General features: G+C 72.7%; 102 protein-coding genes, 5 tRNA genes and 1 other RNA gene (2 of these 108 cut by a window edge). 52 read left to right on the top strand and 56 right to left on the bottom strand.

Going from position 1 to position 112335, the window contains the following annotated elements; genetic code table 11:
- A protein-coding gene (locus FXF60_RS08950) for a helicase HerA-like domain-containing protein (protein ID WP_192796671.1) crosses the window boundary here: on the top strand, window positions 1-719 show its 3' end. It extends 829 nt beyond the left edge of the window; 719 of the gene's 1548 nt are visible here — the last part of the coding sequence; its start codon lies off the left edge, out of view; the stop codon is at window positions 717-719.
- 95 nt (window positions 720-814) lie between these two features.
- On the opposite strand, the gene FXF60_RS08945 is transcribed toward FXF60_RS08950, so the two are convergent.
- Window positions 815-899 (bottom strand) — tRNA-Ser (locus tag FXF60_RS08945).
- 84 nt (window positions 900-983) lie between these two features.
- Here FXF60_RS08945 and ffs point away from each other — a divergent pair.
- From ffs to FXF60_RS08925, 3 genes are all read left to right on the top strand, one after another.
- An RNA gene (gene ffs / locus FXF60_RS08940) (signal recognition particle sRNA small type) lies at window positions 984-1080 on the top strand.
- A gap of 74 nt (window positions 1081-1154) precedes the next feature.
- Window positions 1155-2402 (top strand): arginine deiminase, encoded by a 1248-nt coding sequence (locus tag FXF60_RS08935; protein ID WP_151525617.1) that lies wholly within the window; start codon window positions 1155-1157, stop codon window positions 2400-2402.
- Window positions 2402-2767 (top strand): sterol carrier family protein, encoded by a 366-nt coding sequence (locus FXF60_RS08925; protein WP_192796668.1) that lies wholly within the window; start codon window positions 2402-2404, stop codon window positions 2765-2767. Before FXF60_RS08935 ends, FXF60_RS08925 begins: the two co-directional genes overlap by 1 nt.
- Window positions 2768-2780: 13 nt before the next feature.
- Here the strand turns inward: FXF60_RS08925 and FXF60_RS08920 are convergent, their stop codons facing one another.
- On the bottom strand, window positions 2781-3389 hold the full coding sequence (locus FXF60_RS08920) for a winged helix-turn-helix domain-containing protein (protein WP_151525616.1): 609 nt from the start codon (window positions 3387-3389) through the stop codon (window positions 2781-2783).
- Between the two features lie 70 nt (window positions 3390-3459).
- Between FXF60_RS08920 and FXF60_RS08915 the strand changes: the two genes are divergently transcribed.
- The 6 genes from FXF60_RS08915 (at window position 3460) to purF (ending at window position 9429) form a co-directional block, all read left to right on the top strand.
- Window positions 3460-4722 (top strand): MFS transporter, encoded by a 1263-nt coding sequence (locus tag FXF60_RS08915; protein WP_151525615.1) that lies wholly within the window; start codon window positions 3460-3462, stop codon window positions 4720-4722.
- A 64-nt stretch (window positions 4723-4786) separates the two neighbouring features.
- Window positions 4787-5647, top strand: coding sequence for an LLM class flavin-dependent oxidoreductase (locus FXF60_RS08910; protein WP_151525614.1), 861 nt, complete (start codon window positions 4787-4789; stop codon window positions 5645-5647).
- A gap of 143 nt (window positions 5648-5790) precedes the next feature.
- On the top strand, window positions 5791-7221 hold the full coding sequence (locus FXF60_RS08905) for a cell wall-binding repeat-containing protein (RefSeq protein WP_151525613.1): 1431 nt from the start codon (window positions 5791-5793) through the stop codon (window positions 7219-7221).
- 88 nt (window positions 7222-7309) lie between these two features.
- Window positions 7310-7573: a hypothetical protein gene (locus FXF60_RS08900; RefSeq protein ID WP_151525612.1), complete on the top strand. Its 264-nt coding sequence runs from the start codon at window positions 7310-7312 to the stop codon at window positions 7571-7573.
- Window positions 7570-7785 carry a hypothetical protein gene (locus tag FXF60_RS08895; RefSeq protein WP_151525611.1) on the top strand — a complete coding sequence of 72 codons (216 nt, stop codon included), beginning with the start codon at window positions 7570-7572 and terminating at the stop codon, window positions 7783-7785. Before FXF60_RS08900 ends, FXF60_RS08895 begins: the two co-directional genes overlap by 4 nt.
- 63 nt (window positions 7786-7848) lie before the next feature.
- Complete coding sequence (purF, locus tag FXF60_RS08890) at window positions 7849-9429, top strand: amidophosphoribosyltransferase (protein ID WP_151525610.1); 1581 nt, start codon at window positions 7849-7851, stop codon at window positions 9427-9429.
- Window positions 9430-9442: 13 nt separating this feature from the next.
- Here purF and FXF60_RS08885 read toward each other — a convergent pair whose 3' ends face one another.
- Together FXF60_RS08885 and FXF60_RS08880 are read right to left on the bottom strand one after the other, a co-directional pair.
- The gene (locus tag FXF60_RS08885) at window positions 9443-10630 is read right to left on the bottom strand and encodes a hypothetical protein (protein ID WP_151525609.1); all 1188 of its coding nucleotides are present in this window, start codon (window positions 10628-10630) and stop codon (window positions 9443-9445) included.
- Entirely contained in the window at window positions 10623-11123 is a 501-nt protein-coding gene (locus FXF60_RS08880) for a SigE family RNA polymerase sigma factor (RefSeq protein WP_151525608.1), read from the bottom strand. The genes FXF60_RS08885 and FXF60_RS08880 overlap by 8 nt, the downstream gene beginning before the upstream one ends.
- A gap of 150 nt (window positions 11124-11273) precedes the next feature.
- Here FXF60_RS08880 and FXF60_RS08875 point away from each other — a divergent pair, with 150 nt between their 5' ends.
- On the top strand, window positions 11274-11939 hold the full coding sequence (locus tag FXF60_RS08875) for a sunset domain-containing protein (protein WP_151525607.1): 666 nt from the start codon (window positions 11274-11276) through the stop codon (window positions 11937-11939).
- Between the two features lie 66 nt (window positions 11940-12005).
- Here the strand turns inward: FXF60_RS08875 and FXF60_RS08870 are convergent, their stop codons facing one another.
- Window positions 12006-14159, bottom strand: coding sequence for an alpha/beta hydrolase (locus tag FXF60_RS08870; protein WP_151525605.1), 2154 nt, complete (start codon window positions 14157-14159; stop codon window positions 12006-12008).
- Window positions 14160-14236: 77 nt separating this feature from the next.
- Window positions 14237-15337, bottom strand: a complete 1101-nt coding sequence (locus tag FXF60_RS08865; RefSeq protein ID WP_151525603.1) for a class I SAM-dependent methyltransferase — start codon at window positions 15335-15337, stop codon at window positions 14237-14239.
- A 116-nt stretch (window positions 15338-15453) separates the two neighbouring features.
- Between FXF60_RS08865 and FXF60_RS08860 the strand changes: the two genes are divergently transcribed.
- Window positions 15454-18156 carry a helix-turn-helix transcriptional regulator gene (locus FXF60_RS08860; protein WP_151525601.1) on the top strand — a complete coding sequence of 901 codons (2703 nt, stop codon included), beginning with the start codon at window positions 15454-15456 and terminating at the stop codon, window positions 18154-18156.
- A 98-nt stretch (window positions 18157-18254) separates the two neighbouring features.
- Window positions 18255-19361 (top strand): phosphoribosylformylglycinamidine cyclo-ligase, encoded by a 1107-nt coding sequence (gene purM, locus FXF60_RS08855; protein ID WP_151525599.1) that lies wholly within the window; start codon window positions 18255-18257, stop codon window positions 19359-19361.
- Between the two features lie 37 nt (window positions 19362-19398).
- On the opposite strand, the gene FXF60_RS08850 is transcribed toward purM, so the two are convergent.
- The 3 genes from FXF60_RS08850 to FXF60_RS08840 form a co-directional block, all read right to left on the bottom strand.
- The gene (locus FXF60_RS08850) at window positions 19399-19929 is read right to left on the bottom strand and encodes a hypothetical protein (protein ID WP_151525597.1); all 531 of its coding nucleotides are present in this window, start codon (window positions 19927-19929) and stop codon (window positions 19399-19401) included.
- 63 nt (window positions 19930-19992) lie between these two features.
- Complete coding sequence (locus FXF60_RS08845) at window positions 19993-20217, bottom strand: DUF3073 domain-containing protein (RefSeq protein WP_151525595.1); 225 nt, start codon at window positions 20215-20217, stop codon at window positions 19993-19995.
- Window positions 20218-20358: 141 nt separating this feature from the next.
- Window positions 20359-21021, bottom strand: a complete 663-nt coding sequence (locus FXF60_RS08840; protein WP_151525593.1) for a copper resistance CopC family protein — start codon at window positions 21019-21021, stop codon at window positions 20359-20361.
- A 41-nt stretch (window positions 21022-21062) separates the two neighbouring features.
- Between FXF60_RS08840 and FXF60_RS08835 the strand changes: the two genes are divergently transcribed.
- From FXF60_RS08835 to FXF60_RS08820, 4 genes are all read left to right on the top strand, one after another.
- Window positions 21063-21719: an IMPACT family protein gene (locus tag FXF60_RS08835; RefSeq protein ID WP_238335781.1), complete on the top strand. Its 657-nt coding sequence runs from the start codon at window positions 21063-21065 to the stop codon at window positions 21717-21719.
- A gap of 70 nt (window positions 21720-21789) precedes the next feature.
- Entirely contained in the window at window positions 21790-23229 is a 1440-nt protein-coding gene (locus FXF60_RS08830) for a GntP family permease (protein WP_151525637.1), read from the top strand.
- Window positions 23230-23234: 5 nt separating this feature from the next.
- Window positions 23235-23753 carry a gluconokinase gene (locus tag FXF60_RS08825; protein WP_238335783.1) on the top strand — a complete coding sequence of 173 codons (519 nt, stop codon included), beginning with the start codon at window positions 23235-23237 and terminating at the stop codon, window positions 23751-23753.
- A 55-nt stretch (window positions 23754-23808) separates the two neighbouring features.
- Complete coding sequence (locus tag FXF60_RS08820; RefSeq protein ID WP_151525588.1) at window positions 23809-25515, top strand: glycoside hydrolase family 13 protein; 1707 nt, start codon at window positions 23809-23811, stop codon at window positions 25513-25515.
- 10 nt (window positions 25516-25525) lie between these two features.
- Here FXF60_RS08820 and FXF60_RS08815 read toward each other — a convergent pair whose 3' ends face one another.
- The 3 genes from FXF60_RS08815 to FXF60_RS08805 all read right to left on the bottom strand — a co-directional run bounded on the left by FXF60_RS08815 (window position 25526) and on the right by FXF60_RS08805 (window position 28751).
- Window positions 25526-26761 carry an amidohydrolase family protein gene (locus tag FXF60_RS08815; RefSeq protein ID WP_151525586.1) on the bottom strand — a complete coding sequence of 412 codons (1236 nt, stop codon included), beginning with the start codon at window positions 26759-26761 and terminating at the stop codon, window positions 25526-25528.
- A 140-nt stretch (window positions 26762-26901) separates the two neighbouring features.
- On the bottom strand, window positions 26902-28206 hold the full coding sequence (locus FXF60_RS08810) for an SPFH domain-containing protein (protein WP_151525584.1): 1305 nt from the start codon (window positions 28204-28206) through the stop codon (window positions 26902-26904).
- A 50-nt stretch (window positions 28207-28256) separates the two neighbouring features.
- A complete protein-coding gene (locus tag FXF60_RS08805) occupies window positions 28257-28751 on the bottom strand; it encodes an NfeD family protein (RefSeq protein WP_151525582.1) in 495 nt (164 codons plus the stop codon).
- Window positions 28752-28899: 148 nt separating this feature from the next.
- Between FXF60_RS08805 and FXF60_RS08800 the strand changes: the two genes are divergently transcribed.
- Window positions 28900-30045, top strand: a complete 1146-nt coding sequence (locus tag FXF60_RS08800; RefSeq protein WP_151525580.1) for a hypothetical protein — start codon at window positions 28900-28902, stop codon at window positions 30043-30045.
- Window positions 30046-30224: 179 nt separating this feature from the next.
- Here FXF60_RS08800 and metX read toward each other — a convergent pair whose 3' ends face one another.
- From metX to FXF60_RS08770, 6 genes are all read right to left on the bottom strand, one after another.
- The gene (gene metX, locus FXF60_RS08795; RefSeq protein ID WP_238335780.1) at window positions 30225-31529 is read right to left on the bottom strand and encodes a homoserine O-acetyltransferase MetX; all 1305 of its coding nucleotides are present in this window, start codon (window positions 31527-31529) and stop codon (window positions 30225-30227) included.
- A gap of 1 nt (window position 31530) precedes the next feature.
- Window positions 31531-32868: a bifunctional o-acetylhomoserine/o-acetylserine sulfhydrylase gene (locus FXF60_RS08790; RefSeq protein ID WP_151525577.1), complete on the bottom strand. Its 1338-nt coding sequence runs from the start codon at window positions 32866-32868 to the stop codon at window positions 31531-31533.
- A 405-nt stretch (window positions 32869-33273) separates the two neighbouring features.
- The gene (locus FXF60_RS08785) at window positions 33274-33894 is read right to left on the bottom strand and encodes a hypothetical protein (RefSeq protein WP_151525575.1); all 621 of its coding nucleotides are present in this window, start codon (window positions 33892-33894) and stop codon (window positions 33274-33276) included.
- 528 nt (window positions 33895-34422) lie between these two features.
- The gene (locus tag FXF60_RS08780) at window positions 34423-36402 is read right to left on the bottom strand and encodes a beta-propeller domain-containing protein (RefSeq protein ID WP_151525573.1); all 1980 of its coding nucleotides are present in this window, start codon (window positions 36400-36402) and stop codon (window positions 34423-34425) included.
- A 176-nt stretch (window positions 36403-36578) separates the two neighbouring features.
- Window positions 36579-38321, bottom strand: coding sequence for a sodium:solute symporter family protein (locus FXF60_RS08775; RefSeq protein WP_151525571.1), 1743 nt, complete (start codon window positions 38319-38321; stop codon window positions 36579-36581).
- The gene (locus FXF60_RS08770) at window positions 38318-38605 is read right to left on the bottom strand and encodes a DUF4212 domain-containing protein (protein WP_151525569.1); all 288 of its coding nucleotides are present in this window, start codon (window positions 38603-38605) and stop codon (window positions 38318-38320) included. Before FXF60_RS08770 ends, FXF60_RS08775 begins: the two co-directional genes overlap by 4 nt.
- A 220-nt stretch (window positions 38606-38825) precedes the next feature.
- On the opposite strand from FXF60_RS08770, the gene FXF60_RS08765 reads away from it, so the two are divergent.
- Entirely contained in the window at window positions 38826-39224 is a 399-nt protein-coding gene (locus tag FXF60_RS08765) for a hypothetical protein (protein ID WP_202879596.1), read from the top strand.
- Window positions 39221-40153: a hypothetical protein gene (locus FXF60_RS08760; protein ID WP_151525567.1), complete on the top strand. Its 933-nt coding sequence runs from the start codon at window positions 39221-39223 to the stop codon at window positions 40151-40153. The genes FXF60_RS08765 and FXF60_RS08760 overlap by 4 nt, the downstream gene beginning before the upstream one ends.
- 68 nt (window positions 40154-40221) lie before the next feature.
- On the opposite strand, the gene FXF60_RS08755 is transcribed toward FXF60_RS08760, so the two are convergent.
- The 4 genes from FXF60_RS08755 to FXF60_RS08735 all read right to left on the bottom strand — a co-directional run bounded on the left by FXF60_RS08755 (window position 40222) and on the right by FXF60_RS08735 (window position 45922).
- Window positions 40222-40734 (bottom strand): PspC domain-containing protein, encoded by a 513-nt coding sequence (locus tag FXF60_RS08755; RefSeq protein WP_151525565.1) that lies wholly within the window; start codon window positions 40732-40734, stop codon window positions 40222-40224.
- Window positions 40735-42058: 1324 nt separating this feature from the next.
- Window positions 42059-43597, bottom strand: a complete 1539-nt coding sequence (gene murJ / locus FXF60_RS08745) for a murein biosynthesis integral membrane protein MurJ (protein WP_151525563.1) — start codon at window positions 43595-43597, stop codon at window positions 42059-42061.
- 22 nt (window positions 43598-43619) lie between these two features.
- On the bottom strand, window positions 43620-45020 hold the full coding sequence (gene lpdA / locus FXF60_RS08740; RefSeq protein WP_151525561.1) for a dihydrolipoyl dehydrogenase: 1401 nt from the start codon (window positions 45018-45020) through the stop codon (window positions 43620-43622).
- Between the two features lie 107 nt (window positions 45021-45127).
- Window positions 45128-45922, bottom strand: coding sequence for a PadR family transcriptional regulator (locus FXF60_RS08735; RefSeq protein WP_151525559.1), 795 nt, complete (start codon window positions 45920-45922; stop codon window positions 45128-45130).
- A gap of 370 nt (window positions 45923-46292) precedes the next feature.
- Here FXF60_RS08735 and FXF60_RS08730 point away from each other — a divergent pair, with 370 nt between their 5' ends.
- From FXF60_RS08730 to ilvD, 4 genes are read left to right on the top strand one after another with little or no spacing between them, the layout of a single operon-like run.
- Window positions 46293-48098, top strand: coding sequence for an acetolactate synthase large subunit (locus FXF60_RS08730; RefSeq protein WP_151525557.1), 1806 nt, complete (start codon window positions 46293-46295; stop codon window positions 48096-48098).
- Window positions 48095-48535, top strand: a complete 441-nt coding sequence (gene ilvN / locus FXF60_RS08725) for an acetolactate synthase small subunit (protein ID WP_238335779.1) — start codon at window positions 48095-48097, stop codon at window positions 48533-48535. Before FXF60_RS08730 ends, ilvN begins: the two co-directional genes overlap by 4 nt.
- Window positions 48536-48586: 51 nt before the next feature.
- Complete coding sequence (gene ilvC, locus FXF60_RS08720; RefSeq protein ID WP_151525555.1) at window positions 48587-49624, top strand: ketol-acid reductoisomerase; 1038 nt, start codon at window positions 48587-48589, stop codon at window positions 49622-49624.
- Entirely contained in the window at window positions 49617-51317 is a 1701-nt protein-coding gene (gene ilvD, locus FXF60_RS08715) for a dihydroxy-acid dehydratase (protein ID WP_151525553.1), read from the top strand. The genes ilvC and ilvD overlap by 8 nt, the downstream gene beginning before the upstream one ends.
- Window positions 51318-51427: 110 nt before the next feature.
- On the opposite strand, the gene FXF60_RS08710 is transcribed toward ilvD, so the two are convergent.
- The 3 genes from FXF60_RS08710 to FXF60_RS08700 all read right to left on the bottom strand — a co-directional run bounded on the left by FXF60_RS08710 (window position 51428) and on the right by FXF60_RS08700 (window position 53243).
- The gene (locus FXF60_RS08710; protein ID WP_151525551.1) at window positions 51428-52135 is read right to left on the bottom strand and encodes an arsenate-mycothiol transferase ArsC; all 708 of its coding nucleotides are present in this window, start codon (window positions 52133-52135) and stop codon (window positions 51428-51430) included.
- Window positions 52128-52355: a three-helix bundle dimerization domain-containing protein gene (locus tag FXF60_RS08705; protein WP_151525549.1), complete on the bottom strand. Its 228-nt coding sequence runs from the start codon at window positions 52353-52355 to the stop codon at window positions 52128-52130. Before FXF60_RS08705 ends, FXF60_RS08710 begins: the two co-directional genes overlap by 8 nt.
- An 81-nt stretch (window positions 52356-52436) precedes the next feature.
- A complete protein-coding gene (locus FXF60_RS08700) occupies window positions 52437-53243 on the bottom strand; it encodes a siderophore-interacting protein (protein ID WP_151525547.1) in 807 nt (268 codons plus the stop codon).
- A gap of 116 nt (window positions 53244-53359) precedes the next feature.
- Here FXF60_RS08700 and FXF60_RS08695 point away from each other — a divergent pair, with 116 nt between their 5' ends.
- Entirely contained in the window at window positions 53360-55255 is a 1896-nt protein-coding gene (locus FXF60_RS08695; RefSeq protein ID WP_151525545.1) for an anthranilate synthase family protein, read from the top strand.
- Window positions 55256-55316: 61 nt separating this feature from the next.
- Here the strand turns inward: FXF60_RS08695 and FXF60_RS08690 are convergent, their stop codons facing one another.
- From FXF60_RS08690 to FXF60_RS08665, 6 genes are all read right to left on the bottom strand, one after another.
- Window positions 55317-55700 (bottom strand): DUF4442 domain-containing protein, encoded by a 384-nt coding sequence (locus FXF60_RS08690; RefSeq protein ID WP_238335778.1) that lies wholly within the window; start codon window positions 55698-55700, stop codon window positions 55317-55319.
- 33 nt (window positions 55701-55733) lie between these two features.
- Window positions 55734-57071 carry a CotH kinase family protein gene (locus FXF60_RS08685; RefSeq protein ID WP_151525543.1) on the bottom strand — a complete coding sequence of 446 codons (1338 nt, stop codon included), beginning with the start codon at window positions 57069-57071 and terminating at the stop codon, window positions 55734-55736.
- Between the two features lie 130 nt (window positions 57072-57201).
- Window positions 57202-57275, bottom strand: a tRNA-Phe gene (locus FXF60_RS08680).
- A 63-nt stretch (window positions 57276-57338) separates the two neighbouring features.
- Window positions 57339-57412 (bottom strand) — tRNA-Asp (locus FXF60_RS08675).
- A 22-nt stretch (window positions 57413-57434) separates the two neighbouring features.
- Window positions 57435-57507 (bottom strand) — tRNA-Glu (locus FXF60_RS08670).
- Between the two features lie 79 nt (window positions 57508-57586).
- The gene (locus FXF60_RS08665) at window positions 57587-58645 is read right to left on the bottom strand and encodes a PHP domain-containing protein (RefSeq protein WP_151525634.1); all 1059 of its coding nucleotides are present in this window, start codon (window positions 58643-58645) and stop codon (window positions 57587-57589) included.
- Window positions 58646-58697: 52 nt separating this feature from the next.
- Here FXF60_RS08665 and FXF60_RS08660 point away from each other — a divergent pair, with 52 nt between their 5' ends.
- On the top strand, window positions 58698-59129 hold the full coding sequence (locus FXF60_RS08660) for a GNAT family N-acetyltransferase (protein WP_151525541.1): 432 nt from the start codon (window positions 58698-58700) through the stop codon (window positions 59127-59129).
- Between the two features lies 1 nt (window position 59130).
- On the opposite strand, the gene FXF60_RS08655 is transcribed toward FXF60_RS08660, so the two are convergent.
- Complete coding sequence (locus FXF60_RS08655) at window positions 59131-60504, bottom strand: NAD(P)/FAD-dependent oxidoreductase (RefSeq protein ID WP_151525539.1); 1374 nt, start codon at window positions 60502-60504, stop codon at window positions 59131-59133.
- 99 nt (window positions 60505-60603) lie between these two features.
- Between FXF60_RS08655 and FXF60_RS08650 the strand changes: the two genes are divergently transcribed.
- Both FXF60_RS08650 and pabB read left to right on the top strand, forming a co-directional pair.
- Window positions 60604-61602 carry a pirin family protein gene (locus FXF60_RS08650; protein ID WP_151525537.1) on the top strand — a complete coding sequence of 333 codons (999 nt, stop codon included), beginning with the start codon at window positions 60604-60606 and terminating at the stop codon, window positions 61600-61602.
- Between the two features lie 4 nt (window positions 61603-61606).
- Complete coding sequence (gene pabB / locus FXF60_RS08645) at window positions 61607-63754, top strand: aminodeoxychorismate synthase component I (protein WP_151525535.1); 2148 nt, start codon at window positions 61607-61609, stop codon at window positions 63752-63754.
- On the opposite strand, the gene FXF60_RS08640 is transcribed toward pabB, so the two are convergent.
- Window positions 63684-64067 carry a hypothetical protein gene (locus FXF60_RS08640; RefSeq protein ID WP_151525533.1) on the bottom strand — a complete coding sequence of 128 codons (384 nt, stop codon included), beginning with the start codon at window positions 64065-64067 and terminating at the stop codon, window positions 63684-63686. The two genes, pabB and FXF60_RS08640, sit on opposite strands and share 71 nt — an antisense overlap.
- Window positions 64068-64099: 32 nt before the next feature.
- On the opposite strand from FXF60_RS08640, the gene FXF60_RS08635 reads away from it, so the two are divergent.
- On the top strand, window positions 64100-64942 hold the full coding sequence (locus FXF60_RS08635; RefSeq protein WP_151525531.1) for an aldo/keto reductase: 843 nt from the start codon (window positions 64100-64102) through the stop codon (window positions 64940-64942).
- 89 nt (window positions 64943-65031) lie between these two features.
- Here the strand turns inward: FXF60_RS08635 and FXF60_RS08630 are convergent, their stop codons facing one another.
- Window positions 65032-65595: a YceI family protein gene (locus FXF60_RS08630; RefSeq protein ID WP_151525529.1), complete on the bottom strand. Its 564-nt coding sequence runs from the start codon at window positions 65593-65595 to the stop codon at window positions 65032-65034.
- Window positions 65596-65682: 87 nt separating this feature from the next.
- Here FXF60_RS08630 and FXF60_RS08625 point away from each other — a divergent pair, with 87 nt between their 5' ends.
- Both FXF60_RS08625 and FXF60_RS08620 read left to right on the top strand, forming a co-directional pair.
- Window positions 65683-66153, top strand: a complete 471-nt coding sequence (locus FXF60_RS08625) for a MarR family winged helix-turn-helix transcriptional regulator (protein ID WP_238335777.1) — start codon at window positions 65683-65685, stop codon at window positions 66151-66153.
- A 31-nt stretch (window positions 66154-66184) separates the two neighbouring features.
- Window positions 66185-67255, top strand: coding sequence for an aromatic acid exporter family protein (locus tag FXF60_RS08620; protein ID WP_151525527.1), 1071 nt, complete (start codon window positions 66185-66187; stop codon window positions 67253-67255).
- A gap of 9 nt (window positions 67256-67264) precedes the next feature.
- Here FXF60_RS08620 and FXF60_RS08615 read toward each other — a convergent pair whose 3' ends face one another.
- On the bottom strand, window positions 67265-68563 hold the full coding sequence (locus FXF60_RS08615) for a condensation domain-containing protein (protein WP_192796667.1): 1299 nt from the start codon (window positions 68561-68563) through the stop codon (window positions 67265-67267).
- A 19-nt stretch (window positions 68564-68582) separates the two neighbouring features.
- On the opposite strand from FXF60_RS08615, the gene FXF60_RS08610 reads away from it, so the two are divergent.
- On the top strand, window positions 68583-69380 hold the full coding sequence (locus FXF60_RS08610; protein WP_151525522.1) for an alpha/beta fold hydrolase: 798 nt from the start codon (window positions 68583-68585) through the stop codon (window positions 69378-69380).
- A gap of 47 nt (window positions 69381-69427) precedes the next feature.
- Here FXF60_RS08610 and FXF60_RS08605 read toward each other — a convergent pair.
- The 3 genes from FXF60_RS08605 to FXF60_RS08595 all read right to left on the bottom strand — a co-directional run bounded on the left by FXF60_RS08605 (window position 69428) and on the right by FXF60_RS08595 (window position 72285).
- A tRNA-Lys gene (locus FXF60_RS08605) sits at window positions 69428-69500 on the bottom strand.
- Window positions 69501-69566: 66 nt separating this feature from the next.
- Entirely contained in the window at window positions 69567-71564 is a 1998-nt protein-coding gene (locus FXF60_RS08600) for an HNH endonuclease signature motif containing protein (RefSeq protein WP_151525520.1), read from the bottom strand.
- Window positions 71565-71721: 157 nt separating this feature from the next.
- Complete coding sequence (locus tag FXF60_RS08595) at window positions 71722-72285, bottom strand: hypothetical protein (protein ID WP_151525518.1); 564 nt, start codon at window positions 72283-72285, stop codon at window positions 71722-71724.
- Between the two features lie 38 nt (window positions 72286-72323).
- Between FXF60_RS08595 and FXF60_RS08590 the strand changes: the two genes are divergently transcribed.
- Both FXF60_RS08590 and FXF60_RS08585 read left to right on the top strand, forming a co-directional pair.
- Window positions 72324-73808 carry a purine-cytosine permease family protein gene (locus FXF60_RS08590; RefSeq protein ID WP_151525516.1) on the top strand — a complete coding sequence of 495 codons (1485 nt, stop codon included), beginning with the start codon at window positions 72324-72326 and terminating at the stop codon, window positions 73806-73808.
- Window positions 73805-74329 (top strand): cysteine hydrolase family protein, encoded by a 525-nt coding sequence (locus FXF60_RS08585; RefSeq protein ID WP_151525514.1) that lies wholly within the window; start codon window positions 73805-73807, stop codon window positions 74327-74329. Before FXF60_RS08590 ends, FXF60_RS08585 begins: the two co-directional genes overlap by 4 nt.
- 10 nt (window positions 74330-74339) lie before the next feature.
- On the opposite strand, the gene FXF60_RS08580 is transcribed toward FXF60_RS08585, so the two are convergent.
- Both FXF60_RS08580 and FXF60_RS08575 read right to left on the bottom strand, forming a co-directional pair.
- Window positions 74340-74951 carry a hypothetical protein gene (locus FXF60_RS08580; protein WP_151525513.1) on the bottom strand — a complete coding sequence of 204 codons (612 nt, stop codon included), beginning with the start codon at window positions 74949-74951 and terminating at the stop codon, window positions 74340-74342.
- 32 nt (window positions 74952-74983) lie between these two features.
- A complete protein-coding gene (locus tag FXF60_RS08575; RefSeq protein ID WP_151525512.1) occupies window positions 74984-75400 on the bottom strand; it encodes a pilus assembly protein CpaE in 417 nt (138 codons plus the stop codon).
- Window positions 75401-75482: 82 nt separating this feature from the next.
- Here FXF60_RS08575 and FXF60_RS08570 point away from each other — a divergent pair, with 82 nt between their 5' ends.
- Window positions 75483-75977, top strand: a complete 495-nt coding sequence (locus FXF60_RS08570; protein WP_151525510.1) for a LysM peptidoglycan-binding domain-containing protein — start codon at window positions 75483-75485, stop codon at window positions 75975-75977.
- 24 nt (window positions 75978-76001) lie between these two features.
- Complete coding sequence (locus FXF60_RS08565) at window positions 76002-78620, top strand: DEAD/DEAH box helicase (RefSeq protein ID WP_151525508.1); 2619 nt, start codon at window positions 76002-76004, stop codon at window positions 78618-78620.
- Window position 78621: 1 nt separating this feature from the next.
- Here the strand turns inward: FXF60_RS08565 and FXF60_RS08560 are convergent, their stop codons facing one another.
- From FXF60_RS08560 to metH, 6 genes are all read right to left on the bottom strand, one after another.
- Window positions 78622-80115 (bottom strand): hypothetical protein, encoded by a 1494-nt coding sequence (locus FXF60_RS08560; RefSeq protein WP_151525506.1) that lies wholly within the window; start codon window positions 80113-80115, stop codon window positions 78622-78624.
- Window positions 80116-80166: 51 nt separating this feature from the next.
- Window positions 80167-80937: a methylenetetrahydrofolate reductase gene (locus tag FXF60_RS08555; protein WP_151525504.1), complete on the bottom strand. Its 771-nt coding sequence runs from the start codon at window positions 80935-80937 to the stop codon at window positions 80167-80169.
- 184 nt (window positions 80938-81121) lie between these two features.
- Window positions 81122-82057 carry a glycine betaine ABC transporter substrate-binding protein gene (locus FXF60_RS08550; RefSeq protein ID WP_151525502.1) on the bottom strand — a complete coding sequence of 312 codons (936 nt, stop codon included), beginning with the start codon at window positions 82055-82057 and terminating at the stop codon, window positions 81122-81124.
- Between the two features lie 59 nt (window positions 82058-82116).
- Window positions 82117-83103, bottom strand: coding sequence for an ABC transporter permease (locus FXF60_RS08545; protein WP_151525500.1), 987 nt, complete (start codon window positions 83101-83103; stop codon window positions 82117-82119).
- Window positions 83100-84182, bottom strand: a complete 1083-nt coding sequence (locus tag FXF60_RS08540) for a quaternary amine ABC transporter ATP-binding protein (RefSeq protein ID WP_151525498.1) — start codon at window positions 84180-84182, stop codon at window positions 83100-83102. The genes FXF60_RS08545 and FXF60_RS08540 overlap by 4 nt, the downstream gene beginning before the upstream one ends.
- Before the next feature lie 190 nt (window positions 84183-84372).
- Complete coding sequence (metH, locus tag FXF60_RS08535; RefSeq protein WP_151525496.1) at window positions 84373-88068, bottom strand: methionine synthase; 3696 nt, start codon at window positions 88066-88068, stop codon at window positions 84373-84375.
- Window positions 88069-88139: 71 nt separating this feature from the next.
- Between metH and FXF60_RS08530 the strand changes: the two genes are divergently transcribed.
- The 6 genes from FXF60_RS08530 to FXF60_RS08505 are packed head-to-tail and all read left to right on the top strand — an operon-like array spanning window position 88140 to window position 94852.
- A complete protein-coding gene (locus tag FXF60_RS08530; RefSeq protein WP_151525494.1) occupies window positions 88140-88676 on the top strand; it encodes a SigE family RNA polymerase sigma factor in 537 nt (178 codons plus the stop codon).
- Window positions 88673-89692 (top strand): hypothetical protein, encoded by a 1020-nt coding sequence (locus FXF60_RS08525; RefSeq protein WP_151525492.1) that lies wholly within the window; start codon window positions 88673-88675, stop codon window positions 89690-89692. The genes FXF60_RS08530 and FXF60_RS08525 overlap by 4 nt, the downstream gene beginning before the upstream one ends.
- Window positions 89692-89907, top strand: a complete 216-nt coding sequence (locus FXF60_RS08520; protein WP_151525490.1) for a hypothetical protein — start codon at window positions 89692-89694, stop codon at window positions 89905-89907. Before FXF60_RS08525 ends, FXF60_RS08520 begins: the two co-directional genes overlap by 1 nt.
- Before the next feature lie 51 nt (window positions 89908-89958).
- A complete protein-coding gene (gene treY, locus FXF60_RS08515) occupies window positions 89959-92448 on the top strand; it encodes a malto-oligosyltrehalose synthase (RefSeq protein WP_151525488.1) in 2490 nt (829 codons plus the stop codon).
- Window positions 92445-94226, top strand: coding sequence for a malto-oligosyltrehalose trehalohydrolase (treZ, locus tag FXF60_RS08510; RefSeq protein ID WP_151525486.1), 1782 nt, complete (start codon window positions 92445-92447; stop codon window positions 94224-94226). Before treY ends, treZ begins: the two co-directional genes overlap by 4 nt.
- Window positions 94223-94852, top strand: a complete 630-nt coding sequence (locus FXF60_RS08505; RefSeq protein WP_238335776.1) for a hypothetical protein — start codon at window positions 94223-94225, stop codon at window positions 94850-94852. The genes treZ and FXF60_RS08505 overlap by 4 nt, the downstream gene beginning before the upstream one ends.
- 228 nt (window positions 94853-95080) lie before the next feature.
- Here the strand turns inward: FXF60_RS08505 and FXF60_RS08500 are convergent, their stop codons facing one another.
- The 3 genes from FXF60_RS08500 to FXF60_RS08490 are packed head-to-tail and all read right to left on the bottom strand — an operon-like array spanning window position 95081 to window position 97732.
- The gene (locus FXF60_RS08500) at window positions 95081-96031 is read right to left on the bottom strand and encodes an NUDIX hydrolase (protein WP_151525484.1); all 951 of its coding nucleotides are present in this window, start codon (window positions 96029-96031) and stop codon (window positions 95081-95083) included.
- The gene (gene mshD / locus FXF60_RS08495) at window positions 96028-96993 is read right to left on the bottom strand and encodes a mycothiol synthase (protein WP_151525482.1); all 966 of its coding nucleotides are present in this window, start codon (window positions 96991-96993) and stop codon (window positions 96028-96030) included. Before mshD ends, FXF60_RS08500 begins: the two co-directional genes overlap by 4 nt.
- A 22-nt stretch (window positions 96994-97015) precedes the next feature.
- Complete coding sequence (locus tag FXF60_RS08490) at window positions 97016-97732, bottom strand: winged helix-turn-helix transcriptional regulator (protein WP_151525480.1); 717 nt, start codon at window positions 97730-97732, stop codon at window positions 97016-97018.
- A 69-nt stretch (window positions 97733-97801) separates the two neighbouring features.
- On the opposite strand from FXF60_RS08490, the gene FXF60_RS08485 reads away from it, so the two are divergent.
- Window positions 97802-98605, top strand: a complete 804-nt coding sequence (locus FXF60_RS08485; protein WP_151525478.1) for a hypothetical protein — start codon at window positions 97802-97804, stop codon at window positions 98603-98605.
- 40 nt (window positions 98606-98645) lie between these two features.
- On the opposite strand, the gene FXF60_RS08480 is transcribed toward FXF60_RS08485, so the two are convergent.
- Together FXF60_RS08480 and FXF60_RS16515 are read right to left on the bottom strand one after the other, a co-directional pair.
- Window positions 98646-99140, bottom strand: coding sequence for a heme-binding beta-barrel domain-containing protein (locus FXF60_RS08480; RefSeq protein WP_151525476.1), 495 nt, complete (start codon window positions 99138-99140; stop codon window positions 98646-98648).
- Between the two features lie 24 nt (window positions 99141-99164).
- Window positions 99165-100346 carry an LCP family protein gene (locus tag FXF60_RS16515; protein ID WP_192796666.1) on the bottom strand — a complete coding sequence of 394 codons (1182 nt, stop codon included), beginning with the start codon at window positions 100344-100346 and terminating at the stop codon, window positions 99165-99167.
- Window positions 100347-100449: 103 nt separating this feature from the next.
- Between FXF60_RS16515 and ygfZ the strand changes: the two genes are divergently transcribed.
- From ygfZ to FXF60_RS08455, 4 genes are read left to right on the top strand one after another with little or no spacing between them, the layout of a single operon-like run.
- Entirely contained in the window at window positions 100450-101466 is a 1017-nt protein-coding gene (gene ygfZ / locus FXF60_RS08470; RefSeq protein ID WP_151525474.1) for a CAF17-like 4Fe-4S cluster assembly/insertion protein YgfZ, read from the top strand.
- Between the two features lie 21 nt (window positions 101467-101487).
- Window positions 101488-102501, top strand: a complete 1014-nt coding sequence (locus FXF60_RS08465) for an asparaginase (protein WP_151525472.1) — start codon at window positions 101488-101490, stop codon at window positions 102499-102501.
- Window position 102502: 1 nt separating this feature from the next.
- Window positions 102503-102928, top strand: coding sequence for a D-aminoacyl-tRNA deacylase (gene dtd / locus FXF60_RS08460; RefSeq protein WP_151525470.1), 426 nt, complete (start codon window positions 102503-102505; stop codon window positions 102926-102928).
- 52 nt (window positions 102929-102980) lie between these two features.
- The gene (locus FXF60_RS08455) at window positions 102981-103310 is read left to right on the top strand and encodes a DUF2516 family protein (protein WP_151525468.1); all 330 of its coding nucleotides are present in this window, start codon (window positions 102981-102983) and stop codon (window positions 103308-103310) included.
- Here FXF60_RS08455 and FXF60_RS08450 read toward each other — a convergent pair.
- Complete coding sequence (locus tag FXF60_RS08450) at window positions 103295-104572, bottom strand: MFS transporter (RefSeq protein WP_151525466.1); 1278 nt, start codon at window positions 104570-104572, stop codon at window positions 103295-103297. The genes FXF60_RS08455 and FXF60_RS08450 overlap by 16 nt on opposite strands.
- Complete coding sequence (locus FXF60_RS08445) at window positions 104556-105404, bottom strand: class I SAM-dependent methyltransferase (RefSeq protein ID WP_151525464.1); 849 nt, start codon at window positions 105402-105404, stop codon at window positions 104556-104558. The genes FXF60_RS08450 and FXF60_RS08445 overlap by 17 nt, the downstream gene beginning before the upstream one ends.
- 52 nt (window positions 105405-105456) lie before the next feature.
- Here FXF60_RS08445 and mshA point away from each other — a divergent pair, with 52 nt between their 5' ends.
- From mshA to FXF60_RS08430, 3 genes are read left to right on the top strand one after another with little or no spacing between them, the layout of a single operon-like run.
- Window positions 105457-106749 carry a D-inositol-3-phosphate glycosyltransferase gene (mshA, locus tag FXF60_RS08440; RefSeq protein ID WP_367889960.1) on the top strand — a complete coding sequence of 431 codons (1293 nt, stop codon included), beginning with the start codon at window positions 105457-105459 and terminating at the stop codon, window positions 106747-106749.
- Window positions 106742-107257: a YbjN domain-containing protein gene (locus FXF60_RS08435; RefSeq protein ID WP_151525462.1), complete on the top strand. Its 516-nt coding sequence runs from the start codon at window positions 106742-106744 to the stop codon at window positions 107255-107257. Before mshA ends, FXF60_RS08435 begins: the two co-directional genes overlap by 8 nt.
- A gap of 17 nt (window positions 107258-107274) precedes the next feature.
- Window positions 107275-108030, top strand: a complete 756-nt coding sequence (locus FXF60_RS08430; protein WP_151525460.1) for a phosphoglyceromutase — start codon at window positions 107275-107277, stop codon at window positions 108028-108030.
- 221 nt (window positions 108031-108251) lie between these two features.
- Here FXF60_RS08430 and FXF60_RS08425 read toward each other — a convergent pair whose 3' ends face one another.
- Together FXF60_RS08425 and FXF60_RS08420 are read right to left on the bottom strand one after the other, a co-directional pair.
- A complete protein-coding gene (locus FXF60_RS08425; protein ID WP_151525458.1) occupies window positions 108252-108935 on the bottom strand; it encodes a response regulator in 684 nt (227 codons plus the stop codon).
- Window positions 108932-110194 (bottom strand): sensor histidine kinase, encoded by a 1263-nt coding sequence (locus FXF60_RS08420; RefSeq protein ID WP_151525456.1) that lies wholly within the window; start codon window positions 110192-110194, stop codon window positions 108932-108934. Before FXF60_RS08420 ends, FXF60_RS08425 begins: the two co-directional genes overlap by 4 nt.
- A gap of 194 nt (window positions 110195-110388) precedes the next feature.
- On the opposite strand from FXF60_RS08420, the gene phoU reads away from it, so the two are divergent.
- On the top strand, window positions 110389-111087 hold the full coding sequence (gene phoU / locus FXF60_RS08415; RefSeq protein WP_151525454.1) for a phosphate signaling complex protein PhoU: 699 nt from the start codon (window positions 110389-110391) through the stop codon (window positions 111085-111087).
- A 22-nt stretch (window positions 111088-111109) separates the two neighbouring features.
- On the opposite strand, the gene FXF60_RS08410 is transcribed toward phoU, so the two are convergent.
- Window positions 111110-111661 (bottom strand): hypothetical protein, encoded by a 552-nt coding sequence (locus FXF60_RS08410; protein WP_151525452.1) that lies wholly within the window; start codon window positions 111659-111661, stop codon window positions 111110-111112.
- A 255-nt stretch (window positions 111662-111916) separates the two neighbouring features.
- On the opposite strand from FXF60_RS08410, the gene FXF60_RS16815 reads away from it, so the two are divergent.
- Window positions 111917-112335: the 5' portion of a CarD family transcriptional regulator gene (locus tag FXF60_RS16815; RefSeq protein ID WP_010149048.1), read on the top strand. The gene runs 64 nt beyond the window's last position; only the first 419 of its 483 coding nucleotides appear in the window; the start codon lies at window positions 111917-111919; its stop codon lies off the right edge, out of view.

The following is a 112335-nucleotide window of genomic DNA, read 5'->3' as shown; positions in this document are numbered from 1 at the left end:
ACAAGCCGAAGCTGGTCTTCTTCTTCGACGAGGCGCACCTGCTCTTCGACGACGCCTCCGACGCCTTCCTCGACGCGGTGGAGCAGGCGGTGCGGCTGATCCGGTCCAAGGGGGTCGGCGTCTTCTTCGTCACCCAGACGCCCAAGGACGTCCCCGACTCGGTGCTCGCGCAGCTCGGCAACCGGGTGCAGCACGCGCTGCGGGCGCACACGCCGAACGATGCGAAGGCGCTCCGGGCCACGGTGTCCACCTTCCCGACCAGCGACTACGACCTCGAGGAGGTGCTGACCTCGCTGCGCACGGGTGAGGCGGTGGTGACCGTCCTCTCCGACAAGGGTGCCCCCACGCCGGTGGCGCGCACCATGCTCCGCGCGCCGCAGGCCCGGATCGGCCCGTCCGAGGAGTCCGTCGTGCGCACCGCCGTCGCCGGGTCGGCGCTGTCGAGCAAGTATGCCGAGGCGCTGGACCGCGAGTCCGCGCACGAGATGCTGGCCGCCCGGATGGAGGCGGCCACCGCGGAGGCGGCGCAGGCCGAGGCGGCGCAGGCCGCCGCCGAGGAGGCGAAGACGAAGGAGAGCAGCCGCGCCCGCACCCGGGAGGACCCGGGCATGGTCGAGCAGGTCGTCTCCTCCACGGCGTTCCGGTCCATGCTGCGCTCGGCCGGCACCGTCATCGGGCGGGAGATCAGCCGCTCGATCTTCGGGACCCGCCGCCGCTGAGCACCCTCGTGCCGGCTGGACCGGCCACCGAAACGACAAGAAGCCCCCGGACCGTGGGTCCGGGGGCTTCTGCTGTCCTTCGACGAGGACACGAGCGGAGGATGGGGGATTTGAACCCCCGAGGGTTTTATCCCAACACGATTTCCAATCGTGCGCACTAGGCCGCTATGCGAATCCTCCGCCGGAGAGGATAGCCGAGAGCGCCGGAGCGGCCCAAACCCGGCCGCGGCTTGGACCGCCCGTGGTGAGCACCTAGAATGGCGGGCGGACCCCTCGTGCGGTGGTACCTCGGTGAACTCCCCCAGGGCAGGAATGCAGCAAGGGCAACCGGGCTCTTCCAGGTGCGCGAGGGGTTCTTCCTGCCCGCCTCCGGAGCCGCGCGCCCGGCGCTCCACGCGTGGCAGGATGATCGGCACCCCTGCGAAAGGACACGCCATGCCCTTCCACGTCGGATCCGAGGTCGGTCGGCTGCGTCAGGTCATCGTGCACCGCCCCGGTCTGGAGATGCACCGCCTGACGCCGGAGAACAAGGACCGCTACCTCTTCGACGAGATCCTGTGGGTGGAGAAGGCGCAGGAGGAGCACGACTACTTCGTCCAGGTGATGCGCGAGCGCGGGGTCACCGTCCATCACTTCGACGCCCTGCTGCGGGAGACGCTGGCCGTGCCGGAGGCACGCGCCCACGTGCTGGGGCACAGCCTGGACGAGCGGCACGTGGGTCCGCAGGCCGCCGAGGAGCTGCGCGCCATGTTCGACGACATGGACGACGCCGAGCTGGCGACCCACCTCATCGGCGGCATCACCAAGAGCGAGGTGCTGGAGCGGATCGGCAGCCCCCGGTCGGTCGTCATCGACCAGTTCGGCACCCACGACTCGGTGCTCGCGCCGCTGCCGAACCACCTGTTCACCCGGGACACCTCGGCCTGGGCCTACTCGGGCGTCGCGGTCAACTCCATGCACAAGAAGGCGCGGCGGCGCGAGACCGTGCACTACGACGCCATCTACCGCTACCACCCGATGTTCGCCCAGGCCGGTATGCAGTGGTGGAGCCACGGCGTCGACGACGGTCCGGCCACCGCCGAGGGCGGGGACATCCTCGTGCCGGGCCACGGCATGGTGCTCGTCGGCCTGTCCGAGCGCACCACCGCGATGGGGCTGGAGCGGCTCTCGCGGCGGCTGCTGGCCACCGGGGAGGCGCAGCGGGTCGTCGCCCTCGACATGCCCAAGGCCCGTGCCGTGATGCACCTCGACACGGTGATGACGATGGTCGACACCGAGACCTTCACCCGCTATCTCGGGCTCCCCGACCTGACCTCGTGGACCATCACCGCCGCCGAGTCCGCGCCGGGGATCGACCCCGCCGACCTGCCGCTCTCGATCGAGCGGCACGAGCCGCACGAGATGGAGCAGGTCATCGCGCGCGGGCTCGGGCTGGACCGGCTGCGGGTGCTCGCTGCCGACCAGGACCCCCGCGCCGCGGCGCGGGAGCAGTGGGACGACGGGTGCAACGTGCTGGCGCTGGAGCCCGGCGTGGTCGTGGGCTACCGGCGCAACACCGTCACCAACGCCTACCTGCGCGAGCAGGGGGTCGAGGTCATCGAGATCGACGGCTCCGAGCTGGGCCGTGGCCGGGGCGGCCCCCGGTGCATGTCCTGCCCGATCGAGCGCGATCCGCTGCCCTGATGCCGGCGCGACGGCGGGTGGACCCGGCCGCGGGGGAGGAGGCGCTGGCGGCCTGGGCCGCGGCCGAGGAGGCGGAGGTGCCGCGGGCCGTGCTCGCGACGGCGGTGCGCTACACCGTGGAGGAGCTCGCCGCGCGGGCGCCGGGACGTGCGGTGGAGGTGCGTGTGCCCCCGTATGCCGCCGCCCAGGTCATCGAGGGCCCGAGGCATACCCGGGGCACACCGACCAACGTGGTCGAGACCGACCCGCAGACCTGGCTCGCCCTGGTGACCGGGCGGACCAGCTGGGCGGAGGCGGTTGCTTCCGGATCCGTGCGCGCCTCGGGTCGGCGGGCCGACCTCACGGCATACCTGCCGCTGCGCTGACCGGGCCGGCCGGTCAGCCCGGACCGGCCTCGCCCGGAGGCAGCGGGAAGGCGTACTGGTAGAGCTTCACGGTGCGTCGACCCTCGTCGCCGTCGCGGCCACGGCTCTCCCTGGCCCGGTCCAGGTGCTCGCGCATGACCTCGGCGATGGCCAGCGACATGGCCTCGAGCTCGTCCGCGGTCATCGGCAGGGTGACCTCGTTGCTGCTGGCCACCGCGACCCAGGCGGGGTCGTCGTCGGCGGATCTCTCGAGCCACTCCTGCAGCCGACGCATGCGCTCCTGGAGCTGGTGCTGCTGGACGACCTGCAGGGTGGTGCGCGTGCCGGCGTCGTCGCCCAGGGTGTCGGGGGTGAAGGAGAAGCCGGCGGCGATCCACCACCGCTCGCGGGTCGTGCCCCGGTCGGGGTCCTCCTCCACCAGCCCGTGCTTGGCCAGCTGCCGGAGGTGGTAGCTGGTCTGGCCGGTGCTCTCGCCCATCGCCCGGGCGAGCGTGGACGCGGTCGCGGCCCCGTGGTCCTTGAGGTGGTCGTACATGCGCATCCGCAGGGGGTGGGCGAAGGCCTTGAGGGTGGCGGCGTCGACCGCACGGGCGGCGATGGGGGACTGCTTGCGCTCGGTCATGGTGCAGAGGTACCTTTGCAGAGAAAGCTTTGCATAGTTCTTTCTGCACCTAGCCTAGAGGAGACCTCGCATGAGTTCGCGCACCATGACGGCGAGCCGGGCCATCGAGCCGCTCGGCCGACCGTTCGGCACCCACCTGACCGCGGTCGGCCTGGCGAACCTCGCCGACGGCGTGGTGCAGACCGGCGTGCCGTTGCTGGCCATCACCCTCACCCGGTCACCGGAGCTGATGGGGGTGCTCACGGCGGCGGTCTGGCTGCCCTGGCTGATCTGCGGCATGCCGGCCGGCGTCCTCGTCGACCGGTGGGACCGGCGGCGCACCATGATGGTCGGGCTGGGCGCACGCGCCCTGCTGCTCGCCGCCGTGGCGGCGCTGGCGCTCGCCGACGCGCTCACGATCTGGGTGCTCGTCGGGCTGGCGCTGGCCTACGGCGTCACCGAGGTCTTCACCGATCTGGCCGCCGGCGCGCAGGTCCCCAGCCTGGTGGGCCGAGCAGCGCCGAGACTGCGCCGGGCCAACTCGCGACTGCTCGCCGTGCAGCAGGTCGGCAACGGCTTCGCCGGCCCACCGCTGGCCGGGCTGCTGGTGACCCTCGGCGCCGCCTGGCTGACCGGCTCGGCCGCGCTCGTGGTCCTCGCGGCCGTGCTCGTGCTGGGTGTGGGGCTGCGCGGTCGGTATGCCGCCGCGCGCCCCACGGACGAGGACCTGACCGGTCAGCGCGGCGAGCTGATGACGGGCATGCGGATCCTCTGGCGGCACCCGGTGCTGCGGCCGATGCTGCTGGCCGGCGGCCTGTGGAACTTCGGGTCCACCGCCTTCAGCGCGGTCATCGTCCTGTGGCTGGTCGGGCCGAGCTCGGCCGGGGGGCTGACGCCCCAGCTCTTCTCGCTGGTCCTGGTGGCCATGCCGGTCGGTGCCCTGGTCGGCAGCGCCGTCGCGGACCGGGTCCTGACGCGGTGGTCGGAGATGCGGGTGCTGGGCGTGTGCTGGGGGCTCAACGCGGTCCTCAACCTCGTGCCGCTGCTCTGGCCGGGGGCGGTCGGCTTCGCGCTCTTCCTGCTCGCGGTCGGACCGCTCGGCGTCATCGGCAACGTCGTCTCCGGGTCGATCCGGCCCCGGATGGTGCCGGAGCACGTGCTGGGCAAGGTCGGTGGTGCGGCCCGGATGATCGGGTTCGGCGCCATGCCGCTCGGCGCGGTCGTCGGTGGTCAGGTGGCCGGGTGGTTCGGGATCCCGGCCGTCCTGCTCGGGGTCGTGGTCGTGATGGCGCTGGCGACCGCCTACGTGGTCCGACGGGTCCCGCAGAGCCTCGTCGACGAGCACGAGCTGTGAGTCAGGTATCTGCCTGCACCGCCGACCCTCTGTCGCGGCGAGACCCCCGCTAGCCTCGGCTGCCATGAGGATCGGCGTCTGCATCTTGCCCGAGCACCCCTGGCGCGAGGCAGAGCCGCTGTGGCGGCAGGTCGAGGAGTGGGGCTTCGAGCACGCGTGGACCTACGACCACCTCGTCTGGGCCGGGCTCCCGAAGGCCCCGTGGCACTCCACGGTCGCCACCCTCGCGGCGGCCGCCGTGGTCACGGACCGGGTCCGGCTCGGCACCTTCGTCGCCTCCCCGAACTTCCGGCACCCGGCGCTGCTGGCCAAGGACGTCACCACCCTGGACGACCTCAGCGCGGGCCGCGTCCTCCTCGGCCTCGGGGCGGGCGGGGACCTGGACAGCCGCCTGCTCGGCGACCGGCACACCCGCGGGGAGCGCACGGCCCGGTTCGAGGAGTTCGTGCCCCTGCTGGACCGGTTGCTGACCGAGGACGACGTCGAGGTCGAGGGCGAGTTCTTCACGGTGGCCGGGGCGGGTGCCCGCCCGCGCTGCGTCCAGCAGCCGCGGGCCCCCTTCGTGGTCGCCGCCAACGGTCCCCGCGCCATGCGGCTGGCGGTGGCGCACGGTGCCGGCTGGCCCACCACCGGGCCTCCCGGCGCCGCCGGCGACGGGCTGGACGCCTGGTGGCGCGGCGTGCGCGAGCTCGGCGCCCGGGTGGACGCGCTGGAGGCCGAGGCGGGTCGGGCCCGACCGCTGGACCGCTACCTGTCCCTGGACGCGGGAGCAGGGGCGCTGAGCAGTCTGGATGAGGCCCAGAACCGGATAGGCCGTGCCCAGGAGGCCGGGTTCACGGACGTGGTGGTGCACTGGCCCCGCCCGGAGCCTCCCTACCAGGCTGACGTGCGGGTGCTGGAGGCGCTCGCCGCTGCGCGGTCATGATCCGAACCCTCGTCGACGAGCACGAGCTGTGAGCGAGGTATCTGCCTGCACCGCCGACCCTCTGTAGCGGCGACGCCCGATCGGAGGTGAGGGACCTCCTGGCGTCCCCGGTCAGTCATGGCCGGCCCGTGAAGGAGATCCAGATGACCACCACGACCAGGACCGGCCGCAGGGCCGGTCTCGCAGCAGGCGCGGCGCTCGCGCTCGGGGCCTCCGGCCTCGCCGGCGCCGTCCCGGCCTTCGCCGCCACGCTCGGCGACTACGAGATCGCCGGTGTGCAGTTCGTCAACGACGACTGCAGCCGCAACGAGTACGCCATCGACGCCAGCATCACCGGCACCACGGACGACATCGGCGGGTTCGACCGCGTCGAGTTCCAGGTCTGGGACGACGGCACCATGAAGGACAGCCGGATCCTCGAGGTCGAGGTCGGGACGACGCGCGACCTGCACGCCTTCCTGTCCTTCGTCGGGCTCTACGGCACCGGCGCCCCGGGCGTCGGCATCATGATCAACGACGTGGACGGGGCCGGGAGCCTGGTCAGCACGCTCGACTACGTCGACCCGTTCTTCCCGGACGACGTCGACGGGCCGTGCACCTTCGACGTGGAGCGGATCGGCGGCCCGACCCGCATCGAGACCGCGGCGATGCTGTCCGAGCAGAAGTTCGTCATGGCGGACACGGCGGTTGTCGCCACGTCCAAGGCCTACCCGGACGCCCTGACCGCGGCCCCCTGGGCCGCGCAGCTGGGTGCCCCGCTCCTGCTGACCGACCCCGGTGGGCTGCCGCAGCCGACCGAGGACGAGCTGCTGCGGCTGATGCCGGACGACGTCTTCGTCGTCGGCGGCAGCAAGGCGGTGACCGACGCGGTCCTCGACGACATCCAGGCGGCGCTGCCCGGTGCCACGGTGGAGCGCGTCTCCGGTGCCGACCGCTACGCGACGGCCGGCGCGATCGCGCAGAGGGTCGTGCAGGACAGCAGCGCCGAGCTCTTCGTCGCCTCCGGTCAGGACTTCCCGGACGCGCTCGTGCTCAGTGCCCTCGCGGCCCGGCACCAGGCGCCGCTGGTGCTGGTCGAGCACGACGCCGTGCCGACCGCCACCGCCGCCGCCGTCGGGGGACTCTCCTTCGACGACGTCTACGCCGCAGGTGGCACGGCGGTGCTGACCGACGACGTGCTCGACGCAGTCTCGGCCGGTATGCCGTGGACCCGCTACAGCGGGACCGACAGGTACAAGACGGCCGAGGCGGTGCTGGAGCAGTTCCCCGCCGAGGGCAAGGTGCTGGTCGCCACCGGCGAGGACTTCCCGGACAGCCTCACCGCCGTGCCGGTCGCGGCGCGGACCGGAGCCGGCGTCGCGCTGACCCGGCCGGACGCCGTCCCGACCGGTGTGCTGGAGGAGATCGAGCGGTTGACCACCGGCTTCTCCTTCCCGCTCATCACCATCGTCGGCGGCGAGGCCGCGGTGCACGCCTCGGTCGAGACGCAGCTGCAGGGCCTGGTCGACGCGCTCGGTCAGCCCGCGGAGCGGTCCGCGGACCAGCAGACGGAGGCGAACCTCCCGCAGGAGTGAGCGCCACCACCACCGTCCCGTGACGGAGGACCGGCGCGGCAGCCACCCGGCTGCCGCGCCGGTCGGCGTGCAGGCGGATACTGGAGGTGTGCCACCCATCGATGACCAGACCGATCCGACGCGCCTGCCGGTGCGGCGACGGCCGCAGCTCAGCAGGTTCCTCGTCGCGGGTGCGCTGCTGGGCGTGGCGCTCGGGATGCTGATCTCGCTCACCCGCCCCGACGCCGCCGGCAGCACCGCCGGCCAGCAGGCGATCCTGCTGGCCGCGACCGGCGCCGTCCTCGGCGCCTTCCTCGCCTCGATGGTCTACCTGGTGCTCGACCGCCGCAGCGAGCGCTCGTCGGGGCGATGACCCACCGGCAGCCCGACCTGGTCCGGTTCCTGGCGACCGGCGCGGTCCTGGGAGCGGTGATCGCGGTGCTCGTCGCCGCCCTGGGGCGTGACGTGCCCTATGTGAAGGGACTCCAGGAATACCTCCTGTTCATCCTCATCGGCGGTGGCGCAGGGCTCGCCGTCGGGGCGGTGGGCTACCTCATCGCGGACCGTCCGCGGCTCGGGTCCTGACGACGGGGGCGCCGTCCCGGCGAGGCCGCCCGGACGGCCGCGGACCTGTGGGACGATGGGCACGTGGCTCGTAGCGACGGACGGCTCTCTCACGACCTGCTGCCCGAGGAGCGCCTGCCCCAGGACGCCTGCGGGGTGTTCGGGGTGTGGGCGCCGGGCGAGGAGGTCGCCAAGCTCACCTACTTCGGCCTGTATGCCCTGCAGCACCGGGGCCAGGAGGCCGCCGGGATCGCGACCAGCGACGGGCAACGGCTGGTCGTCTACAAGGACGTCGGCCTGGTCAGCCAGGTCTTCGACGAGTCGGCGCTCGCCTCGCTCCAGGGGCACCTCGCGGTCGGTCACTGCCGCTACTCCACGACCGGGCGCAACTCGTGGCAGAACGCCCAGCCGACGCTCGGCGGCACCACGGACGCCACCGTCGCCCTGGGGCACAACGGCAACCTGATCAACACCTCCGAGCTGCGCGACCTGCTCCAGGAGGCGCTCGGCGGCGACCTGTCCCGCTCCGCGGGCGAGGTGGGTCGCGGCAACACGACCGACACCGCGATCGTCACCGGGCTGCTCACCGCCGACCCGGACCTGTCGCTGGAGGAGGCCGCGATGCGGGTGCTGCCGCAGCTGCGCGGCGCCTTCTCGCTCGTCTTCTGCGACGAGGGCACCCTGTATGCCGCCCGCGACCCGCAGGGGGTGCGCCCCCTGGTCCTGGGCCGGTTGGAGCGTGGCTGGGTGGTCGCCTCCGAGACCGCGGCGCTGGACATCGTGGGCGCCTCGGTGGTGCGCGAGGTCGAGCCGGGCGAGCTCATCGCGATCGACGAGAACGGCCTGCGCTCGCGGCACTTCGCCGAGCCGGCCCCCAAGCGGTGCGTCTTCGAGTGGGTCTACCTCGCCCGCCCGGACACGACCATCGCGGGGCGAGAGGTCTACGGCTCGCGGGTCGAGATGGGGCGCCAGCTGGCCCGGGAGCACCCGGTCGAGGCGGACATGGTGATGCCGACGCCGGAGTCAGGCACGCCGGCGGCCATCGGGTATGCCGAGGAGTCCGGCATCCCCTACGGCGCGGGGCTGGTGAAGAACGCCTACGTCGGACGGACCTTCATCGCGCCGTCGCAGACCATCCGCCAGCTGGGCATCCGGCTCAAGCTCAACCCGTTGCGGGACGTGATCAAGGGCAAGCGGCTCGTGGTCGTGGACGACTCGATCGTGCGGGGCAACACGCAGCGGGCGCTGGTGCGGATGCTCCGCGAGGCGGGTGCGGCGGAGGTGCACGTCCGCATCTCCAGCCCGCCGGTGCGCTGGCCGTGCTTCTACGGCATCGACTTCGCCACCCGGGCCGAGCTCATCGCCACCGGGCTGGAGGCCGAGGACATCTGCGCCTCGATCGGTGCCGACTCCCTCGGCTACATCAGCGAGGACGGCATGGTCGCCGCCACCGAGCAGCCCCGCTCCGCCCTCTGCACGGCCTGCTTCTCGGGGAACTACCCGATCGAGCTGCCCCGGGAGGACCAGCTCGGCAAGGACGTCCTCGAGCTGCAGTTCCCGGTCGTGCAGGACGACGCCGACCCGACCGAGGTCGGGACGCTCGACATGGACCGGGTGGGCGTCACCGCCGGGGCCGGCGGGGGCGACGCCGTCCGTCGCCCCTGAGCGAGGGCGGGCGTCAGGGCAGCTCACCCTCCAGCACCACGCCGTCGTACCGGCCGTCGTCCAGCATGAGCGTGGTGGGCGAGCCCTCGAGGAACGCCTCCCAGGTGTGCAGGTCCTGCCAGGGGACCTCGGGGCAGGTCGTGCTGCCCGCGATGGTCTCGACCACCCAGTCCCCCTCGATGGTGATGACTCCGTCCACGAGGTCGCCCGACGCGCTGTGCCGGACACCGCAGCTCTCGACCGACCAGACCTCGCCGTCGAAGCTCAGCGCCGGACCGGTGACCGGCTCCGGCTCGATCCCACGGAGGTCGACGAGGTACCAGGTGCCCTCCAGCGACTCGGGCGTGCCGGCCATCGGTCGGACCGCACTGGTCGACGGCAGGTCGTCGAGGGAGTCCAGCTCTTCTGGCGGCACGCCCACCAGCTGGAGGACGCGTAGTCCGGACCCGGAGTCCGAGACGTGCACCTGCAGGATGTCGCCCTCCATCAGACGGCCTTCGGCCACCAGGGTGCCGGACTCCCAGCGGAGGCTGGGGCTCCTCGTCGTGGCGCGCAGGTCCGACCCGACCGCGCCCTCGTACATCATCACGGCCTCGGGGTTCGGGTAACCGGTCTGGCACTCCTCGTCCATCCCTCCCTCCGCGGTGGGGATGCCATCGGGCCGCAGGAGCCCGTCCTCGATGGAGACGCCGGACCACCGCACCGTCCGGCACCCGTTCGACGTCACCATCCCACCTCCCGGCTCGAAGGTGAACGGTCCTCCGAGGCCGATCGTCGAGAGGCCGTGGTCGGAGGTCGCCGTCCCGTCCTCGGTCTCGACCCTCATCTCCACCGGCTGCGCCGTCACGTCGTCGACGTCCGCCCACTCGTCGACCGGGCCGTCAGGACGGGCCTGACCCTCGACCACCTCGAAGACCACCCGATAGGGCACCAGCTCCTGCCCCGGCGGGGCGCTCGTGACCGCCGTGTCGTCCACGCCACCATTCTCGGCCGGCCCGGGGAAGGCGTCCGTGCTGCCACCTCCGAGCGACCAGGCGCCGACGATCGCGGCCACGCCGGCGACAGCACCGAGCGAACCCACGGTCCAGCTCTGCCGGCGGGCGCGGCGTCGGCCGATCTCCCAGGATGCAGCGGTCAGATCGTCGCGGGGAGCCCCGGCGGTTGCCCGCCCGAGCAGGTCCTTGAGCTCGTCGTCACGCATCGGTGCTCACCTCTGTCAGGAGTTCGCGCAGGCGGCGGATGCCGTCGCTCGTCTGGCTCTTCACGGTGCCGTCGCTGATGCCGAGGGTCTGGGCCGTCGTCGCGACGTCGAGATCCTCGAAGTAGCGGAGCACGATGACCGCGCGCGCCCGGGGTGGCAGCTGTTGCAACGCGTCCCGGACGGCGATCGACGTCACCCAGCGCTCGTGGTCAGTGGACGAGCGCTCGGGAAGGACATCGGTGAGGACCTCGGATCCGGTGCGTCGCCACCGGTCGACGTTCGCCGTGTAGAGGATGCGCCGCGCGTAGGCGAGTGGAAGACCGTCCCTCACCCTGGGCCAGCGCTTCGCCGTGCGGGTCAGCGCCTCCTGGGTGAGGTCACGAGCCAGGTCCCGGTCACCGCACAGCAGGTATGCGGCCCGCTGAAGGGTGTGCTGGTGCGCCCCGACGAAGACGGCGAAGTCCTCGTCGACCCGGCGGCTGGTTCGTTCCACGAGCACCTCCTCTCACCCTGTCACAACGGCAGCATGCCGTGATCGGTTGGGTCGGCACGGCAGACGGGTCGATTCATCCTGCGCCGTGGCAGGGCCGGGTCTAGCGTTCGTGGGCACGGACGGGTCGCTGACCCGAGAGCGGAGGACGCCATGAGCGAGCGCGACGAGGGGCAGCAGCCGGAAGAACTCCCGGACGACGACGAGACCACGGACGGCGACGATCCGCTCGCGGGTGATGACGCGACCGCCGACGAAGGTGCTTCATCGACCGATGGCTCGCCGGACGAAGGGGCCGAGGACGATCCTGACGACGACGCCGACGAGGAGCCGGACGACGACGACGCGGCGGACGGCGCCAGCGACGACGTGACCAACGAGGACCCGCGGACCAGCGAGTCCGAGGAGGAGACGCGGCGCAGGCAGGAGGAGTTCGCGGCGGAGCACGACCCGGCCGACCACGACGTCGCCGCCGGGGAGGAGTTCCGTCAGCCCGGCGACTGGGTCGCGGACGAGGATGGGGAGCCGCAGCACCTGGAGACCGACCACTCGATGCCAGCCGCCACCGGCGCAGAGGAGGGCGGCGGGACAGGAGAGGGCGCGAGCGACGCCGACGAGGTCCGCGACGGTGGGCACGGCTGGGGCTCGGCCGCCCCGCTGGCCGACGGTGGGACGCCGGAGGGGCACCCGGTCAAGGCCTGGCACGACACCATGACCTACGTGCTCCCCGACGAGGAGGGCTACGACGCGGACCCGCACGAGTGCTTCGTCGACGCCGAGACCGCGGAGCAGGCCGGCTTCCGGCACGCGCACGACTGAGGCCGACTCTCCCCGACGAGTCCGGCTCGCGTGGGTTTGCCGGCACGGTCACCCCGGCCTCAGGTGTCAGAGCAGCTCGGCCAGCAGGCCTGCGGCACGGGCGGCGCCGTCGGTCTCGACCGGGCGATAGTGCTGTCCTCCTGCCTGGACGCACGTGGCGATCGCCTCCGCGAGGACCTCCGGATCCTGGGCGTCCTCGTAGGCGAGGCGTCGGCCGGCGCCGTACCTCTCCAGGCGATGCGTCACGTGGAAGTTCTGCTCGAAGTGGTTTTGCAGCGGGACGTAGACGAACGGTCGCTGGTTGGCCGTCAGCTCCATGCACGTGGTGAGCCCGCCCTGGACCACCGCCAGGTCGCAGGCCGCGAGATGCCGGTAGAGCTCGGGGAGGTATCCGCGCACGGCTGCCCCGCGTCTGCGGGGCAGCGATCGAGGGTCGATGCGGGGTCCGCAGACGATGAGGAAACGCAGTTGCGGGACGAGGCGACGAGCGAGCGGCACCGAGTCCAGCACCCGGTGCAGCAGGGCCGCGCCGACGCCGGACCCCCCGACGGTGACGAGGCAGACCAGGTCGTCCTCGCCGTATCCCAGCTCGGCGCGCAACCGCGCGATCTCCTCCTCGTCCGGTGGTGTGAATCCGGAGACGTAGCCGCAGAAGTCGAAGTTGTCCGCTGTCCACTCCCGGATGCCGGGGAGTCCCTCGCCGAAGGTCTCGTCCACCACGTCGTCGGGACGTCCGACGAAGACCGAACGGTCGCGCAGGCGCCTGTACCGCGCCCGCTGCTCGATCATCTCGGCGTTGTAGTCGGCGCACAGCGAGGCCTCCTCGGGCCCGCCGGAAGGCATCGGCAGCCATCCGACGAAGTCGGTCAACCAGGCGTAGGAGAACCGTTTCAGCTCCGGGTTCTCGTGCAGGAAGTGGTCGATCTCCCACGCCTCGTCGGCGATCACGAGGTCGTACGAAGCCTCGCTGACGACGTCGTCGAAGACCATGAAGTTGTTCACCAGGATCTCGTCCATGCGACGGATGGCCTGGAAGGCGTGCAGGTCGTGCTCCGCGCACTCGTCCTCGATGTGCGAGGACTCGCTCGCCAACCACCGCGAGGCCGGGTGGACGAGCTCACCGGCTTCCTCCAGGACCCTCGTCACGGGGGGCTGCGCGAGCCACTCGACCTGCAGGTCGGGATCCCTCTCCCGCAGTTCCCGGACGATCGCGAGGTCACGTCGCGCATGACCGAGACCGATCGGCGACGACAGGTAGAGGGCACGCCGCCGGCGTGCTCGCGCACGGGTCCAGGTCAGGGCGGGACCACGCGGGTGGACCCGGTCGGCGAAATCTCTGATCAGGTGGTTCGTGCGCACGGGCTCGCGCATCGGCGGCCCGTGGCCGACCCCGTCGAGCAGGACGAGCGACCCCCCTGTCAGCTCGGTCAGCCGACGGCTGATCGACGCCGGGCGCACGCGGTCCTCGGTGCCGTGCACCGCCAGGACCGGGCAGGTGACTGCCGCGCAGAGGGGCTCGATGGCCTCCGCCTGTGCCCCGTGCAGCCCGAGCCGTCCGGCGGTCGTGTCCGCGAGGGTGCGTCCGGAGATGGGAGCCGCCCACGCGAGGAAGTCCTCGACCTGCTTGGTGGAGTGGGGCTCGTGGAACATCTGGTGCGCGAAGAAGTCGACGAACGACTCCACGCCGCCGTGCAGCCAGTAGTGCTCGTTGTACGTCGCCCAGCCGGTGGGACGGTCGACCGGCTCGTCGAACCGATGTCCGACCCGCGTCTCGTCCGGGACGGTCAACTTGCACGAGGCGCCGATGGCCACGATCCCCGACACCCTGTCGGGGTGATCGGCAGCCACGTGCAGCGTCCAGGCCACGGCGCTCGAGAGCCCGACCAGGATCGCCCGGTCGGTGCCGGTCCCGTCCAGCACGGCCAACGTGTCCGCGGCGTACTCGCTGTCGCTGTAGGAGGCGGCACCGGAGGGGGTGCCGGACCGCCCGGAGCCCCGGCCGTCGAAGGTCACCACCCTGAAGTGGCGGGCGAGGTACGGGAGCTGGAACTTCCAGAAGCGTGAGTCGATGATCGACCAGGTGGGCATCAGCACCAGGGTGGGCCGGTCCGCGTCGTAGACGTCCCACGCGATCCGCACGCCGTCTCGCCGGACCAGACCTGAGAGGTCCGGCTCACGGGGTCGTCGCCTGCTGACCCCCGGGTGGTCGTCGAAGGACATCGCCCCGACTCCTCTCACCGAACCGGACTGCGGCACCGTCCGGGTGGCCATAGTGTCCACCCGGACAGGCCGCCTCGTCACGGTCTGACCTCGAAGACCTGGTTGAAGGGCGTCTGCGCGACGCGGGCGAACCGAGTGAAGCCCGCTGCCGTCGTCACGGCCCGGATCCTGGCCGGCCCCGCCTGGGTGCCGAGCGCCATGCCCTCGTCCTGCGCGAGCGACGAGGGGGTGCACAGCAGTGTCGAGAACCCGTAGTACGCCCGTCCCACGGGGTTGAGGTTGTCCTCCACGTGGTCTCCCGACATCGGCTCCACGACCATCCACGTGCCGTCCTCGGCGATGGCCTGGCGCACCCGCTCGGCCGCGCCGACCGGGTCGCCCATGTCGTGCAGGCAGTCGAACATCGTCACCAGGCCGTAGCCGGTGCCCGGCACAGCGTGCGCGGGGGCGACCTCGAAGCGGACCCGGTCGGAGACGCCGGCCTCGGCCGCCCGGGCCCGAGCCGTCTCGATCGACTCCGCGTGGTAGTCGGAGCCCACGAACGTCGAGTTCGGGAAGGCCTGAGCCATGAGGATGGTCGACGCGCCGTGTCCACAGCCCACGTCGGCGACGCTGATGCCCTGCCGCAGGCGGTCCACCACGCCCTCCAGCGCGGGGAGCCAGGAGTCCACGAGGTGGGCCTGGTAGCTGGGACGGAAGAAGCGCTCGCAGCCGATGTGGACGTCCGGGTCGTGCTCGTGCCAGCCGAAGCCGGCCCCGCTGCGCGCGGCCTCCAGGATGTGCGGGCTGCCGTGCACGGTGCCCAGGGCGATCTGGAAGAAGCCCGGCAGGAAGGCTGGGCTGTCCTCCTGGGTGAGGGCCACGGCCTGCTCCGGTGGCAGGCGGTATGTCCCGCGCTGGGGCTCGTAGTCCACGTAGCCGCCCGCTGCCTGGGCATTCAGCCACTCGCGCGCGTAGGGCTCGCTGGTCCCCGTGCGCTCGGCGAGCCCTCGCGAGTCGGTGGCTCCGTGCGTGGCGAGGTCGCGGTAGTAGCCCAGCTTGTCGCCCATCACGACGAGGGCGGCGTTGAGGGTCGCTCCCACCTCGTCGACGGCGCGGAAGACGAACTGCATCAGCTTGTCGTGATCGACGGCCTGCCCTGCGGTGGCGTCGACGCCCTGCTCGGTTGTGGTGCTCATGTCGGTTCTCCTTGTTCGGGGCCCGTCGGGCCGCTGCCCACGCTAGGGACGCCGACCACGCGGTCGCGTCCGGTGACCCCCCTAGTCCGCAGCTGCCCCGGGACTACCATCGAGGGGTGCTGGTCGGTCGCGAGCACGAACGCCGAACCGTCGACCGACTCCTCGCTGCGGCGCGGATCGGCCGCAGCGGCGTGCTCGCGATCGTCGGGGATCCCGGCGTCGGGAAGTCAGCGCTGCTGGGCTGGGCCGAGGACGGTCTCGACGACGTCCGGATCCTCCGGGCCACGGGCACACCGCCAGATCGGGAGATCCCGTTCTCCGGGCTGCTGGAGCTGCTCCGTCCGACGCTGCCCCTGCTCGGGACCATCCCGCGGCCGCAGGCCGTCGCCCTCTCCTCGGCGCTGGCGCTGGACGAGGAGAAGTCGGGTGACCGGTTCGCCATCGGGGCCGCGACGCTCAGCCTGCTCTGCCGCTACGCGGAGGACGGCCCGGTCGCCGTCCTCCTCGACGACGTCCACCTGATCGACGAGTCCTCGGCCGGGGCCATCATGTTCGCGGCACGGCGACTGGGGTCCGACGCGATCGCCGTCCTGGCGACCGCGCGTGCGGGAGAGGCCGTCGGCCTGCTCGAGGGTGTCGATCGCGTCGAGCTGGCCGGACTGGACCCGGAGGCGGCTCGCGCCCTCGCAGCAGAGGTGTCGGCGACGCCGATCACCGACGAGGAGATGCGGCGGCTGCAGGCCCGGACGGACGGCAACCCGCTGGCCATCGTGGAGCTGGCCGCAGACCCCGAGGCGCTCCTGCCCTCGGGTGACATCCCCGTCCCCGTGTCCGCCGCGCTCGTCGCGGCCTTCGGGAGGCGCCTCGGCCAGCTTCCTGGCCCGACCCGCTCCGTGCTGCTGGTGGCTGCGGCATGCAACGGCGACCTCCGGCTGACGGGACTCGCGTGCACCCGGCTGGGGCTCGAGCTGGGTGAGCTGTCGGCCGCCGAGGAGTCCGGTCTGGTCCGACTGGGTGCGGCCCAGATCAGCTTCCGTCACCCGCTGGTGCGGGCGGCCATCCACTCGGGCGCGCCGCCTGATCGGCGTCGGCAGGTGCACCAGGCGGTGGCCGCCGTCCTGCCCCCCGTGGATGTCGACCGCAGGGCGTGGCACCTCTCGGAGGCGCAGTGGGCGCCGGACGACGCCGTGGCGAGCCTCCTCACCACGGCGGGAGGACGGGCCGAGTCACGGTCGGCATACGAGGTCGCCTCAGCGCTCCACGAACGAGCGGCCCGTCGCACGGCCGACACGACGATGGTGCCACCCCGCCTCCTCGCGGCTGCCAGGTGCGCATGGACAGCCGGGCACGGTGGACGGGCCTCGGCCCTCCTCGACGAGCTGGAGCAGGTCGGTGACGGGGAGGTGGCTCTCCAGACGGTCCGGCTGCGCGCCCAGATCGCGTCCCGCTCCGGCTCGGTGCGGCAGGCGTGCACGTTGCTGCTCAGCGCGGCGCAGTCCTGCGACGACGGTGATCAGGCGACGCTGCTGCTGGCGGAGGCCGTGCAGGCGGCATTGTTCCTGGCCGATGCGGTCATGGCCCAGGATCTCGTCGGTGCGCTCGAGCAGGGTGTGGACCGAGCCGCCACGCCCGGCGCCCGGGCGATGGGCACCCTCGCCATCGGCATGGCGCGCGCGTTCGCGGGTCACGGCGGGGTCGAGGAGCTGCGAGCGGCGGAGTCGCTCCTCAGGGACTCGCCGGAGCTCACCGCCGAGGTCGACGTGAGCTGGCTGATGCTCGCTCCGCTCTACATCCGTGATGCGGACGGTGGGCGGGAGCTGCGTGTCCGCGTGGAGAGCGCCCGGGACCGAGCGGGTGTGGGTGCCCTGCCGTGGCTGCTCTTCCTCCTGGCCAGGGACGAGGCGACGAGTGACTCGTGGGTCCGGGCCGCCGCCGACTACGCGGAGGCTGTCGCTCTGGCGCGGGTCACGGGCCAGACGACGGAGCTGGCGATGGCGTTGGCCGGGCTCGCCTGGCTCGAGGCGCGGACCGGGCGGGACGTCGATGCGCAGACGCATGCTGCGGAGGCCCTGGAGCTGTGCCGTGCGCGGGAGATCCACTGGGGAGAGGCGTGGGTCCAGCTCGCCCTGGGTGAGCTGGCACTGGTGAGGGGAGACGCGGCGACGTCGTTCACCGTGCTGGAGGCGCTCGACGACCTGCTCGCCGGTCTCGGCGTCGGGGACCCCGACCTGTCACCGCGCCCCGAGCTCGTCGCGGCTCTGGTCCGGCTCGGTCGCCGCGAGGAGGCACGGTCGATGGCGGAGGACTTCCGCGTGGCGGCCCAGGCCAAGGGACAACCCTGGTCGCGCGCCAGGGCCTACCGCTGCCTCGGGCTGGTCGGCGAGGACCCCGACACGAGCTTCGACGCGGCCCTGGCCCTGCACGCACAGACCCGTGACGTCTTCGAGACAGCGCGGACCGAGCTCGCCTACGGCGAGGTCCTGCGCCGCGCCGGTCGCCGGATCGAGGCGCGGGGACACCTGCGGAGCGCACTCGCCGGCTTCACCCGCCTGGGCGCTGAGCCGTGGGCCGACCAGGCTGCCTCCGAGCTGAACCTCACCGGCGAGCGGGTGCGGCACCGGGCCATGGGCGGGGTCCAGTCGCTCACTCCGCAGGAGCTGCAGGTGGCGCTGCTGCTGGCCGACGGTCGGACGACCAAGGAGGCTGCGGCGGCCCTCTTCGTCAGTCCGAAGACCGTCGAGTACCACCTGCGGAAGGTCTACACGAAGCTTGGCATCAGCTCGCGCGCGGAGCTGTCCGGCGAGATCGAGTCGCTCTAGGGCGCGGCTGCGCCCCCACCGACGAGTCCGGTCGCCGCGGCCGGTGAGCGGCGGCATACCCTGGGTGCGCACCCGCACCGATCCCGAGGGGACCGCCGATGAGCCACGAGCCGATCACGTATGCCGGGTCCGGCGTCGACGTCCACGCGGGCGACCGCGCGGTCGAGCTGATGAAGTCGTCCGTGCGGCGGGCGCAACGGCCCGAGGTGCTCGGGGGGCTCGGTGGGTTCGCCGGGATGTTCGAGGCGAGCGCGCTGCAGGGGATGCGCCGGCCGGTCCTGGCCACGTCGACCGACGGCGTCGGCACCAAGGTGGCCATCGCCCAGGCGATGGACGTCCACGACACGATCGGTCAGGACCTGGTGGGCATGGTGGTCGACGACATCGTGGTCAGTGGTGCCGAGCCGTTGTTCATGACCGACTACATCGCGTGCGGGCAGGTCGTGCCGGAGCGGATCGCCGCCATCGTCTCCGGCATCGCGCGGGGCTGCGAGCTCGCCGGTGTGGCGCTCGTCGGGGGAGAGACCGCCGAGCATCCCGGGCTCCTCGACCCGGACGAGTACGACGTGGCCGGCGCCGCCACCGGGGTCGTCGAGCACGACGAGGTGCTGGGGCCGCACCGGGTGGCCGACGGGGACGTCGTGCTGGCGCTGGCGAGCTCCGGCCTGCACAGCAACGGCTACTCGCTGGTGCGCCGGGTGCTCTCGGCCGCAGGGTGGGGCTGGGACCGGCAGGTGCCCGAGCTGGGCCGGACCCTGGGGGAGGAGTGCCTGGAGCCGACCCGGATCTACACGCTCCCGTTGCTGGACCTGGTGCGCGGGCTCGGACGCGAGCTGCATGCCCTGTCCCACGTCACCGGTGGGGGGCTCGCGGCCAACCTGGCCCGGGTGCTGCCCGAGGGCATGGTCGCCACGATCGAGCGCACCTGGAGCCCGCCACCCATCTTCACCCTGGTCCAGGAGCTGGGTCGGGTGCCGCCGGCGGACCTGGAGCAGACCCTCAACATGGGTGTCGGGTTCGTCGCCGTCGTGTCCCCCGAGCGGGCCGAGGACGCTGCCGCGATGCTCCGTGGGGCAGGCATCGACACCTGGCCGATCGGCACCGTGGGCACCCAGCTCCCCCCGGGCGCGGAGGGCGACCTCGTCCGAGGCGCCAAGGGCGTCCAGGGCGGCGCGGTGCGCGTCGTGGGTGCCTACCCGTCCTGACCCGCCTGCGGACCGGCGCCAGGCCCGGAAGACCGCGTCAGGGCGCCGGGGTGATGAGGACCCAGTAGGACGTGGGGCCGCGCCCCCCGATGAAGCCACCCCAGCGGGTGCCGCTGGTGTCGCTGGTCAGACTCACCCGCACCCGCTCGTTGTCCGGCTCGGCGATGACGATGGTCTCGGCCGGCTCGTCGACGACGAGCTGCACGCTGTGCTCGGGGGAGTTGACCGCCCAGGCGTCCCAGGTCAGCAGGGGCCCGGCCACCTCGTCGGGCTCCACCCGCTCCTCGCCGCGCATCAGCGCCATGGTCAACGAGTCGGCGGGCACCGCGTCGCAGGCGGCGGCCTGCACCTCGGCCCAGGACGCCCCCTCGGCGAGGGGCTGCTGGCACTCACGGACCTCGTAGGTCACGGTGTCGATGCCCATGTAGACCCGGTAGCCGCCGTAGAGCGCGACCAGAGCCAGGGCGACCAGCAACGGCAGCGTCCACCACTTGTTGCGGGGGAGGCGTCCGCTGGCGGTCGACCGCTCGTCGGTCCAGCGTGCCTCGTGCCGGCTGCGTGTGCTCATCGTCAGGCCCCTCTGCTCCTCGTCGTCCTCATCAGATGACGACGTGACGTGGGCCGAGCGTTGTCAGCGCTCGCCGGCCGCCCAGGAGCCGTAGTCGTCGTCTCCCTCGGCATAAGGGTCGTCCTCGGAGGCTGAGTCGTCCTCGTCATCCGTGGGCGGGGAGTAGTCGAACTCTCCACGGGTGGAGTGCAACTCCCGCTCGAGTGCGGAAAGGTCGGTGTCGGGGGCTGAGTACTTCAGCTTCCGTGCAACCTTGATCTGCTTTGCCTTGGCCCGGCCGCGCCCCATGGCGTGACCCCCTTGCATCGAGTCTGCCGGGGCGGCATCGCTGGCTGATCGCTCAGGTCGCGGAGCCGGCCCGGGAATGTGTGTAATCCGTGGTCTACACGGTACATGAGAGGTGCCCCACGTCCCGCATCCGACCCGGCCTCAGGAGCGCCCGCGCTGCCAGGTCCAGGCCAGCATCCCCAGGAGCCCTGCGGCCGCGACCGCGACGAAGGCCCACGCCCACCCGGGGACTCCGGAGGCGACGGACGAGGTGGCCTCCGAGGGCTGCTCCGACTCCTCGTCGGAGGCCGGATCGTCGGCGTTCTCGGTCTCGGCGGGTGCCGGCTCGTCGGAGGTCTGTTCCTCGGCGGTCTCGGCCGGGGCCTCCTCGGACGACTCGGCCGGCGAGGACTCGGCGTCCTCGGCCTCGGTGGGCTCGTCGTCGGTGGTCTCGTCCGACCCGGAACCCTCCGCGGTGAAGGAGAACTCGCCGGAGATGGGGTGACCGTCCTCGCTCGTGACCCGCCAGACGACGGCATACTGCCCGTCGGCGAGGTCGTCGACCAGGTCCTGCTCCACCTCGGACCCGTCGACCTCCGGCTCGCCCTCGGTCACCGAGCTGCCGTCGGGATCGGTCACGGTGACCGCTGCCCCGACCTCGGCGATCTGGCCGCTGAAGCTCAGGGTCAGGTCGTCCGGGGCCTCGCCGGCGCTGCCGTCGGTCGGCTCGGAGCCGGTGAGCTCGTCGTGGGCCATGGCGCTGCCCGGTATGGCGAGCAGCCCGCCGGCCAGAAGGAGGGCCGACACTCGTCGCACAGTCCGCATGGCCCGAGTCTATGAGCGGAACCTGGGCATACCCTGCCTGGGTGACGCCGACGACCTGCCGCACCCTCGCCGCGCCGGTGGTGGTGCGCACCGAGGAGAAGCGGTCGGTCTTCGAGTGCTGGCTGCGGCGGGTCGAGGACGAGAGTGAGGCGCGCGACGTCGTCGAGGAGGCGCGGCGCACGCACTGGGACGCCGGTCATCACTGCTCGGCCTTCGTGCTGGGCGTGGACGGTGCCCTGGTCCGCAGCAACGACGACGGCGAGCCCGCCGGGACGGCCGGCACGCCCATGCTCGAGGCGCTGACCCAGGCCGGCCTGACCGACGTGGTCGCCGTGGTGACGCGGTGGTTCGGCGGGACCAAGCTGGGGACCGGCGGGCTCGCGCGCGCCTACGGAGGGGCGGTGCGCGCGGCCGTGGAGGAGGCGCCGCTGCTCACCCGCGCGCTGGTGCACGAGGTCGACGTCCAGGTGGGGCACGACCTCGCCGGACGGCTGGAGCACGACCTGCGGGCACGTGGGGTGTCGATCAGCGACGTGCGGTATGCCCGGTCCGTCACCCTGCGCCTCCAGGTGCCCGTCGCCGAGGCAGCGGGGCTGCCCGACCTCCTCGCCGAGCTGACCGGTGGCGCGGCCGCTCCGGTCGCCGGCAGCGAGGGTGAGGGGTGGATCGACGCGCCGGAGCGTCCGGGCGGCGGTTGACCGGACCCGGGGGCTCGTCCGGCGCTACGGTGTGAGCCACAGCGTCGACGTCGACCCCAGGGAGAGCCTCATGGAACCGATGGATCCCGTCTACGGAGCAGGGACTCTCCTGACCATCGCGGCGGTGGCCGTGGCGGTGCTGCTCTTCCTCATCATCAAGCTGCGCATGCATGCCTTCGTGGCGCTGATCACGGTGAGCTTCGTCACCGGGCTGGCCGCCGGCATACCCTTCGGGGAGCTCGCGGGGGTGGCCACCGGCTTCTTCGGCACCACCCTCGGCTCGGTGGCGCTGCTCGTCGGCCTCGGCGCCATGATCGGCCGCATCCTGGAGATCACGGGCGGCGCCCAGGTCCTCGCCGACACCCTCATCAACCGGTTCGGCGAGCAGCGCGCACCGTTCGCGCTCGGTGTCGCCGCGCTGCTGTTCGGCATCCCGATCTTCTTCGACGCCGGGCTGGTCGTCTTCCTGCCGATCATCTTCTCCGTCGCCCGACGCTTCGGCGGGTCGGTGCTGCTGTATGCCATCCCCGCCGCCGGAGCGTTCGCGGCGATGCACGCGATCGTCCCCCCGCACCCGGGGCCGGTGACCGCCGCGACCGAGCTGGGAGGCTCGATCGGGCTCAGCATGCTCGTCGGCATCCCCGTCGCCTTCGTCGCGTGGTACGTCGGCGTCTACGTCTTCACCACCGCGTATGCCGGCAAGGTCATGGTCCCGATCAACGACAGCATGCTGCGCGGCACGGTGTCCGGCGAGCCCGGCGACCTGGACGACGGCGACGACGACGCCCGGGCCGAGCGGATCGCCCGGGGCGAGGAGGAGGTCGCGCCGCCGTCCTTCGGGCTCGTCCTGGCCCTGCTGCTGCTGCCGTTCGCCCTGATCGCCCTGAACACCGGCATCGGCACGCTGCGCTCGGCCGAGGTGCTCGGCGACAGCGGGGTCCTCGACGCCCTCGTCTTCATCGGCCAGACCCCGGTCGCGCTGCTCATCACGCTGCTCGTCGCGACCTACGTGCTGGGCACCAAGGGCCGGTCCCTGGCCACCGTGGAGAGCCTGCTCAACGACGCGCTGGGACCGATCTGCGCGATCATCCTCATCACCGGTGCCGGCGGCATGTTCGGCGGGGTGCTGCGCTACTCCGGCATCGGCGCGGCGCTGTCGGACAGCCTGGCCGACCTGGGTCTGCCGCTCATCGTCTCCGCCTTCCTCATCGCCACCCTGCTGCGGGTGGCCCAGGGCTCGGCCACCGTGGCGCTCACCACCACCGCCGGTCTGATCTCCGCCGGAGTCGCCGCCGAGGGACTGTCCGACCTCAAGATCGCCTGCCTGGTGCTCGCGATCGCGGCCGGGGCCACCGTGCTCTCGCACGTCAACGACTCCGGCTTCTGGCTGGTCAGCCGGTTCTTCGGGATGGACGTCAAGACCACCCTCCGCACCTGGACGGTGATGGAGACGACGCTGGGGCTGGCGATCTTCGTGCTGGCCCTCGGGCTGTGGGTGGTGGTGCCGTGACGCCGATGCCCGACCCGGCCGGCCAGCCGCTCCACCTCGTGGTGATGGGGGTGTCCGGCACCGGCAAGTCCACGATCGCGCAGGCCCTGCACGGGCGGCTCGGGTGGGAGTTCGCGGAGGGCGACGACTTCCACCCCGAGGCCAACGTCGCCAAGATGGCCTCCGGGCGGCCGCTGGTGGACGAGGACCGCTGGCCCTGGTTGCGCGCGCTCGCCGCCTGGACGGCGGAGCGGGACGCCGCCGGGACCCCGACCCTGCTGACCTGCTCGGCGCTGCGCCGCACCTACCGCGACCTGCTCCGGGACGGCGGCGAGGGCACGTGGTTCGTCCACCTCGTCGGCGACAAGGGCCTGCTGCTGGAGCGGATGAGCTCCCGGGACCACTTCATGCCGCCCTCGTTGCTCGAGTCGCAGCTGGACACCCTCGAGGCGCTGGCGGTCGACGAACGCGGGGCGGTCTACGACGTCGCCAACCCGCCGGAGCGCATCGCCAGGATGGTGCTGGCCCAGCTCGACCTGGACTGACCGACCCACCGGACCGCACGCGGGTCGACCCGCTCCCGCACCTAGGGTTGCCGGTATGCCGCACGCCCTCGATCAGGACCTTCCCCGCGACTGGTGGAAGGCCGCCGTCGTCTACCAGATCTATCCGCGCAGCTTCGCCGACGGGGACGGGGACGGCATCGGGGACCTGCGGGGAGTGCTGGACCACCTCGACCACCTGGAGCATCTCGGGGTGGACGTCGTGTGGCTCAGCCCGGTCTACCGCAGCCCGCAGGACGACAACGGCTACGACATCAGCGACTACCAGGACATCGACCCCGTCTTCGGCTCGCTCGAGGTGCTGGACGAGCTCATCGCCGCGCTGCACGACCGGGGGATCCGGCTGGTCATGGATCTCGTGGTCAACCACACCAGCGACGAGCACGCCTGGTTCGCCGACAGCCGGTCCTCCCGCACCTCCGCCCGCCGCGACTGGTACTGGTGGCGGCCGCCGCGCGACGGGCATACCGGAGGGGAGCCGGGAGCCGAGCCGAACGCCTGGCGGTCCTTCTTCTCCGGACCCGCGTGGGAGTGGGACGAGGCGACGGGCGAGTACTACCTTCACCTCTTCAGCCGCAAGCAGCCCGACCTCAACTGGGAGAATCCCGAGGTCAGGGAGGCTGTCTACGCGATGATGCGCTGGTGGCTGGCTCGTGGCGTCGACGGCTTCCGGATGGACGTCATCAACCTCGTCTCCAAGCCCGAGGACCTCACCGACGGCGACTCCTTCCACGCCGTGGCCGACGGGCCACGGATGCACGAGTTCCTCGCCGAGATGCACCGCGAGGTCTTCGCCGACCACCCGCGCGCGCATCTCACCGTGGGCGAGATGCCCGGTGTCGACGTCGACCAGGCCCGCCTCTACACCGACCCGCAGCGACGCGAGGTCGACATGGTCTTCCAGTTCGAGCACGTGGACCTGGGGATCGGCGCGGGCGGGAAGTTCGACCGGACCCCGGTGACGATGCCGCAGCTGCGCGCCAGTCTCATGCGCTGGCAGACCGGGCTGGCCGACCGTGGGTGGAACAGCCTCTACTGGGACAACCACGACCAGCCGCGCGCCGTGTCCCGTTTCGGCGACGACGACCCCGCGTGGCGGGAACGCTCGGCGAAGACGCTGGCCACCGTGCTGCACACCCTGCGCGGGACCCCCTACGTCTACCAGGGGGAGGAGCTGGGGATGACCAACCTGCCCTTCGCCGAGCTCGGGCAGCTGCGCGACATCGAGTCCCTCAACCACGTCGCCGAGCAGGCCGGTGCCGGGGTGGGCTTCGAGGAGCTGCTGCCCGGCCTGCGCGAGGTGGCCCGGGACAACGCCCGGACGCCCGTGCAGTGGAGCGCCCGGCCGGGCGCCGGCTTCAGCGACGCCGAGCCGTGGATCGGCGTCAACCCCAACCACCTCGAGATCAACGCCGAGGCGCAGGTCGGCGTGGCCGGCTCCGTGCTGGAGCACTACCGCACGCTGATCGCGCTGCGGCACGACCTGCCGGTCGTGGCGCACGGCAGCGTGACCCCGCTGGCCATGGACCACCCGGACCTGTGGGCCTTCGGGCGGGAGCTGGAGGGCGAGCAGCTGCTGACCCTGGCCTGCTTCAGCCGGGAGCCGCTCGCCCTGCCGGGAGAGCTGCTCGAGGGCTGGGCCGAGGCGGAGGTCGTGGTGTCGACCTCGGCGGAGGCGGCGGCCGGGGTCCAGGAGGGCGGCGTGCTGCTCGGCTGGGAGTCCGTGGTGCTGCGCCGGCGTTGAGCCGGCGAGGTCACCTCAGCGTCAGGGCGTCGGCCACGACGCGGCCGCGGTGCAGCACGGTCCGGTCCTCCGGGCGGTCCATCACCGCTGACGTGGGGGTCTCGCCCGCCACGAGCACCAGGTCGGCCCGGTCGCCGACCGCCAGACCCGGTCGGTCGGCGGTGCCGGCGAGACGCGGCAGCTCGCGGTCCACGATGCTCGCTCCGCCGCGTGTGCCGACGGCCAGCGCGTGCTCGACCAGGGCGTCGGCGCGGAAGCCGTGGGTGAAGGCCAGCTGCCAGGTGCGGTCCAGCATGTCGGCGTTGCCGTAGGGCGACCAGTAGTCGCGCTGACCGTCCTCGCCCAGGCCCACCCGCACACCCGCCGCGGCGAGCTGGGTCAGCGGCAGGGACGCTCGACCCCCGGGCGCGACGGTCGTCGTGGCCACGTCCAGCTCGGCGAACCGCTCCACGAGGGCCGCCGTCTGCGACTCCGTGCCGTCCCACAGGCCGTAGCCGTGCGAGACCACGACCTGGCCCTGCATCCCGAGAGCCTCGGTGCGCTCGAGGATCAGGTCCGCGGAGAAGCGTCCGAGCTCGCCCGCCTCGTGCAGGTGGATGTCGACCGGGACGGTATGCCGTTGGGCGAGGTCGAAGACGATGTCCAGGTGGCGTGCCGGGTCGCGGTCCAGGGAGCAGGGGTCGATGCCACCGACCACCCCCGCACCGGCCAGCAGCGCCTCCTCGAGCACCTGGACCGACCCTGTCTCACGCAGCAGCCCTGCCTGCGGGAAGGCGACGACCTGGACCTCGGCGCGGTCGCGGTGGGTCTCCGCGGCCGCGAGCACGGCCTCCAGCCGCTCCAGCCCGCAGTCCACGTCCACCTGGGCGAACGAGCGGACCCGGGTGGTGCCGCGCGCGATCATCAGCCCGAGCGTGTGCTGGACACGCTCGACGAGGTCGATCTCGGCGTCCCTCCAGTGCTCCCGGTCGTTGAGCATCATCGTCCACACCCCGGGCCCGCCCGTGTGCGGGCGGAACGGCAGCCCCAACCGGGTCGAGTCCAGGTGCACGTGCACATCGGCGAAGGCCGGCAGGAGCAACCGGCCCCGTCCCTCGAGGACGACCTGATCGTCCGCCGTCCCCGGGGCGCCGGGTGGAGCGCCCTCGTCCGCGCCGGCCCGTGGCCGCACCTCGACGATCCAGTCCTCCTCGATCCGCACGTCGGCAGACCCGCCGCCCCAGGGGCGCACGTCGGTGATCCACATGGCGGTCAGCGTACGGACGCAGCCAGGGACAGGCATACCCCGGACCAGGGCGAGGCTGCCGCTGCCTCGAGGCAAGGTGCGTGGACGCAGGACGGGGCGCGACCCGGTGGTCGCGCCCCGTCCTGATCAGCGATGTGCGGTCAGCTCTGGTCGTCCCGCTTCCACGGCTGGCCCGCGCCCTCGGGCCGCTCCCACGGCTCGGCGTCGGGGTCCTGCTGCGGCTCGGCCTGGGCCTGGCTCTGCTGGCCGAGGTCCGGGGCGACCTGCTCGGGCTGCTGCAGCTCACCCAGCTCACCGGGCTGCTCGTCCGGCTGCTGCCCGGCCGCGGCACGCTTGGCCTTCTCGGCGGCCTCGGCGATCGCCTTGTCGGCCTCCTGACGGGACCGGCCGGAGGTCGTGGTCTCGGCGTCGCGGGTGGCGCCCTGCGCCTCCTCGCGGGCCCGACGCAGTGCCTCGCGCGGGTCCTCCAGGGTGGGGGCGTCCATGTCGTCCAGGCCCATGTCGCCGGCCTCGGCGCTGATCCCCTTGGACGGCGCGTCCAGCGCGGAGGAGTCGCCGCGCCCGCCACCGCCGCCGAGCGCGTTGCCGATGCCGGACAGGGCAGCGGTGAGCTCGGTCGGGACGACCCACATCTTGTTGGCCTCGCCCTGGGCGATCTCCGGGAGCATCTGGAGGTACTGGTAGGCCAGCAGCTTGCTGTCCGGGTTGCCCTTGTGGATGGCGTCGAAGACCTGCAGGATCGCGCGGGCCTCACCCTGGGACTCCAGGATCGCGGACTGGGCGGTGCCCTCCGCCTTGAGGATCTGGGCCTGCTTCTCACCCTCGGCGGTGAGGATCTGGCTCTGCTTGACACCCTCGGCGTTGAGGATGGCCGCACGACGGTCGCGCTCGGCGCGCATCTGCTTCTCCATCGAGTCCTGCACGCTGGCGGGCGGGTCGATCGCCTTGAGCTCGACCCGGTTCACCCGGATGCCCCAGCGTCCGGTGGCCTCGTCCAGCACCCCGCGCAGCTGGCCGTTGATCATGTCGCGGCTGGTCAGCGTCTGCTCCAGGTCGAGGGAGCCGATGACGTTGCGCAGCGTGGTGACGGTGAGCTGCTCGATGCCCTGGATGTAGTTGGCGATCTCGTAGGTCGCCGCCTTCGGGTCGGTGGGCTGGAAGTAGATGACGGTGTCGATCGAGACCACCAGGTTGTCGCTGGTGATCACCGGCTGCGGCGGGAAGCTCACGACCTGCTCACGCAGGTCCACCACCGAGCGCGGCCGGTCGATGAACGGCACGAGGAAGTGCAGCCCGGCGTCCAGCGTGCGGTCGTACTTGCCGAGGCGCTCGACGATGACGCTCGTCGCCTGCGGGACGATCCGGATCGCCCGGGCGATCGCGACCACGACGAAGAGCGCCAGTAGCAGCACGACGGCCCAGACGATGAGATTGATGGGATCCATCAGGTTTCTCCTTGGTTGGGTTCAGCTCAGGTATGCGGTGTGCCGGCTGGTCAGGCAGGCGGCGGTTCGAGGTCGAACGGCTTGTCCTCCGGCGTGGCCTCGGTGACCACGGCCGTCGCACCGTCGATGCGGACGACCGTCACCAGGTCCCCGGCGCCGAAGGTCTGACCCTCCAGCTCGGACCGGGCGGTCCACGACTCGCCGCGCAGCTTGACCAGCCCGTCCCGGTCGCTGACCGGCTCGAGCACCGTCGCGGTCTGCCCGATGTGGCCCTCGATGCCCATCGGGCCGCCCCGGCCCTCCAGCTTGAGGTGCTTGAGCACCACCGGCCGCAGCGCGAAGACGAAGAGTCCGGAGGCCACCGCGAAGAGCAGCACCTGCCAGATGAGGCCGAGCCCGGTGCCGGCGACGATCGCCGCCACCAGCGCACCGAGCGCCAGCATCAGGAAGAGCAGGTCCAGGGTCGTCATCTCGACGATCCCGAACGCGAGCGCCGCACCGATCCACCACAGCCATTGTGGCGAGTCACGTAGCCAATCAGGCATCGCAGGCTCCTTTCCCCTGTGCTGGTCGATCCTAGGGGGTGGACGATCGGCGGGCGCGGCGGGTTCCCCCGAGGGTGGTGCGCGCTCGGCCGCGTCGGTGACGCCCGGCTCCGGGGGGAAGCCGGCCCGGTCCGGCAGACTGGCACCCGTGAGACGACGTGCCCTGGCGGTGCTCGCGCCGGTCCTGCTGACCGGCTGCACCGTCGCGACCAGCCCCGACCGCACGACGACGTCGGAGGCGACGGCCCCCACCGAGTCCGCCGCCTCCGAGGCTCAGGGAGCCTCCAGCGCCACACCCGACGCGTCCGACGAGGAGGCGGTCACCTCCGTCGCGCCTCCGCCCGCAGCGGTCCCCGGCCCCGAGGCCGCCGCGCTCGCCCTGGCGCCGGAGGACACGGCATACCTCACCGTCACCGACTGGTCCGCGATCAAGGACCGGCTGGGGGCGGGCGACCTGACCAGCGAGAGCATCCAGACCGACACGCTCGAGTTCTGGCGCTCGGTCGGGTCGAGCACGGTGCTGCTCACCGACGGTGCGCTGCGGGAGGAGAACAGCCGGCTGCGGCTGCGGTATGCCGTGACCCAGGACGACGCGCTCTGGGAGGTGCGCTGGGCCGGCGAGGACGGCCGGGCCGACGGTGCAGGGCTCGCCCTCCGGCTGCGGGACGACCTGGACCTGGGTGGGCTGGAGCGGGCCGTCGCGGAGGAGGTGCCTGGCGTGGCCGGGGCGAGCGTGCTGCCGAACCAGCACCTGCTGCTGCGTGGCGAGGCCGACGGGGTCGGTCTCGCCGGCGACCAGGACATCCTGTCCCCGCTGCTCGACGGCACCGCCGAGACCCGCCTCGTCGTGCCCGGCTGCCTCTCCTGGCCCACGGCCCTCGGCGTGGATGCCACGGTCGAGGAGCAGGAGGCCGTCGTGGACGCGGCAGCGGTGGAGGACCTGCGCTCGCCGCACGCCTGGGGCCTGTCGTTCACCGGCCGGGAGGCCACCCTCACCGTGGTGCACGGCGAGGGGGTGACGCCCGAGCAGGCGGAGGCCGACGCCGCGGTCCGGGTGGAGCTGGCCGAGGGGTGGCCGACCACCGAGAGCGTCGGGTGGGCCGACGCGCTGGGGCTGCCACCGCAGCTGGAGGGCGAGGGCTACGTCCTCACCGAGAGCGCGGGTCGAGCCGTCACCTCGATCGGCTACCGCGTGGTGAACCCCACCGCCGCGGCCACCGTCGCCCTGTCCGGGCTGGTGCCCGGTGCGGTCTGCTCCGAGGTCGACTGGCTGGCGGAGCCGACCGGCCTCTGACGGGTATGCCTCTGCCCCCGGCTCCCGACCTGGGCAAGGGTATGCACCCGGGGGCGAGCTTTCCCACGCGTGCGCCCGACCTGGGCAAGGCTATGCACGGGATGCACCGTCGAGAGCGATGCTCCTGGTGCACATCCTTGCCCAGGTGCTGCAGGTCGCTGCCGGTCCGGCTCGGCTTCCTACCAGAGGCCGGTGCCGACGAGCCGGGGTGCGGCCGTGGCCTGGGCCGGCGGCACTGCGCGGCCGGACGTCTGCTCCCTCGCAGCCCGTGCCTCCTCAGCCGTCGCCTCGTCCGGCTCCTGCGACCCCACGGCCTCCTGGCCCGAAGCCACCGTGCCGCCCGAAGCCACCGTGAGGTGCCGGGTCCGCCCGCTCGCCAGCGCCCGCTCGATGACCGCGAAGACCTGCTCGGTCTCGATGAGGAAGGCGTCGTGGCCGTACGGGCTGTCGATGACTGCCAACTCACGGCAGGACGGTGCGCCCGCGATGATCTGGCCCTCCGCGGGGGTGAAGAGCCGGTCGCTCGAGACCACCGCGACCGTCAGCTCGGCGGTGATGCGCCGCAGGGCGGCCTCCACGCCGCCGCGGTCGCGGCCGATGTCGTGGGTGTTCATCGCCTCGGTCAGCGTCAGGTAGGCGTTCGCGTCGAACCGGCGGACCAGCTTCTTGCCGTGGTGCTCGAGATAGGACTGCACGGCATACCGGCCGCCGCGCAACGTGTCCTCACCCTCCTGCGCGCCCCCGCCGAAGCGCAGCTCCAGCTCCGCGGCCGAGCGGTAGGTGGCGTGCGCGATCTGGCGGGCGATCTCGAGCCCGGCGCGGGGGCCCGGGCCGGGGTAGTAGTCGCCGCCGTGGAAGGCCGGGTCGAGACGGATCGCGTGCAGCTGCGGCACCGACCACCCGATCTGGTCGGCGCTGGCGACCGCGCTCGCGGCCAGCACGACGCACCGCCTCACCCGCCCCGGGAAGGTCGTCGCCCACTCCAGCGAGCGCATACCCCCGACCGAGCCGCCGACGACCAGCGCGAAGCTGCGGATGCCCAGCCGGTCGGCGAGCAGCGCCTCCGCGCGCACCTGGTCGCGGACCGTCAGCCCCGGGAAGGAGCTGCCGTAGGGGCGCCCGTCCGGCGCGGCCGACGCCGGACCGGTGCTGCCGCCGCAGCCGCCGAGCACGTTGGGGGCGATGACGAACCACTCGTCGGTGTCCAGCGGGGCGCCGGGGCCGATCAGCCCGGGCCACCAGCCGCCGGTCGCCTGCCCCGGGCCGCGCTCGCCGACGACGTGGCTGTCACCGGTCAGCGCGTGCAGGACGAGGACGGCGTTGCTGGCGTCGGCGTTGAGCCGGCCCCAGGTCTGGTAGGTGACGCGGACGTCCTCCAGGACGGCCCCGGACTCCAGGCGCAGGTCGCCGACCGCCTGGGTCCGGCGGCGCGCACGCGGGGGACTGGGAGGCTCGACGGCCTCGGGGCTGGGCACGGCCGCCATCTCAGGCCGCCTCGCTGCCACGCCGGACCGCTGCCGCCGCGGTGAAGCCGCGCTCGAGGTCGGCCAGGATGTCCTCGACCCCCTCGATCCCCACCGAGAGCCGGACCAGTCCCGGCGTGACGCCGGCCGCGCGCTGCGCCTCGGGGGTGAGCTGGGAGTGGGTGGTGCTCGCGGGGTGGATCACCAGGGAGCGGACGTCGCCGATGTTGGCGACGTGGCTGTGCAGCTCGAGCGCCGAGACGAAGGCCCGGCCCGCCTCGGCGCCGCCGTCGATCTCGAAGGCGAGCACCGCTCCGGCACCGCCGGGCAGGTATGCCTGTGCCCGCGCGTGCGACGGGTGGTCCGGGAGCCCGGCGTAGGAGACCGACCGGACCTGGTCGTGGCCGGCCAGCCAGGAGGCCACCTGCTGGGCGTTGGCGACGTGCCGCTCGATCCGCAGCGACAGCGTCTCCAGGCCCTGGGCGATGAGGAAGGCGTTGAACGGCGAGACCGCCGGGCCGAGGTCGCGCAGCAGCTGCACCCTGGCCTTGATGATGTAGGAGACGTTGGCCCCGAGGACGCCGCCCTCGCCGAGCGCCTCGGCATACACCAGTCCGTGGTAGCTCGGGTCGGGCCGGGAGAACTCGGGGAACCGGTCCGGCGCTGCGCCGTAGTCGAAGCGTCCGGCGTCGACGATGACGCCGGCGATCGCGGTGCCGTGGCCGCCGAGGTACTTCGTGGCCGAGTGCACGACCACGTCGGCGCCGTGCTCGATCGGGCGGGAGAGGTAGGGGGTGGCGACGGTGTTGTCGACGATGAGCGGCACCCCGGCCTCGTGCGCGACGTCGGCCACCGCGCGGGTGTCGAGGACGTCGCTGCTGGGGTTGGCGATGGTCTCGCCGAAGAAGGCCTTGGTCTCGGGCCGGGCCGCGTCCCGCCACGACTGCGGGTCGGTGGGGTCGGCGACGAAGGTGACCTCGATGCCGAGCTTGGGCAGCGTGTGGGCGAAGAGGTTCTGCGTGCCGCCGTAGAGGCTGGGGGAGGAGACGATGTGGTCGCCCGCCCCGGCGATGTTGAGGATCGCCAGCGTCACGGCGGACGACCCGGACGCGACGAGGAGCGCGCCGACACCGCCCTCGAGGTCGGCGATGCGGTTTTCGACGGTCTCCTGGGTGGGGTTGGTGATCCGGGTGTAGATGGGGCCCAGCTCCGCCAGGGCGAAGCGGTCGGCCGCCTGGTCCGCGTCCTCGAAGACGTAGGACGTGGTCTGGTAGATCGGCAGGGCTCGCGCGCGGGTCTGGGAGTCGGGGGTCTGGCCGGCGTGGATCTGCCGGGTGGTGAAGTCGGTGTACGTCGCCATCGGGGTCTCGATTCGCTGAAGGTGGGTGCAGGGTGGTCGATCACTCTGCTGAGCCCGCCTCAGCAGCGGGAGGGGATGGCGTCGAGCGAGGGTCGCGTCGGCTGCGCATCGGCTGCGAGGGGTGGGCTCAGCAGCTGCGCATTCGGCGGGAGTGGCTCGTCATGGGAAGAGTTCTAGCAGTGCGATCGGGGCGAAGTCAATGCGCTCCGAGCATGCCTGCGCGACCCGTTTCCGCAGCATCTGCGGCGTGCTCTGCTTCTGGTTGCGATCCTTCGGTTCAGCAGCAACATTCCGGGAGGGCACCTCTCGCCGCTGGCTCTGCGTAGAACCCGATGGTGGTGCAGAAACGGTGTGTCACATCCGTCGCTCTGGCGACCGATGTGACACACCGTTCCTGCACCAGGGTCACCTGCGCGGTGGGTCGACGAGGCGGAGGTCCGGCATGGGTGAGGCCGGGCCGAGGGCCACCAGCTCGGTGATCCGGTTGACGAAGCGTTGCGGGCGGGCGTGCAGGGTCCACGGCGAGACGCCGATGACCCGGGCCCCGACACTCACGAGGGCGGAGTCCTTCTCCACCGTCTCGGCCCAGCGGTCACCACCCTGGTCGTCGATCCCCTGGTGGAACTGCCGGGAGTGCACCTGGATGGCGACACCGAGCGTGGGCAGCCACCCGTCCGGGCAGCCCAGGAAGCGGCCGGTGGGTCGATGGACCAGACCGCGGTTCGTGACCAACGGTGGCAGGTCGGGCCGGACGTCCCACAACGCGCGCAGCACGGCCTCCGGGCGGGACCACGCGCCCCCGGCGAAGGCAGCCAGACCGGTGCGGAGGGGCTGCACACGGGGCTGAGGGCGCTGCCACAGCTCGGCGTCGAGGGCCTCCACGGGGCACAGGCCCCGCTGCAGCACGGTGATGGCCAGCGCCTCGAGGTTGTGCGGGCCTACGTCCTCCAGACAGGCGGCGTCGACGAGCGAGCGGGAGGCGGGCGCCACGGCAAGGGGGCCGTCGCGGCGGGCGACCGGCGGCATACGCGTCGTCCGGATCGTCCGGGCCTCGCCGTTCTCGCGAGCCCGGGACCCGCTCGGGACGAGGAAGGTGGCGACCCTCGGCCGGGGACCGTCACCCCGTGCTTGCTGAGCCCCACCAGGCCGGGGAGCACGGCTCGCTCACCCGCCCAGAGCGCGATGGCCACCAGCAGATCGCTCCCCGTCACCGGCCCTCGGTGGGGTGACACCACGCCGGGGTAGGGCGTGGCCCAGACCCGTGATCGTCGGTGACGGACCTCGGCCTCGGTCCACCCGGCCACGCGGAGCTGGCGGTAGGTCGCGAGCCCGCGCTGACCCGGGATCGCGGGGAAGGCGACGGCGTCCGACATGACGACCAGCCTGCCCGGAAACCGAGGGGCGCGCTGTGGGCCTGTGGATATGGATGGTGGTGCAGGAACGGTGTGTCACATCCGTCGCCAGAGCGACCGATGTGACACACCGTTCCTGCACCAGGGTCCGCCGGGGGAGGGGAGGCGGGTCACAGGTCCGCGGCCGCGGCCGGGCCGGGGGTCACAGGTCGACGGTGCCCTGCTCCTCCAGCGTGGCGAGGTCGGTGACGTGCAGCGAGCTCTCGCCGAGCACCCAGAGCTGGTCGCCGATGACCAGGGTGCGACGCGCCCAGTCCCAGCCGGAGGCCGAGCTGCCGCCCAGCTGGAGCCGGGGCCCCTGGCTCAGCGAGGTGCCCTCGACCCGGGCCGAGACCACGCCGCTCCACTCGGACTTCTCCGTCCAGGCGTTGGATGGCAGGAAGAGCTGCCCCGTCTGCGGCCACCAGGTGAAGGCGCGGTGGTCGTACTCGACGTCGGAGTAGTGGTCCTTCCAGGTCTGCTTGGCGACCTGGGTCGGCGCCGCCGGGTCGGAGATGTCGAAGAGCGAGACCTGCAGCCCGGTGGTCCGGCCCTCGTCGGTGGCGTCCTGGCCCACCCCGAGCAGCAGGTCCTCGCCGATCGGGTGGAGGTATGCCGAGTAGCCGGGGATCTTCAGCTCGCCGGTGACCTCCGGGGCCGTGGGGTCGGAGGTGTCGACGAGGTAGAGCGGGTCGGTCTGGCGGAAGGTGACCACCGCGGCGGTGTCGGGCGAGAGGTAACGGACGGAGTAGATCTGCTCGGTCTCCCCGAGGCCGTCGACGCGACCCTGCTCCACCAGCCGTCTGCCTTCCTCCGCGAGCACCACGAGGGAGCTGCTGGACGGGGTGCTGCCCTGCCGGTCCGTCGTGGTGGCGACCCGGATGACCCCGTCCTGCTCGTCCAGGCTGAACTGGTTGAGGAGCCGGCCGTCGACGGAGCCGGAGGCGAGGTACGCGGTCGAGCTCGGGTCGGTGAGGTCGAAGGTGTGCAGCGCCGTGCTCTGCGCCGTGCCGCCGCGGGGCAGCACGGCGGCGTCGGCACCGTCGAAGAGGGCCCACGCCTCCCAGGGGGAGGTGGCCACCACCAGCCGGTCGGTGGAGGCATACACGGTGGAGCCGGAGGCGACGACGCCCGCGGCGGAGGTGAGGTCGAGCTGCGCCCCGGAGTCGTCCAGGTCGAAGGTCAGCACGGACATGGTGGACAGGCCGGAGAACTCGGGCGGCCGGGCGATGTCCTCGCACGGCACGGCGAGGTCGGTGCCCTCGGAGCGGGTGCCCTGGATGGTCTGCAGGTGGGGCAGCCAGTCGTCCAGGGTGGAGGCGGAGATGATCTCCCGGTTCTCCTGCTCCGCCTCGTCCTCGGCGACGAGCGAGCCGTTGCGCGGCTGGACGAAGGCCAGGCCCGGGGGCGGCGTGACCATCACCACCCGCGCCGTGCCGTCGTGCATCCGGGCGGAGCGGTAGTCGCCCTCCAGGCGGAGCGTGCCCCCGGCGGTCGGTGAGCTCGGGTCGGAGATGTCCACCAGGGTCACCACCGTCCGGCTGGCCTCGAAGGCGGGGTATGCACTCAGGCCGCTGGGCGAGGGCAGGGGCGAGATCCCGCCGCTCCACTCGCGGGTGAGGACCAGGACGCGGTCGTTCTCCCGGTCCAGGAGCAGCTCGGCCTCGGACCCCCTGTCGCGTCCGGGCAGCCGCAGGCTCCCGATCCTGGACGAGGTCGCCACGTCGACGACGACGAGCTCACCGTCGCGTGCGGTGACCACGATCTCCCCGTCGGTCTGGATGATGTCCGGCTCCTCGACGCCCTCCTCCTGGTTGTTGGTGCCGGAGAAGTCGGTGCCTGCCTCACCGGATCCGGAGGCCGCGGTCGCGCCGTCCGCGGCCCCGGCCGCGGAGTCCTCCTCGGCCATGTCGTCGGCCATGGCCCAGCCGGATCCGGCGCCGAACCCCCACGGCCCGACCCGCTCGAGGGCGTGCTCCTTGAAGTAGTCCAGCAGCTCGTCGCACGACCCGAAGTCGGTGAGCTCGGCGGCGCCCGCGCTCGGGGGCGAGACGATGTCCGCGGGGGTGCACGCGCCGAGCGCGAGCGGCACGGCGACCAGGGAGGCGAGAAGGGTGGTGCGGCGGCCTGACGACGGTGTCATGGCGAACTCCTGGGTGGGCGGAGGTGGTCGAACAGGGATCTGACGTCACGTCACCCGGTCCGGTTCCCTACGGCCCGCCTGGTCTTCAGCGACCGACCGCACGGTTTGCGACGACCGGCCGCACGGTTTGCGCGCAAACCGTGCGGTCGGTCGGGAGCGTTACCGGATGTTGCCCGTCAGCCGCGCTCACCCCGCTCCGAGGAGTCGTCGAGGTGGTGCTCCTCGGCATACTCCGACATGTGTCCCTCCGCGTGCGCGGTGACCAGCTCGGACCGGCCCGGGTAGCGCACGTCCTCGACCACCTGCTGCATCAGCTCGCTGGGCTCCTTGGTGAACTGCGAGACGATGATGACGGTGATGAAGTTGAGGATCATGCCGATCGTGCCGATCCCGGTGGCGGGGATCTCCCAGATGGGCTCGTTGCCGAAGAACGTCGGCAACGTCCACAGCTGGTAGAGCAGGGTCACGCCCAGTCCCACCGCCATACCGGCCGCGGCACCGCCGGCCGTCGCCTTCTTCCAGAAGATCCCGAGCACCAGGATCGGGAAGAAGGACGCCGCAGCGAGGCCGAAGGCGAGCGCCACCACCTCGGCGACGAACCCGGGCGGGTTGATGCCGAGGTAGCCGGCCACGAGGATGGCGGCCGCCATGGCGATCCGCCCGACCCGCAGCTGCTGGGCGTCCGTGGCCTTGGGGTTGACCTTCTTCCAGTAGAGGTCGTTGGCCACCGAGCTGGAGATCACCAGCAGCAGGCCGGACGCGGTGGACAGCGCCGCGGCCAGGCCACCGGCGGCGACCAGTCCGACGATCGGGGCGGGGAGGCCGGCGATCTCCGGCGCGGCCAGCACCACGATGTCGTTGTTGATCGCGAGCTCGGTGCCCTCGCCGATCGCCCCCGCGACGTCGATCACGCCGTTGCCGTTGAGGTCCTCGGTCGTGATCAGGCCGACGTCGCGCCAGGTGTTGAACCACTGCGGGGTGTCGTTGATCCCCGACCCCGGGATCTGGGTGAGCACGTTGTACTTGCTGAACGCACCGACCGCCGGGGCGGTGGTGTAGAGCAGCGAGATGAAGAACAGCGCCCACAGCGCCGAGTAGCGCGCCGCGCGGACCGACTTGGCCGTGTAGAACCGGACGATCACGTGCGGCAACCCGGCCGTGCCGAACATCAGCGCCGCCGTGATGAGGATCATGTTCACCATCGACGTCTGGGTGAACGCCTCGGTGTATGCCGCCAGCCCGAGATCCTGCTGCAGCCCGTTGAGCTCGTCCAGGATGGAGCCGAAGCCGATCGGGGGGAAGGGGTTCCCGGCCAGCTGCAGGGAGATCGCCACCGCGGGGATGAGGTAGGCGACGATCAGCACGGCATACTGCGCCACCTGGGTCCAGGTGATGCCCTTCATGCCGCCGAGCACGGCGTAGACGAAGACGATCGCCATGCCGATGATGACGCCCCAGGTCCGGTCGACGCCGAGGAACCGCTGGAAGACCACGCCGACGCCGGACATCTGCCCGGCGACGTAGACGAAGGACACGACGAGGGCGCACACCACGGACACCAGGCGCGCGGTCTCGTTGTAGCGGTCTCCGACGAAGTCCGGCACGGTGTACTTGCCGAACTTGCGCAGGTAGGGGGCCAGCAGCAGCGCGAGCAGGACGTAGCCGCCGGTCCAGCCCATGAGGAAGACGGATCCGGCGTAGCCGTTCTGGCTGAAGGCGATGAGACCGGCCATCGAGATGAACGAGGCCGCGCTCATCCAGTCCGCCGCGACCGCGGCACCGTTGGCCGGGGCGGGGATGCCACCGCCGGCGACGTAGAAGCCGGCCGTGTCGGACACCCGGCTGCGGTAGGCGATCCAGATGTAGAAGCCGAAGGTGAGGATGACGAAGACGAGGGTCCAGGCCTGGATGGTGCTCACCGGTGATGCACCTCCTGCTCGTACTCGGTGATGCCGAACTCGGCGTCCAGCTTGTCCATCCGCCACACGTAGAAGGCGATGAGCAGGACGAAGATGATGATCGAGCCCTGCTGCGCGAACCAGAAGCCCACGGGTATGCCGAAGATGTCGAACGGGAGGTCGTTCAGCTGGTCGACGAAGAGGATGCCGGCGCCGAAGGACACCAGGGCCCAGATCACCAGCAGGACCGACATCAGGCGGACGTTGCGCCGCCAGTACTCACGTCGTTGATCGACGTCAAGCATGGAGCCTCCTTGCTCTGCGGGACGTATGCGGTCAGCAGCCAACGCAACCGGAGGTGCTGACGCACGGGCAAGCACGGCGGCGGCGTGGTGCGCCGAACGGTGGTGCCGCTGCGCCGAGCGGCACCACGCCCACGACGAGTGGTGGGCACGGCCGGGTGGTCCGTCCGGGTGCGGCGCGCGAGCGGGGGAGTGCGGTCGCGCGGTGGCATACAGTGCCCGCATGCGTTCCCGACGAGCCCCGGGACAGGGCAGGCTGCTCATCGCCGCCGGGATGATGGCCCTGGGGGGATTCCTGCCCTGGGTCTACACCCACCTGGGCTCGATGAGCGGCGCCGTCGGAGCGGGCCTGTGGGTCTTCTACGCCGGGCTCCTCGCGCTCGCCGGCGGCCTCGTCCCGGCGCACCGGCTGCGCACCGTGATCGTGGTGCAGTCGGTCCTCTGCGGCCTGGTCGCGCTCGGCCTGCCGGTGTGGCAGGTGGTCTACATGCTCAGCCTGGTGGGGCTGCAGGGCTGGATGCCCGGACCGGGGCTGGTGCTCAGCGCCTTCGGCGGCGTCCTCTGCCTCCTCGCGGCCCGCCAGCTGGCGGGCGTGCGCCCGGTGGCGGCCCAGGACGCATGACCGACCTCGGGCAGCTGCGTGAGCGGGTGCTCGAGCTGGAGCACGAGCGGGCTCGCTGGCGTCGGCTCCGGCTGTCCCGGGATCTGCTGCAGCCGCGGATCGACCGGGACCGTGCCCTGCTGGTGGAGCGGGAGCGGGCGTATGCCGCCGAGCAGGCCGACGTCGACCGGCTGGACCGCAGAGGGGTGCGCCGGATGCTGGCGACGCTCGACGGGACGCTGGACGAGCGGCGGGTCCGCGAGTTCGCCGAGGCGGAGGAGGCCGAGGTCAGGGTGGAGGAGATCCGAGCCCGGCTGAGCACCCTCGCCGTCGAGGCCGACCGGCTGGACGGCGACCTGGCGCTGCTGGGCGACCCGGAGACGGCCTACCAGGAGGCGCTGAGCGACCTCGTCCTCGCGGCCCGGGCGCGGGACCATCTCGGTGGGGCGCCGGCCGACGCGGCAGGGGCGGAGGAGGGGGTGGAGGAGGTGCTCGGCTGGGCCGAGCGCCGGCAGCGCGCCATCGCGCAACGGGCCGAGTTCGAGGCGGTGCTCCCCGTGGCTCGGCAGCTGGTCGAGGAGCTGGAGCGGGTGAACCGGCGGCTGCCGGTGGTCGCCGCCGGTGTCGAGGCCTCGGTGGGCGCCATGGACCCGCACGGGAGCCTCTACTGGTTCGACGGGCTGCGGGAGGTGCGGCGCGGGGTGGCCGCGGCGGACGAGGTCGCCGGCCAGCTGCGGGACGAGCTGGCGCAGACCCAGCTGCCAGCCTTCGACGTGCCCGACCTCACCGACTTCCCGGCCGGTTCGATCGACGTGTTCGACCCGCTCACGGCCGCCGGCCTGCTCGCGCGGGTCGAGGACGCGGTCGCCTGGGGAGGCGCCAGGGTGGGCGAGGCCGAGGCCCTGGTGGCCCGGCTGGAGCAGGCGAAGGCAGACGTCGCCGACGCATGAGTGCGCCGGCCGGACCGAGGGTCCGACCGGCGCCTGCCACCGTGAGGTGACGAGGAGTCCCTGCCTCGTCAGGTGGTGGCGTCCTCGCGGCGCCGGGAGAGCCGTCCCCAGGCCCAGTAGCCCACGGCGGCCAGGACGGCCACGCCGAGGAGCTCCGGCAGGATCGCGGCGAGGAAGGAGAGGCCGCCGCCCAGCACGCCGAGCGCGGCGAAGGCACCGAGCGCCAGCACGATGAGGGAGCGGCCGCGGCCGTGGCGCAGCCCCTGCTCCAGGTGGGAGGAGCCCGTGGGGTCCGGGAGCAGCGTCCAGGCGATGAGGTAGATCCCGACGCCGACGCCGCCGAGGAGGGCGACGAGGACGGCGGCGGCCCGGACGGCGACCGGGGCGACGCCCAGCCGGTCGGCGATGGTGCCGCAGACGCCGCCGAGGACCGCGGTGTCGGTGCGCCGGGCGGGCAGCGTGCGCAGCGCGGCGTAGAGGCCGTCCAGCGCGGTGGACCCCTGCCCGTGCCGCTCGGGCTGGGGCTGGGGCAGGATCGGCGGGAGGTCGGAGGCGGGTGCGGAGCTGGGGTTCTCGTTCATGTCATCCAGGATGCTTCCGGAGCCCCCTGCGCGGTCAGCCAGCAGACTCCCAGATCTCGAGGGGGGATATCCCCCCGCTGCCTGCGGGCCGACTGCGCGGTCCTCGGCGATTCTCACAGGAATCTCACATTCGGCCACTACGGTATGCGCCATGTCCGCCGCACGCAGAGGTCCGGTCTCTGTGCTGGTCCTTGCACACGGCCGCGACCGTGGGGCGGTCACCGCGGCGCGTGCGCTGCACCGCGCCGGGTGGCGGGTGGGGGTCGGTTCGTCCCGGCCTGGAGGGGGACTCATCGGGGCCTCGCGGGCGGTCGAGCGGGTCCACCTGCTCCCGCGTCCCACCGGCGACCAGGAGGCCTTCGTCGCCGGGCTGGTCGGGGCGCTGGCCGCCGGCCGCTACGACGTGGTCGTCGGCTCGGGGGACGACTGGATGGCCGCGCTGGCCCACCACCGCGACAGACTTGATGCGGCGGTCGCGCACCCGCACCAGGCCGTGGTGACCGCGGGCATGGACAAGGTGGTGCTCGCCCAGGTCGCCCGCGAGGTCGACCTGCCCACGCCTGCCACCTGGATGCTGCCGCCGCAGCGCGCCGGACACCCCTCCCTGCCCGTGGTGGTCAAGAACCGGTGGCACTGGACGCCGGAGCAGGACCGCCGGCACCGGATCGAGACCAAGGTCTGCCGCACCGAGGCCGAGCTCGCCGACCACCTGCTCGCCTTCGGGCTGGAGCGGGACCAACCGGTGCTGCAGGAGCCGATCGACGGGCACCTCGCGGCGCTGATCGGGGTGATGCACGAGGGGCGGCTGGTGGGCCGCGTGCAGCAGGTGTCGCCTCGGCTTTTCCCGACCCCGTCCGGCGCGTCCGCGCGGGCGCGCACGGTCGCCGTCGACCCGGGCCTCGCGGGGCGCAGCGAGGAGCTGCTGCGCCGACTGGGGTGGAGCGGGCTGGTGGAGCTGCAGTTCCTCGTCGGGGCCGACGGCGTGCACCGGCTGATCGACCTCAACGGCCGCTTCTTCGGGTCGCTGGCGCTCAGCGAGTCCGCGCGCCCCGGCCTGGTGGACGCCGGCATCCGCGCCGCGATCGGTCTGCCGGTGCCCCCGCTCCCCGACGGTCGCGTCGGGCTGCGCTACCACTGGATGCCGGGTGACCTGCGGCGGGCGGTGCAGGAGGGCCGACGCGGGGTCGCGGCCGACGTGGTGAGCAGCCTGTGCTGGGCGGCCGGGGCCCGGCACAGCGTCGCGGACCTCACCGACCCCGGGCCGGTGCTGCGGCTGCTCGCCGGGCGCCTGTCCGCCGACCCGGAGCACGCCGAGCCGGAGCTGTCAGCGACGCCGGAACCGCTGCGCGACGTGCAGCGCGACGAAGCGCTCCGGGGCGCGGAGCAGGGCGAGCACCAGCTGATAGGCCAGCGCCGCCGCGACCAGCGCGAGCACGGCCCGGACCAGGACCAGCTCCGGGCCCACGGCGCGCAGCGCCAGCCACGCCACGACGCCTGCGCCGACGAGCGCCGCAGCGGAGCGGCCTAGCAGCAGCCCGGTGTCGCGCAGCGGCACCAGCCGGTGCCGACCGGCTGCGAGCCAGCCGGTGAGCACCGCGGCCACCAGCAGCGAGGCCGACGTGGCGGCGACGATGCCGGCCACCCCGAGGACGGGGGCCAGGGTCAGGTCGCCGACCACGTTGACCACCATGGCGAGCAGCCCGATCGCGACCGGTCCCCGGGTGTCGCCCACGGCGTAGCAGGCGCTGACGACGACCTGCCGGCAGGCCAGCGCGAGCAGCCCCGGGAGGAAGCAGATGACCGCCACCGCGGTGAGGCGGACCGCCTCGTCGTCGAAGGCACCGCGCCCGAAGGCTAGCGTCACCACCTCCTGCGGAGCCACCAGCAGCGCGGCGGCGACCGGTCCGAGCAGGGTGAGCGACACGGCCAGCCCCTGGTGCACGAGCCGGCGCATCCGGGCCCGGCCCGCCGCGCCCTCGCCCGCGGCCGCAGACATCGCCGGGTAGAGCGGGGCGACGAGGGCGGCGACGACGAGCATCTCGGGCAGGTTCACCAGACGCCACCCGAGGAAGACCGCGGACACGGCTCCCTCGCCGACGGTCGAGGCCACCGCCCGGTCCACGAGGGTGTTGACGTTGAGCGCGGCCTGGCCGACGACCAGTGGAGGCAGCAGCGCGGCGATCTCGCGCACGCCGGGGGAGCGGGCATCGAGCCGGGGGCGCAGCGGCCAGCGGTGCTGCACCACGGGCACCAGCTGGAGGGCCAGCCGGGCCAGCGACCCGACCACGAACCCCACCGCGAGGGCGACCACCCCGATGCGCGGACCGAGCAGGCCGGCCGCGGCGATCATGACGAGGTTGAAGGGCACCCCCTGCAGCGCGCCCCACCGGAAGACGCCGTGCGCCTGCGCCAGCGCCGCGAGGAGGTCGGTGGCGGCCACGAGCACCGTCGTGACCAGGATGATCCTCGTCAGGAGCACGAGCAGGTCGGCGGCGTCCCCGGTCAGCCCGGGCGCGAGGACGCGGGAGATGGGTGCCGCGGCGAGGCCGAGGACGACGCTCAGCGCACCGATGGCGATCACCGCCCCGGTCAGGACGACGTCGAAGGTGCGGTGCCCGCGGCATACCTCCTCGCCGTGCGCCTCGCGCGACAGCACCGGCGTGGCGGCGCGGGTCAGCGAGGTGCCGAGCAGCCCCAGGACGATGTTGGCCAGCCCGAGCGCGACGAAGTAGGCGTCCAGCTCCGGGCCGGCGCCGTAGATGCCGGCGATGACGGCGTCACGGGCGAAGCCCAGCAGGGTGGAGACGCCGGTCAGCCCGGCCACGAGCACCGCGGCGCGGCCGATGCTCGCGCGGGCTACCACCCCGCTGCTCCCGGCCGGACGGTCAGAGGTTGATCATGTGGCCGGCGATGCCGTGCACCGCCTCCTTGACCGCCTCACCCAGGGTCGGGTGCGCGAAGACGATCCGCGACATCTCGTCCGCGGTGAGGTCCCAGGTCTGCGCCAGGTTCAGGACCGGCAGCAGCTCGGTGACGTCCGGGCCGATCATGTGGGCGCCGAGGATCTCGTTGTACTTCGCGTCGGCGACCACCTTGACGAAGCCCACGCCGTCGCCCAGGCCCATCGCCTTGCCGTTGGCGGAGAAGGGGAACTGCGAGGTCTTGACCTCGTGGCCGGCGTCCTTGGCCGCCTGCTCGGTCAGACCCATCGAGGCGATCTGCGGGTGGCAGTAGGTGGCGCGCGGGATGAACCGGTAGTCCAGCGGCATCGTCTCGGCACCCGCCAGGGTCTCCGCCGCGATGATGCCCTGCGCCTCGGCGGTGTGCGCGAGCATGAGCTTGGCGGTGACGTCGCCGATGGCATACACGTTGTCGACGTTGGTCCGCAGGTAGTCGTCGACCGCGATGGCGCCGCGGTCGGTGAGCTCGACGCCGATGCTCTCCAGCCCGAAGCCCTCCACGCGCGGCGCGAAGCCGATCGCGGAGAGCAGCTTGTCCGCCTCCAGCGTCTGGGACTCGCCGCCGTCGGCCGGGGTGACGGTGACCTTGACCCCCTCGCCGGTGTCCTCGACGCTCTCGACCTTGGTGCTGGTCATCATCGTGACGCCGAGCTTCTTGTACTCCTTGGCCAGGGCCTTGGAGATCTCCGGCTCCTCGAGCGGCACGATCCGGTCGAGGAACTCGACGATGGTCACGTCGACGCCGAAGTTGGCCATGACGTAGGCGAACTCGACACCGATGGCACCGGAGCCCGCGATGATGATCGACCCGGGGAGCTCCTCGTCCAGGATCTGCTCCTCGTAGGTGACGACGTTCTTGCTCACCTCGACGCCGGGCAGCATCTTGGTGACCGACCCGGTGGCCAGGATCAGGTGGTCGAAGGTGAGCTGGGTGGTGGCGCCGTCCTCGCCGGCGACGTCCATCGAGGTCGCCGAGGTGAGTGTGCCCCAGCCGTCCACCTCGGTGATCTTGTTCTTCTTCATGAGGAAGTGGACGCCCTTGACGATGCCGGCGCTCACCGTGCGGGAGCGCTGGTGCGTCGGCGCGTAGGCCATGGTGGCCTCGCCCTCGATGCCGTACTTCTTCTTGTCGTGCTGCAGCAGGTGCGCGATCTCCGCGTTCTTGATCAGCGCCTTGCTCGGGATGCACCCGACGTTCAGACAGACCCCGCCCCAGTACTGCTTCTCGACGACGGCCACCGATCTGCCCAGCTGGGACGCGCGGATCGCCGCGACATACCCGCCAGGACCGGCGCCCAGGACAACAACGTCATAGTGATCGGCCATAACCCCACAGTATGCCGTCAGGACGGGTGTCCGTGCGTGCCGGGTGCGGCACGCAGAGATCCTCCCCGGTGGCAGTTCGCGCACCGGGGAGGATCCCGTGGGGAGAGTCAGTCCTCGACGATCTCGCCCTCGGTGATCTCGTCCGGGTCGTCGTCCGGGTCGTCGGCGTCGAAGTCGTCCCGGGCGACCTCGGCCTCGGCGAGCATCCGGTAGAGGTCGCGTCGGGTCCGGTCGAGCAGGTCGGCGGCCTGCTGGCTGAGCTCGTCCTGGCCGGACTGGCCGACCGCCTGGGTGGCCATCGCCACGGCTCCGAGCGCCTTCCAGAGCGTGCCCGCGCTGCCGCGCCGGTCGCGACCGCCGTGCGCGCCGTGCCGGTGCCCGCGACCACGGTCGCCGGGCCCGCGCCCGCGGTGGACGCCGTGGCGGTCCTGCGCCCACGGGTCGTCCGGCTCCTCGCCACCGGCCCAGCTCTGCGGAGGCAGGTCCTCGGCGGCGCGACGTCCGGCGTCGGTGAGCTCGTAGGCCCGCCGGCTCTCGATCTCGGTCTGGGTCACCAGGCCCTCGTCCTCGAGCTGGGCCAGGGCGGGATAGATGGCGCCGGAGCTCGGGCGCCACGCGCCACCGGAGCTCTGCTCGATCTCCTGCATCAGCTGGTAGCCGTTCATCGGCTCCCGCTGCAGCAGGTGCAGGACGGCGTTGCGGACGTCGCCGCGCCGCGCGCGGCGCGGGCCACCCTGCGGCCCGAACGGTCCGCCACGGCGGCCGCGGCCGCCCGGCCCACCGAAGCCCTGCGGGCCGAAGGGCCCGGCCTGCGGCCCGAAGACCTGGCCGAGCAGGCCGCCCGGGCCGAAGATCTGGTCGTCCAGGTTGCCGAAGCCACCGAAGTTCTGTCGAGAAGTCATGTGCTTCCCCTCTCTGTGTGCTCTGCGCGGTGGGCCGGGTGGCCCGTCCGGTCTCGGGGAGACCACGTCACTCGCGCAACGTCATATCTGATGGTAACTAGATGTGTCTCGACATGTCAACGTCATATCGTTAACTGACGAGATGCTGCATGACTGTGCGACATGTCACATGTCTATGCACGGGCTTGACGCGACGGCATCCCACGCTGTTGTATGGGCTCATGCAGTGCTTCGCTCTCGTACTCATTACCTAGGGACGCGCCGTCGGCCGATCCTCGTCAGCGACGCGTCCTCCCCTCGCCAGCCCCACGGGCCGAGGGGTTTTTTGTTGCCACTGCCCAGATCTCCTCCACGTCAGGACCTGAAGCCCATGACCACCACCCACATCCCCGACGGAGCCACCACGACCGCGCCGGGCGACACCGGCGGAGCCTCGGTCGGTGCCGAGCTGCGCACCGGTGCCGAGGCGCTGGTGGGCACCCTGGAGCGGCTCGGCGTCGAGCACGTCTTCGGTCTGCCGGGCGGCGCGGTGCTGCCGCTCTACGACGCGCTCTACGGCGCCTCGGTGCGCCACATCCTGGTGCGCCACGAGCAGGGAGCCGGGCACGCCGCGCAGGGGTATGCCGCCGCCACCGGCAAGGTCGGTGTGTGCCTCGCGACGTCCGGGCCGGGCGCGACCAACCTGGTCACGGCGCTCGCCGACGCCAACATGGACTCGGTGCCCATCGTCGCGATCACCGGCAACGTCGCGAGCACCGCGATCGGCTCCGACGCCTTCCAGGAGGCGGACATCCGGTCGATCTCGATGCCGGTCACCAAGCACTCCTTCCTCGTCACCCGCCCGGAGGAGATCGCCGCGACGGTGTCCTCCGCCTTCCACATCGCCGCGACCGGTCGGCCCGGGCCGGTGCTGGTCGACGTCACCAAGGACGCCCTGGTGGCCGCCGCCGACGAAACCATGCTGCAGCTGCCCATGCCGGGCTACCGGACGCCGACCGTGCCGTCGCCGGAGGCGGTGCGGGACGCCGTCGAGCTGATGCTGGGCGCCCGTCGCCCGGTGCTCTACGTCGGCGGCGGCTGCCTGCGCGCCAACGCCTCGGAGGAGGTGCGGCAGCTGGCCGAGCTCACCGGCATACCGGTCGTCACGACGTTGATGGCCCGCGGCGTCTTCCCCGACAGCCACCCGCAGCACATGGGCATGCCCGGCATGCACGGCAGCGTCTCCGGTGTGGCGACGCTGCAGAAGTCGGACCTCATCATCAGCCTGGGCGCCCGGTTCGACGACCGGGTCACCGGCGCCAAGGACACCTTCGCGCCGAAGGCGCAGATCGTGCACGTGGACATCGACCCCTCCGAGATCGGGAAGAACTTCCCCACCGCGGTCGGGGTGGTCGGCGACGCCAGGGCGGCGATCGCGATGCTCGTCACCGAGTGGACCCGCCGCACGGCCGCGGGTGCCGCCCCGGACTACGAGCGGTGGATCGCCAAGTCGCTCGGCTGGAAGCGGCGCTACCCGCTCGGCTACGACGCCCCCTCCGACGGGGCGCTGGCCCCGCAGCTGGTGATCGAGCGGCTCGGCGCGATCTCCGGCCCGGACACCATCTTCGCCGCCGGGGTCGGCCAGCACCAGATGTGGGCCAGCCAGTTCATCGGCTACGACCAGCCGCGGCACTGGCTCAACTCCGGTGGCCTCGGGACCATGGGGTATGCCGTCCCCGCGGCGATGGGCGCGAAGGTCGGCCGCCCGGACGCCACCGTCTGGGCGATCGACGGCGACGGCTGCTTCCAGATGACCAACCAGGAGCTCGCGACCTGCTCGGTCGAGGGCATCCCGATCAAGGTGGCGATCATCAACAACGCCGCCCTGGGCATGGTCAAGCAGTGGCAGGCCCTGTTCTACTCCGAGCGGTTCAGCCACTCCCAGCTGCCCTCGATGCAGGTGCCCGACTTCGCGACCCTGGCGACGGCATACGGGTGCGTCGGGCTGCGGTGCGACCGCGCCGCGGACGTGGACGCGACGATCGAGCGGGCGATGGAGGTCGACGACCAGCCGGTCGTGGTGGACTTCCGGGTCAGCCAGGACGCCATGGTCTGGCCGATGGTGGCCGCCGGCACCAGCAACGACGACATCCAGCACGCCAGAGACGTGCGACCCGACTTCGGGGAGGACGAATGACCCTGCTGTCCGACTACCCGCCCCACGACCCCGCGGTACCCACCGCGGCGCCCGCCTACCAACCGCACACCGCACCGCACGACCCGACGAAAGGCACCACCATGAGCAACGACGCCCGCACCCGACACGCGCTGTCCGTCCTGGTCGAGAACAACCCGGGCGTGCTGGCCCGTGTCTCCGTCCTGTTCGCCCGGCGCAACTTCAACATCGACCACCTCGTCGTGGGGCCGACCGAGGACAACAAGGTCTCCCGGATGACGATCGTGGTCAACGTCAACGCCGAGCAGCTGCACAAGGTCACCAACCAGCTGGACAAGCTGGTCGAGGTGATCCACATCGAGGAGCTGGAGGACGCGGACGCCATCCGCACCCAGCTCTGGCAGATCAACGACAACGGTCCGCGCCCCGTCGGTGCGATGGCCGCCGCCGCCTTCTGACCGACCCCACCCGTCCGACCACCCGCACACCCCACAGGAGACACCACCCACATGGCCACGATGTACTACGACGACGACGCCGACCTCTCGCTCATCCAGTCCCGCACGGTCGCCGTCCTCGGCTACGGGAGCCAGGGGCACGCGCACGCGCTGTCCCTGCGTGACTCGGGGGTCGACGTGCGCGTCGGGCTCGCCGAGGGCAGCTCCAGCCGGGCCAAGGCAGAGGCCGAGGGGCTGCGGGTGCTCACGCCGGCGCAGGCCTGCGCCGAGGCCGACCTCATCATGGTGCTCGTGCCGGACCACGTGCAGCGACTGGTCTACGCCGACGCCATCGAGCCGAACCTGGAGCCGGGCGACGCGCTCTTCTTCAGCCACGGGTTCAACATCCGGTTCGGCTACATCGAGCCCCCGGCCGGGGTGGACGTCTGCATGGTGGCGCCGAAGGGGCCGGGCCACCTCGTGCGCCGGGAGTATGTCGACGGCAGGGGTGTCCCTGTGCTCGTCGCGGTCGAGCAGGACGCGTCGGGCCGGGCCAAGGAGCTCGCGCTGTCCTACGCCTCCGCGATCGGTGGCCTGCGGGCCGGCGGCATCGAGACCACCTTCACCGAGGAGACCGAGACCGACCTCTTCGGCGAGCAGGCGGTCCTGTGCGGCGGGATGAGCCAGCTCGTCCAGTACGGCTTCGAGACCCTGACCGAGGCGGGCTACCAGCCCGAGGTGGCCTACTTCGAGTGCCTGCACGAGCTCAAGCTCATCGTCGACCTCATGTACGAGGGCGGCATCGCCAAGCAGCGCTGGTCGGTCTCCGACACGGCGGAGTACGGCGACTACGTCTCCGGGCCGCGGGTCATCGACCCCCGCGTGAAGGAGAACATGCAGGCCGTCCTCGAGGACGTCCGCAACGGTGCCTTCGCGCAGCGGTTCATCGACGACCAGGACAACGGCCGGCCCGAGTTCGACCAGCTGCGGGCCAAGGGTGCGGAGCACCCGATCGAGGACGTCGGCAAGGACCTGCGCGGCATGATGGCCTGGGTGAAGGGGCACGAGGCCGACGGCGACTACGTCGAGGGGTCGGCGGCCCGTGGCTGAGGTCGACGTCAAGCCGCGCTCGCGCGACGTCACCGACGGCCTGGAGAAGGCGGCCGCGCGCGGGATGCTGCGCGCGGTCGGGATGGGTGACGACGACTGGTCCAAGCCGCAGATCGGCATCGGCAGCAGCTGGAACGAGATCACGCCGTGCAACCTGTCGCTCCAGCGGCTGGCGCAGGCGGCCAAGGCCGGTGTGCACGCCGCCGGTGGCTACCCGCTCGAGTTCGGCACGATCTCGGTCAGCGACGGGATCTCGATGGGGCACGAGGGCATGCACTACTCCCTGGTCTCGCGCGAGGTCATCGCCGACTCGGTGGAGACGGTCATGTCCGCCGAGCGGCTGGACGGCTCGGTGCTGCTCGCCGGGTGCGACAAGTCGCTCCCCGGGATGCTCATGGCGGCCGCACGGCTCGACCTCGCCAGCGTGTTCCTGTATGCCGGCACGATCCTGCCCGGCAGCCTGAAGCAGGAGGACGGGACGGACAAGGACATCACCATCATCGACGCCTTCGAGGCCGTCGGTGCCTGCCTGGCCGGCAAGATCAGCCGGGACGAGGTGGACCGGGTGGAGCGGGCCATCTGCCCCGGTGAGGGAGCCTGCGGCGGGGCCTACACCGCGAACACGATGGCCTCGGTCGCCGAGGCGCTCGGGATGGCCCTGCCCGGGTCGTCGACGCCCCCGGCGGTCGACCGACGCCGCGACGGCATCGCGCACCGCTCCGGCGAGGCGGTCGTGGGCATGCTGCGGCACGGGATCACGGCGCGCCAGATCCTGACCCGGGAGGCCTTCGAGAACGCCATCGCGGTCGCGATGGCGCTCGGCGGCTCGACGAACGCGGTGCTGCACCTGCTGGCCATCGCCAACGAGGCCGAGGTGGAGCTGTCGTTGGACGACTTCCGGAGGATCGGTGCCCGGGTGCCGCACCTGGCGGACATGAAGCCGTTCGGCCGCTACGTCTGGGTCGACTTCGACCGGGTCGGCGGCATCCCCGTGGTCATGAAGGCGCTGCTGGACGAGGGCCTGATGCACGGGGACGCGCTGACGGTGACCGGCAGGACGCTGGCGGAGAACCTCGCCGACCTCGACCCGCCGAGCCTGGACGGCCGCGTGGTGAAGTCGATGCGGGAGCCGATCCACCGCTCCGGTGGGTTGACGATCCTCTCCGGCTCGCTGGCGCCCGGGGGAGCCGTGGTCAAGTCGGCCGGCTTCGACGCGGAGGTCGTCAGCGGGACCGCGCGTGTCTTCGACGGCGAGCGGGCCGCGATGGACGCCCTCTCCGAGGGGACGGTGCGGGCCGGCGACGTCGTGGTCATCCGCTACGAGGGCCCTCGTGGCGGACCCGGCATGCGCGAGATGCTCGCGATCACCGGCGCGATCAAGGGCGCAGGGCTGGGCAAGGACGTGCTGCTCATCACCGACGGCCGGTTCTCCGGCGGGACGACGGGGCTGTGCGTCGGGCACATCGCCCCCGAGGCCACCGACGGCGGGCCGATCGCGCTGGTGGAGGACGGTGACAGGATCAGCCTGGACGTGGAGGGCGGCACGCTGGACCTGGAGGTCGAGCCCGACGAGCTGGAGCGTCGGCGCGCCGCCTGGTCGGCCCCGCAGCCGCCGGGGCGTGCCCGCCGCGGCGTGCTGGCGAAGTATGCCGCGCTCGTCCGGTCGGCGTCGGAGGGCGCCGTCACGCACTGATCCGGGCCGGACTCGGCCACTGACAGCCGGTATGTCATCTGAGAGCGTCCTCGAGGGGGCTGCCAGATGACATACCGGCTGTCAGTCGTCGCGGTCGCGGGCCATCGGGGTCAGTCGCGACCCTCGTGCAGGTCGTCGATGACCTCCTGCAGCTCCCGCTCCACCTCGGGGTCGACCTGGCGGCTGGCGAGGTCCCGCTCGAGCAGCGCGTCCACCAGTCCCACGACCTGTGCCTCGATCTCGGCGTAGGCCTGGTCGAGGTCGTCCCTGCCCTCCAGCGAGGTGAGGTCGTCCCAGTCGACCTGGTGCAGGCCGTGGGTGGGCATCTGCACCTTCTCCTCGTCGGTCAGCCCCATGGTGACGACGACGTCGGAGGCGAGCAGCATGCTGCCCGTCATCGGCGTCACCCTGAGCTCGTCCGGGTCGTGGCCCTTCCGGCGCAGCAGGTCCTCGATCTCGGCCCGGAGCTCGGTGCCGGGCGTGACACCGCCGGAGCGGGCCCGGATGCGACCCTCGCCGCGCCCGTTCGCGATGGCCGCTGCCACGTGGCTGCGCCCGGTGTTGGCGTCGTCGACGAAGAGCACCTGCTGCACGTGGGACAGCTCCACGCCACGTGCCTGCGCCTGCTCCCGCAGCAGCTCCTCCGCGCGCCGTCGGACGAAGACCGGCAGGAAGCTGTCCACCCGGGCCTGCGACTCCAGCTCCTGCTGGGCACGGGTCACGGCCGCGAGGATCTCGTCCTCGGCCAGGGTCCCGTCGTACTTCGCGACGAGGGTGCGTCGCACCTGGTCGATCTCGCGCTCGTCGGCGTCAGCCACTCGACTCTCCCTCGCGGTAGCGGGCCATCTGGGTCAGTCGGTCGCAGGCGTCCTTGCGCAGCAGGATCGTCAGGTAGTGCGGGGTGCGGGCGTGCTGCTCCAGCGCGTGCCAGCTGTCCTCCACGACGAAGGCCACCTCGGCGCGGGTGAAACGCCCGTCGAAGTGCTCGACGAGCTCGTCCACGATGGTCACCACCGTGCCCTGCGCCATCGCGACCATGGCGTGATGCTGCCCGACCCGGGTGACGCGACGGTGTCGGGCGGGTGACGTGTCGCCGCACGCCCTGCGACGCGACGGTGCTCAGGCGAGCTCGGCCTGGAGCCCGCGCACCCAGTCGCCCTTCACCGCGCGCCACTGCTCGTCGGTGAGCCCGCGGCGCCAGTAGGGCGAGATCGACACGTGCTCCCGCGACGCCCGGGCCTCGTCGCGCAGCGCGTGACCCACGGCGCGGATCGACTCGGCCTCCCCGTGCACGAAGGCGCTGACGACGCCGTCGAGCCGGGGCAGGGCCCGCACCGCGTCGGCCAGCAGCCGGGTCAGGGCCTCCTCGTCCGCCGCGTCCGCCCGGTGGACGAAGCGCACGTCCAGGTCGCCGGGCGAGGACAGCTCCACCTCGCCGGCGGCGTCCTCGACCTCGATGACGGCCTGGGCGGGGGTGCCCTGCCCCAGGTGCTCGACGCAGGCCGCGATCGCCGGGAGGGCTGACTCGTCCCCGACGAGCAGGACGCCGTCCGCGTCGGTGGGTGGGGAGTAGTCCCCGGCAGGACCTCGCAGCTGCAACCTGTCCCCCGGACGGGCGTGCAGCGCCCAGCGGCCGGCATACCCCACCTCGCCGTGCACGACGAAGTCGATCGTCATCTCCCGACGCTCCCCGTCCCAGGACCTGATGGTGTACCTGCGGGGGTACGGCCGCTGGTCGCGCGGGAGGTCCCGGGTCGCCTCGTCCTCGAAGGGCGGCTGGTAGCCCGCGTCCGGTGGGAGGAAGAAGGCGTTGACGTAGGAGTCGGCGAACTCCGGGTCGCGGAAGTCCGCCAGTCCGTCGCCGCCGAGCACCACCCGGACCAGGTGGGGGGTGAGATGCTCGGTGCGCACGACCGTGCCGTACATGGGTTCTCCTCTGCTGTGGCTGCCGAGACAAGGTTACCCTCACCCCAATTACGTCACGAACACCGGGCGTTGGTGCGGCGACGGGGTCGGGGGTGCCCCATGACAGACTCTCGGCCATGCCGCCGCACCTGCTGGAGCAGATCCTCGCCGACCCCTCCGGCCAGTCGTGGGCGATCCTGTGGCGCGAGGGTCGGCGCGACGTTGAGGTGCTCGTCGGCGAGGTCACCGACCTCGAGCGGCTGGCCCAGATCCCCCGCCCCGCGGCAGGCGCTCCGGTCCTCGCCATGGTGCCGTTCCGGCAGATCGCCGAGCGAGGGTTCGACGCGCACGACGACGGCACCCCGCTGCGGGTGCTGCGGCCGACGCAGACCCAGACCCTGCCGGTGGCCGACCTGCTGCAGGCGCTCCCGGACCAGAAGATCGAGGTCACCGACGAGCGGTTCAGCGTGACCGACGAGGACTATGCCGCCACGGTCTCCCGGGTGATCGAGGAGGAGATCGGCGAGGGGGAGGGCGCCAACTTCGTCATCCGACGGGACGTGCTGGCCCGGTGCGGGGACGACCGTGCCGTGGCCGCCCTCACCTGGCTGCGCCGGCTGCTCGTCGACGAGCGTGGCGCCTACTGGACCTTCGCCGTGCACACGCCGGGGCACACCCTGGTCGGCGCCACGCCCGAGCGGCACGTCAGCGTCCGCGACGGCCGGGTGTGGATGAACCCGATCTCGGGCACCTTCCGGCACCCGGCGGACGACGGCCCGGACGGCTCCCTCGTGCAGGACGAGTTCCTCGCCTTCATCAAGGACACCAAGGAGACCGAGGAGCTCTTCATGGTGGTGGACGAGGAGATGAAGATGATGGCCCAGATCTGCTCCGACGGCGGGCGGATCACCGGGCCCTACCTCAAGCAGATGGCTCACCTCACGCACACCGAGTATCTCCTGGACGGCCGCAGCGACGCCGACGTGCGCGACGTGCTGCGGACGACCATGTTCGCGCCCACCGTGACCGGCTCACCGATGGAGAACGCCTGCACGGTCATCGCGCGGCACGAGCCGGAGGGGCGGGGCTACTACTCCGGTGTGCTGGCGCTGCTGGAGGAGGACGAGCAGGGCGGGGAACGGCTGGACGCACCGATCCTGATCCGCACCGCCCACCTCACCGGCGACGGCACCGTCCGGGTCAGCGCGGGCGCCACCCTGGTCCGGCACAGCGACCCGGTGTCGGAGTGCGAGGAGACCAGCGCGAAGGCCCGCGGGGTGCTGTCGGCGCTCGGGCTGCGTCCTCGTCGCGAGATCGCGCACGCCGCCCCGCTCGACGCGCTGCCCGGGGTCGCCGCGGACCTCGCCGCGCGCAACGAGTCGCTGTCGCCCTTCTGGCTCAGCCCGCAGGGCGCCCGGCCCGACCCCGAGCTGATCGGCAGACGGGTGCTGGTGATCGACGCCGAGGACACGTGGACCCAGATGCTCGCGCACATGCTGCGGCACCTGGGCATGGTCCCGGACGTGCGTCGGTGGGAGCTGGTCACGGAAGCGGACGTGGCCGGGCCTGGCGCCGACCACGACCTGGTGCTCTACGGCCCGGGACCGGGCGACCCGACGGACCTGGGGGACCCGCGGATCGCCCGGCTGCACGAGCTGCTCTCGGCCCGGCTCGCGGCTCGTCTGCCGGTGCTCGCGGTCTGCCTGTCGCACCAGGTGCTCGCCTCCCTGGCGGGTCTGACGGTGAGCAAGCTGCCGGCCCCCAACCAGGGGGTGCAGCTGCCCGTCGAGCTGTGGGGCGAGGTGCGGCGGATCGGCTTCTACAACACCTTCGTCGCCCGCCCCGGCGCCGCCTCCCTGGACGGCCTGCCGCTGGAGCAGGCGGTGCACCAGCCGGACGACGCCGTCGTCGCGCTGCGGGCGCCGGGGCTGGCGAGCATCCAGGGGCACACCGAGTCGGTGCTGTCCCGGGACGGTCTGGCCGCGCTGCACGGGCTCATCCGGCAGGCCCTGGACCTGGGCGACGGGGGCTAGGTCCGGGCGGCGCCGGGGCCTGGCCGACGGCGGACGTAGAGCTGCTTGCGGACCCGCGCGATCACCGTGCCGTCGTCGGTGACCACGTCGGTCTCGAACCACCAGCGCTGCGTCCCGGCGAGACGAACTCGATCTGCGCCGCCTTGTCCCACACCACGTAGTCGGGCCCCAGGTTGCGCATGACCATGATCATCCAGAAGGGGTCGGTCATCGCCATCAGCGACCCACCGAAGAGGGTGCCGACGTAGTTGCTGGTCAGCGGGGTGTGCGCCAGCCGGACCCGCACCCGCCGGAAGTCGGGGGTCATCTCCTGGATCCGGATGCCGGAGAAGAGGAACGGCGGCCAGGCGTTCATGCCGTGCCGCAGCGCCCGGGCGGAGGTGGCCAGGGCCTTGAGCCGACCGATGCGCTGGACGGGTGGGGCGGGTCGGGTGGGAGCGCTCACCGGGCCACTGTATGCCGCACCCGACCGGCCGTCTCAGGACGCCGAGGTCCGGATCGCGTCGGCGTCGGCCTCCACCTGCCCGGTCCCCACGAGGTCGTCCGCGTCGCGCGTGAGGGTGGCGACCCAGGCGTCGAGCGAGTCCTCGAGGGCACCACCGTCGACGAGCTCCTCCTGCAGCCGGCTCAGCTCCTCGTCATACATCGCCTGCCACTGCGCGTTGGCCGTGAACGCGGTGACCAGGGCATTCTCGCGGGTCATGCCGCCGCCGGGACCCATCTGCCCGCCGCCAGTCGGCGGTTCCATGCCCTCGGGACGCTCGGGCAGCTGGCCTTCCTCGAAGGTCGGCATCTCGCCGTCGGCCGGCATCTGGCCCTGGCGGCCTTGCCCGCCCGCACCACCGCCGCCCATCATCGCGCCGAAGGACAGGTTGTGGTCCCAGGCGACCACGGTGAACTGCTCGGTCGCCGAGTCCCAGAAGAGGTAGGAGTTGTTGCCGGGGCCGTCGATGTCGTCGGTGTTCTGGATGATCTCCTGCACGGCCAGGTAGGTCGCGAAGGACTCCAGGTCGAGGAGATCAGGCAGGTGCTCGGCGATCTCCTCCTCAGTCCCGTTGTTGAGCAGGTCCAGCAGCTCGATCAGCGGCGCGTAGCCCGCGCCCTCGTCGCCGGCCTCGATGTCGAAGGCCGTCGAGTAGTCACCGTCCTCGCCCCTCCAGGACCAATCACCCTCCGCCTCGGACTTGTAGAGGATGCTGCCCTCGCCGGCGTCGGGGAAGGCGCCCTCGAGCCAGGCATCGTCGAGGTTCTGCACGGTCAGCCGCAGCTCCTCGGCGCTGCCGTTGACCGAGAACCGGGTGGCGACCGCCTCGGTCGAGGCCAGTCCCGCGGCAGAGAGCAGGTCGAGCGAGACCGCCTCGTTCATCGCCGTGTCGGTGGTGTTGGACCGGACCGTGACGTCGCTGTAGCCGGCCAGCGTCTGCCCGTCGACGAACTTGTCCAGCCGGATCCGGAGGGGAAGCTCCGCGGGCGGCGTGTCGACCGAGATGCCCCGGAGGGAGGAGTTGCCCTTGAGCTTGATCCCGACGTCCTCGAAGGTCTGCCCGTCGATGATGACGGTGGCGCGGATCCACTCCTTGTCACCGGTGTCGAGGTAGGTCTGGATCATCTGGGTCAGCGCATCGTCGTCCACCTCGACCTCGATGGTGTGGACCTCGCCGGAGTCGAAGAGCGCGGGGGACGCGGCCACCGCGGAGCCGACCACGGACGTGTCGGCGGACGACTGCGTCGTGGCGGCGGGTGCGGTGCACCCGGACAGCGCGAGGGCGGCGGTGAGGGTCAGGGTGGTCAGCCGGTGGGGGCGTCGTCGTCTCATGTCCGGCAGTTCACGGTGCCCCGCTGTGCCGACATCCTGCCGGGCCTGTGCCCCACCTGTGCAGGCTCGCCCGGGCCGGACACGCGAAAGCCGCGGGTGTCTCAGGGGGCGGACCCGCGGCTTGTCGCTGTGGCCAGGGGCGGGGTCGAACCGCCGACCTTTCGATTTTCAGTCGAACGCTCGTACCAACTGAGCTACCTGGCCATGACGCGAGTAGTGATCGGGCGTGGCCCCGGAGTGCTCCGGTGACCACGCCGCACTACTCTGCGACCCCGACGGGACTCGAACCCGCGACCTCCGCCGTGACAGGGCGGCGCGCTAACCAACTGCGCCACGGGGCCTCGAAGGTATCGAGACCTTGTGCATCCCCAACGGGATTCGAACCCGTGTTACCGCCGTGAAAGGGCGGGGTCCTAGGCCACTAGACGATGGGGACCTATCCGTTGAGGACGCAGATGAGCATACGTGATCGCTGCCGCCGGGACCAAAACGGTGCCTCCCCCTGCGCGGGGGCCTCAGCCGGACGGCGACGCCCAGTCGAGCAGGCGCTCCAGCGGCCAGGTGTTGACCACCCGATCGGCCGGCACACCGTGGCGAACCGCCCGCTCGCACCCGTAGTCCAGGAAGTCCAGCTGACCCGGCGCGTGGGCGTCGGTGGAGACCGCGAAGACGCAGCCGGCCTCGATGGCCATCCGCAGCAGCGCACCGGGCGGGTCCTGCCGCTCCGGGCGGGAGTTGATCTCGACGGCGGTCCCCGTCTCGGCGCAGGTGGCGAAGACGGCAGCCGCGTCGAACTCGCTGGGAGGACGCATCCGGGAACCGCTGCGACCGCCCTTGTCGCCCCGGCGGGGCATCACCCGGCGCCCGGTGCAGTGCCCGAGGATCGTCGTGCGCGGGTTGCGCACCGCGGCGATCATCCGTCGGGTCATCGCCGAGCGCTCCATCGTGAGCTTGGAGTGGACCGAGGCCACCCGGACGTCCAGCTGGTCCAGCAGCTCCTCCTCCTGGTCCAGCCCTCCGTCGTCGAGGATGTCCACCTCGATCGCCTTCAGCAGCGTGAAGGGCGGGTCCGCCGCGGCGGTGTGCGCGTTGACCGCGTCGACCACCGCCAGCTGTCGTCGCAGCCGAGCGGCGGTCAGACCGTTCGCCACCGTGAGCCGCGGCGAGTGGTCGGTGAGAGCCAGGTAGTCGTGACCCAGCTCGATCGCGCTGGCCACCATCTCCTCGATCGGGCTGCCGCCGTCGGACCAGTCGGAGTGGCTGTGCAGATCACCGCGCAGCGCGGCCCGCAGCTCCTGCCCGCCGTCGGCGAGCGGCTCGTCGGCCGCGGCCTCCAGGTCGGCCAGCTTGTCGGGGATCCGGCCGGCCACGACCGCCTCGATCACCGCCGAGGTGGACGGGCCGATGCCGGGCAGGTCCTGCAGCGTCCCGGCCGAGACGCGCCGACGCACCTCCTGCTCGCCCAGCGGCAGGATCACGGCGGCCGCCCTGCGGTAGGCCTCGACCCGGCGGGTCTCCTCGCGCGAGCGCTCCAGCAGGAACGCGATCCGGCGCAGGGCGTCGACCGGTTCCATCACTGGCTCGGGGCTCACAGGGCGACTCTACGGCGCGGCATACCCTGCCCTCATGGTGACCATCCACGCTGCCCGCCTCGACGACCTGTCCCCTCGCGTCCTGCACGACCTGCTGCGGCTGCGGGTGGACGTCTTCGTCGTCGAGCAGCAGTGCGCCTACCCCGAGATCGACGGGCGCGACACCGAGACCGGCACCGTGCACCTGTGGACCGAGGTCGACGGCGAGGTCGCCGCCACGGTGCGGATCCTGGTGGACCACGACGGGACCCGCCACCTCGGCCGGGTCGCCACCCACCGCGACCACCGCGGCGCGGGGTATGCCGCCGCGCTGGTGCGGGAGGGGCTGAGCAGGCTGGGTCCCGGGCCGGTGCACATCGGCGCGCAGGCGCACCTGGAGCAGTGGTATGCCCGCCTCGGCTTCCGGCGCAGCGGTCCGGACTACCTGGAGGACGGCATCCCGCACCTGCCGATGGTGCGGGACTGACTCAGCGGCGGGGCTGCCGGCGGAAGTCCTCGCCGAGGTACTCCAGGGCGAGCCGGGCATACACCTGCTGCTCGGTGACGGTGCGCTCGCCGCGGTGGTCGCGCCCGACGAAGCTCACCGCCCAGTGCATGAGCGTCGCCAGCTGGTTCTTGAAGCCGATGAGGTAGAAGAGGTGGACCGCGAGCCAGGCCACCCAGGCGGGATAGCCGGTCAGCTCGATCCGACCCCGCTTCATGACGGCGCGGAAGCGGGAGATGGTGGCCATGGAGCCCTTGTCGAAGTAGCGGAACTCCTGGCCGGTCTCCTCACCGCGCAGCCGGCGCAGGATCTGGTCGGCCACGTGCCGGGCCCCCTGGATCGCTCCCTGCGCCACGCCGGGCACGCCGTCGACGGCCGCCAGGTCGCCGACGACGAAGACCTCGGGGTGACCGGGCAGGGTGAGGTCGGGCAGGACCTTGACCCGGCCGGACCGGTCCAGCTCGGCGCCTGCCTGCTCCGCGACCTTGCGGCCCAGCGGGTTGCCCTGGACGCCGGCGGCCCACACCTTGGTCTGGGCCTCGATCCGCTCCTGGCTGCCGTCCTTCGTCGACTCCAGGACCACGCCGCCCTCGTCGACGTCGACGACCTTGCTCCCCATCCGCACCTCGACCCCGAGCTCGGCGAGGCTCTTCTCGGTGCGGGCCCCCAGCCTCTCGCCGAAGGGGGTGAGGACCTGGTCCACGGCGTCGACGAGCAGGATGCGCGCCTGCGTCGGGTCGATGTGGCGGAACTCCTTGCGCAGCGTGCGCTTGCTCAGCTCGGCCAGCTGGCCGGCCATCTCGACGCCGGTGGGTCCGGCGCCGACGACGACAAAGGTCAGCAGGCGGCGCACGTCCTCGGGGCGTCCGGCCGCGGCGGCGAGCTCGGCGAGCTCGAAGGCGCCGTAGATCCGGCCGCGCAGCTCGAGCGCGTCGTCGATCGACTTCATGCCCGGGGCGTACTCCGCGAAGTGCGGGCTGCCGAACCAGGACTGGTTCGCCCCGGCCGCCAGGATGAGGCTGTCGTAGTCGTAGACCATGTCCTCACCGGCGGTGGCCGCGGTGACCGTGCGCTCGGCCAGGTCGATGCCTGTGACGTCGCCGAGCATCACCGTCACGTTCCGCTGGTCGGCCAGCACGTCGCGCGTCGAGGGGGCGATGACGCCTTCGGACAGGATGCCGGTCGCCACCTGGTAGAGGAGCGGCTGGAACAGGTGGTGGCCGGTGCGTGCGACGAGCTGCACCTGCACGGCGGGGTCGTTCAGCGCCTTGGTGGCGAACAGCCCGCCGAAGCCGGAGCCGATGACGACGACGCGGTGCGGGGCGGTCGGGCGGGACACGGGCTGGGTGATGCTCATATACCTAGTGAACAGCAGATCCGGGACGCAGATTTCCGTTCCGGCCCGGCGTGAGGCCCTACGACGACGAGACGTTGATCACGGTGCGAGACTGGGTGGATGAGCTCGCTCGAGACCCGCCCGGACGAGGTGAGGTGCGGCGGTCGGACCCCGGCCGAGCACGCCGTGACGGTTCTGACCCCCCGTGACGTCCCGCTCGGCGGCCCGCGGGCGATGCGGGTGCGTCGCACCCTCCCCTCCCGGGAGCGCACGATGGTCGGCGCCTGGTGCTTCGTCGACCACTACGGCCCGGACGAGGTCGCCGAGACGGGCGGGATGGTCGTGCCCCCGCATCCGCACACCGCGCTGCAGACCGTGTCGTGGCTGTTCAGCGGTCTGATCGAGCACCGGGACTCGACCGGGGTGCAGGCGCTGGTGCGCCCCGGCGAGCTCAACCTCATGACGGCCGGCCGCGGCGTCTGCCACTCCGAGGTCTCCGTGGCGCCGGGCGACGGGGCGTCGCCGGCGCCGCTGCACGGTGCGCAGCTGTGGGTGGCGCTGCCGTCGGTCCACGCCGAGGTCGGCCCGGCTTTCGAGCACTTCGCCCCCGAGCCGGTCGAGGTCCCCGGAGGTCGGGTGAGCACCTTCCTCGGCGAGCTGGGCGTGGGGGAGCAGCGGATCGCCTCCCCGGTGACGACGTATACCCCGCTGCTCGGGGCCGAGGTCGTCCTGGAGCCCGGCGCACGGCTGAGCGTGGAGGTCGACGTGGATCACGAGCACGGGGTGCTCGTCGACGAGGGCCAGGTGGGCGTCGCCGGGCGGACCGTCGACCGGGCCGAGCTGGCCTGCCTCGCGCCCGGCCGGGCGAGCCTGGAGCTGGAGGCCGGCGACGACGGGACCCGGGTGCTGCTGCTGGGCGGGCCGCCCTTCGGTGAGCAGATCGTCATGTGGTGGAACTTCATCGGCCGCTCGCACGAGGAGGTCGTGCAGGCCCGGGAGGAGTGGCAGGAGGAGATGGGGCACCGCTCGGACGGCCGCTTCGGTGCGGTCGACTACCCCGGAGGCGGTTCGCTCCCCGCGCCCGAGCTGCCGCAGGTCCGGCTCCGACCCCGGGGGTGAGCCCGTGCCGTCCGAGGTCCTGCTGATCGACCACCTCGACAGCTTCACCTACAACCTCGCCGACCTGGTGCACCGCGTCCTGGGACGGCCGCCGGTGCTGTGGCGGCACGACCACGAGGCGGACCCGGAGCAGCTGCTCCGGTTCGCCGCCGTCGTCATCGGTCCGGGTCCCGGGCGACCGCAGGTCCCGGCGGACCTGGGTCTGTCGGCCGCCGCGCTGCGACAGCGCACCGTCCCCGTGCTGGGGGTATGCCTGGGCCACCAGGGACTGGCGCACGTCGCCGGCGAGGACGTCGAGGAGATGGCGGTGACCCGGCACGGCATCGTGAGCCCGGTCGAGCACGACGGCACGGGGATCTTCGCCGGGGTGCCGGCACCCCTGCACGTCGTGCGCTACCACTCCCTCGAGGTGCGGGAGCCGCTGCGCTCCCGGCTCCGGGTGAGCGCCCGGGCGGCCGACGACGGCGCGGTGATGGCGCTGGCCGACCCGGACGCCGCCTTCTGGGGAGTGCAGTTCCACCCGGAGTCGGTGCTGTCCCAGCACGGGGACCGGATCGTGGCCAACTTCCTCGCGCTCGCGGGTGTCGACCTGCACGACGGCGCGCACGGCACGGGCGCCGCCCACTCTGCCGCGGTGGCGGTCGGTGACGCCATGCGCCCTCAGGCGCACCGGCCCGGCGGCCGGGCGGTCACGCTGCGGGCGCGCCGGATCGACCCGGCCGGTCCCGGGCCCGACGCGCCTGCGCTGCGGGACGCGCTGGTGGGGGACGCGGCGACATCGGTGTGGCTGGACTCCTCGGAGGGCACGGGCTGGTCGCTCGTCGTCGACTCGCGCGGGCCGCTCGCCGCCGAGCTGACGCACCGGGTCGGCGGGGAGCACCTGCTCGATCGGCTGGACGCCGAGCTGGACCGGTGGCACCTGCTCGAGGGCGGGGACACCGTCCCGGAGCACCTGCCCTGGCGGCCCGGGTTCGTCGGCTACTGGGGCTACGAGCTCAAGGCGGAGACGGGTGGCGCCGCCGCCCACCGCTCCCCGTGGCCGGACGCGTGGCTCACCTTCGCCGACCGGGGGGTGGTGCTGGACCACACGACCGGGCGGGTGTGGGCGATCTGGCTCGAGGACGAGGCGGTCGCCGCCGAGCAGCGGCGCTGGGCCGGCCACGTGGCCGACGCGGTGCGGCGCGCCCCGCGGGCGAGGCACGACCCGGAGCCCGGGGCCGCCGGCGCGGACCAGGGGTCGGTGCAGTGGCTGGCCCGGGACGGTGAGCTGGCCTACCTGGACAAGGTGCGCCGGGCCCAGGCGCAGATCGCCCGGGGCGAGTCCTACGAGGTGTGCCTCACGACGGCATACCGGGCGCGGGTCGAGGACGTGGACGAGGCCCACCTCTACCGGGCGCTGCGGGAGGTCTCTCCCGTCCCCCGCGGTGCATGGCTGCGCACGCCGGGCGGGAGCGTCCTTAGCGGCTCGCCCGAGCGCTTCGTGTCGGTCACCGACAGGTGCGTCGAGGCGCGCCCGATCAAGGGCACCAGGCCGCGCGGCAGCACGCCGGAGGAGGACGCCAGGCTGGCGTCCGAGCTGGCGGGCTCGGTGAAGGACCGTGCCGAGAACCTCATGATCGTGGACCTGCTCCGCAACGACCTGCACCGCGTCTGCCGGTCCGGCAGCGTGCACGTGCCCGAGCTCTTCGCCGTCGAGAGCTACGCGACCGTGCACCAGCTGGTCTCCACCGTCCGTGGTGAGCTCGCCCCCGGCATGGGCGCGACCGACGTGCTCCGGTCCTGCTTCCCCGGCGGCTCCATGACCGGTGCGCCGAAGGTGCGCACGATGGAGATCCTGGATCGGCTGGAGGGCGAGGCGCGCGGCGTCTACTCGGGCGCCGTGGGGTGGATCGGGCTGGACGGCTCGATGGACACCTCGATCGTCATCCGCACGCTCACGCTGAGCCCGTCCGGGGAGCTCGCCTTCGGCGTCGGGGGAGCGGTGACCGCGTTGTCGGACCCCGCCGAGGAGTATGCCGAGACCCGCGCCAAGGCCCGCGCCATGCTCCGTGCGACGCACCTGGCGACGGAGCGCTCCGAGGTCAGTCGGGCTGGTCCGGGCCGACGAGCCAGACCTGCACGGGCTCACGACCGGGTGCTCCCGCCAGGGTGAGCAGCAACCCCTCGTCGCGGTGCTCCCAGCGGGAGATCGTGATCGCGTGCTTGTTGTGCAGGGCCCGCACGATCCGCCCCAGGTCACCAGGCTGGGCAGCCCCGACCAGGAAGGTGGTGGAGTCGGCCATGCGCAGCCTGCCGACGCCCTGGAGCGGTCCAGGTGTCACCCCCCGCAACGGCACCCTGCGCGCGACGAGACCCGGCAGCTGCACCTGCAGGTGGCGGCTCATCTGCCACTGCGCTGCCGTCTCGTCCTGCCCGTCCCACCTCTGCGGATCGCCGAGGTCGTCGGGGAAGTCGTCCCACGACATACCCCCAGTGTGCCCGACGTAGGGTGGAATGCATGACGAGTCAGCCACTGATGACCCTCAACAACGACGTCCGGATCCCGCAGCTCGGCTTCGGCACCTTCCAGGTCGACGAGCAGGAGACCCAACGGGTGGTCGAGGCCGCCCTCGAGGCCGGCTACCGCCACATCGACACCGCCGCCGGCTACTACCACGAGGCCGGTGTCGGTGCGGCGCTGCGCGCCAGCGGGCTGCCGCGGGAGGAGGTCTTCCTCACCACGAAGCTGCGCAACGGGGACCAGGGCCGTGGCCGCGCGCGGGACGCCTTCGAGGCATCCCGCGAGGCGCTCGGCGTCGAGGCGGTCGACCTCTACCTCATCCACTGGCCGGTCCCGGGCAAGGGACTGGCGGGGGAGACGTGGGAGGTCTTCGAGGAGCTGTATGCCAAGGGGTCGGTCCGCGCGATCGGCGTCTCCAACTTCCTCCCCGACCACCTCGCCTCGTTGATGGCGGGTGCCTCGGTGACGCCGGCGGTGAACCAGATCGAGGTGCACCCGTCCTTCCAGCAACCGGAGACCCAGCTCGCCTCCCGGGATGCCGGGCTGGCCGTCGAGGCCTATGCCCCGATCGGGCAGGGCGCGGACCTGGAGCTGCCCGCCGTGACCGAGGCGGCGGCCGCGCACGGCGTGAGCCCGGCGCAGGTGGTGATCCGCTGGCACCTGCAGGAGGGCCGGATCGTCATCCCCAAGTCGGCGACGCCCGAGCGCATCGTCTCCAACGCCGACGTCTTCGGCTTCGAGCTGGACGCGGAGCAGATGCGCGCGATCGGCGGTCTGGACACCGCGGAGCGGATGTTCCCGGACCCGCAGACGGCGGAGTTCACGCAGTTCCGCAGCTGAGATGACAACGGCCCCGCCGGGTCACAGGGGCCGGCGGGGCCGTCGCTCACCCGGGCTTGTCGCAGGGGGCACCCGGGGAGTGCTCGAGATCAGACGGACTTGATGGCCGAGATCTCGAACTCAAGAGTAACCTTCTCGGCCACCAGAACGCCTCCGGTCTCCAGCGCGGCGTTCCAGGTGAGTCCGAAGTCCTTGCGGTTCACCACGGTCGAACCCTCGAAACCGACGCGCTCGTTGCCGAACGGGTCGGTGGCCGCACCGGCGTACTCGAAGTCGACGGTCACCGGCTGGGTGACGTCCTTGATGGTGAGGTCGCCGGTCACGCGCAGCGTGTCGGCGTCGACCGCGGACACCTCGGTGGAGGTGAAGGTGATGGTCGGGTAGGACTCGACGTCGAAGAAGTCGGCCGACTTCAGGTGGCCGTCGCGGTCCGCGGAGCGGGTGTCGACCGAGCCGGCCTGGATGGTGACCTGGATGGCGGCGTCCTGCAGGTCGGGGCCGGTGCTGGCGGTGCCCTCGACCTCGTTGAACGCGCCGCGCACCTTGGTGACCATGGCGTGGCGGGTGGAGAAGCCGACGCGGCTGTGGGAGGCGTCGATGGCGTAGCTGCCGTCCAGGTCGCTCAGGCTGGTGCTGGCGGTGGTCTCGGACATGGTGGGTCCTCTCTGTGGTTTGTTGATGCTTCAACAGAGTGCACTCTAATACTCCGTGACGTGTCACGCAACTGGTATGCTGGAGGTATGGACACGACCACTCACGTCCCCTGGCTCGAGGAGTCCGAGATGAAGGTGTGGCGCGCCTGGTTGCGCGTCCAGACCGAGCTCCCGGCAGCCATGGGGCGGGCGCTGCACTCGGACAGCGAGCTGTCCCTGCAGGACTTCGAGACCCTGGTGCGCCTGTCCGACTCGGAGGAGGGGCGGCTGCGGGTGTCCGCCCTGGCGCAGCAGATGCACTGGGAGCGGTCCAGGCTCTCGCACCACCTGCGCCGGATGGCCGCGCGCGGTCTGGTGGAGAAGGTGGAGTGCGCCGAGGACGGGCGCGGCGCCTTCGTGGTGCTGACCGACGAGGGCCGGGAGGCGCTGGCGGGCGCGGCGCCGGACCACGTGCGCACGGTCCGCCGGCTGTTCTTCGACGGGATGGACGAGGCCGAGCGTCACGTGCTGTCGCGGTTCCTGGGGCGGGTGCTGGAGCGGAGCTCCGCGCGGGCGTAGGCGTGCCGGTGCGGGTGTGAGACTGGGGGGCATGAACTCTCGTCGCGCTGCCCTCGTGGGTTGGCTGCGGCGCCCCGACGTGCAGAGCGACCTGCTCCAGGTCGTGAAGAGCGTGGTGGCGGCCGTCGCAGCCTGGATCCTGGCCGACGCGGTGCTCGGCCTGCACCAGGCCTTCCTGGCCCCCTGGACGGCGTTGCTGACCGTGCACGCGACGGTCTACCGCACCGTGTCCCGCGGGACCCAGGCGGTGCTGGCCACCTCGGCCGGCGTGGCGCTCGCCTTCCTCGCCGTGCAGGTCGGCGGGCAGGGCGTGGTCACCCTCGCGGTCGCCCTGCTGGTCGCCTTGCTGCTGGCGCGCGTCGGCGTGCTCCGCCAGGAGGGACTGACGGTCGCCACCACGGTGCTGTTCGTCATCACCACCGCGAGCGAGACCGGTGTGGGGAGCCTGGCCGACCGTCTGGCGGCGACGGCGCTCGGGGTCGTCGTCGCGCTGCTGGTCAACGCGGCGGTGGCCGCACCGCTGGGTGGCGAGACCGCCCGGCGGCACATCGAGGACCTCGACCGAGGGCTGGGGCGGCTGCTGCAGGAGATGGCGGACGGACTGCGTGAGGGGGCGGACGACGAGCGCACCTGGGGCTGGGTGGACCGGACGCGCACCCTGGACCGCCGGCTGGAGAGTGCGTGGCGCCTGGTCTACGAGGCGCAGGAGAGCACCTGGGGCAACCCCCGGCGTCGGCGCGCGAAGGACTCGCAGGAGCTGTCGAGGGTGCTGGAGCGGCTCGAGGAGGGGATCGCCCAGGTGCGTGGCATGGCGCGACTGATCCATGAGTCGACCCAGCAGGCGGAGGACTGGGATCCTGCCTTCCGCGACGTCTGGGTGGACCTCCTGGACGAGCTGGGGCGCCGGGTGGCGGTCCCGGAGGCTGACGTCCGGGCCTTGCGTGGCGACGTCGACGATCTCGCCGCGCGGCTCTCCGACGCCGACCTGGCCGCCGAGCGGTGGCCGCTCTACGGCGCGCTCATCGAGATGACACGGGTGGTCATCGACATCGTCGACGACGTGGCGACCTCGTCGGTCGTGCGCGAGGGGTCGGGGGCCTGACCACGCCGGTCAGGTGGGTCGAGGGCCCGCGGCGGCCTGGCGGAACCGGCGGTGCACGGCGTCCAGCCAGCTGGTGAGCGAGGCTCGGGCCTCCGCGGTGTCGGGATAGCGCGCCCGCAGCTGCAGGCCCTGTTCGGTCACGACGAACCAGACCATCACGCTGTCGGTCCGGATCGCCGCCGAGACGTACTGCGCCCGCACCCCCGGATCGAGCCGGACGGGCAGCCGGCGGGTGTCCAACCAGGACAGCGCGAACATCCCCGGTCCCTCGGGCATCCCGCCGTGGGGCTCCAGGATCGGGGCCAGCGGGTAGGACCCGAGGTCGACGGCCTCGACGACCGCGGCCCGCGCCGTCTCCAGCTCCGCCGCACGGCACTCGAGCACCGCGTTCGTGATGAACCACCCCACCGAGTCGTGCCACCGCGACTCGTGCCGGCTGTGGACGGGGAAGACGGCGCGCAGCGGTGCGCCGGCCAGCTCCAGGCATACCTCCGTCAGGAGGGCGACGGCGAGCGTGATCGGTCGGGCACCGTGCCGCGCGGCGACCTCCTCGACCGCCTGCCACCCGGCCTCGTCGAGCACGTCGCGGACCTCCACCACCTCCGCCGGGGCCGGGTCGAGGGGCCCGAGCGGCATCGGGAAGGTGGGCATCCATCCGCCGCCGTCGGCCAGGATCTGCGACCACCGGGTATGCACCTGAGCCGGCGCGGGCGGGGCCGCCTCCAGCTCGGCGGTGTGGGTGGCGAAGGGCAGGGCGGTGCCGGGTGCGGGGTCGCCGCCCAGGGCCGCGAGGAGGTCCCGGGCGAGCACCGCGACCGACCACATGTCGACGTGCGCGTGGTCCGCGCCGACGAGCAGGACGGGGCGGTCGTCCCCGAGCTCGTCGGGGGCGTCCGGCCGGACCAGGCAGAGCGCGTGAGAGGGCTGGGCGAAGGGCTGACAGAGCTCGTCGAAGCACTCGCGGACGACGTCTCGGCTGCGTCTGCCGGTGACCTCGAGATCGCGCCAGGCCCCGGGCCGGACCTCGGCGCCGTGCAGCCGCACCTGGCCGCCCCCGGTGAAGACGGTCCGCAGCGTCCCGTGACGGTCGACCACGGAGAGCCAGGCGGCCTCCACGTCGGCCGGCGACGTGCCCGCGGGCAACCGGAAGGAGATCGCCATCCACGACCCGGCCCGTGGACCGGCGCCCACGTGGCGGCGCTGGTCGAAGGAGACGGGCAGCTCCTGGGTCCGGCTCGCGACCCGGACGGTGTAGCTGCTGACCTGCCCCTGCGGCAGGACCATCATCCCCACGTTGGTGAGCCGCATGGGCTCGTACTCTAGGCGCATGCCGACCTTCCGAGCGGGCGACGCGTCCCTCGACTTCGAGATCAGCGGGGACGAGGGTCCGCTCGTGGTGCAGCTGCACGGGCTGACGTCCTCGCGGGAGCGGGACGCGCGTCTCGGCCTGGACCTGGTGAGGGCGCTGCGGGGACACCGCGTCCTCAGGTACGACGCCCGCGGGCACGGCCGCTCCACCGGCACGGCGGTGGCCGGGGACTACGACTGGCGACGGCTCGCGGACGACCTGCTGGCGCTGCTCGACCACGTGGCCCCGGGGGAGAAGGTGCACGGAGTGGGGCCGTCGATGGGGTCAGGCACGCTGTTGCACGCGGCGGTGGTGGATCCCGCGCGCTTCGCCTCGCTCTGCCTGGTGGTGCCGCCCACGGCGTGGGCGACGCGCCCGGCGCAGGCGGAGAGCTATCGCGCGGACGCCGCGCTGATCGAGGCCGAGGGCGTCGGGGCGTTCGTGCACCGGGCGAGCACGGCCCCCGGTCCTCCGGCGCTCGCGGACGCCCCGGAGACGGAGCCGTCGGTGCCGGAGGCGCTGCTGCCCACGATCCTGCGGGGTGCGGCCGGCACCGACCTGCCGGCGCCGGCGGAGGTCGCGCGGATCACGACGCCCACCCTGGTGCTGGCCTGGGAGGACGACCCGGCGCACCCGGTGTCGACGGCCACGGCGCTGGGCGAGCTGCTGTCCCGGAGCAGGCTGGTGGTGGCGCAGACGCCCTACGGGCTGATGGCCTGGCCGGGTCTCGCCGCCGAGCACATCTCGGTGTATGCCGCGGCCGCCGTGGACGCGTGACCGAGGGCCTCCCTGGCGGGCCTCACCGCTGGTGCGGGCCGTCGAGGTGGGCCCCCCGGGGCTCGAACCCGGAACCTACGGATTAAAAGTCCGCAGCTCTGCCAATTGAGCTAGAGGCCCTGGTGCCTGGTCCCGTCGGTCGGGTCGGCACGCCAGGCTCCAGGCTAGCCGCCGCGCTCCGCCTCCCTAGAACGGAGGCGGCTGGTCGTGCGTGGGTCGCCAGGGTGCCCGTGGGTGCGGTGCACCTTCGTCGTCCCGGGGCGGTGCGGCGTCCCGCCCGGTGCTCGAGGTGGGGGACGGCCTGGCTGGTGCGGCCGGGCCGGAGGGTGCCTCAGCCTCGGTAAACCCGAGCACCTGGCCGACGGTCTCGGTGTCCGGTGCGGCGCCGTGCCGCCGTGCCCCGCCCGGGGTGGTGCGGGTGACGAAGAGCCAGCCACCGAGGGCTCCGCCGTGCTCGGCGGACCCGAGGTGGTCGTCGGCATCGGTCAGGAACGCGTCCGGGCCGCGGTGGGCGAGGGCGGCGTAGAGTGCCCGGTTGGCGCGGTCGCGGCGGATCCAGTCGTCCTCGCCGACGTCGGCACGGTCCGGGGCGGGTGCGTGCGCACTCGTGGACCGGTCCGGGTCCGGTCGGTCGGCACTCGCGGTCCAGTCCTGACCCTGCGCGTCGCGACTCATCGTCCCGTCGAGGTACTGGCGGTAGTCGTGGGCACGGGTGGTCTCGGCCTGCCCGAGCAGGGTGGTCCAGGTGAGATCGCGCAGGTCGTTGATCTCGGCGAAGGCGTGGCCGGCGGTCTTGAGCTGGTGGTGCCGCTTGCCGAGCAGGGCCAGGTTGGTCTCGGTGGTGCTGCCACCGGCCTCGCCCCAGGGGAGGACGTGGTCGATCTCGCAGGACGTCCCCGGGTGGCGGGAGCCCGGGGCGCGGGCGTGCACGTCCGCGGCGAGGACCTGGCGTCGCATGGCCGCATCCGGTCGGTAGGCCCGCAGACTGCGCTCGATCAGCCGGCCGTCGGCCGGGTCGGTGAGCAGCCGGCGCAGGGTGGTGCCGTGCTGCAAGGCCAGCTCGCGGATCTGGCCGGGCGTGAGGTAGGCAGGGTGCCGCCCGAGGACCAACCCGACACCGCGCCGAGCGCGACGACATCGCGGGGGATCGTCGCAGGGGTGGTGGACGGCCCGAGGCAGATTCGTCGGGTCCGTCGGCTGTGTCGGGTCGGTTGGCTCTGTCGGGGCCGTCGGGTTCGTCGGGTTCACCGTGGTGGGCGCGTCGGTGCCGGCGAGCGCGTCCCAGGGCACGACGACCTGCAGCTCGACCGCGGGCAGGGCGCTGACCACCCGGCTCACCTCGCCCAGGTCCGGCACGCCCAACTCGTCGTGCGTCGCCGGGGGAGCGACCGACCCGTGGACCAGGAGCGCGGCCGTGACGTCCGCCCGCAGCTGGTCGAGGGTGCGCGGATCGCCCTGCTTGCGCAGCAGCCGCGCCGCGCGCTCGATGCGGGTGTGCGCCGCGCACATCGAGATCAACGGACCCGTGACAGAGAGGGTGCCGGTCCCGTCGTCGTGGACGACCAGCTCGGCGCGACGGGCGGCATACGCGGCCCGGCGACGCTCCCGCTCCGCCTGCACGTCCTGGCCCTCGGCCCGGACCGCCTCCCGCTGCAGCGCGGCGGCGTAGTCCGCCTCGTGCCAGGGGCGCTCCCGCAGCTCGCCCTGCGGGTCCAGCCGCTCCGGGGCCGCAGCGGCCGGATCGGTCCCGAACAGGGCCTCGCTGACCACCTCGGCGGAGTCCACCGGCAGGGATCCGCACCGCTTCCAGAAGGACCTGGCCTGCAGCCAGGTGATCTCACCCCGGTCCAGCGCCGCGATCACGTCGGTCCGCACGCCGACGGGGGCGCAGGCCAGGCCGACCAGCTGCCGCGCCTCGGTGACCCCTGCCCCCAGCTTCAGCTCGACCTCGGCGCACGCCAGCCTCTTGGCCTCCGCCCGCCACCTCCTGCGCTGCCCGTCGGTGAGCTCACCGACGGCGGAGAACCCCTTCTCCACCAGCAGCTGGTCCGCGATCGCCGCCACGATCAGCCGCGTCGTCTCGATCAGCCGGGCATCGACCCCGGAGCGGGTGGCGGCGAGCACACCCAGCACCTGCAGCGCGTCGGACTCCCCCGACGTCGGCAGTGTGCTGACGGCTGCCATGCCCCCTCCTCGTCATCGAACTGACGTTCTGATGAGAGTCTAGCATGATGACTCAGAATAGACAAGTGTTCGATAATCCGTCCAGGCTCGGGTGCCGCTCACACCTCTGCGCCGAGGGCACCACATCGACGTGGCGCGGGGTGATCGACGGGCGGGATCAGGAGCGCTTCCACCACTTGGGCTCGGACTCGCCGGCCGCCAGCGTGATCACCTCGGTGTTGCTGAAGGCGCCGTAGTGCAGCACCCGCAACCGCCACATCCCCGGGTCGGCGACGCCCTGGTAGTCACTCTTCTCGTTGCTGAAGACCGAGGCGCCGCTGCCCAGGTCGACCCCGACCCCGGGCGGCACGATGATCTTGCAGTTCGAGAAGGCGTCGTAGACCTTGACCTCGACCACGGGGGAGGTGATCACCGCCTCGCGCAGGTCCAGCACGGTCTCGGAGAAGCCGCCGACGACCGACACCGAGGGCGGCACCTCCCACCGCCCGGTCCGCCTGATCGAGCTGAAGATCCCGGTGAGCGACAGCGGCTCCCCGCTGCCGCCCGAGCGCTGGGGGTATGCCGGTCCCGGGCTCGTCGCCGGGGTGTTGCCCTGGTCCGGGCTCCAGTCGGGGGTGTCCTGGGCCGCCGGTCCACCGATGATGGTCATCGGCGGCTGCACCTCGTCCGGGCCCTGCGCTCGGTCCGGGTGCTGATCCTCTGGTCTGGGTGTCCCCGTCATACCCCCACCGTATCCGGGGCCTGTGGGAGAGTGTCGCCATGAGCGAGACCGTCGCACCGGCGTCGAAGCGGCTGACCGAGACCGAGCGCACCCTGGTCGAGACGAACGGGATCGAGATCATCGAGGAGTCGGAGCGGACCGCGCGCCCGCGCGACCTCTTCTGGCCCTGGTTCGCCGCGAACGTCTCGGTCTTCGGGATCAGCTACGGCAGCTACGTCTTCGGCTTCGGGATCAACTTCACCCAGGCGCTCGTCGTCACGGTGATCGGGGTGGTCGCCTCCTTCCTGGCCTGCGGGATCATCGCGATCGCCGGGAAGCGCGGCTCGGCTCCCACCATGGTGCTCTCGCGAGCCGCCTTCGGGGTCAAGGGCCAGAAGGTCCCCGGCGTCTTCTCCTGGCTCATCTCCATGGGCTGGGAGACCTTCCTGGCGATCATGGCCGTCCTGGCCACCGCGACCGTCTTCACCCAGCTGGGCTGGGGAGGCGGCACCACGACCACGATCCTCGCGTGCGCCGTCATCGCCGCGCTCATCGTGGCCGCGTCGGTCGCCGGCTACCACACCATCATGCGGCTGCAGTCGATCCTGACCTGGCTCACCGGCGCGGCCACCATCGCCTACATCCTGATGACCCTGGACCGGATCGACCTGGCCGCGGTGACCTCCCGCCCGGCCGGATCGACCGAGTCCGTCATCGGCGCGCTGGTCATGCTCATGACCGGCTTCGGCCTCGGCTGGATCAACATCGCCGCGGACTGGTCCCGCTACCAGCGCCGGGACGCCAGCGGCAGCGCCATCGCCTTCTGGAACACCCTGGGCGGCGCGCTCGCACCGACGCTGCTGGTGGTCTACGGCCTGCTGCTCATCGGCTCCCAGCCCGAGCTCGAGGAGGGCATCGTCAATGACCCGATCGGCACCCTCGCCACGATCCTGCCGATCTGGTTCCTCGTGCCGTTCCTGCTCGCCGCGGTGCTCGCCCTGGTCAGCGGCGCCGTGCTCGGCATCTACTCCTCGGGCCTCACGCTGCTCTCGCTCGGCATCGACATCCCGCGGCCGGCCGCGGCGCTGATCGACGGCACGATCCTCACGCTGGGGACGATCTGGGTCGTCTTCTTCGCCCAGAGCTTCCTGGCGCCCTTCCAGAGCTTCCTCATCACCCTCGGGGTCCCGATCGCGGCCTGGGCCGGGATCCTCATGGCCGACGTCGCGCTGCGGCGCAGGGACTACGACGAGCGGGCGCTCTTCGACCCGACGGGCCGCTACGGCGACTGGAACTGGACCGCCATCGGCCTCATGGTGGGGGGCTCGGTGATCGGCTGGGGTCTGGTCATCAACCTCTTCGCCGACGCCGCGGCATGGAACAACTGGCAGGGCTACCTGCTCGGCCCGCTCGGTCTGGGCGGCAAGGAGGGCACCTGGGCGTGGGCCAACCTCGGCGTGCTGGTGGCCCTGGCCATCGGCTTCCTCGGCTGGCTCGCTCTCGGACGCTCGATCGTGCGCCGGCAGGAGACGGAGCGGGTATGACGCCCGGCTGGCTGGTGATCGTCGACGCGCAGCGGATCTTCGCCGATCCGGCCTCGGAGTGGTGCGCACCCCGGTTCGCCGAGACCCTCGGCCCGATCCGCGAGCTCGTCGACGAGCACGGCGACCGGGTGGTCCAGACCCGGTGGACGCCCCCGCACGTCAAGCACGGCTCCTGGGCGCCGTACTTCGAGCGCTTCCCCTTCGCCGACCGCGAGCCCTTCGACCCGATCTTCGACCTGGTCGACGAGATCGCCGACCTCCGGCTGCCCTACACCGTGACCGAGCCGACCTTCGGGAAGTGGGGCGACCGGCTGCGCGAGGTGGTGGGTGCCGACGCGCACCTGGTGCTCGCCGGGGTCGCCACCGACTGCTGCGTGCTCTCCACCGCGCTCGCGGCCGCGGACGCCGGGTGCACCGTGGAGGTCGCCGCCGCGGCGTGCGCCGGGTCCGGCGACGAGGCGCACGACCGGGCGCTCGAGGTGATGCAGATGTATGCCCCGCAGGTGACGATCCGGCGTTGAGCCGGTGCCGTCACCACCCGGGCTGCCGGGTCGGCAGCTGCCGGTGCAGGGCGATGGCGCGCAGCGCCGAGGCGACGCCCACCAGGGTCACCACCACGAGCAGCGGGGTCTGCACGTCCGCGACGTCCTGCAGCGGGATGCCCCGGACCAGCCGCACCACCTGCCAGGCCGTCACCAACCCGGCCAGGGTGACCGTGGCGCGGACCGCGGTGAGCACCGTGAGCCACACCCAGCGCACGAGCCCCGCCGCCCAGCCGCGGGGCATACGGACCGCCACGGAGCGACGGACCGCGGCGAGCAGCCAGGCCAGCAGCCACAGCGGGGTGAGGACGCCGAGGCCGAGGAGGAGGGCGCCCCACCAGTGGTTGCGCGCCCCCTCGGCCCAGGTCGTCGGGAGCAGCCCCTCGATCCCCTCGCTCCACGGCGGATAGGCCGCGAGGACGTCGTCGAGAGCCAGGACGGACCCGAGCGCCAGGAGGGCGGGGAGGAGCCAGAGCAACCCGCACCCGGCGTTGCGCGACCGCTCCGCCGCCGCGTCGATCTCGGCCTGCTCCCGCTGCTGGCGCAGGTACTCGTAGTGAGCTCTGTCGGTGTGGAAGAACTCCGTCTCGTCCGGCGCCATGGCTCAGGCTAGCGGGAGACGCCGCTGGTGCGTCAGTGGCGCTGCTCGAGGACGGCCAGCGTCGCCAGGCCGTAGGCCTCCTCGGCGTCCTGGTGGGTGAAGGTCTGCGGCGACCCCTCGACCAGGGCGACGACGGCATACACGTCGTCCGGCTCGCGTCCCCGCTTGCCCAGCCCGACGAAGTCGTGGCCCAGGACGGCGCGGAGCTGGTCCTCGCGCGGGAGCCAGACCGTGTCGTCCAGGGCGACCGAGTCCAGCGCCCACTCCGCGACACCGTTGAAACCGATCACCGACCCGCCGACGAACTCGTGCACCTCGACCGTCATGTCGGCGAGGTAGAACACGTCGTGCGACATCCCCGGGCGGTCCACGACGAAACGGTCACCGGCCAGGGGCGACCAGATGAGGCCGGCGCCGTGCAGCCGGCGCGAGAGGTCGACGCTGAGCATCTGCCCATCGTGCCCCACGCCGGGAGCCCCCGCGCGGCGGCTCGCAGGAGTATCGTGACGTCACGGAAACGAGGTGGTGCTCGTGAGCATCCAGATCCAGCAACCGCAGCAGTTCGACCTCGTCTCGAACACCTTCCTCATCGCCGGCACGGCCGGTGGCGCCTTCGAGGCCACCTTCAACTACCGGGTCGGCGAGGGGCACGACGAGGTGGTCGGACACTTCAGCGCGGGCGACGGCGTCGGCGGCCACGGCCAGTTCCAGGTCGAGGTCGACCTCTCCGGAGCCGCGTTCACCCGACCCCTCCTGACGGTGGACGTCTTCTGGCCCTCGCCCCGGGACGGCGAGGACGAGATGGACCTGCAGAGCGTGCAGGTGGTGCACGGCCCGCAGGTGGTGCCGGGGTATGCCGTCTACCAGGAGCACACGGTCGTCCCCGGGGACACCCTGTGGGGGATCGCCGACCACTACTACGGGGACGGCAGCCTCTACCACCGTCTGGTCACGGCGAACCCGGGGACGATCACCGACCCGGACGTCATCGACGTGGGCCAGGTGGTGCGGGTGCCGCGCAGCTGAGCCGATCGCCCACAATGGTCGGTGATGCCCACCGACCAGACCCTCACCGACCTGCTGCCGCCCGGCGCGCGTGCCGGCGACCTCGACGCCGACACCCTCTTCGACACCTTCACCGGCTGGGCGGCCGAGCGGGGCACGACGCTCTACCCGCACCAGGAGGAGGCGCTGCTGCACCTGCTGGAGGGCAGCAACGTGGTGCTGGCCACCCCTACCGGGAGCGGCAAGTCGCTGGTGGCGACCGCGGCCTGCTTCCTGGCGCTGGCGCGGGACGAGGTCGCCTTCCTCACCGCCCCGATCAAGGCGCTGGTCAGCGAGAAGTTCTTCGACGCCTGCCGGGTCTTCGGCGCGGAGAACGTCGGCATGCTCACCGGCGACGCCGCGGTCAACGCCGATGCGCCCATCGTGGTCTGCACCGCCGAGGTGCTGGCCAACATCGCGCTGCGCGAGGGCGAGGGTGCCGACCTCGGGGTCGTGGTGATGGACGAGTTCCACTACTACGGCGACGGGCAGCGCGGCTGGGCCTGGCAGGTGCCGCTGCTCACCCTGCCGCAGGCGCAGTTCGTCCTCATGTCCGCCACCCTGGGCGACACCGCCCGGTTCCGCGAGGACCTCACCCGGCGCACCGGACGGGCCACGGCCCTGGTGGCCGGGGCGGAGCGCCCGGTCCCGCTGCACTTCGCCCCCGAGCTGGCGATGACGCCGGTGCCGGAGACCATCCAGACCCTGCTGGAGGAGCGCCAGGCGCCGGTCTACGTCGTCCACTTCACCCAGCGGGACGCGGTGGAGCGGGCCCAGTCGCTGCTGTCCGTCCCGCTGGTCGACGCCGCCGAGAAGGAGGCGATCCGCACCCGGATCGGGGCGTTCCGGTTCACCGCGGGCTTCGGGCGCACCCTGTCGCAGCTGGTCCGGCACGGGGTCGGGGTGCACCACGCCGGGATGCTGCCGCGCTACCGGCGCCTCGTCGAGCAGCTGGCCCAGGACGGCCTGCTCAAGGTGATCTGCGGCACCGACACCCTCGGGGTCGGCATCAACGTGCCCATCCGCACCGTCCTGTTCACCGGTCTGGCGAAGTTCGACGGGTCACGGCAGCGGGTCCTGCGCGCCCGCGAGTTCCACCAGATCGCGGGACGGGCGGGACGACCCGGCTTCGACACCTCCGGGTATGTCGTGGTCCAGGCCCCGGAGCACGCGATCGAGAACGCGCGCGCACTGGCCAAGGCGGGCGACGACCCCAAGAAGCAGCGACGGGTGCAGAAGAAGAAGCCGCCCGAGGGCTTCGTCTCCTGGAGCGAGCAGACCTACGCCAAGCTGGTCGGCGCGGAGCCGGAGGCGCTGCAGTCCAGGATGAAGGTCGACCACGCGGTGATCCTCAACTCCGTGGCCCGACGGGGTGATCCGGTGGACCACCTGTCGCGGCTGCTCCGGGACAACCACGAGACACCCGCCGTGCAGAGCCGGCTGGCCCGGCGCGCCATCGCCCTGGGCCGGTCGCTGCTGGAGACGGGGGTGCTCGTGCGTGCCGACCCCGAGGACGACGACGCCCGCAGCATCGACCTGGCCCCCGGCGTCGCGGAGAACTTCGCGCTGAACCAGCCGCTCGCCCCCTTCGCGCTCGCCGCCCTGGACCTCTTCGACCGGGAGGCACCGGCATACCCCCTCGACGTCGTGTCCGTCGTCGAGGCCGTCCTGGACGACCCGATGCCGGTCCTGCTGGCCCAGCGCTACCGCGCCCGGGGGGAGGCGGTCGCGCAGCTGAAGGCCGACGGCGTGGACTACGACGAGCGGATGGCGCTGCTCGAGGAGGTCAGCTGGCCGCAGCCGCTGGCCGAGCTGCTCCAGGGGACGGTCGAGATCTACCGCCAGTCCCACCCGTGGGTGGCGCCGGACGCGCTGTCGCCCAAGGCGGTCGTGCGCGACATGTGGGAGCGGGCGATGAGCTTCACCGAGTTCGTCGGCTACTACCAGCTCGCGCGGTCCGAGGGGGTGGTCCTGCGCTACCTCACCGACGCCTACCGCACGCTGCGGCAGACCGTCCCGGAGGCGGCTTACACCGAGGCGCTGCACGACCTGGTCCACTGGCTCGGCGAGACCATCCGGCAGACCGACTCCTCGCTGCTGGAGGAGTGGGAGGCCCTCACCGACCCGGAGCGGGTGGCCGAGGCGGCGGCCGCGGAGGCGGCGGGTGCCGCCGTCCTGCCCGCACGGCCGATCACCGGCAACGAGCGCGCGTTCCGGGTGATGGTCCGCAACGCCATGTGGCGCCGGGTCGAGCTGGTGGCCGACGACGCGTGGGAGGCGTTGGGTGACCTGGAGGCCCAGGTCGCCGCGCTGCCGGAGCCGGCGATCGAGGCGTTGCTGAGCCGGGAGGACTGGGACCGGGCGGTCGGCGCGTTCTACGACGAGCACGACCAGGTGGTGCTCGACGCCGACGCCCGGGGGCCGCAGCACCTGCGGGTGGAGCGGGTGCCGGGGGAGCAGGCGCAGATCGCCGACGGGGCCGCGAAGCGGGTCTGGCGGGTGAGCCAGACCGTCACCGACCCGGAGGGCGATCTCGACTGGGTGATCGAGGCCGAGTGCGACCTGGACGCCTCGGACGCGGTGGGTGAGCCGGTGCTGCTCGCCACCGCGCTGCGCCGGCTGTGACTCAGGGCCCCGCCGGGTCGGGTGGAGGGAGCGGGCGCCGGGACCGCCTCGTGTCCAGACCGAGCGCGTGGACCAGGGCGGGGACCGCCTCCTTCGTGCCCAGCCGGCGGTCCTGCGCGCGTCGTCGCTCCCGCTCACTCGGCACCGCGTCGGGGTCGGTCAGCGGCGCCCAGTAGAGCAGGTGCGGGCGGAGCGGGACCCACCTCCGCCACCACCCGCCCGGCGGCGTGCTGTGGCGGACGGGGATGTCGAGGATGCCGGTGCCGAAGACCGGCGCGAGCGGCCCGGCGACGAGGTCGCCGCCCACCCACCGGCGGACCGGGAAGTAGAGGTTGGTCCACCGGGTGGGGCCGAAGAGGGCCCCGTGGTTGCCGACGAGGACCTGCCGGACCAGCTGGTCCTCGCCGGAGCCCCGGCGCAGCACCTCCGGGATGAAGGCAGGCTCCCGCTCGTCGTCCACGTCCTGCGGGTCCAGCGAGGGCATCGGCGGGCAGGTCGGGAACTCCAGGTCGTCCTGCCGGCGCTGGAGCGAGGCGTCCGGCGTCTCGAGCAGCACCCTGGCGTGGCACAGCGGTGAGCCGAGGGTGATGAAGTCGGTCACCAGCCAAGGCACGCCGCGCTCCCGGAACTCGCGCCAGAGGCGGTGCTGCGCCTCCTGGAAGATGTGCACCGCGCCGGAGCGCACCGACAGCGGGTCGGGGTAGTCGAGCGAGAACTGCTCGACCTCCGGCTGCCGACCGGCCCGGTCGATGTCCGGGTGCCGGGCCTCGTCCCAGTAGAGGCGCAGGATGTCGTAGCCGATGACCGAGCCCAGGGAGTGGCCCACCACCACGACCCGCTCGTAGACCCCGGCGGTGTGCAGCCGCCGCAGCAGCTCCAGCCCCTCCCGACGGATCGCCGTCCGGGACTCGATGTTGTCCGGGCGCGGGGAGAGGTAGCGCTGGGCGTCGGCGATCCGCCGCGAGAGCAGCGGCCGGCTCACTCCCTGGAGGAGGGCGATCGCGGTCGTGATCCACAGCGGCTCGCTGCGGGGCACGCCCGCGAGGCCGTCCTGCCAGAGGGTGAGGACCAGGATGACCACGGCGGCCACCGCGCTGAGCAGGCCCACCAGCTGGATCAGCGCGACGAGCGGTGCCACCGGGCTGCCGCGCCAGGCGCGTGGCCGCAGCAGCATCCGCAGCGCCCACGACAGGACCTGGGTCGGCGAGGACTCGGGGGAGTGGTGCGCCCAGTAGAGCTCGTAGAGGTCGGTCGGGGGGCGGTAGCGGCCGAAGACCGACATACGCCGCAGCTCGAGGTTGTCGCTGAGCCGGTCCGGCTTGCTCCAGGCCCGGCCCAGGTCGAGGCCGTCGACGAACCCCCGCAACGTCCCCATCGGTCGCTGGTCACCGATGCCGTGGATGAGGACGACCGCCTGACGCGCGCGCCCGTCCCCCTCCCCGGCGACCGGGCGCGAGCCCTCCGGCTGCGCGTCCGGCGAGGTGGGCGAGGTCATACCGTGATCCTGGCACGACCCGCCGACAGGCCGGTCGCGTCAGGGTGGGTCTCAGAGCACGCCGTCGAGGTAGTCGACGACGGAGGCGCGCACCGGCATGAGGTAGGCGTGGTGACCACGCTCGCGGGCGAAGTCGACGACGCGCCGGGCGAAGTCACGCTGCCAGGGCATACCCGAGTCGAAGCCGTCGGGGAAGACGACCCGGTTGCGACGCCGCCAGTAGCCCATCGCCCCGCTCGTGGTCACCGATGTCGCACCCCACCAGACCTGGATGTCGCGGGGCAGCACCGCGGCCCACGCGGCCATCAGGTGGGTGTCGAAGAACGGCTGGGTGAAGATCCCGCTCGCCCCGGCCGCCAGCTTGCGGTCCAGGTAGCGCATCTCGGTGGTCATCGCCTGGCGGTACGGGTCCAGGCCCGCGTAGATCGTCACGTCCGGCAGCTCGGCGCGGACCCGCCGGATGACGTCGACCGCGTCCACCGGGTAGGTCGCGGAGTGGAAGTAGTCGGCGTCGTCACCGGAGACGACCAGCAGCTCACCGGTGCGTCGGGCCTCGTCCGCCATCGGCAGCGGCGCGTCCGGGTCGACGTCGGCGGCCCGGATGTGCGGGATCGTGCGGTATGCCCTCCCGTCGCCCCGGGTGGCCGCCTCGCGGGCCACCTCGGTCGCCTGCCAGCTGCGCAGGTCGAACTTCAGCAGGTCCGGGATGTTGATGGTGTCCACCACGGGGAGCCGCGTCGCGACCTGCCCCATCTCCGAGCGCACCGACTCCGCGCTGCGCGGCACGAGCTCGACGGAGATACGGGTCTGGGTGGTGGACATCGCCGCCCAGTTTCCCAGCCGGCCCTCCGGGTCGGGAAATCGTCGCGGGCACCGCAACTGCTGCGGTGCCCGGGCGTCACGTCCGCAGCAGCAGCGGCGCGGAGGGTGCCGACACAGAAATTCGACCTCTCGTTCCGTCGCCATGGCGACGGAACGAGAGGTCGAAATCCGGTGGCGGTGAGGCTCAGCTCTCCTCGGTGACGATGGTGTCGAAGGCGTCGGGGTACTCCTCCAGGAAGGCGTCGATCGCCTCGGCCTCCTGGCCCTCGCCGTACTCGTTGACGACCATGTCCTCGAGCGCGCCGTACTGCTCGTCGTCCAGCTGGATGCCGGCGATCAGCTCGGCCGCCTCCGGGAACTCCTCGGAGAAGCCGGCGGTGCCCAGGAAGTGCAGGGCCTCGGCCTCGCCGAGCGCGCCCTCCGGGTCCTCGAGGGTCTTCACGTCGAAGGCGCTGTTGGCCCAGAAGGGCTGCCACAGCGTGACGACGATGTCCTCCTGGTCGGCGATGGCGCCCTCCAGCTCGGTGAGCATGGCCGACGTCGAGGACGTGACCAGCTCGTAGTCGCCGTCCAGCTCGTAGGTCGGCATGACCGAGTCCTGGGTCGCCGCGGTGAGGCCGGCGCCCGGCTCGATCCCGATGATCTGACCGCCGAACATGTCGGCGTTGCCGGTCAGGTCGGCGATCGACTCGATCTCGGTGTAGGTCGGCACCGCGAAGGTGAGCTTGGCGTTGTCGTAGTAGGCACCGAGGTCCTCGATGTCCTCGCCGTACTCCTCCATGTAGTCCGCGTGCGTCACCTCGGGCCACGCCGACGGGTACATGTCGACGTCACCGTTGGCGAGCCCGGTGTAGAGCAGCGCGGCCTCGGTGAGCTCCTCCATCTCGACCTCGTAGCCGAGCTTGGTGAGCTGGTCCTCGAGCAGGTAGGCGGTGGAGAGCCCGTCGGTCCAGGACGGGATGAAGCCGAGCGTGATGGTGCCCGAGGCGCCACCCCCCTCGGAGCCGCCGGCGTCCCCGCCCGCGTCGGTGTCGCCCCCGGAGTCGCTGCCGCAGGCGGCGAGCGTGAGGCCGGCCGCCAGGGCCAGCGCCAGGGCTGAGGTATGCGTGCGTCGTGCCATGTCGTTCTTCCTTCCTTGCTGCGACCGCCACGGGGACGGTCTGGTCAGTGGGTGGTCGGTCAGAGTCCGACCTGGGCGAGTCCGCGGCCCTTGTCGGCGCCGCCCTCGATCCGGTTGCGTGCCTCGTCCTGCGCGTCACCGTCCGGCCCGCCCCCGTTGTCGCCCGAGCGGCGTCGCAGGACGCCCAGGAGCGAGTGCGGGTAGTCGCCGGGCTTGCCCAGCGCGGCCGTGACCCGGTCCAGGTAGATCGCGATGATGACGACGCCCAGCCCCGCCTCGATGCCCTGCGGGCCGTCGAGGGTGGAGATCGAGGCGACGACCTCCTTGCCGAGACCGTCCGCGCCGGCGATGCCGGCGATGACGGCCATGGACAGGGAGAGCATGATCACCTGGTTGACGCCGGCCATGATGGTGGGCATGGCCAGCGGCAGCTGGATGCCGCGCAGGATCTGTCGCGGCGTCGCACCGAAGGCCTGCCCCGCCTCGACCGTCTCGGCGTCCACGCCGCGGATGCCGAGCTCGGTGAGCCGGACCCCCGGCGGGAGCGCGAAGATGACCGTGGCGAAGACGCCCGGGACGACGCCGATGCCGAAGAACACGACGGCGGGGATCAGGTAGACGAAGGCCGGCATCGTCTGCATGAAGTCGAGCACCGGGCGCACGACCGCGCTGACCCGGTCGCTGCGGGCGGCGAGGATGCCGATCGGCACCGCGATAAGGATGGCCACCAGGGTCGCCATGAGGACGAGCGCCAGCGTCTGCATCGCGGTGACCCATTGGTCCATCGCGATGATGAGCAGGAACGTGACGGCGGTGCCCACCGCGAGCTCCCACGAGCGCACCAGCAGCCCGATGAGGGCGAAGATCGCCACCAGCACCAGGGCCGGCACGGTCACCAGCGCGTCGGTCAGCGTGCTCACCAGCCAGTTCAGCAGGGTCGCGAGGAAGTCGAGCAGCCACTCGAAGTTGTCGTTGATCCAGTCGAGAGCGGTGTCGCCCCACTCGCCGATCTCGATCCGGGGGACGATCGAGTCGTTCTCGTTCATGCCGCACCTCCGGTCGGCTGCAGGGTGTCGGTCGAGGACCCGGGCGTCGCCCCGTCGGTGGGGGACGTCGCCGTGTCGGTGCGCAGCGCGGCCAGCAGGTCGGCCCGCCGGATGGTCCCGACGGCCTCACCGGCAGTGCCCTGCACGACCAGCTGCTCGTGCTCGGTCGCGTCGGCGAAGAGGTCCGCCAGGGCCGCCTCGGCCGGGACGACGGCGCCCTCCGGCGCGCCTCCCTGGAGCGGCTCCATGATGTCCGAGGCAGTGAGCACCCGCGAGCGGTCCACGTCCTGGACGAAGTCCGCGACGTAGCGGTTGACCGGCGCGTTGAGGATCTCCTGGGCGGTGCCGACCTGCTCGATCCGCCCGTCGCGCATCATCGCGATCCGGTCGCCCAGCCGCATCGCCTCGTTGAGGTCGTGCGTGATGAAGAGGATCGTCTTGTCCAGGTCCTGCTGCAGCTCGATCAGCTGGTCCTGCATGTCCCGCCGGATGAGCGGGTCGAGCGCGCTGAACGCCTCGTCCATGAGCATGATGTCGGTGCCGGAGGCCAGGGCGCGCGCCAGCCCGACGCGTTGCCTCATCCCACCGGACAGCTCGCCGGGCAGGGACCCGCCCCAGCCGCCGAGCCCCACCATCTCCAGGGCCTTCGCGGCGCGCTTCTCGCGCTCGGAACGACCCACGCCGCTCACCTCCAGGGCATACGCGGCGTTCTCGCCGACCGTGCGGTGCGGGAGGAGGGCGAAGTGCTGGAAGACCATGCTGACCTTCTCCCGGCGCACCGCGCGCAGCCGGTCACCCGTCAGCCGGGTGACGTCCTCGCCGTCGATGGTGACGCTGCCGCTGGTCGGCTCCAGCAGCCCGTTGACCATGCGGATGAGGGTGGACTTGCCCGATCCGGACAGGCCCATCACGACGAAGATCTCCCCCTCCTTCACCTCGAACGAAGCGTCGATGACGGCGGGGGTCAGACCCTGCTTGCGCAGGTCGGCACGGGTCGCGCCGCCCTCGAGGGCGTCGACCCCACGGCGGGGGCGACGCCCGAAGACCTTGTAGAGATGCTGTGCGGAGATGGAGGCCACGGGACTCCTGGGTGTCTCGGGGATGTCGGAGAGCACAAAGTACGTTGCGAACGTAGCAACGGCGCGCCGTCGGATCGCCCTGAGAAGCCACTTTCGGCTGCTTCGTGACGCGACTGTTACGAAGACAACGGTTGGGTCACGATCCCCGGCTCCCAGGAATCCGCAGGTCAACCGGGCTTTCGGGCGCGCGTCAGCGCAGCATCGGCCCGAGCCACCGCGCGGCCGTCTCCAGGTCCCAGCCCTTGCGCTCGGCGTAGTCCGCCACCTGGTCGTCGCCGATCTGCCCGACCGCGAAGTAGCGCGACTCGGGGTGGCCGAGGAGCAGCCCGGAGACCGCGCTGTTCGGGCTCATCGCGCCGTGCTCGGTGAGCGTCATCCCGGCCTGCCGCTCCGCGTCCAGCAGCTGCCACAGGGTGAACTTCTCGGTGTGGTCCGGCTGCGCGGGATAGCCAGGGGCAGGCCGGATCCCGTCGTAGCGCTCCTTGATGAGGTCCCGCACCGGCAGGTCCTCCTCCGGTGCGTAGCCCCACAGCCGGGTCCGCACCTCCCGGTGCGCCCACTCGGCGAACGCCTCGGCGAGGCGGTCCGCCAGCACCTGCACCATGATCGCGCCGTAGTCGTCCTGGTCCTCGTCCCGCAGCCGCCGGGCCAGGGTGTCCGCCCCGTGGATCGAGACGGCGAAGGCGCCCACGTGGTCACCCTCCGGCGCGACGAAGTCGGCGAGCGCGGCATACCCGCCCTGCCGCCGTTCCTTCTGCTGCCGGAGGGTATGCAGCACCACCGGTCGGCCGTCGACGTCCAGGACGATGTCGTCACCGGCCTCGGACCGGTGCGCGGGCCACACGCCGACGACCCCACGGGGGGTGAACCACCCCTCGTCCAGGATGCGCCTCAGCCACTCCTGCCCGTCCGCCCAGGTGGAACGGGCCTGGCTGCCGACCTTGGGGTCGTCCAGGATCCGCGGGTAGGAGCCGCGCAGCTCCCAGGCGGTGAAGAACGGGGTCCAGTCCACCACCTCGACGAGCTCCTCGAGGGACGGTTCGAGCACCTCGGTGCCGAGGAGCGACGGCGCGACCGCCACCGGCTCGTGCACCCCACGGGTGCTGGCGCGGGCCTGCTCCAGCGGCACCAGCCGGACCTCCTTGGCCCCGTGCCGCTCCCGCAGCTCGGCATAGGTGCCGGTGACCTTCTCCCGCAGCTTCTCCTCGTGGTTGATCGCGTCGGCGACCACGCCCACGGCCCGCGAGGCGTCGACCACGTGCACCACGGTGCCCTCGTAGGCCGGGTCGATCTTCACCGCGGTGTGCGCCGCCGAGGTCGTGGCGCCCCCGATGAGCAGCGGCGTGGTCAAGGTGCGCCGCTGCATCTCGGTGGCCAGCGACACCATCTCGTCCAGGCTGGGGGTGATCAGCCCGGAGACCCCGATCACCTCGGCGCCCACCTCGTCGGCCGTCGCCAGGATCTTCTCGGCCGGCACCATCACCCCGAGGTCGATCACCTCGTAGCCGTTGCAGCCCAGCACCACGCCCACGATGTTCTTGCCGATGTCGTGCACGTCCCCCTTGACCGTGGCCATGACCACCTTGCCCTTGCTGTGCCCACCGGTCTCCGCGGCCGCGGCCTCCAGATAGGGCGTCAGGTGGGCCACCGCCTTCTTCATCACCCGGGCCGACTTCACCACCTGGGGGAGGAACATCTTGCCCGCCCCGAAGAGGTCGCCCACGACGTCCATGCCGGCCATGAGCGGCCCCTCGATCACCGCCAGCGGGGAGCCGAGCTCCTGGTAGGCCTCCTCCGCGTCCTCCACGGCATAGGTGTCGATGCCCTGGACGAGGGCGTGCCGGAGCCGCTCGGCGACCGGCTCCTCCCGCCACGCCAGCTTGGCGGCCGCCGCGGCGCTCCGCTCGCCGGGGGCCGCACCCTCGCCCTCCGCCTTGATCTGCTCGGCCAGCTCGATCAGCCGCTCGGTCGCGTCCTCCCGGCGGGCCAGCACCACGTCCTCGACGGCCTCGCGCAGCTCCGCGTCGATCTCGGCGTAGACCCCGAGCATCCCGGCGTTGACGATGCCCATGTCGAGACCGGCCTCGATGGCGTGGAAGAGGAAGACCGCGTGCATGGCCTCGCGCACGGTGTTGTTGCCGCGGAAGGAGAAGGAGACGTTGGAGACACCACCGGAGACCAGCGCCCCGGGGAGATTGGCCTTGATCCACCGGGTCGCCTCGATGAAGTCGAGGGCATACCGGTCGTGCTCGCTCATGCCCGTCGCGACGGTGAGGATGTTGGGGTCGAAGATGACGTCCTGCGGCGGGAAGGGGTCCGGCAGCGCGTCGCTGGGGGAGGTGAGCAGCTGGTATGCCCGCTCGCACACCTCGATCCGCCGCTCGTAGGTGTCCGCCTGCCCGGTCTCGTCGAAGGCCATGACGACGACCGCCGCGCCGTAGCGGCGCACCACCGCCGCCCGTCGCAGAAACTCCGCCTCCCCGTCCTTGAGGGAGAGGCTGTTGACGACCCCCTTGCCCTGGATGCACCGCAGCCCCGCCTCCAGCACCTCCCACCGGGAGGAGTCGATCATCACCGGGACCCGGGCCACGTCGGGCTCGCCGGCGAGGAGGTTGAGGAAGTGGGTCATCGTCTCCGGGCCGTCGAGCATCCCCTCGTCGACGTTGACGTCCACGATCTGCGCCCCGGCGTCGACCTGCTGGCGGGCGATCGCCACGGCGGCGTCCCAGTCGCCCTCCTTGACGTGGCGGGCGAACTTCGGTGAGCCGGTGATGTTGGTGCGCTCGCCGACGTTGACGAAGTTGACGTCCGGGGTCAGGGTGAAGGCCTCCAGCCCGGAGGTGCGCAGGTATGCCCCGGGCCCGGGCTGCTGCCGCGGCTCGACCCCCTCGACCGCGTCGGCGATCGCCCGGATGTGCTCGGGCGTGGTGCCGCAGCACCCGCCGACGATGTTGATCAGGCCCTCCCGGGCCATGTCGCCGAGCACCTCGGCCATGTCCTCCGGGGTGTCGTCGTAGCCCCCGAAGGCGTTCGGGAGGCCGGCGTTCGGGTGGACCGACGTGAGGGCCACGCTGGCGGCACCCAGCTCGCGCAGGTGCGGCCGCATCTCCTCGGCCCCGAGGGCGCAGTTGAGCCCGACGGAGACGAGGTCGGCGTGCTCGGTGGAGACGGCGAAGGCCTCCGGGGTCTGTCCGGACAGGGTGCGGCCCGAGGTGTCGGTGATGGTGCCGGAGAGCATGACCGGGACCCGCGGGACTCCCTCCGCCGCGCGGGCGGCGAGGACGTCGGCGACCGCGTGCAACGCCGCCTTGGCGTTGAGGGTGTCGAAGACGGTCTCGATCATCAGCAGGTCGGCACCGCCGGTCAGCAGCCCGTCCGCCTGCTCGGCGTAGGCCTCGCGCAGCTGCTCGTAGGTGATCGCGCGGAACTCGGGCCGCTCCACGTCCGGGGACAGCGAGGCCGTCCGGTTGGTCGGCCCCAGCGTGCCCACCACCCATCTGGGGCGCCCGGTCTCTGCCTCGACCTCGTCCGCGACCTGCCGCGCCACCCGGGCGGAGGCGACATTCATCTGGTGCGCGAGGTGGCTGGCCTCGTAGTCGGCCTGGGCGATCGAGGTCGAGGTGAAGGTGTTGGTCGTCAGCAGGTCGGCCCCGGCCTCGAGGTAGGCGCGGTGCACGTCCGCCAGGACGTCGGGCCGGGTCAGCGCGATGAGGTCGAAGTTGCCCTTGAGCGTGACCTCGCGCAACGGCTCCCACTGCTCCCCCTGGCCGTGGAAGTCCTCCTCACCCAGCCCTTCCTGCTGCAGCAGGGTGCCGTAGCCGCCGTCGAGCACGAGGATGCGCTCGCGGGCGAGGTCGCGCAGATCGGGACGGGAGGGAGTGGACACCCGAAGATTCTACGAGCAACGTCGGCGGTGCCCCACCGCGTCTGGAGAGGTATGACTGCCAGGATCGGCCCATGAGGCTCTTCGGTGGCGCAGCCCAGCGCGCCGAGGCCGAGGCCTACGTCGAGCAGGCGATGCCGCGCCTGGTCGGTCTGGCGTTCGCGATGACCGGCAACAAGGCCGACGCCGAGGACCTGGTGCAGGACACCCTCGCCCTCGTCATCACCAAGTGGTCCAGGGTGCGCGAGGCAGAGCACCTGGACGCCTACGTGCGCCGCACGATGGTGAACCGGTTGAGCTCGGTCCGCCGGCGCCGCGCGGCGTCGGAGGTGGTGTCGCACGACGCGGTGACGGCCGAGTGGTCGGTGCCGTCGGTGCCCTCCCCCGAGCGGGGCGTCACCGAACGGGAGGCGGTGCTGGCCCTGATCCGGGGCCTGCCGGACCGACAGCGGGCGGTGGTGGCGCTGCGCTACTACGAGGACCTCCCGGACCGGGAGATCGCCCGGACGCTCGGCTGCACCGAGCAGGCGGTGCGCAGCGCCGCGCACGCGGCACTGACCAGGCTGCGGGAGCTGGTCCCGCAGACCATCGGAGAGGAGGCCCAGCGATGACGAGGTCGGACGACCCCACCGGTCAGACTCCCCGGTCCTCGACGGACCAGCAGGTCCGCGACGTGCTGGGGGGAGCGTTCCACGGCGAAGGCTTCGACCATGCCGCCCTGGTCGCCGGCGCGAAGGGCCGCGCCGGCCGGATCCGGCGGCGCCGTGCCGTGACCACCGCCGTGGCCGCGGCCGTGGTCGTGCCCTCGCTGGCCGGGGCGGGCTGGATCCTCGGCAACCGTCTGGTCGGGCCCGGGGCGGAGCAGGTCGAGGTCGCCGTCGCGACCCGGAGCCAGGAGACCACCCCGCCGTCCGGTCCCGACGAGGTGGCCCGCACGACCGGGGCACCCGACGGCGAGGCCGCCACGCGGGCCATCGAGGCGCCTCCCTGGCAGCCCGTGACGCCACCGGACCCGGTGAGCGTCCGCCCGGACAACCCCGACCTGCCCAACCGGGTGCAGATCCCGGACCCCCGACCCGTGGGCGTGGACCTGCTGGACGCGCTGGGCCCGCCGCAGGACGCGGCGGCCTACCCGCGCACGGTGCCGCTGTCGGACTTCATGGCCGGCGGGGAGGGTGCTGCCGTCGAGCCGCACAGCGCCCGGGACTGGTTCTTCTACGACGGGACCAACGAGATCGACCAGGACACCGTCCAGCTGACGGTCACGGCCTGGGACGACAGCGCCGCCGCCCTGGCCGCGATCCGCGACGGAGGCGCGGGCCTGACCAGCGTGTGGGTCGAGGAGGACCTGTCGGGCGGCGTGCCGGAGCCGTTGCCCTGGCCCGGCCACGACGACGCCGACCACCTGCTCGTCGGGCGGGAGACCGAGCTGCAGTCGGGCGACGTCCAGCAGGTCGGTGGGGCACTGGTGCGCCAGGGCGACTACCTGGTCGGTGTCACCGTGCGCGCGGCGCCGGGCGACGGCGGGCCGACCACCCTCGACGAGGCGGTCGAGGCCGCTGCGGAGATCGCGCAGAAAAGCGCGGAGAACCTCGCCTACCTCGGCCCCGAGAACCCGCCCGGCTGATGACTGCGGCGACGGTGCGCGCCCTGGAGGACCTGCTGCGGCGGGTGCTCCGGGCTCCCGACCACGGCATCGAGCCGCGCCGGCAGTCGGTCGCGGTGCGCGGGCGGGTGGAGGCCCGCCGCTGGCGAGCCGGTGCGGTCCTCGTCGCGGCGGTCGTGGTGCTCGCGGCCCTGGTGCTGATCGGCTGGTACGTCCGCTGGCTGGGGAGCGGCTGACGACGGCGCAGCGAGGCCGCTCGCGCTGGCGGTGAGACACTGGTGCTCGTCATGACAGCGTCCACGGCCCGTCCCCTGACCGCCACCTACCGTCTCCAGCTGCACGCCGGCTTCACCTGTGCCGATGCCGAGCAGGTAGTGCCCTACCTGCACGCCCTTGGCGTGAGCCACGTCTACCTCTCTCCCGTCCTCACCGCGGTGCCCGGGTCGGAGCACGGGTACGACGTGGTCGACCACACGCGGGTGAACCCCGAGATCGGCGGGCGGGCCGGCCTGGAGGCCCTCGCCCGCTCCTGCCACGACCTCGGGATCGGGGTCGTCGTCGACGTGGTGCCCAACCACATGGCGATGGTCGCCCCGCTGTGGCGCAACGCACCCCTGTGGGAGGTGCTGCGCGACGGGCAGACCGCGGCCCGGGCGTCGTGGTTCGACATCGACTGGGGGCACCTGGGTGGCCGCCTCGGCCTGCCGGTGCTGGGCGACGACCTGCCCGCGGTGCTGGACCGGGGAGAGATCACCCTCGACGTCGGACGGGAGGACGAGGGGCCCGCGGCCGGGCAGCCGGTGGCGCGCTACTACGAGCAGGTGCTGCCGCTGGCGCCCGGCACCGAGGAGCTCGCCGCCGGTCACCCCGACGGTGCCGGCTCTCCTGCGGCCGTCGGCGCGGTGCTGGACGCCCAGCGCTGGCTGCTCGCCTCCTGGCGCGACGCCCCCGACGTGCTGAACTACCGACGCTTCTTCGAGGTGGACGGGCTGATCGGGGTCCGCGTCGAGCAGGCCGACGTCTTCTCCAGCACGCACGAGCTGCTGCTCGAGCTGCACCGCTCCGGCGTCGTCGACGGCTTCCGCATCGACCACCCGGACGGGCTCGCCGACCCCACGGCATACCTCGAGCAGCTCACCGGGGCGACCCTCCCGGGCACGCCGATCTGGGTGGAGAAGATCCTCGAGGGGGAGGAGCGGCTGCCGCCCGGCTGGCCCTGCTCCGGCACCACCGGCTACGACGCGAACGCCGCGCTGTCGGCCGCCCTGGTCGACCCAGGGACCACCGACGTGGTGAGCCGGGAGTGGGCGGCCACCGGCGGCGAGCCGGACGTGCACGTCGAGATCGAGCGGTGCAAGCGGCTGGCCGCGACCGAGCTGCTGCGGCCCGAGGTGGCGCGGCTGATGCGCCGCGCCGTGCAGGCCCTGCCCCGGCTGGACGCGGGCCGGTTGCGCGAGGCGCTCCTCGAGCTGCTGGTCTCCGTGCACGTCTACCGCGCCTACGTGCGACCGGGCGCCATGCCGGGCGCCCACGACGCGGAGCTGGTCGCGCCCCTGCTCACCGGTCAGCAGGGTGCGGTGCAGGGTCGGCCCGACCTGCGGACGGAGATCGACGCGCTCGTCACGGTCCTCACCGATCCGCAGGGCTGCGCCACCGACCCCGGTGCGGCGGCGGACCTGTGCGTGCGCTTCCAGCAGACCACCGGGCCGGTGATGGCCAAGGGCATCGAGGACACCGCCTTCTACCGCTGGCACCGGCTGGTCGCCCTCAACGAGGTCGGCGCCGACCCCGCCGTCGGCCTGGACGCCGAGCGCGGCGTCGACCGGCTGCACACCTGGGCGCGGCACCAGGCCGAGCACTGGCCGCTGGGGATGACCACCCTGTCCACCCACGACACCAAGCGCAGCGAGGACGTCCGCGCCCGGATCCTGGCCGTGTCCGGGGACGCGGAGGGGTGGGCCCGCATCTCCGCCGCCGTCCGGAGCGCCGCCGGTCGGCTCGACGTGGACCTCCCCACCGCGCACCTCATCTGGCAGACGCTGGTGGGCGCCGGCCCGGTCGACCGCGACCGGCTGGAGGCCTACCTCACCAAGGCGATGCGCGAGGCCAAGGCGCACACCACCTGGACCGACCCGGACGAGGACTACGAGGCGCGGGTGCTGGCCCTCGCGGACGAGATGCTGACGGGCGGCGAGGTCACGGACGCGATCGCGGCCACGCTGCAGGACAACGTCCTCACCACGCGCACCCTCACCCTGGCCCAGAAGATCCTGCAGCTCACCCTGCCCGGGGTCCCCGACACCTACCAGGGGTCCGGCGTCGTCGACCTGTCCCTGGTGGACCCGGACAACCGGCGGCCGGTCGACTACGACGAACGGATCGAGCGGCTCCGACGGCTGGACGCGACCGGCTGGACCGGCGACCTCTCCGACGAGGTGCTCTGGGTGACCTCGCGGGTGCTGCGGCTGCGCGCGTGGCTCCCGCAGGCCTACGGCCCGGGCGCCGACTACCGCCCCGTCGAGGCGGGGGAGCACGTGCTCGGCTTCCTGCGGGGCGGTGTCGCCGCGACCCTCACCATCAGGGCGCCCCGCAGCCTCGGGGCGGCCGGAGGTCTCGGCGACACCCGTATACCGCTGCCGCCCGACCTCTGGGTCGACGCCCTCACCGGGGCGGAGCACCCGGTGGGCGAGGAGGGTGCACCGGCCGCCGAGGTCTTCGCCGACGGCCCGGTCGCGCTGCTGGTGCGGGCGGACCATCTGCAGGAGGGGGCACGGTGAGGCACGACTTCGGACTGTGGGCGCCGGAGGCCGAGCGGGTCGAGCTGCTGCTCGGTGCGCGACTTGAGGACGCCGGCCGGGTGGAGATGGCCCTGGCCGAGGGAGGCTGGTGGCGGGCCGAGGCCGACGCGTCCGCGCACGACGACCGCTACGCCTTCTCCGTCGACGGCGGCATCGCCGTGCCGGACCCGCGATCCCGGCACCAGCCGGACGGCGTGCACGCGCCCAGCCGGCTGGTGGACAGCTCGACCTTCGCCTGGTCCGACGCCGGCTGGCGGGGTGTCCCGATGGAGCGGGCCGCGGTCTACGAGCTGCACGTGGGCACCTTCACCGCGGAGGGCACCTTCGAGGCCGCCGCCACCCGCCTCGACCACCTGGTCGGGCTCGGCATCACCGTGGTGGAGCTGATGCCGGTCGCGGCCTTCCCGGGTCGGCACGGGTGGGGCTACGACGGTGTCGCGCCGTATGCCGTCCACGACGCCTACGGCGGGCCGGAGGGTCTGGCCCGGTTCGTCGACGCGGCGCACGCCGCCGGGCTGGCCGTGTGGCTGGACGTCGTCTACAACCACCTCGGACCGAGCGGCAACTACCTGGCGCAGGCCGGGCCGTACTTCACCGACCGCTACCACACGCCCTGGGGGGACGCCGTCAACCTGGACGGCCCCGGGAGCGACGAGGTCCGGGCCTACCTGCTCGACAACGTCGAGATGTGGTTGACCGACTACCACCTGGACGGGCTTCGGCTGGACGCCGTGCACGCCCTGCACGACGAGCGGGCGGTGCACCTGCTGGAGGAGCTGGCCGCGCTGGCGGACGACGTGGCGGCGCGCACCGGCATACCCCGGAGCCTGGTCGCCGAGTCCGACCGCAACGACCCGTCCACCGTGGCCCGACGCGGCCCGGGAGGCGCAGGCGGGCTCGGGCTGCACGGACAGTGGGTGGACGACGTGCACCACGCCCTGCACGTGCTGCTGACGGGGGAGACCGCGGGCTACTACGCCGACTTCGCCGAGCCGGGGGCGATCGGCAAGGTGCTGGGGCGGACCCCCTTCTTCCACGACGGGACCTTCTCCACCTTCCGGGGGCGCAGCCATGGCGCAGCGGTCGATCTGTCGGTGACCGAGCCGTGGCGCTTCGTCGCCTCGCTGCAGACCCACGACCAGGTCGGCAACCGGGCGGTCGGCGACCGGGTGCACCACGGCATCCCCGCCGGGCGCCACGCCATCGGCGCGGCGCTGCTGCTCACCGCACCCTGGACCCCGATGCTCTTCATGGGCGAGGAGTGGGCCGCGAGCACCCCGTGGCAGTACTTCACCGACCACGAGGAGGAGTGGCTGGCCCAGTCCATCCGCGAGGGCCGCCGGGCGGAGTTCGCCGAGCACGGCTGGGCCGCAGACGTGCCCGACCCGCAGGACGCCGGCACCGTGGCCGCGTCCACCCTGGACTGGGACGAGCCGGGCCGGTCCCCGCACGCACAGATGCTCGCGTTCTACTCCACCCTGCTCCGCTGGCGCGCGCGGACCCCACCCGAGGCGCGGGGCACGACGGGCGAGCTCACCCGCGAGGACGACGGCACCGGCGGCGAGGTGATCGTCGTGACCCGCCCCGGCGTCGTCGTCCTGGCCCGGCTCGGCGGTGAGGGCGCGCTGGAGCTGCCGCGGCCCGAGGGCGAGCTGCTGGCCGCCTTCCCGCCCCTCTCGGACGACGGGGACGACACGACGACCGGCCCGGAACGGTCGAGCCTGTCCCCGGACAGCGTGGTGGTGCTGACCCGATGAGCCAGCACGACGACCGGCGGCACTTCCACCGCCCCACGCTGCGACCGCCCGACCGGCTGGAGGACGCCGCCACGGCCCCAGACCCCCTCGAGGTCGCCGAGGCCGCGCACCGCAGCGCCGAGCTGGTGGTCGGCCGCGGTCGCGCCGAGTCGGCCGGGGACAGCGAGCTCACCTCCCGGCTGGTCGGCCTGGTCGGAGAGGTGGGGCTGGCGACCGTCGCACAGCTGTGGTCCGACCGTCCGGCCCGCACCCTGCCCGGTGCGCTGTGGCGGCTCTACCTGCTGCACGAGTGGGTGCTGCGGCAGCCCGAGGAGGTGGGGCGACAGTTCGTCGCCGGGTCGGGTCACGCCGAGGTCTACCGCGCCATCGCCGGTGTCGCCGAGCCTCCCGAGCCGGACGCGCTGCGCCACCTCACCGAGCAGATCCTCGGCGGCATCTTCACCGGCGACTTCGCGATCGCCCTGGAGCGGGCCAGCGCCTTCTGCCACGTCATGGCGGTGGGGCTGGCCGACCCCGGCGGCGCGGACATCCCCACCGAGCAGGTGAACCGCGCGGCACGGCTGCGGGACACCGCCGACGACCTGACCGCCTGCGCCCGGCTGTGGCGGGTCGACGGGCTGCACTGATCCACACCTGGCCCGGGCGCCGACAGGCCAGGGTGCGGCAGAGTTGGGGAACATCCGCACAAGGCGTACCGTTGACCCGCAGTGCGTGCCGGGCCGCGGCAGCCCCGGGCTCCAACACTCGCCGCTACGAGCGGCCACGCGCCGAGAGGCGCTCCCGGCCCGGCACGCACTGCAACACCTCTCCGCACCGCCTCCGGGCCCCTCGTGTCGGCCGCCGCCGCACGCCCCTCAGCGCGGGCGGAAGCGCTCCACCGCGATGACCCGGGCGTCCGACCCCCGGCCGAGCATGGTGCAGGCCAGCACCTCGCCCTTGTCCATGACGGTGCCCGTCAGCCGGCCGAGCATCCGCCGGTCGGAGCGGTCCAGCGCCGGGTCCGCGTGGGACAGCAGCGTCCCGACCAGGTCCGCCAGCAGCGGTCCGTGCGTGCACAGCGCCGTGGCGACACCGCGGTCCAGGACCCGTCCAAGGTGCTTGGCCAGCTTGCCCGGGTCGGCCTCGAAGCCCTCCTCGGACAGCCCCTTCTTGGTGGTCAACGGCAACCCGGCGGCCGTCGCGAACGGGACCAGGGTGTCCACGCAGCGGACCGACGGGCTGCTGAGGAGCACCTCGGGGGCGTAGGCACCGAGCAGGGCCCGGACCCGCCCGGCGGACCGGCGCCGGCCGGCACCGCTGAGCGGTCGGCGGGGGTCGGCCGAGGACCACTCCGACCTCGGGACCGCCTGGGCGTGGCGGACCACGAGCAGCGACCAGGTGTCCGCCGTCGAGGCGTCGTGCCGCGCCACCACGGCCTCGAGCTGCTCGCGGTCCCGCTCGTAGGTCAGCTTGTCCGCGGCCGGGCCGACGGGGAGCCAGACCACCTCGTCCACCTCGTGCTCCAACCCGCCGGAGGCGTCGAGCACCTCACCGACCCAGTAGTGCACCAGCTTGTCCGCGCCACCGGCCAGGCGGTAGCGGGCGGCAGGCAGCGGGGCCCGCACCCGCACGCGCATACCCGTCTCCTCCCAGGCCTCGCGCACCGCGGTCACGGGATAGTCCTCGCCGCGGTCGAGTTTGCCCTTGGGCCAGGACCAGTCGTCGTACTTCGGCCGGTGCACCAGCGCGACCTGCAGCGCCCCCTCGTGCGTCCGCACCGGCAGGACCCCGGCGGCACGGACCACCGGCGGACCGGAGCTGCTCATGCCCCCGTGTCTCCAGCGGCATACATGACGTCGATCGCTGAGCGCTCGAAGCCCAGGCGGTGGTAGGTCGCGATCGCCGGACCGTTGTCCCCGTCGACGTAGAGGGTGGCCGTCTGGACCCCGCGCGCCCGCAGGTGCTGCAGACCGAGCAGGGTCACCGCCGTCCCCAGACCGCGGCCCTGGTAGTCGGGGTCGACCCCGACGACGTAGACCTCACCTGTGTCGGGGTGGTCGGTCTCGACCTTGGTCCAGTGGAAGGCCGCCAGCCGCGGCTCACCCTCGGGATCCACCTGGTCGGAGTCCACCAGGACGAGGAAGCCGGAGGGGTCGAACCACGGCTCGGACTGCCGGTCGCGCAGGTCGGCGAGGGTCATCCGGCCCTGCTCCGGGTGGTCGGCGAAGGCCCTGGAGTTGAGCGCCAGCCAGGCCTCGTCGTCGGCGCCCACCCGGTAGGACCGCACCTCGAGCTCGCTCGGCAGGTCCACCCGGTCGGGCAGGTCGGCCCACTCCCCGGCGAGCGGCCGGGCCATCTGCCACAGCTCGCGCACCACGCGCAGGCCGCGCGAGCCGTAGAGGGTCCGGGCGTCCTGCAGGTCGCCGTGGCTCCACAGGCGCACCGAGGGCCAACGACGCAGCACGTGGTCGAGCAGCGCCCCGCCCACGCCGCGGCGCCGGTGGTCGGGGTCGACCACCAGCTCGGCGGAGGGGTGGTCCGGGTCGGTGCGGTCGACGTGGCCGTAGCCCACGAGCGGCCCGCCGGGCTCGGCACGCACCACCAGGTGGGTGCCCGCCTCGTGGCTGCTGGTGTCCTCCGGGAGGCGGCGCGCCTGCAGCACGGTCTGCTCGGAGAGGGGCTTGACGCCGTCGTGCCTGGCGGCGCGCACGGCGAGCGCCAGCACGTCACCGGACAGGTGACCGGGCAGCGCGGGGAGCTCCTCGATGTCGGGACCTGGTCCTGGCATGGGGGTCAGTCTGGCACGACCGTCAGCCGTCGGTGCTGCGCGACCCGGTGAAGCGGTAGCCGACCCCGCGGATGGTGCCGATCAACGACTCCCGCTCCGGCCCGAGCTTGGCCCGCAGCCGCCGGATGTGCACGTCGACGGTCCTGGTGCCGCCGTAGTAGTCCCCGCCCCACACCTCCTGCAGCAGCACGTCCCGGGTCACCACCCGGCCCGGGTGCTGCACGAGATAGCGCAGCAGCTCGAACTCCTTGAAGGTGAGGTCCAGCGCCCGTCCACCCGCGCGCACCGTCCAGCTCGCCTCGTCGACGACCACGTCCGCGACCCGGATCGCCTCCGGCTCGTCGCGTGCGTCCTGCGCCGACTCCGCGGTGTCCCGCCGCGGACCCCGGCCCAGGGCCAGCCGCAGCCGCGCGGACAGCTCGGCCGGCCCGGCGGTGGAGACCACCAGGTCGTCGAGCGGCCAGCGTTCGTCCAGCACGGCGAGCGCACCCTCACCCACCACGGCCAGGACCGGGATGTCCAGCTGCAGGGCGTGCACCGACCGCAGCACCCCGCGTGCCTGCACCAGGTCGGCGGTGGCGTCGACGAGCACCAGGTCCGGGTCGCCCCGGGTCAGCAGGACGCCGGCGTCCATGCCGGACACCGACACGCGGTGCGGCAGCAGCGGGAGGCCGGGCAGCACGAGGGCCGCCGACGCGTCGTCGGCGGGGCGTGGGGTCAGCAGGACCAGGTCGGCCACGGGTCAAGGATAGGGCGGTCGCGTCGTCGCCTCCCGGGTCGGCCGCCACGGGTGCGGCAAGATGGAGGTATGCCCCAGCCTACCCCGAGCGTGCCCGTCGCGGACGAGTCCACGTCGCGGATCCCGGGCGTCCTGGCGGTGGTGGTCGTCGTGGTCTCGGTGCTGCTGGGCGTGGCGTCGGTGGCGGCACCGTGGTTGCTGTCGGTCGCGCTGGCGGCCTGTGCGGTGATCATCGCCTGGGGCTGGTCGGGGACCTTCGGGCTGCCCTCGCCCCGGGGGACGGTCGGGGTGCTGCTCGTCGGCGGGCTGGCGCTGGTCCTCGCGGTCGCGGTCCGCGAGGAGGAGCCGTGGCTCGGCTGGGCACCCGCCGCGCTGGCGCTGGCGATGATCGCCGCCTTCGTGCACCAGCTCCTCCGTCGGGACGGCCGGCCCAGGGTGGTGCAGTCGGTCAGCTCGGTCGTGCTCGGCCTGGCCCTGGTGGGGTGCGGCATCCTCATGGTCCCGGCCAGCCACTCGGCGGAGGGCATCGCGCTGCTGCTGGGCGCGTTGGCCGCCGCCTGCGCCTCCGCCGTCACCGACGTCCTCGGCCGCTGGTCCGTGCTGCAGGGCTGGCTGGTGGCGCTGGCCATGGTCGGCGGCGGGCTGGCCTCCACGCTGGTGGCGATCGCCCTCGACGCCACCCCGACGACCTGGTTGGTCGTGGGGGTGGGTGCCGGCGCGCTCAGCCACGCGATGAGGTCCGTCCTGGTGGGCCTGCCGCAGCTGGCGCACGCCCGGCCGCGGCTGGTCGCCGGGGTCGTCTCGGTCCTCGTCGTCGGCGTCGTGCCCTACGCGGTGGGCCTGGCCTTCGTGCCGACCGCCTTCCCCGGCTGAGGTGCGCCCGGGTGCGCCCCTCGCGCCCGGGCCGCGTCGGTCAGACCCGCTTGAGCTCCGCCGACATGTAGGACTGCATCTCGTGGCCGTCGGCAGCCATGTCCATCACCCACATGAGGTTGCCGCCCACGTAGCCGTAGAGGCGTTGCGCGGCGGCATACTCGCGGGAGCTGGGGCTGCGCACGATGCTGTCGGTCGCGACCTCGACCTTCGCCGAGCTGGTTTTGCCGTAGTACATCTCCACGACGCCGCCGGGATGGGCCAGCAGGAGCTCCACGTCGTCGTCCGGCTGGGGCCGCCAGAAGCCGGTCTCCACCGCGAAGAGCTCGTCCTGGCCGCCCTGCTCGTCCAGCAGCCAGGTCCGGGAGGTCCACTGCAGGAACGGGCGGCCGTCATGGGTGACGTCGACCTCCTGGCCGAAGTTGCGCGACTCCGTCCCCGGGTAGCCGACGACTCCGGCACCGGCCCAGGAGCCGAGCAACCAGGCCAGGGGTGCGTTGTCGGGGTGCATGGTCGGGTCGAGTTCGATGGGCACGACCCCATGGTAGGGGCGGTGCGGTCAGCCGCCGAAGCCGGAGCGGGGCGAGACCGGGTCGGCGTAGGACTCCATGGTGTCGGCCCGCAGGTGGTCCGAGAGCGTCTGCATCTGGTCGTCCGCCATGACCACGATCGAGCCGGCCACGGGGTGGGAGTCGATCCCGCTCCACGGCGCGGTGACGAAGTTGATGTCGTCGCCGCGGACGCTGCGCATCGAGAAGCCGAGGTCGCGCATGTCCCCGACCTGCAGGTCGGCGTCCACGGTGAGGTTCGTGGTGGCGGCGTCCACGAAGTTCGCCAGCCTGCCGGGGTTGGTGAGGGTGTCCCGGGACAGCGCCTTGGTCATGATCCCCTTGATGAACGCCTGCTGCCGCTGACCGCGGGAGATGTCTCCCTGGGAGAGCGCATACCGCTCCCGGACGAAGCTGAGGCCGGTGGCGCCGTCCATGTGCATGACGCCCTGGGGGAAGCCGGGGGAGGCCTCGGCCACGTTGACGTCGACCCCGCCGATGGAGTCCGTCATCGCGCGGAAGCTCTCGAAGTTGACGATGACCACGTGGTCGATCGGGACGTCGACGAGCGGCTGCAGCGTCTGCACCAGGAGGGGGGCGCCGCCGTAGGCGTAGGCCGCGTTGATCTTGGACGACCCGCCGGTGCCGGCGATGGGCACGAACAGGTCGCGCGGGAAGTGGATCAGGTCCACCCGGTCCCGCTCGTCGTTGATGTGCATGAGCACGATGACGTCGGAGCGGCCGCGCTCCACCGACAGGTCGCGGCTGTCCGTGCCCACGATGAGGAAGTTCTGCGCCCGGCCCGCCTCGGCCGGCCGGTCCGGCGTGGTGGCGGTGAACTCGCTCGCCTCCAGGTCGACCGCCTGACCGTCCTCGCCGACGATCGGCGCCAGCCCTTCGTCCTCGACCTGCTCCGGGTCGCCCTCGTCGTCGGAGGCGTCCGAGTCCTCGTCCTCGGGCTGGCTGGTGCCGAGGTCCGGCGAGATCGTGACGACCGCGTCGTTCTGCGCGTTGAGGTCCTCGCGGACGATGTTGCCCTCGACGGTGCGCTGCAGGTAGAAGGCGTAGCCGCCGAGCGCGAGCACACCCAGCAGGGCCAGGACGCCGATGCCCGCGGCGAGCGAGCGCAGGGGTCGGCGGCGACCGCGCCGGGAGGGTGCTGGCGCGCGGCCGGACGTGTCGTGGTGGCCCATGGGGCAGGAGTGTACGGGCGGTTCCTCCGACCTTCCTGGGCGCGCGTACCGTGGGAGGTGTCGGCGCGGGAGCGCGGTGGACCAGGACGAAAACGAGGACGAGATGAGCGTGCTGCTGGAGCAGCCCGGTGCGGTGGACGGCACCGGTGTGGACGCGGGCGTCGCGGCCCACTACGGCAACCCCCACCGGGAGCAGCGGCTGCTCGAGGAGGGGCTGGCCGTCGTCGACCTCTCGCACCGCGGGGTGGTGACGGTCTCCGGCCCGGACCGGCTCAGCTGGTTGCACTCGCTCACCAGTCAGCAGCTCAGCGACCTGGCGCCGCGGCGCTCCGCCGAGACGCTGATCCTGTCGCCCAAGGGACACATCGAGCACGCCCTGCACGTCGTCGACGACGGTGAACGGACCTGGTTGACGACCGAGCCCGGTGCGGCACCGGCCGTCGCCGGCTGGTTGGACTCGATGCGCTTCATGCTCCGGGTCGAGGTGGAGGACGTCACCGACCGGTATGCCGTCCTCGGGGAGCCGGTGGCCCGCGAGTCGGTCGAGGGTGAGCCGCCGGCGTGGGTGGACCCGTGGCCGGGGCCGGTCGGTGACACCTACTGCTACGGGCCCGAGGGTGAGGAGCACCCGGGCGCCGGCTGGGCCTGGCGCGAGCTCGTCGTCCCCCGCGACGGTTTGGAGGAGGCCGTCGCCGGTCGACCGCTGGCGGGGACGTGGGCGGCCGAGGCGCTCCGTGTCGCCGCCTGGCGGCCCCGTGCGGGTGTCGACACCGACCACCGCACGATCCCGCACGAGCTGGACTGGCTGCGCACCGCCGTGCACCTGCACAAGGGGTGCTACCGCGGTCAGGAGACGATCGCCCGGGTGAAGAACCTGGGCCGACCGCCGAGGCGGGTGGTCTTCCTCCACCTGGACGGTTCCGGTCACGTCATCCCTGAGGCCGGGGCCGAGCTGACCGGGGTGGACGGTGGCCGCGCCGTCGGCCGGCTGACCAGCGTGGCCCGCCACGCGGAGGACGGCCCGATCGCCCTGGCGCTGGTCAAGCGCAATCTCGATGAGACGGCGACGCTGCTCATCGACTCCACGTCCGCCGCGCAGACGGTCGTCGTCCCCGGCTGACGGACTGGCAGGATCGGGTCCATGCCCATGCAGACGCAGCAGACCTCCGGCTCGCCGCTGGCCACCGCCCCCGTCGTCGCGGAGGTGGTGCGGGGCGGCGTCGTGGAGTCGGTGCACCACGGCGTGGTCGCGCTGACCGGGCCGGACGGAGCCACTACGCTGAGCCTCGGTCCGGTGGACGCCCCGATCCTGCCCCGCTCCTCGCTCAAGCCGATGCAGGCGATGGCCATGCTCCGCGCCGGCGCCGACCTCGACGGCGAGCTGCTCGCCCTGGCCTGCGCGAGCCACTCGGGGGAGGAGCACCACCTCGAGGGTGCGCGCCGCATCCTCGCGTCCGTCGGGCTGGACGAGTCGGCGCTGCGCAACACCCCCGACCTGCCGCTGGACGAGGAGCAGCGCCGCGCCTGGATCCGGGACGGTGCCCCACCCACCTCGCTCGGGCAGAACTGCTCGGGCAAGCACGCGGGCATGCTGGCGGCGTGCGTCGCCGCCGGGTGGGACACCGCGACCTACCTGGACCCGGCCCACCCGCTGCAGCAGCTCGTGGTCGAGGTGATCGAGGAGTTCACCGGTGAGCGGGTCGAGGTCGCCACCGTCGACGGGTGCGGCGCGCCGGCCCTCGGGGTGTCCTCCGCCGGTCTCGCGCGGGCCTTCGGGCGGATCGCGGCCGCCGACCCGGCGACCGAGGCCGGACGCGTCGCGGCGGCGGTCCGGGCCCACCCCGAGTTCCTCGGCGGCACGGGCCGCGACGTCACCGAGCTCGTCGGTGCCGTCCCGGGGCTGATCGCCAAGGACGGTGCGGAGTCCGTGTATGCCGTGGGGCTGCCGGACGGCCGCGGCCTGAGCGTGAAGATCACCGACGGCGGCGAGCGCGCGCGGGTGGTCGTCGCGGTGGCGGTGCTGCGGCGGGCTGGTGTGGCGGACGACGCCCCTGCCGCGGCCGGCACGCTCGACGCGCTGGAGGCCCGGGCCGTGGTGCTGGGGCACGGGCAGCCGGTCGGCGCCGTCCGGGCGGTCCTGCCGGGATCGGACTGACGTGCGGGCGGTCCTGCAGCGGGTCACCCGCGCCAGCGTCACCGTGGCGGGGGAGGTCGTCGGCCGGATCGACCGACCCGGGCTGGTCGCGCTCGTGGCCGCGACCCACGACGACGGGCCGCGCGAGGTGGAGACGATGGCTCGCAAGATCGCCGAGCTGCGCATCCTGCGGGAGGAGCAGTCGGTCCTCGACACCGGGGCCGCCGTGCTCGTGGTCAGCCAGTTCACCCTCTACGGCAGCACCCGCAAGGGGCGGCGGCCGTCCTGGGGCGAGGCGGCGCCGGGCCCGGTGGCCGAGCCGCTGGTGGAGGCCGTGGTCGATGCCCTGCGGGAGCGGGGCGTCGAGGTCGCGACCGGGCGGTTCGGGGCGATGATGGAGGTCGAGCTGGTGAACGACGGGCCGGTCACGCTGATCGTCGACACCTGAGCCACCGGCCCGGCTGGGAGCGGTCCTCAGGGACGGGGACTACGCTGGGGACATGGGAGCGATCTACGAGGTGCAGAGCCTGCTTCAGGTGGTCGTCGGCGTCGCCGTCTTCGCGATGATGGTCTGGGCCCTCGTCGACTGCGCCCGCACCCGCGCCGACGCCTTCCCCGCCGCGAGCAAGCGGACCAAGCAGTTCTGGCTGCTGCTCACGGGTGGGGCGACGCTCATCGGCTTCATCTTCGTGCTGCGCCCGTTCAGCATCTTCAACGTCATCGCCGTCGTGGCCGCCGCCGTCTACCTGACCGACGTGCGCCCCGCGGTCAAGTCCGTCCAGGGGCGCGGCGGCTCCACCACCCACCTGGGGCCCTACGGCCCCTGGTGACCGGGGGCCTCGGCGCCCGCCTCGGGCAGCCGCGCCGTGCGGTAGGGCGACAGCGTGAGGATCAGGGCCGCCCCGCACAGGCCCACGACGCCCAACCACAGCGCCGTGCGGTTGCCGTAGGTGGCCGCCACCCATCCGCCGAGCGGCGCTGAGACCACGATCGTGCCGTAGTTGATCGAGCGAATGGTCCCGTTCATGCGGGCCCGCAGCCGGTCCGGTGTCACGGCGTTGCGGTAGCTGAGGTCCAGGGGCCCCTTCAGGCCGCTCGCGGTGCCGTAGATCGCCTGGCTGACGACGAGCAGGGCGAGACCCGGCCCGCCGGCCGGCGCGAGCGCGGCGACGGCCACCGCGACCGGCGTGAGCCAGTCGGCGACGCAGGCCACCGCACCGAGCCCGAACCGCTGCGCCAGGGCCGGGCTGGCGCCGGCCGCCACCACGCCCGACACCCCCGCGCACGCGAGCGCGACCCCGATCGCCGCCGGCCCCAGCCCCAGCTCGGTGCTGGCGTAGAAGACCAGGACGGTGAGTGCCACGGAGTTGAAGAAGAACCACACGTGCAGTGCCACGGCATACGGCGCCAGCACCCGGTGGCCGTAGACCCACCGGGCCCCCTCGACCAGGTCGGCCAGGACCCGGCCGCGCCGGTGGGCATCCGGCACCGGCTCGTCCACCCGGATGGTCGACACGGTGAGCGCCGAGACGGCATGGGCGAGCGCGCTCACCCCGACGGCCAGCGGGGCCGAGAAGGTCCGGACCAGCAGGCCCGCCAGGGCGGGGCCGACCGACTCGGCCGCCGTCATCGCCTGCTCGATGCGTGAGTTGGCCCGCGGCAGGTCGTGCACCGGGACCAGTCTCGGCACGTGGGACTGGTGCGCCGTCAGGGAGCACATCGAGGCGGCGCCGACCACGAACATCCCGGCGGCGACGAGGGGGACGCTCAGCTGCCCCACGGCGCCCAGCGCGCACAGGGCCGCCAGCGCCAGCGCGCACACCGCGTCGCTGGCCACCAGCACCGGGCGACGGGGCACCCGGTCCACGAGGACACCGACGACCAGGCCGAAGAGCAGCATGGGCAGCCACTGCGCGGACCGCGCCAGCCCGAGGTCCCGCTGGTCCGCGGCGAGCGTGTCGATGAGCAGCAGCTGCACCGCCAGCCCGGTCCCGAAGAAGCCGAGCCACTTGACGCTGTCGGCCAGCCAGAGGCGGGTGAAGCCCGGATAGCCGAAGACCCCTCCGCCCCGTCGGCTAGGCACCGACGCCACCTGCTGACGGTGCCACCGCGGCCCAGTCGACCGTGAGCTCGCCGAGCCGCCACCGCGCCGGCCCGTCCCGCACCGGCCAACCGTCGTCGCGCACGGTGCGCGCGGTGGCCACGAAGCGTTGCCGTGCGCCGAAGCTGGCCATCGGTGCGGCACGCTCCCACGCCCGGTCCAGGGCCTGCAGCAGGTCGTGCACCCGTTCCCCGGGTACGTTGCGGTGGATGAGCGCCTTCGGGAGCCGCTCCGCCACCACGGAGGGGCGCTCCAGCCCGGCCAGTCGCAGCGACAGCGTCAGCGTGACCGGTCGCGGACCTCCGCCGTCGTCGCGCCGCACGTCGACCCAGGACGCGAGCCGGCCCAGCTCGTCGCAGGTGCCCTCGACCAGGGCGCCGTCCGGCGCCAGCCGCTGGGCGACCTGGGACCAGGCCGGCCACACCTCGGGCTCGTCGTACTGCCGCAGCACGTTGAACGCCCGCACGACCGTCGGCCGGGCGTCGGCGCCGAGGCCCGGCGGCAGCGGCACCTCGAAGCCGCCCAGCACGAAGTCGACGGACGGCCGGGCGGCCACCTGCTGCCCGCGCCGGACCCGCTCGGGGTCGATCTCGACCCCCACGAGCCGGACGTCGCCGCGGAGGGGCGTCAGCCGGTCCGCCAGCTCCAGTACGGTGACCGGGGAGGCACCGAAGCCCAGGTCCACGACCACCGGCGGGGTCGGGGAGGAGCGCAGCAGCCCGCCCAGGGCATACCCGATCCAGCGGTCCACCCGCCGCAGCCGGTTGGGGTTGGTGGTGCCCCGCGTCACGGTGCCGGACGGGCGGCTGACGGCGGGCGGCATACCGCCAGCCTAGGTCGCCGGGGTGACCCGGCCCGCGTGCCAGACTGGCGGCGTGAGCGACGACGGGACCCGGCAGCCGCCGGTGCGACGGGTCGCCATGGTCTCGCTGCACACCTCCCCGCTGCAGCGCCCCGGGACGGGAGACGCCGGCGGGCTCAACGTCTACGTCGTGGAGACCGCCACCCGGCTGGCCCGACGCGGGGTCGAGGTCGACATCTTCACCCGGGCCACGAGCCGCGAGCAGCGGGAGAGCGTCGAGCTCGAGCCGGGCCTGGACGTCGCCGTCCACCACGTGCCCGCCGGTCCGCTGGACACGGTGCCGAAGGGCGACCTGCCCGGTCACCTGTGCGCCTTCGCCGACGACCTGTCCCGGCACGTCGCCGGGCTGGCGGAGGGGCACTACGACGTCATCCACGCGCACTACTGGCTCTCCGGCCAGGCCGGCGGCCTCACCTCGCGCCGGTTCGACGTCCCGCTGGTGCAGACCATGCACACCATGGCCCGGGTCAAGAACCGGTCCCTGGCGGAGGGGGAGTCCCCGGAGCCCGCTGCGCGGATCGCGGGGGAGCAGGAGCTGGTGGACCGGGCCGACGCGCTGGTCGCCAACACCCCGGCCGAGGCCCGTGACCTGGTCGAGCTGTATGCCGCCGCGCCGGACCGGGTGCACGTCGTCCCTCCCGGGGTGGCGCTGGAGACGTTCCGGCCGGGCGACCGGGGGCAGGCCCGCCGCGAGGTGGGCCTGCCGGCCGACGCCGCGGTGCTGCTCTTCGTCGGGCGCATCCAGCCGCTCAAGGGTCCGGACGTGCTCGTGCGCGCGGCCGGCGAGCTGGTGCGGCGGGACTTGTCCTGGCGCGACCGCCTCGTCGTCGCGGTGCTCGGCGGCCCGTCCGGCTCCGGGCTGGCGCGGCCGGGGGCGCTGCGGCAGCTCGCGGACGAGGAGGGGATCGACGACCTGGTCCGGCTCGGCCCGCCGGTGTCGCGCGAGCAGCTCGCGACCTGGATGCGGGCCGCCGACCTGGTGACGGTGCCCTCGCACCACGAGTCGTTCGGCCTGGTCGCGGTCGAGGCGCTGGCCTGCGGCACGCCCGTCGTGGCCGCGCGGGTGGGCGGGCTCCCGCAGGCGGTCGGTGACGCCGGAGTGCTGGTCGACGGCCACGACCCCGGTGACTGGGCGGACGCCATCGGCGCCACCCTCGCGCGGCTGACCCGGCCGCAGGAGCGGGAGAGCGCGTCGACCCGGGCGGTGGCGCACGCGCAGGCATACTCCTGGGAGCGGACCGTCGACGCCCTGCTGGATGCCTATGCTGCCGCGGTGACCGCCCGTCGAGGAGGACCCGATGCCTGAGCCGCCCCTGGACACGCTGCGCGCCCTGCTGGACGCGCTGGAGGTGGAGTGGGAGGAGGGCACCCGGCGCGGCGAGACGGTCGTCGCGCTGCCGGGGGAGCGCAAGCTGCGGACCGTGGTCTCCCTCGTGGTCGGCGAGCGGGCGGTGGAGCTGCGGGCCTTCGTCATCCGCAACCCGGACGAGAACCACGAGGCGTTCTACCGCTACCTGCTGCGGCGGGCGCTGCGGCTGCCCGGGGTGGGGTATGCCGTCGACGCCAGCGGGGACGTCTACCTCACCGGTCGGGTGCCCCTGGTCGGCCTGGACGAGCACGTCCTGGACGAGCTGCTCGGCGCGGTCCTGGCGGCCTGCGACGAGCCGTTCAACGAGATGCTCCGGCTCGGCTTCTGGACCTCGATCCGGCGCGAGTGGGCATGGCGCCTGGAGCGTGGCGAGTCGACGGCCAACCTCGAGGCGTTCCGTGCCGAGCTGGAGTCGCTGACCGACGCCGGGGCCGACCCGGGCTGATCGGTAGGGTGGGCGGCATGAGCGAGGCCGCACACACCCTGATCCTGCTGCGCCACGGCGAGAGCCAGTGGAACGAGAAGAACCTCTTCACCGGGTGGGTCGACGTCGACCTGACCGAGACCGGCCACGAGGAGGCGCGTCGCGCCGGAGAGCTGCTGCGCGAGGAGGACCTGCTGCCCGACGTGCTGCACACGTCGCTGCTGCGGCGGGCGATCACCACCGCCAACACCGCGCTGGACGTCGCGGACAGGCACTGGATCCCGGTGCACCGCCACTGGCGGCTCAACGAGCGGCACTACGGCGCGCTGCAGGGGCTGAACAAGGCGCAGACGCGGGACAAGTACGGCGAGGAGCAGTTCATGGCGTGGCGCCGCGGCTTCGACACGCCGCCGCCGCCCATCGAGGACGACGACGAGTTCTCCCAGGCCGGGGACCCCCGGTATGCCGCGCTCGGCGACGACCTGCCCCGCACCGAGTGCCTCAAGGACGTGGTCGCGCGGATGCTGCCCTACTGGGACAGCGACATCGTGCCCGACCTGCGCGAGGGCAAGACCGTCCTGGTGGCGGCGCACGGCAACAGCCTGCGCGCCCTGGTCAAGCACCTCGACGGGATCAGCGACGACGACATCGCCGGGCTGAACATCCCCACCGGCATCCCGCTGCTCTACGAGCTGGACGCCGAGCTGGTGCCGGTCACCCCCGGAGGCCGCTATCTGGACGCCGAGGCCGCCGCCGAGGCGATCCAGGAGGTCGCCAACCAGGGCAAGAAGTAGCCCCGACCTCGCACCTCACCACCCACCGCACCACCCCTGACCCCGACCGGCCGCACGGTTTGCCTCGACCGGCCGCACGGTTTGCGTCGACCGGCCGCACGGTTTGTGTCGACCGGCCGCACGGTTTGCGTCTGCGGCTGCACGGTTTGTCTCGACCGGCCGCACGGTCTGCGTCTGCGGCTGCACAGTGCGCGGTCGGTGCGTGCAAACTGTGCGGTCGGTCAGGTGGTCTCGAACTTGTAGCCCAGCCCGCGCACCGTGATGATGTGCCGCGGGTTCGAGGGGTCCGGCTCGACCTTGGCGCGCAGCCGCTTGACGTGCACGTCCAGGGTCTTGGTGTCGCCCACGTAGTCGCTGCCCCAGACCCTGTCGATGAGCTGGCCCCGGGTGAGCACCCGGCCGGCGTTGCGGAGCAGCATCTCCAGCAGCTCGAACTCCTTGAGCGGCAGCGACACCGACTCCCCGTCGATGGAGACGGTATGCCGCTCCACGTCCATCCGCACCGGGCCCGACTCCACCGTGGAGGGCATCAGCTCCTCGGGCTCGCTGAGCCGGCGCAGCACCGCCTTGATCCGGGCGAGCAGCTCGCGACCGGAGTAGGGCTTGGTGACGTAGTCGTCGGCGCCGAGCTCGAGCCCGACCACCTTGTCGACCTCGGAGTCCTTGGCGGTGAGCATGATCACCGGGACGCTGGAGCGCTGCCGCAGCGCACGGCACACATCCACCCCAGACATCCCGGGCAGCATCAGGTCGAGCAGGACCAGGTCGGCGCCGTTGCGGTCGAACTCGGCCAGCCCGTCCGTCCCCGACTCGGTGACGGTGACGTCATACCCCTCCTTCTCGAGCAGGTAGGACAGCGGGTCGGAGAAGGACTCCTCGTCCTCCACCACCAGGATCCTGGTCATCTGGTCACCTTTCGTCGCGAGGTGGCGGCCACCGGTGCGGCCGTGGGCGGGCTGTCCCCGTGGGCGGGGTCGGGCACGGTGGCCGGGTGCCCCTGGCGGTAGGGCGCGGGGCTGCCGACCTCCTGGGCGTCACCGACCACGGCGGGCAGGCGGAGGGTGAAGGTCGACCCCTGGCCCTCCTCGCTCCAGACCGACACGCTGCCCCCGTGGCCGGCGCTGATGTGCTTGACGATCGACAGACCGAGCCCGGTGCCGCCGGTGCGTCGGGACCGGGCCGGGTCGACGCGGTAGAAGCGCTCGAAGATGCGCTCCTGGTCCGCGTTCGAGATCCCACGGCCCTGGTCCGAGACCGAGACCTCGACCACGTCGTCCACCCGCCGGGTCACCACCCCCACCCGGGTGCCGTCCTCGGAGTAGGCGATCGCGTTGGTCACGAGGTTGCGGATCGCGGTCGTGATCAGCTCGTGGTCGCCGTAGATCTGCAGCGTCTCGCGCCGACCGGCGGGTGCCGCGACGACGGTGCGCTCGCCCGCGACCACGCGGGTCTGCTCCACGGCCTCGGCGGCGCAGGCGGACACGTCGACCACCACCATGTCGGCCATGAGGTCGCTGCCCTGGAGCCGTGACAGGTCGACGATCTCCGCGACCAGCCGGGTCAGCCGCTCGCTCTCGATCTTCATCCGGCCGGCGAAGCGGGTCACCGCCTCGGGGTCGTCGGCGGCGTCCAGGACGGCCTCGGCGAGCAGCGCCAGACCGCCGACCGGCGTCTTGAGCTCGTGGCTGACGTTGACCACGAAGTCCCGTCGCACCGCCTCGACCCGCCGGGCCTGGGTGCGGTCGTCGACGAGGATGAGCGCCAGCCCGTCGCCGAACGGCGCGACCCGCACCGACAGCAGCACCGGGCCGGCGGACAGCGGGTCGCGGTAGAACTCCAGCTCGGCCTCGGCGACCACCCGCTCGGCGAGGACCTGGCTGACGAGCTCGCGGAGGCGGGTGTTGACCAGGTCGTCCCCGCGGACCAGCCCGAAGGCGAGGGCGGCGCCGGTGGCCACGTGAACCCGGGCGGCGCTATCGACGACGATGGCTCCCGACCGGAGGACCGAGAGCACCTCCTTGGCCCCCTCGGGCACCACGTCGGGGCGCTGCTGCTCGGAGGGGTCGGCGAGGTCGCGGCCGGCGGGCCGGGCCAGCGACCAGACCAGGGCCGCCAGGAGCAGGCCTCCGACGAGCCCGAGCAGGCCCGCGATCAGGGGTGTCACGTGACCAGCCTAGGCTGATCCGGAGACCAGGTCGTGCACAGTCAGTGACGGCACGGTGCCCCACGGCCGAGTATTCACCCGGCCGATGCGCGGCGTTCATGTCCGGCTGTCACCTTCTGATGCGGTGCCGGCCGTCCGGGTGGACGACAATGGGTAGCCGACCGACCGTTCACGTCATCGACAAGGAGCAGGCCATGCGCAGCGCGTTCACCGAGGAGCTGGACCTCATCAGCGAGCAGCTGGTGGAGATGAGCCGGCTGTCAGCGACCGCGCTCGAGCGGGCGACGTCCGCCCTGATGGACACCGACCTGACCCTCGCGCAGGAGGTCATCTCCGACGACCAGCTCATCGACGCGCTGCGGCGCGACCTCGACAACCGGGCCATCGACGTGCTGGCCCGGCAGCAGCCGGTGGCCACCGACCTGCGCCAGATGGTGACCGCGCTGCGGATGAGCTCGGACCTCGAGCGCAGCGGCGACCTCGCCCGCCACGTCGCCAAGCTGACCCGGCTGCGGTACCCCGCCCACGCCCTCCCCGAGCAGCTGCGCCCGATCTTCGCGGAGATGGCGACGACCGCCCAGGCCATGGTGCTGCGGGCCGGCGAGATCATCGGCAGCAAGGACGCGGACGGCGCCAGCGAGCTGATGAAGGCGGACGACACCATGGACCGCCTGCACCGCGAGGTCTTCCAGACCCTGCTGGACCCGGCGTGGTCGCAGGGGGCTCAGGTCACGGTCGATGCGACGTTGCTCTCCCGCTACTACGAGCGGTATGCCGACCACGCCGTGTCGGTCGCCCTCCGGGTGGTCTACCTGGTGACCGGGGTGTGGCACGACGAGCAGCTGCCGGGCGACGACGAGCGCTTCCCCGGGCGCGTCCCGCGGGAGGGCTGAGCCGGGGCGGGGAGGCCGACCGTCAGTGGTCGCCGCCTCCCTCGTCCTCCTCGGCCGGGGGCTCGACGGTGCCGCCGGCGTCGTCCGCGAACTGCGCGTACTGCCCGCGCGGGAGCAGCACCGGCGCGGTCGCCGACAGCGTCTCCAGGTCGCCCGCGCTCAACCGCACCTCGACGTTCTGGCCGGCCGGGGACTCCAGTGCGGGGAGGATCATCCGCTCTCCCTCCGAGCCGTCCGCGGCGGTGCCGTCCAGCCGGGCGGAGCTGCGTGGGTCGACGGTGAGCTCCGGCGTCAGGGTGGTGCCGTTCACCGCCACCGAGACCGTGACCGGCTCGTCGGTCTGGTTGATCACCGAGCCGGACACGACGGCGGGAGCACCCTCCCCGTGGCTGACCAGCAGCAGGTCGCGCACGTCGACCGCCGCGCCGTCCATCTCCACCCCGTCCGCCGGGGCATACTCCAGCAGCGTCGTGGTGGGGGAGTTGACCGAGCACCCGGCGAGGGCGACGCCGGCCAGGGCGGCGGTCAGCGCCGCGGCCCGACGGGAGGGGCGGGAGGTCCGTGCAGTCGTCACGCGGACAGCCTATCGCCCGCCCGGGTCCGGCGGCTGGTCTACCCCGCCACCTGCACAGACACCGTCCGGGGCGTGTCCTGCGGACCCCGCCGAGGGGGGCCGTGCCGGGCCGGCCCCAGCGGCCCCGACCCCGGTGCCGGATGCACACCGATCTCCCGTTGTCAACCCCCTGACCAGCAGGAATATCACTCTCGTGAGGACCCGACCCCCGCCATGCGTGGTATCCTGGAGGTCGCCGAAAGGGGCTTTACCACGATGACGTTCAAGGTCGGAGAGACGGTTGTCTACCCCCACCACGGGGCCGCTCTCATTGAAGAGATGAAGACGCGAACCATCAAGGGCGAGGAGAAGCTCTACCTGAAGCTGAAGGTCGCCCAGGGCGATCTCACGATCGAGGTGCCGGCCGACAACTGCGACCTGGTCGGTGTGCGCGACGTCGTCGGCAAGGAGGGCCTGGACAAGGTCTTCGCCGTGCTGCGGGCCGAGCACACCGAGGAGCCGACCAACTGGTCGCGCCGCTACAAGGCGAATCTCGAGAAGCTCGCGTCGGGCGATGTGATCAAGGTGGCCGAGGTCGTGCGCGACCTGTGGCGGCGGGACAAGGACCGCGGTCTGTCCACCGGCGAGAAGCGCCTGCTGTCCAAGGCCCGCCAGATCCTGGTGAGCGAGCTCGC

It is taken from the genome of Serinicoccus kebangsaanensis (assembly GCF_008919445.1).
Lineage (GTDB): Bacteria > Actinomycetota > Actinomycetes > Actinomycetales > Dermatophilaceae > Ornithinicoccus > Ornithinicoccus kebangsaanensis.
Note: the sequence above shows the minus strand (reverse complement) of the source record. Positions and strands in the feature narration are given on the sequence as shown.

Coding starts and splice junctions, on each gene's coding strand:
- FXF60_RS08935 (WP_151525617.1), top strand. CDS start 1,155: ATGCCCTTCCACGTCGGATCCGAGGTCGGTCGGCTGCGTCAGGTCATC.
- FXF60_RS08925 (WP_192796668.1), top strand. CDS start 2,402: ATGCCGGCGCGACGGCGGGTGGACCCGGCCGCGGGGGAGGAGGCGCTG.
- FXF60_RS08920 (WP_151525616.1), bottom strand. CDS start 3,389: ATGACCGAGCGCAAGCAGTCCCCCATCGCCGCCCGTGCGGTCGACGCC.
- FXF60_RS08915 (WP_151525615.1), top strand. CDS start 3,460: ATGAGTTCGCGCACCATGACGGCGAGCCGGGCCATCGAGCCGCTCGGC.
- FXF60_RS08910 (WP_151525614.1), top strand. CDS start 4,787: ATGAGGATCGGCGTCTGCATCTTGCCCGAGCACCCCTGGCGCGAGGCA.
- FXF60_RS08905 (WP_151525613.1), top strand. CDS start 5,791: ATGACCACCACGACCAGGACCGGCCGCAGGGCCGGTCTCGCAGCAGGC.
- FXF60_RS08895 (WP_151525611.1), top strand. CDS start 7,570: ATGACCCACCGGCAGCCCGACCTGGTCCGGTTCCTGGCGACCGGCGCG.
- FXF60_RS08885 (WP_151525609.1), bottom strand. CDS start 10,630: ATGCGTGACGACGAGCTCAAGGACCTGCTCGGGCGGGCAACCGCCGGG.
- FXF60_RS08875 (WP_151525607.1), top strand. CDS start 11,274: ATGAGCGAGCGCGACGAGGGGCAGCAGCCGGAAGAACTCCCGGACGAC.
- FXF60_RS08870 (WP_151525605.1), bottom strand. CDS start 14,159: ATGTCCTTCGACGACCACCCGGGGGTCAGCAGGCGACGACCCCGTGAG.
- FXF60_RS08865 (WP_151525603.1), bottom strand. CDS start 15,337: ATGAGCACCACAACCGAGCAGGGCGTCGACGCCACCGCAGGGCAGGCC.
- purM (WP_151525599.1), top strand. CDS start 18,255: ATGAGCCACGAGCCGATCACGTATGCCGGGTCCGGCGTCGACGTCCAC.
- FXF60_RS08850 (WP_151525597.1), bottom strand. CDS start 19,929: ATGAGCACACGCAGCCGGCACGAGGCACGCTGGACCGACGAGCGGTCG.
- FXF60_RS08845 (WP_151525595.1), bottom strand. CDS start 20,217: ATGGGGCGCGGCCGGGCCAAGGCAAAGCAGATCAAGGTTGCACGGAAG.
- FXF60_RS08840 (WP_151525593.1), bottom strand. CDS start 21,021: ATGCGGACTGTGCGACGAGTGTCGGCCCTCCTTCTGGCCGGCGGGCTG.
- FXF60_RS08830 (WP_151525637.1), top strand. CDS start 21,790: ATGGAACCGATGGATCCCGTCTACGGAGCAGGGACTCTCCTGACCATC.
- FXF60_RS08825 (WP_238335783.1), top strand. CDS start 23,235: ATGCCCGACCCGGCCGGCCAGCCGCTCCACCTCGTGGTGATGGGGGTG.
- FXF60_RS08820 (WP_151525588.1), top strand. CDS start 23,809: ATGCCGCACGCCCTCGATCAGGACCTTCCCCGCGACTGGTGGAAGGCC.
- FXF60_RS08815 (WP_151525586.1), bottom strand. CDS start 26,761: ATGTGGATCACCGACGTGCGCCCCTGGGGCGGCGGGTCTGCCGACGTG.
- FXF60_RS08810 (WP_151525584.1), bottom strand. CDS start 28,206: ATGGATCCCATCAATCTCATCGTCTGGGCCGTCGTGCTGCTACTGGCG.
- FXF60_RS08805 (WP_151525582.1), bottom strand. CDS start 28,751: ATGCCTGATTGGCTACGTGACTCGCCACAATGGCTGTGGTGGATCGGT.
- metX (WP_238335780.1), bottom strand. CDS start 31,529: ATGGCGGCCGTGCCCAGCCCCGAGGCCGTCGAGCCTCCCAGTCCCCCG.
- FXF60_RS08790 (WP_151525577.1), bottom strand. CDS start 32,868: ATGGCGACGTACACCGACTTCACCACCCGGCAGATCCACGCCGGCCAG.
- FXF60_RS08785 (WP_151525575.1), bottom strand. CDS start 33,894: ATGCCGCCGGTCGCCCGCCGCGACGGCCCCCTTGCCGTGGCGCCCGCC.
- FXF60_RS08780 (WP_151525573.1), bottom strand. CDS start 36,402: ATGACACCGTCGTCAGGCCGCCGCACCACCCTTCTCGCCTCCCTGGTC.
- FXF60_RS08770 (WP_151525569.1), bottom strand. CDS start 38,605: ATGCTTGACGTCGATCAACGACGTGAGTACTGGCGGCGCAACGTCCGC.
- FXF60_RS08765 (WP_202879596.1), top strand. CDS start 38,826: ATGCGTTCCCGACGAGCCCCGGGACAGGGCAGGCTGCTCATCGCCGCC.
- FXF60_RS08760 (WP_151525567.1), top strand. CDS start 39,221: ATGACCGACCTCGGGCAGCTGCGTGAGCGGGTGCTCGAGCTGGAGCAC.
- FXF60_RS08755 (WP_151525565.1), bottom strand. CDS start 40,734: ATGAACGAGAACCCCAGCTCCGCACCCGCCTCCGACCTCCCGCCGATC.
- lpdA (WP_151525561.1), bottom strand. CDS start 45,020: ATGGCCGATCACTATGACGTTGTTGTCCTGGGCGCCGGTCCTGGCGGG.
- FXF60_RS08735 (WP_151525559.1), bottom strand. CDS start 45,922: ATGACTTCTCGACAGAACTTCGGTGGCTTCGGCAACCTGGACGACCAG.
- FXF60_RS08730 (WP_151525557.1), top strand. CDS start 46,293: ATGACCACCACCCACATCCCCGACGGAGCCACCACGACCGCGCCGGGC.
- ilvN (WP_238335779.1), top strand. CDS start 48,095: ATGACCCTGCTGTCCGACTACCCGCCCCACGACCCCGCGGTACCCACC.
- ilvC (WP_151525555.1), top strand. CDS start 48,587: ATGGCCACGATGTACTACGACGACGACGCCGACCTCTCGCTCATCCAG.
- FXF60_RS08705 (WP_151525549.1), bottom strand. CDS start 52,355: ATGGTCGCGATGGCGCAGGGCACGGTGGTGACCATCGTGGACGAGCTC.
- FXF60_RS08700 (WP_151525547.1), bottom strand. CDS start 53,243: ATGTACGGCACGGTCGTGCGCACCGAGCATCTCACCCCCCACCTGGTC.
- FXF60_RS08695 (WP_151525545.1), top strand. CDS start 53,360: ATGCCGCCGCACCTGCTGGAGCAGATCCTCGCCGACCCCTCCGGCCAG.
- FXF60_RS08685 (WP_151525543.1), bottom strand. CDS start 57,071: ATGAGACGACGACGCCCCCACCGGCTGACCACCCTGACCCTCACCGCC.
- FXF60_RS08665 (WP_151525634.1), bottom strand. CDS start 58,645: ATGGAACCGGTCGACGCCCTGCGCCGGATCGCGTTCCTGCTGGAGCGC.
- FXF60_RS08660 (WP_151525541.1), top strand. CDS start 58,698: ATGGTGACCATCCACGCTGCCCGCCTCGACGACCTGTCCCCTCGCGTC.
- FXF60_RS08655 (WP_151525539.1), bottom strand. CDS start 60,504: ATGAGCATCACCCAGCCCGTGTCCCGCCCGACCGCCCCGCACCGCGTC.
- FXF60_RS08650 (WP_151525537.1), top strand. CDS start 60,604: ATGAGCTCGCTCGAGACCCGCCCGGACGAGGTGAGGTGCGGCGGTCGG.
- FXF60_RS08640 (WP_151525533.1), bottom strand. CDS start 64,067: ATGTCGTGGGACGACTTCCCCGACGACCTCGGCGATCCGCAGAGGTGG.
- FXF60_RS08635 (WP_151525531.1), top strand. CDS start 64,100: ATGACGAGTCAGCCACTGATGACCCTCAACAACGACGTCCGGATCCCG.
- FXF60_RS08630 (WP_151525529.1), bottom strand. CDS start 65,595: ATGTCCGAGACCACCGCCAGCACCAGCCTGAGCGACCTGGACGGCAGC.
- FXF60_RS08625 (WP_238335777.1), top strand. CDS start 65,683: ATGGACACGACCACTCACGTCCCCTGGCTCGAGGAGTCCGAGATGAAG.
- FXF60_RS08620 (WP_151525527.1), top strand. CDS start 66,185: ATGAACTCTCGTCGCGCTGCCCTCGTGGGTTGGCTGCGGCGCCCCGAC.
- FXF60_RS08615 (WP_192796667.1), bottom strand. CDS start 68,563: ATGCGGCTCACCAACGTGGGGATGATGGTCCTGCCGCAGGGGCAGGTC.
- FXF60_RS08610 (WP_151525522.1), top strand. CDS start 68,583: ATGCCGACCTTCCGAGCGGGCGACGCGTCCCTCGACTTCGAGATCAGC.
- FXF60_RS08600 (WP_151525520.1), bottom strand. CDS start 71,564: ATGGCAGCCGTCAGCACACTGCCGACGTCGGGGGAGTCCGACGCGCTG.
- FXF60_RS08595 (WP_151525518.1), bottom strand. CDS start 72,285: ATGACGGGGACACCCAGACCAGAGGATCAGCACCCGGACCGAGCGCAG.
- FXF60_RS08590 (WP_151525516.1), top strand. CDS start 72,324: ATGAGCGAGACCGTCGCACCGGCGTCGAAGCGGCTGACCGAGACCGAG.
- FXF60_RS08585 (WP_151525514.1), top strand. CDS start 73,805: ATGACGCCCGGCTGGCTGGTGATCGTCGACGCGCAGCGGATCTTCGCC.
- FXF60_RS08580 (WP_151525513.1), bottom strand. CDS start 74,951: ATGGCGCCGGACGAGACGGAGTTCTTCCACACCGACAGAGCTCACTAC.
- FXF60_RS08575 (WP_151525512.1), bottom strand. CDS start 75,400: ATGCTCAGCGTCGACCTCTCGCGCCGGCTGCACGGCGCCGGCCTCATC.
- FXF60_RS08565 (WP_151525508.1), top strand. CDS start 76,002: ATGCCCACCGACCAGACCCTCACCGACCTGCTGCCGCCCGGCGCGCGT.
- FXF60_RS08560 (WP_151525506.1), bottom strand. CDS start 80,115: ATGACCTCGCCCACCTCGCCGGACGCGCAGCCGGAGGGCTCGCGCCCG.
- FXF60_RS08555 (WP_151525504.1), bottom strand. CDS start 80,937: ATGTCCACCACCCAGACCCGTATCTCCGTCGAGCTCGTGCCGCGCAGC.
- FXF60_RS08550 (WP_151525502.1), bottom strand. CDS start 82,057: ATGGCACGACGCACGCATACCTCAGCCCTGGCGCTGGCCCTGGCGGCC.
- FXF60_RS08545 (WP_151525500.1), bottom strand. CDS start 83,103: ATGAACGAGAACGACTCGATCGTCCCCCGGATCGAGATCGGCGAGTGG.
- FXF60_RS08530 (WP_151525494.1), top strand. CDS start 88,140: ATGAGGCTCTTCGGTGGCGCAGCCCAGCGCGCCGAGGCCGAGGCCTAC.
- FXF60_RS08525 (WP_151525492.1), top strand. CDS start 88,673: ATGACGAGGTCGGACGACCCCACCGGTCAGACTCCCCGGTCCTCGACG.
- FXF60_RS08520 (WP_151525490.1), top strand. CDS start 89,692: ATGACTGCGGCGACGGTGCGCGCCCTGGAGGACCTGCTGCGGCGGGTG.
- treY (WP_151525488.1), top strand. CDS start 89,959: ATGACAGCGTCCACGGCCCGTCCCCTGACCGCCACCTACCGTCTCCAG.
- FXF60_RS08505 (WP_238335776.1), top strand. CDS start 94,223: ATGAGCCAGCACGACGACCGGCGGCACTTCCACCGCCCCACGCTGCGA.
- FXF60_RS08500 (WP_151525484.1), bottom strand. CDS start 96,031: ATGAGCAGCTCCGGTCCGCCGGTGGTCCGTGCCGCCGGGGTCCTGCCG.
- mshD (WP_151525482.1), bottom strand. CDS start 96,993: ATGCCAGGACCAGGTCCCGACATCGAGGAGCTCCCCGCGCTGCCCGGT.
- FXF60_RS08485 (WP_151525478.1), top strand. CDS start 97,802: ATGCCCCAGCCTACCCCGAGCGTGCCCGTCGCGGACGAGTCCACGTCG.
- FXF60_RS16515 (WP_192796666.1), bottom strand. CDS start 100,346: ATGGGCCACCACGACACGTCCGGCCGCGCGCCAGCACCCTCCCGGCGC.
- ygfZ (WP_151525474.1), top strand. CDS start 100,450: ATGAGCGTGCTGCTGGAGCAGCCCGGTGCGGTGGACGGCACCGGTGTG.
- FXF60_RS08465 (WP_151525472.1), top strand. CDS start 101,488: ATGCCCATGCAGACGCAGCAGACCTCCGGCTCGCCGCTGGCCACCGCC.
- FXF60_RS08455 (WP_151525468.1), top strand. CDS start 102,981: ATGGGAGCGATCTACGAGGTGCAGAGCCTGCTTCAGGTGGTCGTCGGC.
- FXF60_RS08445 (WP_151525464.1), bottom strand. CDS start 105,404: ATGCCGCCCGCCGTCAGCCGCCCGTCCGGCACCGTGACGCGGGGCACC.
- FXF60_RS08435 (WP_151525462.1), top strand. CDS start 106,742: ATGCCTGAGCCGCCCCTGGACACGCTGCGCGCCCTGCTGGACGCGCTG.
- FXF60_RS08430 (WP_151525460.1), top strand. CDS start 107,275: ATGAGCGAGGCCGCACACACCCTGATCCTGCTGCGCCACGGCGAGAGC.
- FXF60_RS08425 (WP_151525458.1), bottom strand. CDS start 108,935: ATGACCAGGATCCTGGTGGTGGAGGACGAGGAGTCCTTCTCCGACCCG.
- phoU (WP_151525454.1), top strand. CDS start 110,389: ATGCGCAGCGCGTTCACCGAGGAGCTGGACCTCATCAGCGAGCAGCTG.